This is a genomic window from Streptomyces diastaticus subsp. diastaticus (assembly GCF_011170125.1).
GTDB lineage: Bacteria > Actinomycetota > Actinomycetes > Streptomycetales > Streptomycetaceae > Streptomyces > Streptomyces diastaticus.
On record NZ_BLLN01000003.1, the window covers coordinates 343,468 to 456,748 of the forward strand.

99 protein-coding genes, 1 other RNA gene, 3 pseudogenes and 1 riboswitch (2 of these 104 running past the window's edge) are annotated in these 113,281 nt (G+C 74.3%); of the genes and pseudogenes, 48 read left to right on the forward strand and 55 right to left on the reverse strand.

Features of this window, described 5'->3' with window-relative positions:
* On the forward strand, positions 1–569 hold the 3' portion of the coding sequence (locus tag Sdia_RS09965) for an MDR family MFS transporter (protein ID WP_371874243.1). Its footprint begins 1,597 nt before the window's first position; 569 of the gene's 2,166 nt are visible here — the last part of the coding sequence; the start codon falls outside the window, past its left edge; its stop codon occupies positions 567–569.
* A gap of 5 nt (positions 570–574) precedes the next feature.
* Here Sdia_RS09965 and Sdia_RS09970 read toward each other — a convergent pair whose 3' ends face one another.
* Entirely contained in the window at positions 575–1,102 is a 528-nt protein-coding gene (locus tag Sdia_RS09970; protein WP_115068674.1) for a GNAT family N-acetyltransferase, read from the reverse strand.
* 101 nt (positions 1,103–1,203) lie between these two features.
* A complete protein-coding gene (locus tag Sdia_RS09975; RefSeq protein ID WP_100452896.1) occupies positions 1,204–1,560 on the reverse strand; it encodes an antibiotic biosynthesis monooxygenase family protein in 357 nt (118 codons plus the stop codon).
* A gap of 432 nt (positions 1,561–1,992) precedes the next feature.
* Here Sdia_RS09975 and Sdia_RS09980 point away from each other — a divergent pair, with 432 nt between their 5' ends.
* Both Sdia_RS09980 and Sdia_RS09985 read left to right on the forward strand, forming a co-directional pair.
* Entirely contained in the window at positions 1,993–3,087 is a 1,095-nt protein-coding gene (locus Sdia_RS09980; protein WP_229830526.1) for a serpin family protein, read from the forward strand.
* A 225-nt stretch (positions 3,088–3,312) separates the two neighbouring features.
* Positions 3,313–5,460 carry a bifunctional glycosyltransferase 87/phosphatase PAP2 family protein gene (locus Sdia_RS09985; protein ID WP_189500026.1) on the forward strand — a complete coding sequence of 716 codons (2,148 nt, stop codon included), beginning with the start codon at positions 3,313–3,315 and terminating at the stop codon, positions 5,458–5,460.
* Between the two features lie 215 nt (positions 5,461–5,675).
* Here the strand turns inward: Sdia_RS09985 and Sdia_RS30020 are convergent, their stop codons facing one another.
* From Sdia_RS30020 to Sdia_RS10015, 6 genes are all read right to left on the reverse strand, one after another.
* On the reverse strand, positions 5,676–5,807 hold the full coding sequence (locus tag Sdia_RS30020; protein WP_258057166.1) for a hypothetical protein: 132 nt from the start codon (positions 5,805–5,807) through the stop codon (positions 5,676–5,678).
* Between the two features lie 586 nt (positions 5,808–6,393).
* Entirely contained in the window at positions 6,394–7,392 is a 999-nt protein-coding gene (locus Sdia_RS09995) for an ECF transporter S component (RefSeq protein WP_371874262.1), read from the reverse strand.
* Positions 7,393–7,481: 89 nt separating this feature from the next.
* Positions 7,482–9,677 (reverse strand): ABC transporter ATP-binding protein, encoded by a 2,196-nt coding sequence (locus Sdia_RS10000; RefSeq protein ID WP_371874244.1) that lies wholly within the window; start codon positions 9,675–9,677, stop codon positions 7,482–7,484.
* A 61-nt stretch (positions 9,678–9,738) separates the two neighbouring features.
* The gene (locus tag Sdia_RS10005; RefSeq protein WP_189499941.1) at positions 9,739–10,872 is read right to left on the reverse strand and encodes a CbiQ family ECF transporter T component; all 1,134 of its coding nucleotides are present in this window, start codon (positions 10,870–10,872) and stop codon (positions 9,739–9,741) included.
* A gap of 13 nt (positions 10,873–10,885) precedes the next feature.
* On the reverse strand, positions 10,886–11,596 hold the full coding sequence (locus tag Sdia_RS10010; protein WP_189499942.1) for an SCO2322 family protein: 711 nt from the start codon (positions 11,594–11,596) through the stop codon (positions 10,886–10,888).
* Complete coding sequence (locus Sdia_RS10015; RefSeq protein ID WP_115068671.1) at positions 11,593–12,828, reverse strand: SCO2321 family membrane protein; 1,236 nt, start codon at positions 12,826–12,828, stop codon at positions 11,593–11,595. Before Sdia_RS10015 ends, Sdia_RS10010 begins: the two co-directional genes overlap by 4 nt.
* Positions 12,829–12,936: 108 nt before the next feature.
* Positions 12,937–13,074, reverse strand: a riboswitch (cobalamin riboswitch).
* 233 nt (positions 13,075–13,307) lie between these two features.
* On the opposite strand from Sdia_RS10015, the gene Sdia_RS10020 reads away from it, so the two are divergent.
* Genes Sdia_RS10020 through Sdia_RS10030 form a run of 3 tightly spaced genes read left to right on the forward strand, consistent with a single transcriptional unit; the run spans position 13,308 to position 16,494 of the window.
* Positions 13,308–14,702, forward strand: coding sequence for a glycosyltransferase family 4 protein (locus Sdia_RS10020; protein WP_100452902.1), 1,395 nt, complete (start codon positions 13,308–13,310; stop codon positions 14,700–14,702).
* A complete protein-coding gene (locus tag Sdia_RS10025; protein ID WP_115068670.1) occupies positions 14,696–15,430 on the forward strand; it encodes a class I SAM-dependent methyltransferase in 735 nt (244 codons plus the stop codon). The genes Sdia_RS10020 and Sdia_RS10025 overlap by 7 nt, the downstream gene beginning before the upstream one ends.
* Positions 15,427–16,494 carry a prenyltransferase/squalene oxidase repeat-containing protein gene (locus tag Sdia_RS10030; RefSeq protein ID WP_115068669.1) on the forward strand — a complete coding sequence of 356 codons (1,068 nt, stop codon included), beginning with the start codon at positions 15,427–15,429 and terminating at the stop codon, positions 16,492–16,494. Before Sdia_RS10025 ends, Sdia_RS10030 begins: the two co-directional genes overlap by 4 nt.
* An 83-nt stretch (positions 16,495–16,577) precedes the next feature.
* Here the strand turns inward: Sdia_RS10030 and Sdia_RS10035 are convergent, their stop codons facing one another.
* The 4 genes from Sdia_RS10035 to Sdia_RS10050 form a co-directional block, all read right to left on the reverse strand.
* Positions 16,578–17,432, reverse strand: a complete 855-nt coding sequence (locus tag Sdia_RS10035) for a hypothetical protein (RefSeq protein ID WP_100452905.1) — start codon at positions 17,430–17,432, stop codon at positions 16,578–16,580.
* A 202-nt stretch (positions 17,433–17,634) separates the two neighbouring features.
* Positions 17,635–18,540, reverse strand: a complete 906-nt coding sequence (locus Sdia_RS10040) for an N-acetylmuramoyl-L-alanine amidase (RefSeq protein WP_189399794.1) — start codon at positions 18,538–18,540, stop codon at positions 17,635–17,637.
* A gap of 70 nt (positions 18,541–18,610) precedes the next feature.
* A complete protein-coding gene (locus Sdia_RS10045; RefSeq protein WP_189499943.1) occupies positions 18,611–19,276 on the reverse strand; it encodes a class I SAM-dependent methyltransferase in 666 nt (221 codons plus the stop codon).
* 96 nt (positions 19,277–19,372) lie between these two features.
* Complete coding sequence (locus tag Sdia_RS10050; protein WP_189499944.1) at positions 19,373–21,142, reverse strand: MFS transporter; 1,770 nt, start codon at positions 21,140–21,142, stop codon at positions 19,373–19,375.
* 536 nt (positions 21,143–21,678) lie between these two features.
* Here Sdia_RS10050 and Sdia_RS10055 point away from each other — a divergent pair.
* The 3 genes from Sdia_RS10055 (at position 21,679) to Sdia_RS10065 (ending at position 27,174) form a co-directional block, all read left to right on the forward strand.
* Positions 21,679–22,872 carry an acyl-CoA dehydrogenase family protein gene (locus Sdia_RS10055; RefSeq protein WP_115068667.1) on the forward strand — a complete coding sequence of 398 codons (1,194 nt, stop codon included), beginning with the start codon at positions 21,679–21,681 and terminating at the stop codon, positions 22,870–22,872.
* Positions 22,873–23,041: 169 nt separating this feature from the next.
* Complete coding sequence (locus Sdia_RS10060) at positions 23,042–24,391, forward strand: glycerophosphoryl diester phosphodiesterase membrane domain-containing protein (RefSeq protein WP_189499945.1); 1,350 nt, start codon at positions 23,042–23,044, stop codon at positions 24,389–24,391.
* A gap of 1,190 nt (positions 24,392–25,581) precedes the next feature.
* Positions 25,582–27,174 (forward strand): MFS transporter, encoded by a 1,593-nt coding sequence (locus Sdia_RS10065; RefSeq protein ID WP_115068665.1) that lies wholly within the window; start codon positions 25,582–25,584, stop codon positions 27,172–27,174.
* Between the two features lie 264 nt (positions 27,175–27,438).
* On the opposite strand, the gene Sdia_RS10070 is transcribed toward Sdia_RS10065, so the two are convergent.
* Complete coding sequence (locus Sdia_RS10070; RefSeq protein WP_164494916.1) at positions 27,439–27,603, reverse strand: hypothetical protein; 165 nt, start codon at positions 27,601–27,603, stop codon at positions 27,439–27,441.
* A 46-nt stretch (positions 27,604–27,649) separates the two neighbouring features.
* The gene (locus Sdia_RS10075; RefSeq protein WP_115068738.1) at positions 27,650–28,759 is read right to left on the reverse strand and encodes a hypothetical protein; all 1,110 of its coding nucleotides are present in this window, start codon (positions 28,757–28,759) and stop codon (positions 27,650–27,652) included.
* A 378-nt stretch (positions 28,760–29,137) separates the two neighbouring features.
* Here Sdia_RS10075 and Sdia_RS10080 point away from each other — a divergent pair, with 378 nt between their 5' ends.
* Genes Sdia_RS10080 through Sdia_RS10090 form a run of 3 tightly spaced genes read left to right on the forward strand, consistent with a single transcriptional unit; the run spans position 29,138 to position 31,853 of the window.
* Positions 29,138–30,004, forward strand: coding sequence for a Nif3-like dinuclear metal center hexameric protein (locus Sdia_RS10080; RefSeq protein WP_100452915.1), 867 nt, complete (start codon positions 29,138–29,140; stop codon positions 30,002–30,004).
* On the forward strand, positions 30,001–30,744 hold the full coding sequence (locus tag Sdia_RS10085) for a zinc ribbon domain-containing protein (RefSeq protein WP_181844042.1): 744 nt from the start codon (positions 30,001–30,003) through the stop codon (positions 30,742–30,744). The genes Sdia_RS10080 and Sdia_RS10085 overlap by 4 nt, the downstream gene beginning before the upstream one ends.
* Positions 30,744–31,853, forward strand: coding sequence for a bifunctional RNase H/acid phosphatase (locus tag Sdia_RS10090; RefSeq protein WP_100452916.1), 1,110 nt, complete (start codon positions 30,744–30,746; stop codon positions 31,851–31,853). Before Sdia_RS10085 ends, Sdia_RS10090 begins: the two co-directional genes overlap by 1 nt.
* 75 nt (positions 31,854–31,928) lie before the next feature.
* On the opposite strand, the gene Sdia_RS30025 is transcribed toward Sdia_RS10090, so the two are convergent.
* The 3 genes from Sdia_RS30025 to yaaA form a co-directional block, all read right to left on the reverse strand.
* Positions 31,929–32,057, reverse strand: coding sequence for an LPFR motif small protein (locus Sdia_RS30025; protein WP_258057165.1), 129 nt, complete (start codon positions 32,055–32,057; stop codon positions 31,929–31,931).
* A 97-nt stretch (positions 32,058–32,154) separates the two neighbouring features.
* Positions 32,155–32,805, reverse strand: coding sequence for a bifunctional 4-hydroxy-2-oxoglutarate aldolase/2-dehydro-3-deoxy-phosphogluconate aldolase (gene eda, locus Sdia_RS10095; RefSeq protein ID WP_115068663.1), 651 nt, complete (start codon positions 32,803–32,805; stop codon positions 32,155–32,157).
* A gap of 73 nt (positions 32,806–32,878) precedes the next feature.
* Positions 32,879–33,685 carry a peroxide stress protein YaaA gene (yaaA, locus tag Sdia_RS10100; protein ID WP_161499794.1) on the reverse strand — a complete coding sequence of 269 codons (807 nt, stop codon included), beginning with the start codon at positions 33,683–33,685 and terminating at the stop codon, positions 32,879–32,881.
* 134 nt (positions 33,686–33,819) lie between these two features.
* Here yaaA and rnpB point away from each other — a divergent pair.
* The 6 genes and pseudogenes from rnpB to Sdia_RS10130 all read left to right on the forward strand — a co-directional run bounded on the left by rnpB (position 33,820) and on the right by Sdia_RS10130 (position 40,086).
* Positions 33,820–34,221: RNase P RNA component class A (gene rnpB, locus Sdia_RS10105), an RNA gene on the forward strand.
* Between the two features lie 298 nt (positions 34,222–34,519).
* Entirely contained in the window at positions 34,520–35,344 is an 825-nt protein-coding gene (locus Sdia_RS10110; RefSeq protein WP_100452919.1) for a polyphosphate polymerase domain-containing protein, read from the forward strand.
* The gene (locus tag Sdia_RS10115) at positions 35,341–36,024 is read left to right on the forward strand and encodes a DUF4956 domain-containing protein (protein ID WP_100452920.1); all 684 of its coding nucleotides are present in this window, start codon (positions 35,341–35,343) and stop codon (positions 36,022–36,024) included. Before Sdia_RS10110 ends, Sdia_RS10115 begins: the two co-directional genes overlap by 4 nt.
* Positions 36,024–37,673 (forward strand): CotH kinase family protein, encoded by a 1,650-nt coding sequence (locus Sdia_RS10120; protein WP_189499946.1) that lies wholly within the window; start codon positions 36,024–36,026, stop codon positions 37,671–37,673. The genes Sdia_RS10115 and Sdia_RS10120 overlap by 1 nt, the downstream gene beginning before the upstream one ends.
* A 90-nt stretch (positions 37,674–37,763) precedes the next feature.
* A pseudogene (locus tag Sdia_RS10125) lies at positions 37,764–38,512 on the forward strand (response regulator transcription factor).
* Positions 38,509–40,086 carry a sensor histidine kinase gene (locus tag Sdia_RS10130; RefSeq protein WP_189499947.1) on the forward strand — a complete coding sequence of 526 codons (1,578 nt, stop codon included), beginning with the start codon at positions 38,509–38,511 and terminating at the stop codon, positions 40,084–40,086. The pseudogene Sdia_RS10125 and the gene Sdia_RS10130 overlap by 4 nt, the downstream one beginning before the upstream one ends.
* On the opposite strand, the gene Sdia_RS10135 is transcribed toward Sdia_RS10130, so the two are convergent.
* On the reverse strand, positions 40,029–40,280 hold the full coding sequence (locus Sdia_RS10135) for a hypothetical protein (RefSeq protein ID WP_100452924.1): 252 nt from the start codon (positions 40,278–40,280) through the stop codon (positions 40,029–40,031). The genes Sdia_RS10130 and Sdia_RS10135 overlap by 58 nt on opposite strands.
* Before the next feature lie 117 nt (positions 40,281–40,397).
* On the opposite strand from Sdia_RS10135, the gene Sdia_RS10140 reads away from it, so the two are divergent.
* The 3 genes from Sdia_RS10140 (at position 40,398) to Sdia_RS10150 (ending at position 42,740) form a co-directional block, all read left to right on the forward strand.
* Positions 40,398–41,252: a hypothetical protein gene (locus tag Sdia_RS10140; RefSeq protein ID WP_100452925.1), complete on the forward strand. Its 855-nt coding sequence runs from the start codon at positions 40,398–40,400 to the stop codon at positions 41,250–41,252.
* Positions 41,253–41,393: 141 nt separating this feature from the next.
* Positions 41,394–42,389: an Acg family FMN-binding oxidoreductase gene (locus tag Sdia_RS10145; RefSeq protein WP_370464537.1), complete on the forward strand. Its 996-nt coding sequence runs from the start codon at positions 41,394–41,396 to the stop codon at positions 42,387–42,389.
* 120 nt (positions 42,390–42,509) lie between these two features.
* A complete protein-coding gene (locus tag Sdia_RS10150; RefSeq protein WP_229830530.1) occupies positions 42,510–42,740 on the forward strand; it encodes a hypothetical protein in 231 nt (76 codons plus the stop codon).
* Between the two features lie 16 nt (positions 42,741–42,756).
* On the opposite strand, the gene Sdia_RS10155 is transcribed toward Sdia_RS10150, so the two are convergent.
* The 9 genes from Sdia_RS10155 to Sdia_RS10195 form a co-directional block, all read right to left on the reverse strand.
* Positions 42,757–44,805: a propionyl-CoA synthetase gene (locus Sdia_RS10155; protein ID WP_370464538.1), complete on the reverse strand. Its 2,049-nt coding sequence runs from the start codon at positions 44,803–44,805 to the stop codon at positions 42,757–42,759.
* A 63-nt stretch (positions 44,806–44,868) separates the two neighbouring features.
* Positions 44,869–45,642, reverse strand: a complete 774-nt coding sequence (locus Sdia_RS10160) for a cyclopropane-fatty-acyl-phospholipid synthase family protein (RefSeq protein ID WP_100453357.1) — start codon at positions 45,640–45,642, stop codon at positions 44,869–44,871.
* A gap of 37 nt (positions 45,643–45,679) precedes the next feature.
* Complete coding sequence (locus Sdia_RS10165) at positions 45,680–46,084, reverse strand: MazG-like family protein (protein WP_100452928.1); 405 nt, start codon at positions 46,082–46,084, stop codon at positions 45,680–45,682.
* A gap of 27 nt (positions 46,085–46,111) precedes the next feature.
* The gene (locus Sdia_RS10170; RefSeq protein ID WP_100452929.1) at positions 46,112–47,026 is read right to left on the reverse strand and encodes a PhzF family phenazine biosynthesis protein; all 915 of its coding nucleotides are present in this window, start codon (positions 47,024–47,026) and stop codon (positions 46,112–46,114) included.
* 85 nt (positions 47,027–47,111) lie between these two features.
* On the reverse strand, positions 47,112–47,576 hold the full coding sequence (locus tag Sdia_RS10175; protein WP_100452930.1) for a lamin tail domain-containing protein: 465 nt from the start codon (positions 47,574–47,576) through the stop codon (positions 47,112–47,114).
* A gap of 134 nt (positions 47,577–47,710) precedes the next feature.
* Positions 47,711–48,490: an SDR family oxidoreductase gene (locus Sdia_RS10180; RefSeq protein WP_189499948.1), complete on the reverse strand. Its 780-nt coding sequence runs from the start codon at positions 48,488–48,490 to the stop codon at positions 47,711–47,713.
* Positions 48,487–48,837 (reverse strand): hypothetical protein, encoded by a 351-nt coding sequence (locus Sdia_RS30030; protein WP_229830533.1) that lies wholly within the window; start codon positions 48,835–48,837, stop codon positions 48,487–48,489. The genes Sdia_RS10180 and Sdia_RS30030 overlap by 4 nt, the downstream gene beginning before the upstream one ends.
* A gap of 501 nt (positions 48,838–49,338) precedes the next feature.
* Positions 49,339–50,751, reverse strand: a complete 1,413-nt coding sequence (gad, locus tag Sdia_RS10190) for a glutamate decarboxylase (protein WP_189399707.1) — start codon at positions 50,749–50,751, stop codon at positions 49,339–49,341.
* A 134-nt stretch (positions 50,752–50,885) separates the two neighbouring features.
* The gene (locus Sdia_RS10195; RefSeq protein WP_185392944.1) at positions 50,886–51,896 is read right to left on the reverse strand and encodes a Gfo/Idh/MocA family protein; all 1,011 of its coding nucleotides are present in this window, start codon (positions 51,894–51,896) and stop codon (positions 50,886–50,888) included.
* A 229-nt stretch (positions 51,897–52,125) separates the two neighbouring features.
* Between Sdia_RS10195 and Sdia_RS10200 the strand changes: the two genes are divergently transcribed.
* From Sdia_RS10200 to Sdia_RS10210, 3 genes are all read left to right on the forward strand, one after another.
* Positions 52,126–53,481, forward strand: a complete 1,356-nt coding sequence (locus Sdia_RS10200) for a multidrug effflux MFS transporter (RefSeq protein ID WP_164381951.1) — start codon at positions 52,126–52,128, stop codon at positions 53,479–53,481.
* A 125-nt stretch (positions 53,482–53,606) separates the two neighbouring features.
* Complete coding sequence (locus Sdia_RS10205; RefSeq protein WP_100452933.1) at positions 53,607–54,620, forward strand: serine hydrolase domain-containing protein; 1,014 nt, start codon at positions 53,607–53,609, stop codon at positions 54,618–54,620.
* A 183-nt stretch (positions 54,621–54,803) separates the two neighbouring features.
* Positions 54,804–55,844, forward strand: coding sequence for a small ribosomal subunit Rsm22 family protein (locus Sdia_RS10210; protein WP_100452934.1), 1,041 nt, complete (start codon positions 54,804–54,806; stop codon positions 55,842–55,844).
* 23 nt (positions 55,845–55,867) lie between these two features.
* Here Sdia_RS10210 and ddaH read toward each other — a convergent pair whose 3' ends face one another.
* Complete coding sequence (ddaH, locus tag Sdia_RS10215; protein ID WP_100452935.1) at positions 55,868–56,683, reverse strand: dimethylargininase; 816 nt, start codon at positions 56,681–56,683, stop codon at positions 55,868–55,870.
* 187 nt (positions 56,684–56,870) lie between these two features.
* Between ddaH and Sdia_RS10220 the strand changes: the two genes are divergently transcribed.
* Together Sdia_RS10220 and Sdia_RS10225 are read left to right on the forward strand one after the other, a co-directional pair.
* Positions 56,871–57,503, forward strand: coding sequence for a TetR/AcrR family transcriptional regulator (locus Sdia_RS10220; protein WP_100452936.1), 633 nt, complete (start codon positions 56,871–56,873; stop codon positions 57,501–57,503).
* 197 nt (positions 57,504–57,700) lie between these two features.
* Positions 57,701–58,429, forward strand: coding sequence for a bifunctional DNA primase/polymerase (locus Sdia_RS10225; RefSeq protein ID WP_124287649.1), 729 nt, complete (start codon positions 57,701–57,703; stop codon positions 58,427–58,429).
* A gap of 61 nt (positions 58,430–58,490) precedes the next feature.
* Here Sdia_RS10225 and Sdia_RS10230 read toward each other — a convergent pair whose 3' ends face one another.
* The 4 genes from Sdia_RS10230 to Sdia_RS10245 form a co-directional block, all read right to left on the reverse strand.
* Positions 58,491–59,483 carry an SCO2278 family lipoprotein gene (locus Sdia_RS10230; RefSeq protein ID WP_463314983.1) on the reverse strand — a complete coding sequence of 331 codons (993 nt, stop codon included), beginning with the start codon at positions 59,481–59,483 and terminating at the stop codon, positions 58,491–58,493.
* 125 nt (positions 59,484–59,608) lie between these two features.
* Complete coding sequence (locus Sdia_RS10235; protein ID WP_100452939.1) at positions 59,609–60,454, reverse strand: heme ABC transporter ATP-binding protein; 846 nt, start codon at positions 60,452–60,454, stop codon at positions 59,609–59,611.
* Positions 60,451–61,545, reverse strand: a complete 1,095-nt coding sequence (locus Sdia_RS10240; RefSeq protein WP_229830624.1) for a FecCD family ABC transporter permease — start codon at positions 61,543–61,545, stop codon at positions 60,451–60,453. The genes Sdia_RS10235 and Sdia_RS10240 overlap by 4 nt, the downstream gene beginning before the upstream one ends.
* 56 nt (positions 61,546–61,601) lie before the next feature.
* Positions 61,602–62,639, reverse strand: coding sequence for a heme/hemin ABC transporter substrate-binding protein (locus tag Sdia_RS10245; RefSeq protein ID WP_189499949.1), 1,038 nt, complete (start codon positions 62,637–62,639; stop codon positions 61,602–61,604).
* Positions 62,640–62,747: 108 nt separating this feature from the next.
* On the opposite strand from Sdia_RS10245, the gene Sdia_RS10250 reads away from it, so the two are divergent.
* From Sdia_RS10250 to Sdia_RS10260, 3 genes are all read left to right on the forward strand, one after another.
* Positions 62,748–64,193 carry an HtaA domain-containing protein gene (locus tag Sdia_RS10250; protein WP_189499950.1) on the forward strand — a complete coding sequence of 482 codons (1,446 nt, stop codon included), beginning with the start codon at positions 62,748–62,750 and terminating at the stop codon, positions 64,191–64,193.
* A gap of 124 nt (positions 64,194–64,317) precedes the next feature.
* The gene (locus Sdia_RS10255) at positions 64,318–65,862 is read left to right on the forward strand and encodes an HtaA domain-containing protein (RefSeq protein WP_189499951.1); all 1,545 of its coding nucleotides are present in this window, start codon (positions 64,318–64,320) and stop codon (positions 65,860–65,862) included.
* Positions 65,863–66,055: 193 nt separating this feature from the next.
* Positions 66,056–66,712 (forward strand): PhzF family phenazine biosynthesis protein, encoded by a 657-nt coding sequence (locus tag Sdia_RS10260; RefSeq protein WP_189399714.1) that lies wholly within the window; start codon positions 66,056–66,058, stop codon positions 66,710–66,712.
* Between the two features lie 76 nt (positions 66,713–66,788).
* Here Sdia_RS10260 and Sdia_RS10265 read toward each other — a convergent pair whose 3' ends face one another.
* Together Sdia_RS10265 and map are read right to left on the reverse strand one after the other, a co-directional pair.
* Positions 66,789–67,451, reverse strand: a complete 663-nt coding sequence (locus Sdia_RS10265) for a biliverdin-producing heme oxygenase (protein WP_189399716.1) — start codon at positions 67,449–67,451, stop codon at positions 66,789–66,791.
* Between the two features lie 226 nt (positions 67,452–67,677).
* Positions 67,678–68,535, reverse strand: coding sequence for a type I methionyl aminopeptidase (map, locus tag Sdia_RS10270; protein WP_189499952.1), 858 nt, complete (start codon positions 68,533–68,535; stop codon positions 67,678–67,680).
* Between the two features lie 81 nt (positions 68,536–68,616).
* On the opposite strand from map, the gene Sdia_RS10275 reads away from it, so the two are divergent.
* The 3 genes from Sdia_RS10275 to Sdia_RS10285 all read left to right on the forward strand — a co-directional run bounded on the left by Sdia_RS10275 (position 68,617) and on the right by Sdia_RS10285 (position 69,964).
* A complete protein-coding gene (locus Sdia_RS10275) occupies positions 68,617–68,868 on the forward strand; it encodes a hypothetical protein (RefSeq protein ID WP_100452946.1) in 252 nt (83 codons plus the stop codon).
* A 93-nt stretch (positions 68,869–68,961) separates the two neighbouring features.
* Entirely contained in the window at positions 68,962–69,678 is a 717-nt protein-coding gene (gene npdG / locus Sdia_RS10280) for an NADPH-dependent F420 reductase (protein WP_100452947.1), read from the forward strand.
* Positions 69,679–69,775: 97 nt separating this feature from the next.
* A complete protein-coding gene (locus Sdia_RS10285; protein WP_100452948.1) occupies positions 69,776–69,964 on the forward strand; it encodes a hypothetical protein in 189 nt (62 codons plus the stop codon).
* A 6-nt stretch (positions 69,965–69,970) separates the two neighbouring features.
* On the opposite strand, the gene Sdia_RS10290 is transcribed toward Sdia_RS10285, so the two are convergent.
* Positions 69,971–70,771, reverse strand: a complete 801-nt coding sequence (locus tag Sdia_RS10290; RefSeq protein WP_189499953.1) for a site-2 protease family protein — start codon at positions 70,769–70,771, stop codon at positions 69,971–69,973.
* Positions 70,772–70,995: 224 nt separating this feature from the next.
* The gene (gene panB, locus Sdia_RS10295; RefSeq protein ID WP_100452950.1) at positions 70,996–71,862 is read right to left on the reverse strand and encodes a 3-methyl-2-oxobutanoate hydroxymethyltransferase; all 867 of its coding nucleotides are present in this window, start codon (positions 71,860–71,862) and stop codon (positions 70,996–70,998) included.
* A gap of 337 nt (positions 71,863–72,199) precedes the next feature.
* Between panB and Sdia_RS10300 the strand changes: the two genes are divergently transcribed.
* Complete coding sequence (locus Sdia_RS10300) at positions 72,200–73,222, forward strand: endonuclease/exonuclease/phosphatase family protein (RefSeq protein ID WP_100452951.1); 1,023 nt, start codon at positions 72,200–72,202, stop codon at positions 73,220–73,222.
* A 105-nt stretch (positions 73,223–73,327) separates the two neighbouring features.
* On the opposite strand, the gene Sdia_RS10305 is transcribed toward Sdia_RS10300, so the two are convergent.
* From Sdia_RS10305 to Sdia_RS10325, 5 genes are all read right to left on the reverse strand, one after another.
* The gene (locus Sdia_RS10305) at positions 73,328–75,085 is read right to left on the reverse strand and encodes an NAD+ synthase (protein WP_115068651.1); all 1,758 of its coding nucleotides are present in this window, start codon (positions 75,083–75,085) and stop codon (positions 73,328–73,330) included.
* A gap of 102 nt (positions 75,086–75,187) precedes the next feature.
* Positions 75,188–76,804, reverse strand: coding sequence for a multicopper oxidase family protein (locus tag Sdia_RS10310; RefSeq protein ID WP_100452953.1), 1,617 nt, complete (start codon positions 76,802–76,804; stop codon positions 75,188–75,190).
* Positions 76,805–76,901: 97 nt separating this feature from the next.
* On the reverse strand, positions 76,902–77,360 hold the full coding sequence (locus tag Sdia_RS10315; RefSeq protein ID WP_100452954.1) for a DUF6153 family protein: 459 nt from the start codon (positions 77,358–77,360) through the stop codon (positions 76,902–76,904).
* A gap of 228 nt (positions 77,361–77,588) precedes the next feature.
* Entirely contained in the window at positions 77,589–78,212 is a 624-nt protein-coding gene (locus Sdia_RS10320) for a DUF305 domain-containing protein (RefSeq protein ID WP_124287100.1), read from the reverse strand.
* On the reverse strand, positions 78,209–78,877 hold the full coding sequence (locus Sdia_RS10325; RefSeq protein WP_124287099.1) for a thioredoxin-like domain-containing protein: 669 nt from the start codon (positions 78,875–78,877) through the stop codon (positions 78,209–78,211). The genes Sdia_RS10320 and Sdia_RS10325 overlap by 4 nt, the downstream gene beginning before the upstream one ends.
* A 177-nt stretch (positions 78,878–79,054) precedes the next feature.
* Here Sdia_RS10325 and glnA2 point away from each other — a divergent pair, with 177 nt between their 5' ends.
* A complete protein-coding gene (gene glnA2 / locus Sdia_RS10330) occupies positions 79,055–80,416 on the forward strand; it encodes a gamma-glutamylpolyamine synthetase GlnA2 (RefSeq protein ID WP_003947745.1) in 1,362 nt (453 codons plus the stop codon).
* Between the two features lie 60 nt (positions 80,417–80,476).
* Here the strand turns inward: glnA2 and Sdia_RS10335 are convergent, their stop codons facing one another.
* Positions 80,477–80,812 carry a hypothetical protein gene (locus tag Sdia_RS10335; protein ID WP_100452957.1) on the reverse strand — a complete coding sequence of 112 codons (336 nt, stop codon included), beginning with the start codon at positions 80,810–80,812 and terminating at the stop codon, positions 80,477–80,479.
* Between the two features lie 325 nt (positions 80,813–81,137).
* Between Sdia_RS10335 and Sdia_RS10340 the strand changes: the two genes are divergently transcribed.
* The gene (locus tag Sdia_RS10340) at positions 81,138–82,412 is read left to right on the forward strand and encodes a helix-turn-helix domain-containing protein (RefSeq protein ID WP_487251287.1); all 1,275 of its coding nucleotides are present in this window, start codon (positions 81,138–81,140) and stop codon (positions 82,410–82,412) included.
* 14 nt (positions 82,413–82,426) lie between these two features.
* Positions 82,427–82,798, forward strand: coding sequence for a hypothetical protein (locus tag Sdia_RS10345; RefSeq protein WP_100452959.1), 372 nt, complete (start codon positions 82,427–82,429; stop codon positions 82,796–82,798).
* 135 nt (positions 82,799–82,933) lie between these two features.
* On the opposite strand, the gene Sdia_RS10350 is transcribed toward Sdia_RS10345, so the two are convergent.
* Positions 82,934–83,563, reverse strand: a complete 630-nt coding sequence (locus tag Sdia_RS10350; protein WP_100452960.1) for a TetR/AcrR family transcriptional regulator — start codon at positions 83,561–83,563, stop codon at positions 82,934–82,936.
* Positions 83,564–83,724: 161 nt separating this feature from the next.
* Between Sdia_RS10350 and Sdia_RS10355 the strand changes: the two genes are divergently transcribed.
* Entirely contained in the window at positions 83,725–85,287 is a 1,563-nt protein-coding gene (locus tag Sdia_RS10355; protein ID WP_207206368.1) for an MDR family MFS transporter, read from the forward strand.
* 268 nt (positions 85,288–85,555) lie between these two features.
* On the opposite strand, the pseudogene Sdia_RS30035 reads toward Sdia_RS10355, so the two are convergent.
* Positions 85,556–85,777 (reverse strand): annotated as a pseudogene (locus Sdia_RS30035) (ArsR/SmtB family transcription factor); the annotation flags it as partial.
* Positions 85,778–85,841: 64 nt separating this feature from the next.
* Complete coding sequence (locus tag Sdia_RS10365) at positions 85,842–86,414, reverse strand: pyridoxamine 5'-phosphate oxidase family protein (protein WP_189499954.1); 573 nt, start codon at positions 86,412–86,414, stop codon at positions 85,842–85,844.
* A gap of 281 nt (positions 86,415–86,695) precedes the next feature.
* On the opposite strand from Sdia_RS10365, the gene Sdia_RS10370 reads away from it, so the two are divergent.
* Positions 86,696–89,701 carry a bifunctional [glutamine synthetase] adenylyltransferase/[glutamine synthetase]-adenylyl-L-tyrosine phosphorylase gene (locus tag Sdia_RS10370; protein WP_115068644.1) on the forward strand — a complete coding sequence of 1,002 codons (3,006 nt, stop codon included), beginning with the start codon at positions 86,696–86,698 and terminating at the stop codon, positions 89,699–89,701.
* A 791-nt stretch (positions 89,702–90,492) separates the two neighbouring features.
* Here the strand turns inward: Sdia_RS10370 and Sdia_RS10375 are convergent.
* The 3 genes from Sdia_RS10375 to Sdia_RS10385 all read right to left on the reverse strand — a co-directional run bounded on the left by Sdia_RS10375 (position 90,493) and on the right by Sdia_RS10385 (position 93,168).
* Positions 90,493–90,906, reverse strand: a complete 414-nt coding sequence (locus tag Sdia_RS10375) for a hypothetical protein (RefSeq protein WP_115068643.1) — start codon at positions 90,904–90,906, stop codon at positions 90,493–90,495.
* 112 nt (positions 90,907–91,018) lie between these two features.
* A complete protein-coding gene (locus Sdia_RS10380) occupies positions 91,019–92,038 on the reverse strand; it encodes a phosphatase PAP2 family protein (RefSeq protein ID WP_100452965.1) in 1,020 nt (339 codons plus the stop codon).
* Between the two features lie 68 nt (positions 92,039–92,106).
* Positions 92,107–93,168 carry a LacI family DNA-binding transcriptional regulator gene (locus Sdia_RS10385; protein WP_191835341.1) on the reverse strand — a complete coding sequence of 354 codons (1,062 nt, stop codon included), beginning with the start codon at positions 93,166–93,168 and terminating at the stop codon, positions 92,107–92,109.
* A gap of 329 nt (positions 93,169–93,497) precedes the next feature.
* Between Sdia_RS10385 and Sdia_RS10390 the strand changes: the two genes are divergently transcribed.
* From Sdia_RS10390 to pulA, 7 genes are all read left to right on the forward strand, one after another.
* Complete coding sequence (locus Sdia_RS10390; RefSeq protein ID WP_189499955.1) at positions 93,498–94,781, forward strand: extracellular solute-binding protein; 1,284 nt, start codon at positions 93,498–93,500, stop codon at positions 94,779–94,781.
* Positions 94,782–94,861: 80 nt separating this feature from the next.
* A complete protein-coding gene (locus tag Sdia_RS10395) occupies positions 94,862–95,872 on the forward strand; it encodes a carbohydrate ABC transporter permease (RefSeq protein ID WP_100452968.1) in 1,011 nt (336 codons plus the stop codon).
* A gap of 2 nt (positions 95,873–95,874) precedes the next feature.
* The gene (locus Sdia_RS10400; protein ID WP_008409230.1) at positions 95,875–96,711 is read left to right on the forward strand and encodes a sugar ABC transporter permease; all 837 of its coding nucleotides are present in this window, start codon (positions 95,875–95,877) and stop codon (positions 96,709–96,711) included.
* 226 nt (positions 96,712–96,937) lie between these two features.
* Positions 96,938–98,599 (forward strand): glycoside hydrolase family 13 protein, encoded by a 1,662-nt coding sequence (locus Sdia_RS10405; RefSeq protein ID WP_100452969.1) that lies wholly within the window; start codon positions 96,938–96,940, stop codon positions 98,597–98,599.
* Complete coding sequence (locus Sdia_RS10410; RefSeq protein WP_191835355.1) at positions 98,584–99,678, forward strand: LacI family DNA-binding transcriptional regulator; 1,095 nt, start codon at positions 98,584–98,586, stop codon at positions 99,676–99,678. Before Sdia_RS10405 ends, Sdia_RS10410 begins: the two co-directional genes overlap by 16 nt.
* 245 nt (positions 99,679–99,923) lie before the next feature.
* A complete protein-coding gene (locus tag Sdia_RS10415; RefSeq protein WP_100452970.1) occupies positions 99,924–101,624 on the forward strand; it encodes a carbohydrate-binding module family 20 domain-containing protein in 1,701 nt (566 codons plus the stop codon).
* A 113-nt stretch (positions 101,625–101,737) separates the two neighbouring features.
* Positions 101,738–104,413 carry a pullulanase-type alpha-1,6-glucosidase gene (gene pulA / locus Sdia_RS10420; protein ID WP_189499956.1) on the forward strand — a complete coding sequence of 892 codons (2,676 nt, stop codon included), beginning with the start codon at positions 101,738–101,740 and terminating at the stop codon, positions 104,411–104,413.
* Between the two features lie 150 nt (positions 104,414–104,563).
* On the opposite strand, the gene Sdia_RS10425 is transcribed toward pulA, so the two are convergent.
* The 3 genes from Sdia_RS10425 to Sdia_RS10435 all read right to left on the reverse strand — a co-directional run bounded on the left by Sdia_RS10425 (position 104,564) and on the right by Sdia_RS10435 (position 107,669).
* Positions 104,564–105,313: a TetR/AcrR family transcriptional regulator gene (locus Sdia_RS10425; RefSeq protein ID WP_129812168.1), complete on the reverse strand. Its 750-nt coding sequence runs from the start codon at positions 105,311–105,313 to the stop codon at positions 104,564–104,566.
* Between the two features lie 347 nt (positions 105,314–105,660).
* Positions 105,661–106,743 (reverse strand): PDR/VanB family oxidoreductase, encoded by a 1,083-nt coding sequence (locus tag Sdia_RS10430; protein ID WP_189499957.1) that lies wholly within the window; start codon positions 106,741–106,743, stop codon positions 105,661–105,663.
* On the reverse strand, positions 106,743–107,669 hold the full coding sequence (locus tag Sdia_RS10435) for a metal-dependent hydrolase (RefSeq protein ID WP_100452974.1): 927 nt from the start codon (positions 107,667–107,669) through the stop codon (positions 106,743–106,745). The genes Sdia_RS10430 and Sdia_RS10435 overlap by 1 nt, the downstream gene beginning before the upstream one ends.
* A 121-nt stretch (positions 107,670–107,790) precedes the next feature.
* Here Sdia_RS10435 and Sdia_RS10440 point away from each other — a divergent pair.
* Positions 107,791–108,285 (forward strand): annotated as a pseudogene (locus Sdia_RS10440) (GNAT family N-acetyltransferase); the annotation flags it as partial.
* Here Sdia_RS10440 and Sdia_RS10445 read toward each other — a convergent pair.
* A complete protein-coding gene (locus Sdia_RS10445; RefSeq protein ID WP_229830550.1) occupies positions 108,195–109,295 on the reverse strand; it encodes a reductase in 1,101 nt (366 codons plus the stop codon). The pseudogene Sdia_RS10440 and the gene Sdia_RS10445 sit on opposite strands and share 91 nt — an antisense overlap.
* A gap of 61 nt (positions 109,296–109,356) precedes the next feature.
* On the reverse strand, positions 109,357–109,986 hold the full coding sequence (locus tag Sdia_RS10450) for a winged helix-turn-helix domain-containing protein (RefSeq protein WP_189499958.1): 630 nt from the start codon (positions 109,984–109,986) through the stop codon (positions 109,357–109,359).
* Between the two features lie 672 nt (positions 109,987–110,658).
* On the opposite strand from Sdia_RS10450, the gene Sdia_RS10455 reads away from it, so the two are divergent.
* A complete protein-coding gene (locus Sdia_RS10455) occupies positions 110,659–111,576 on the forward strand; it encodes a Gfo/Idh/MocA family protein (RefSeq protein ID WP_100452976.1) in 918 nt (305 codons plus the stop codon).
* Positions 111,577–111,598: 22 nt separating this feature from the next.
* Here the strand turns inward: Sdia_RS10455 and Sdia_RS10460 are convergent, their stop codons facing one another.
* Positions 111,599–111,973, reverse strand: a complete 375-nt coding sequence (locus Sdia_RS10460; protein WP_100452977.1) for an arsenate reductase family protein — start codon at positions 111,971–111,973, stop codon at positions 111,599–111,601.
* 182 nt (positions 111,974–112,155) lie between these two features.
* On the opposite strand from Sdia_RS10460, the gene Sdia_RS10465 reads away from it, so the two are divergent.
* Positions 112,156–112,455, forward strand: coding sequence for a hypothetical protein (locus Sdia_RS10465; RefSeq protein ID WP_181844023.1), 300 nt, complete (start codon positions 112,156–112,158; stop codon positions 112,453–112,455).
* A gap of 67 nt (positions 112,456–112,522) precedes the next feature.
* On the opposite strand, the gene Sdia_RS10470 is transcribed toward Sdia_RS10465, so the two are convergent.
* Positions 112,523–113,281 carry the 3' portion of an NAD-dependent succinate-semialdehyde dehydrogenase gene (locus tag Sdia_RS10470; protein WP_100452979.1) on the reverse strand. Its footprint extends 618 nt past the window's final position, so the window shows 759 of its 1,377 coding nt (coding positions 619–1,377); its start codon lies beyond the right edge, outside the window — the gene reads right to left on this strand; the stop codon is at positions 112,523–112,525.

Here is a 113,281-nt window from a genome sequence, read left to right on the forward strand (position 1 = left end):
TCTTCCACGAGGACCCGCTGCGGGGCGCGGTCCTCGCCCCCGACCAGTCCGAGACGTACGCGGGCAACCCGGTCGAACGCACCTCCCGCGACGAGGCCGAACGCGCCCTCTCCCTGCTGGGCACCCGGGCGGGCCGCCGCGAGGTCTACCGCGACATCACCGCACGGGCCGGCGAGGACCTGCTGCCCGCGTCGAGCTGGCTGCTGCTGCGCGTCCGGCGGCACGGCTCCGTGGAACCTGCCCGCCTCGCCGAGCGCCACGCGGTGCCGCTCCACCTCGTCGGCGCGGCGGCGCGTGAGCTGGAGGAACGCCGCCTCACGGACCGGCTCGGGCTCGAACTGCGCCTCACCAGGGCGGGGGCGGAGAGTGCGGAGCGCCTCTCCCGGGCCAGGGAGGAGACGCTGGCGGAACTCCTCGGCGACTGGTGGGGGCCCGAACGCCCCACCGACCTGGCCGAGATCGTGCACCGGCTGAGCACCGCGCTCTGCGGCTCCGACGGCGAGCGGCCGCAGCACGGCGCGCGGCGCCCGAAGGAGGGGGGAGCCCCAAGGGCTGACGGAGGGCGGTGACGGGCTCAGCCCTCGCCGGGCGGCAGCCGCTTGGCGTACCAGCGCTCCGCGTACGGGCCCTCGCGGTACGCCTCGGTGCGGGTGAAACCGTGCCGCTCGTACACACGGTGCGACTCCACCAGGTCGTGACGGGTGTCCAGGACCAGCCTGGCCGCGCCCAGAGCCGTCGCGGCCGTGTCGACCGCCGCCATCAAGGCGGAGCCGCCACCCGTGCCCCGGGCGGCCGGGCGGACGAAGACCCGCCGGACCTCCGCGGTCCCGGGCTCCAGCCGCGCCAGCCCCGCCATGCCGGCCGCCTCGCCCGCCAGTCGCGCCACCAGCAGCAGCCCGCGCGGTGGCACCAACTGCTCCGGTCCGTCGTCGGCGGCGATGCCGCGGGCCAGTTCGTCGGGCGGCGTGTCACTCCCGTGGTGGAGCCGGTACCAGCGGTCGCTGACCTCGGTGTAGTACGCGGCCCAGAGCGCCCGGGCCTCCGGCGAGCCGGCCGGTTCGGCAGCGACGGTCCAGCGGGTGAGTGCGGTCATGCGGGGCATTGTGACGCAGCCACAGGCAGCGCCGCCTTGACTTTCCGCGCGGGACCGGACGGGCGCGGAGGGTGGACCGGTGCCGCCGGCCCACCGCTCGCCAGGCGGGGTCAGGACTGCTTCGGGGCCGCCTGCTGGACGACGTCGAAGGACCACAGGGTGGAACCGGAGGCGGCCGGACGGGGCCGCTCGCCCTGCGGAGCCTCACCCGGCGCCGAGTCACCACCGGGGCGGCCCTGCTGGTGGGCGGAGGCCATCGGGCCCTCCATCCACGCCTGGAACGCCGCCTCGTCACGCCAGCGCGTGTACACGAGGTACTGGTCGGTCCCCTCGACCGGACGGAGCAGTTCGAACCACTCGAAGCCGTCGGAGTTCTCCACGGAGCCCGCGCGGGACGCGAAGCGCTTCTCCAGGACCTCGCGCTGCTCGGCGGGGACTTCCAGCACATTGATCTTCACGATGCTCATGGCGCCCATCCTGCCGCACCGCTCCGACATTCCGGGCAGGAGGGTGGCCCGCCGCATCCCCGTGCGTGCGGCCGGAACCCGCGGCGGCCGCTCGCGGCCCGGGGAGCGCCCGCCGGCCGTACCGGCCCGAGCGGGCCGGGCGCGAACGGCCGGCCGACGACGGCCTCCCACGGTGGGAACGCCCGCTTCTCGACGCGACCACGGTGACTGTCGGTGACCGGTCTCATACTGGTCCACAGATCGCGAGGGGCTTCGGCCGGCCGGTGCTCGTGCGACACGCGCGCGGCCAGGCCGGAGTCGCGGGACAGGAAGCGGAGGGGGAGCGGTATGAGGCGGACGGTCAGTGGCACTGGCGGGACCGGTGGGTCGCCCGGGGCGCGGGGGGAGCCTGGGGGCTGCCCCGAGAGTGAGACGGCGGGATGGGTGCGCGGGGTGCGGGAGCTGGCGGAGCGCTGGCTCCCGCTGGCCGGCCGGGGCGACTTTGTCCTCTCCCCGGCCGGCCTGTGGCTGGCTCTGGCCGCACTCTCCGCGGGCGCGCGGGGTGACACGGCCGCGGAACTCCGGCGGCTGCTCGGGGTCGACGCCGCAGAGGCGGCCCGCGCGGTCGCCTGGACCGCCGCCACCCTGGACGCCACCGACGCCCTCCGCCACGCCACCCGGATCTGGAGCCGGGTGCCGCTGGAACAGGCGTACACGGAGGCGCTGCCGGGTGTCGGCAGCGCTCCCATGGACGTGGCGGCCGTCGACGCCTGGGTGCGGGAGGTCACGCACGGCATGGTGGAACGACTGCCCCTGCGCGTCACCGACGAGACCCTCCTCGTGCTGGTCGACGCGCTGGTGCTGACGGCGCGCTGGGCCGAGCCCTTCCCCGGCGCGGCCACCCGGCCACGCGACTTCACCGCGGGCGACGGGACCGTCCGCGCGGTCCCCACCATGCACCGCGGCTTCCCGGCCGGCCAGGCGTGGACCGCCCCCGGTGGCGTGCGCGTCCTCGACCTGCCCTGCGCGCCCGCCGAGCCGGGACGCCCGCCGGCACGGGTCCGCTTCGCCCTCGGTCCGCCCGACGCCCCGCCCGCCGACGTGCTGGCGGCCACCTGGGCGCCGCCCGCCGCGCGCACCCCGATCGAGGCCGACCGTGTCGCTGTCGCCCTGCCGCGCCTCGCGCTGCGGACGACACGCGACGCCACCGACGACGTGGCCTCTCTGGGCGCGCCCACCGTGCTCACCGAAGCGGCGGACCTCGGCGGACTCTCGCCCGTGCCGCTCGCCCTCTCCCAAGCGGTCCAGGAGAGCGTGGTGCGGGTGGCCGAGCAAGGCGTGGAGGCCGCCGCGGTCACCGCGCTCGCCACCCGGTTCGGCGCGCCCCCGCCCCCCGAGCGTGTGGAACCCCTCACCTTCGACCGGCCCTTCGGCTTCACGGTGCTCGACGGTGCGGGCATGCTGCCCCTGTTCACCGCATGGCAGTCAGGTGTGCCCGAGGATCCGGGAGCCTCTCGCGAGGGTGACGAGTCCCGAGGCGCGCCGTGAGGTGCCTGGTCCGACCGGTCCCTGGCCCTTGGACCGGGGCCGGGCGGCGGCGGAGCCCTGCCGCACGGCGGTCCCGGCGTTCCGGGGCGGGCGGGGGAGAGCACAGCACAACCCGGGTGCGGGTTTCACGGTCCTGTTGTGCGGCGCAGGGGGCGCCGGACCCGCCGGGGGCGGACGGGCCGACAGGACAGTGAGCGGCGGGAGAGGCGACGGAGCGTGGCGGACGTGAAGAGAGAGGGCGGCGGCCTCGCGACGGCCGGGGCGGCCCCCGTGGACGGCGGCGGTGGCGCGGGCACCGCCCGGCTGTTGCTCTGGCTGGTCGTGACGGCGCTCGGGGTACGGCAACTGGTGGCGCTCCTGCGCCTGCCACCCGGAGAGCGCTTCCTCGACCTGGAAGCCTGGGCGGCCTTCGGCGGAGTGCCCCGGCCGTCCGGCGAGCTGTACGCGGACGGCGGCTACTCCGGCACGCCCTTCGCCGCGCTGGTGCTCACCCCGCTGAAGCGCGCGGGTGAGCAAGGTCTGGGACTGGGCTGGACGTTCGGCACGCTGCTGCTGGTCGTCGCGGTCGGCGTGGTCGCCGCCCGGGCGCTGCCCCGGCCCGCGCAGGGACGGACGGTGCTGCCGGCGGTGCCGGTCGCGGTGGCGCTGCTCCTGCTCTCCCTGCCGGTCCGCAACACCTTCTTCCTCGGCCAGACCAGCGTCCTGCCCGTCCTGCTGGTGCTCCTCGGCTGCTGCGTGACACGGGACGCCCGTGCCCGAGGCGCGCTGATCGGCGTGGCCGCCGCCTTCCAGCCGGCCCTGCTCCTCTTCGCCGTGTTCCTCTGGTGCACCGGGCACCGCCGCGCCGCGGGATGGACCGCCGGGGTCTTCGGCGCGGCCGCCGCCCTCGCCTGGGCGGTGCTGCCCGAGGACTCCGCGGCCTACTGGCTGCGTCATCCGGCCGGGCTCGGACTGGGCGACCCGGCGGAGGTCGCCAACCAGTCGCTGTACGGGCTCGTCCTTCGGCTCGGGCTGAGCGGCCCCGTCGCGCTGCTGGTCCTGCTCGCCGTGGCCGCCGTCGTCTGCCACGTCGGGCTGCGGCGCGCCGTGCGGTACGCCGAGGACGGGCAGACGCTGCTGGCGGTCGCCCTGACCGGATGCGTGGCGGTGGCGGTCGCCCCGGTCTCCTGGCAGCACCAGCTGCTCTGGGTGCTGCTGACCGTGGCCGGGCGCGCGGGCCGCGGAGCCTCCGACCGCTACGTGTGGCCGGTCGCCGTGGTCCTGGTGATGACCCTGCCCGCCAGGATGCTCCTGCCCAACATGGAGCTGCTCTCCCCGGTACGGGACAACATCCTGCTGCTCACCGCTGTCGCGGCCGCCTGCTGCGTGCCCTTCCTGAGGCGCGCCGAGAGGGAGTTCGCCCGGCCGCGACCGACCGTCCACGCGCCGCCCGGCGCGTCGAGACTGAGGGGAGTGCCGCTGCTGCCCTTCTGGCGGCGGGTCCTGACGCGGCCCAACCTCCTCCTGGAACTGCTGCTGATACGGGTCGGCTACTCCGCCTACTCCCAGGTGCGGATGGCGGCGGCCGGCAGCCGGGCCACCGCGGAGGCGCACGGCGAGCAGATCCACGCCATCGAGCGGTTCCTCCTCCTGGACATCGAGCACCGGGTCAACCACGCCGTGGTCCGCACCGGCTGGCTGGAGGGTTTCCTCAACTTCTACTACACCTCCTTCCACTTCGTGGTCCCGCTGACCGTGCTCGGCGTGCTGTACGTCCGCCGGCCCGACGCCTACCGGTGGGCGCGGACGGCGCTGGGCTTCGCCACCCTGCTGGCCCTCCTCGGCTTCTGGCTCTACCCACTGGCGCCACCCCGGCTCATGCCGGCGCTGGGCTTCATCGACACCGTCCACGGCGTGCAGGACTTCAGCCGCCCGGACTACGGCTCGCTGACGGCCTTCACCAACCAGTACGCGGCGATGCCCTCGCTGCACTTCGGCTGGTCGCTGTGGTGCGGGGTGGTCGTGGTGGCTCTGGCGCCGAAACTCTGGATGAGGCTGCTGGGACTGCTCCATCCCCTCTTCACCGTCTGCGCGATCGTCGGCACCGCCAACCACTGGGTGCTCGACGCCGTCGGCGGGGCGATGGTCGTGGCCGCGGGCTTCGGCCTCGTCCACGTCCTGGCGGGGCCGCGGCCCCGTGTCAGGACCGGCGCGATGCGGGAGCCCGCTCCGCAGCCGGCGCCGGGGGCCGGGCCGGTGCCGGAGGCCGGGTCGGGGCAGGAGACCGGGCCGGTGCCGGAGGCGGTACGTGACGGAGCCACGCGGGCGAAAGGCGCCGGGGGCGGAGAACCGGAAGCCGAGGGAGAGGGGGGACGGGTGCCCAGCCCGGGATGAGGTCGGCCGAGCCGCGCCGGGTGGGCGTCGGGCCGGGTCGTCCGTTCCCGGACAGGCCGCAGGGCGGTTTCTCTCAGTGAGGGACACCGGCCAGGGGCCGGGCGTGGGGGCCCGCCCCGGCGTGCGGACCCGCCGTGGGGACCCGGCCCGGGGGACCGGGGCGTCCACTGGCATGGGCGCCATGCCCGGAGCCGGGCGGTTTGCGGCCCGTCGGCTCAGCAGCAGCCGTGGGCCTGCCGGAACTCCCAGACGGGTGCCGGGCTGCCGTAGCGGTCGTTCAGGTAGTTCACGCACCACTCGCTCCGTATCGCGGGGTTGGACTTCCGGACCGGGCCGGCGGGGGCCATCTTCTTGGCAGGGCAGGGTCGGGTCTGACCAGGCCGTAGGTGCCGGACGACTCGTCGGTGGCGCGCGGGTTCCACCCGCTCTCGCGCCCGACGAGTCGCTGAACGCCTGGTACCGCGCGTGGCCCGTCCACGTTCAGCTGCCGGCGATGGCCTGCGGTGGTCCTTCGGCGGACTGGGCCGGAGCCGGGTGAAGGCGAGGCCGATGGTGGGGGCGGCGCGGGCGGTGCCCACGGCGATCTTCTTCAGGACGGCCAGGCGACGCGTGAGGGCGAAGGGGAGGGGAGAGCCTTCCCACGGGGAGGAGGCCGCCGACCGGGAACGGTCCGCGGAAGCGCGTTCCGGCGGCAGCGTTCGGCGACGTCCCCCAGACGGCCGGGTGGTCGCCCGCCTGGCAACGCACCGCTGCACTACGCGTTGTTCGGGGGAAGGTCCCGTTCCGGAGAGTGGGCGGTTTTGGCAGGCGGGGCGTGCCCGACGGGGCCGGAAGTGAGTGAGCGCGGCTACCAAGGCGCAGAGGGAGGGCCGACGGGTCTGCGGGCGGCTCAGGAGCGTACTCCCCTGGTCTCACCCCGGGGGAGGGCTCCGGCTACCGGGACGCGGGTTCTTCGCCCGGCCCGTCCGGAGGTTCGGCGGACGCCCGGACCACGGACGCATCAGCGTGCTCCCCTCGCGCACGCGCCACGGACGTGCCCTCCCCGGCGCCGGAAGCCCCGGCCCGGCCCGGTCCGGCGTCCGCGAACCGCACCGGAGTGTCGAAGGCGGCCCTGCGGGTGGCCCGGCGCAGAGCCCGCAGGACCGAGGGGCCCAGCGTCAGGGCCAGCACCACGGTGAGGGCGGCGCGGGGCAGGTCCCAGCCCAGGGAAGTGGCGAGGCAGTAGACCAGGAAGCGGCCCAGGTTGTCGGCGACCGGGTCGCCCGGCACGAAGGAGACGCCGGTCGACAGACCCCCCAGATAGGTCCAGCCCTGGAGGTTCATCACGGTGCCGTACAGGACGGAGGAGAGCGCGCCGTAGGCGGCGACCAGCAGCAGTTCGCCGCGTCCCCGCAGGGTGTCGCGGCCCGGCAGCAGGCCCGCGCCCATGCAGACCCAGCCCATGGAGAGCATCTGGAACGGCATCCACGGGCCCACCCCGCCGGTCAGCAGAGCCGAGGCGAACATCGACAGGGCGCCCAGCACGAACCCGAACCCCGGCCCGAGCACCCGCCCCGAGAGCACCATCAGGAAGAACATCGGCTCGATGCCCGCCGTCCCCGCGCCGAGCGGACGCAACGCCGCCCCCGCCGCCGCGAGCACCCCGATCATGGCGATGGCCTTGGAGTCGACCCCGTTGTCCGAGATGGTCGCGACCACCACCCCCAGCAGCAGCGGCAGCAGGGCCGCGAAGAGCCACGGGGCGTCCTGGGCGTGGGCCAGGCCCGACTCCGGGGAGGCCAGCAGCGGCCAGCCGAAGGCCGCCACACCGACAGCGCTGACCAGCCCCAGCGCCAGCGCCGACCGGAGGCCGATGCGCACCGCCCGGGTCTGCCGCTGCACCGCCTCGCCGCCCGGGCCCTGTTCCCCCGGTGCGCTGCCGATCGTCCGCACCCTCCACCGGGATGTGCCCTTCGCGGTGGAGAGGCCGTTCGGCACGGTGCTTTCCTCGGCGGTCCCGTCGGGTGACGCCGTACGCCGGCTCACCGTTCCTCCTCGGCGGCCGGAGCGGCGCCCTCGTCCCCGGTGGACGAGGCGACCACGTCTCCACCGCGGCCGGAGCACGCGCCGTCCGCTTCCTCGGGGGCCGGTGCCCGGCCGTCCTCGTCCGGGCCCGGCCCGGTGCCCGGGCGATCCGGCCGGCAGACCGGTGGTGCGCCGTCCTGCCGTCCGGCTCCCGGGCCGACACCGGCCCGGCCAGGCACCGGACGCGCCCCGGCGGCCCCGGCCGCCGCGGTCTCTTCCCCGGAGGCCCGGTCGGCTCGCTCGGTGTTCCGGGCCGCACCGGCACCTTCGGAGTCCTCGGTCGTGCCCGGGCCCCCCGGGGGCGGATCCCCGCCGTCTCGGCCAAGGGCCCGGCCCGGCTCCGCCCGCTCCGGGTGTCCGCCCGTACCGTCGTCGGACCCGGCTTCCGGCCCGGGCCCGGCGCAGACCGTCGGCTCGTTCAGGGCGGTGCTTACCTGGGAGACGGTGAGCCAGGGCTGGGGGGCAAGGATCTTGGTGACCTGGGGGGCGAACGAGGGGGAGGAACGGACCACGTCGGCCGTGGGCCCGTCCGCCACCGTCTCGCCCTCGGCGAGGATGACGACGCGGTGGGCGAGTTCGGCGGCCAGTTCCACGTCATGGGTGGCGAGGACCACCGCGTGGCCCTCCGCGACCAGGTTCCGCAGCACCTCGACCAGCCGGGCCTTGGCCGCGTAGTCCAGGCCGCGGGTCGGCTCGTCCAGCAGGATCAGCGGCGGGCGGGCGGTGAGGACGATCGACAGGGCGAGGGTGAGCCGCTGGCCCTCCGAGAGGTCGCGCGGATGGGTGGGGTCGTCGATGCCCGGCAGCAGGCGGGCGACGAGGGCCCGGCAGGTGCCCGGCGCGGCCGAGGCGTCGGCGTCGGCGGCGGCGCATTCGGCGGCCACCGTGTCGGCGGACAGCAGGTCCCGGGGGTCCTGCGGGACCAGACCGACGTGGCCGATCAGTTCCTGCGGCCGGGTCCTGTGCGGGGTGAGCCCGCCCACCCGGACGGTGCCGGAGAAGGGGTCGACCAGGCCGACCAGGGAGCCCAGCAGGGTGGACTTGCCCGCGCCGTTGCGGCCCATCAGAGCGACCGTCTCCCCGGCGGCGACCGACAACGACACCTCCCGCAACGCCTCGACCCGGCCTCGCCGCACCGCGAGGCGGGAGACGAGGGCGTACGGCTCACGGGTGCTGGTGCTGGTGCTGGTGTCGGACCCGTGCCGGGGCCTGCGCCCCGGGCCGAGGAGCCCGCGCAGCAGGGCGCGGCGCCCCTCGCGCCGCGGAGCGGGCAGATCACCGGAGAGCTTCGGCGGGGCGGCCGGCAGCGGTACCCCGCCCGGCGGCGGCACCGGCACCCCGGCCAGCCGCTCACGCAGCCCGGCCGCCCGGCGGCGCGCGTCGCGGACGGTCAGCGGCAGCGGGACCCAGCCCGCCAGACCGCCCAGCGCCACCACCGGCGGGCGGACCGGCGAGACGGCCAGGACCTCGGCCGGGGGCCCGGTGACCAGTGCCGCGCCGGGGGCGGCCAGCAGGGCGACCCGGTCGGCGTACTGCACCACGCGCTCCAGCCGGTGCTCGGCCAGCAGGACGGTGGTCCCCAGATCGTGGACGAGGCGCTGGAGCACCGCCAGCACCTCCTCGGCGGCGGCCGGGTCGAGCGCCGAGGTCGGCTCGTCCAGGACGAGGACCGCGGGATGCGGGGTGAGCACCGAACCGATCGCGACGCGCTGCTGCTGGCCGCCGGACAGGGTGGCGAGCGGGCGGTCGCGCAGATCGGCGAGGCCCAGCAGATCGAGGGTCTCCTCGACGCGGCGGCGCATCACGCCGGGGGCGAGACCCAGGGACTCCATGGCGTAGGCGAGTTCGTCCTCGACGGTGTCGGTGACGAAGTGCGCCAGCGGGTCCTGGCCGACCGAGCCGACCACGTCGGCGAGTTCACGCGGTTTGTGAGAGCGGGTGTCGCGGCCCGCGACGGTGACCCGGCCGTGCAGGGTGCCACCGGTGAAGTGCGGCACGAGGCCGTTGACCGCTCCCAGCAGAGTCGACTTGCCGACCCCCGACGGGCCGACGAGCAGCATCAGCTCGCCCTCCTCGACCGTGAGGTCCACCCCGCGCACCGTCGGCCCGGGCGCACCGTCGTACCGCACCGAGACGTCCTCGAACCTGATCACACCGCACCTCCAGGAGAGCCCTGCCACCGCACCACCGCACCGCCGCCGACCACCCCGCCGCTCACGTCCCCTCCGAAGGCCGGGGTGCCACGAACGCCGGGACCAGTCCCAGCAGCACCACCGCCGCAGGCCACAGGGGCAGCTCCGGGGCGGCCAGCGGCACCGTCGGCGGGTCGAGCTGCTCCGGCGCCAGCGAGCCGAGCCGGACGAGGAGCGCGGCGACCGCCACTCCCGAACCGGCGACCACCCAGGCACGCACCCCCCACCGGTCCGGCCGGTACCGGCTGCGCACGCTCCGCCGCCCGCCGAGCCACAGCCCGGCCAGTGCCGCCGCCAGCCCGAGCGCCAGCACCGGGACGCCGAACCCGCCGCCCTGGTCGGCGAGGAGTCCGTACGTGCCGAGGCAGACGCCGATCAGGCCGCCCACGGTCAGTACGGCGGTGGTGCGCCGGACGGCGGACGGGACGGCGGCGGTCCGGCCGTACCCGCGCGCGTCCATCGCGGCGGCCAGCGCGACCGACCGCTCCAGCGCCCCCTCCAGGACGGGCAGCCCGACCTGGAACAGGCCGCGCAGTCCCCGGTCCGGCCGGCCGCGCAGCCGCCGGGCCGCGCGCAGCCGGCGGACGTCGGCGACCAGGTTCGGGGCGAAGGTCATGGCGACCACCACGGCGACGCCCGCCTCGTACAGCGCGCCCGGCAGGGACTTCAGCAACCGCGCCGGGCTGGCCAGCGCGTTGGCCGCACCGACGCAGATGAGCAGGGTCGCCAGCCGCAACGCGTCGTACAGCGCGAACAGCAGCCCCTCGGCGGTCACCCTGCCGCCGAGCCGCACCCCGCGCGCCCACTCCGGCAGCGGTACCTCGGGCAGGGTGAACAGCACGTGGGTGCCCGGCACCGGTGAGCCCAGGACCATGGCGAAGAGCAGCCTGATGGCGATGATCACCAGGCCGAGCTTGACGAAGGCGCCGTAGCTGCGCGCCCACGGCGAGCTGGTGCGGCGCGCCGCGACCACGTACCCGGCGACGCCGATCAGCAGGGCCAGCAGCAGCGGGTTGCGGGTCCGCGAGGCCGCCGCGGCCAGCCCCAGCGCCCACAGCCACCACGCCCCGGCGTGCAGCGCGTTGGAGCGCGTCGCGAGCGGGGCGAGCAGTGCCGGGCGTAGCCGGCGGGCCTGCTGAAGAGGGCCGTGCGCCATCGTGACCAGCCGCTCAGCCGCGCCGGCGGCGGGACTGCCAGAAGGCCGCCACGCCCAGCACGGCCACCGCACCGCCCCCGACGAGGAGCCCGGCCGAAGGACCGCCCCCACCCGGAGCGGAACCGGAGTCCGCCTCCTCGGTTCCGGGGGAGGCGTCGGAGGACGCCTCGGCGGACGGCTTGCCCGCCCCCGGGACCTGCTCGCCGCACCCGGCCGCCGGGTAGCCGTCGATGGCGCAGAGCATCGCCGAGGAGTCGTACCGCAGCGGCGGGGCGACGGCCGCCAGCGCGTCGGCGGTACTGGCGTCCTCCTCCACGCTGGCACAGGCGGTACGGGGCTTCGGCGGGCGCTCGCCCCCGGGGGCGTCGGCAGCGGTGCCGAAGTCGAGGACGAGCGCGATCCGCTTGCGCCCCGCGCGCTCGTCGGTGTCCTCGCAGATCTTGGCGAAGGCCGCCTTCGAGCGGGGCGCGGCGGAGTCGTCCGCCTCCGCGCTCACCGCGAACCGGAACCCTTGCACCGAGCCGTCGTCCGGGCGGAGCTGGGCCGGTCCCTGGGTGGCGTAGCTCCACGTGGAGCCCTCGCGCTCCCAGAACGACCAGTACCGGTACCCGGCGGCCTGCGCGGGTGCCGCCAGGAGCACGGCCGCCAGCAGGCCGAGGAGCAGCGCGAACCCCGCCCGCAGGGTGCGGCGGGCGGGGCGGGACGCGGCGAGGCCGGGGGTCACTTGCGGCCGGACTTGTTGCGCAGGCTGATCATCAGGCCGACGCCCGCGCCGACGAGCAGGCCGACCCCGACGATCCACCAGACGCTGATCTGCGGGCCGTCCTCGTCCGCCGCCTGCTTCGCGGAGTCCTCGGCACTGGGCGTGTCCTCCGCGGACTTCGGCGCGGGGCCGGTGGCGTTCAACCCGGCGACCAGGTCGGTTCCGCCGAAGGAGCGAGGGTCGGTGCCGGTGGCGTGGGCGGTCAGGACGAGCTGGGCCCAGGCGGACGGGCCGGACTGCTTCGCCCAGGCCGGGCCGTTCTTCTCCAGCCAGGCCAGCGGCTTCTTCGCGGCGTCGGTCAGCCCGGCCGCGTGGAGCGCGGTCACCGCGTCGGCGGTGTTGCCGGTGTCGGGCTGGTCCTCGGCGCCCGGCATGGCGGAGGTCAGGTGGCCGTCCTTCTTGAGGACGTCGGCGAGGTGGGCGGCGCCGTTGGCGGCGGCCGCGCGGGCGTCGGCCGGCTTCTCGCAAGCGGTCTGCGCGGCGGACTCGCCCTCCGTGACGACGAGGGAGGAGCCGAGGCCGCCGAGGACTCCGGCGGCGGTGGCGTCCTCGTTGGCGGTGAGGTCGCCGTTCTTCTCCGGCTGGAAGGCGAAGGCCCCGCCGTCGGCGCACTTCAGGCTGAGGCCGAGCAGGGCGTCCTCGGGGGTCTTGTCCTTCTTCGAGGTGACCGTGTCGGCCTTCGTGCCGGTGGCGGCGAGGGCGCCGACCACCAGCGAGGTCGAGTTGGTGTCGGTGTCGCCGCCGGGCACGTACCCCCAGCCGCCGTCGTCGTTCTGCGCCGCCTTCAGCCAGTCGACGGCCTTGCCGACCGCCTCGTCGTGGCCGCCGAGCGCGGCGAGCGCCTGCACGGCGGTGGCCGTCTGGTTGGTGTCGACCTGCGTCTTCGCGTCGCAGTCGGACGACGGGTCGGCGCGGAACGGGGCGAAGGAACCGTCCTCACACTGCTGGCCGGTCAGCCAGTCGACGGCCTTCGCGGCCGGCTCGACCCCGGCGGTGTGCTGCGCGAGCAGCGCGAGGGACTGGCGGTAGACGCCGTCGTAGGCCGGGTCGCTGTCGCCGTACAGGCCCGAGGGCAGCTTCTTGACGGACGGGGCGGGGGAGTCCTCGGCGACGGCGGCCGGAGCGAAGGCGGCCGACGCCGCCGTCAGTGCGGTCAGCGCGGTGAGCGCCAGGGCGCTGCGACGGACGGTCATGGGTGGGAGCCCTCTCCTGAAGGAAGCCGGGCACGGGCGCACGCAAGCGCCGGGCTCCGGCTCCGTATGCCTCGACGGTGCCGGCCGCCGGAGGTCTCCGGCGGCGTGAGCCGGTCATGAGTCCGAGGAGGCATTCCGGCTGTGCCGGCCCGACTGGCGGGCGGCTCACGGCTGCGGGTCAGCGCCGGATTCCCACCGGCTTCCCCTCACACGGTCCTGACGACGACCCGGTCACTGTACCGGTGCGGGCGGACCGTGGGCCGGGGCCGCCGTCCGGGCGGTCGCGGGGGCCGGGAGCCCGTACGGCGCCCCGGTCCCGGCCGTGGTGCGAATCACCTGTTCCGGGGGTCCTGAACGGGCTACCTGCCGGTAGATTCGATGCTTCGTGAACGATCAAGACCGACCGCGCCGAACTTGTTGCGGATCGGAGTCCCGGCGTAACCTCCCGGGACGTCGGGCTGGCAGAAGGGGGCCGGGTAGTGACCGCTGAGGCCATGGAGGCGGACCCCGCGCGACAGGAACCCGCCCCGGAACCGGCCTCGGGCGATCGATCCGCGGACGAGGGCCGGCCCCTGCGCATCGCCCTCCTCACCTACAAGGGCGACCCCTTCTGCGGCGGTCAGGGTGTCTACGTCCGCCACCTCTCCCGCGAACTGGCCCGCCTCGGCCACCACGTCGAGGTCATCGGTGCCCAGCCCTACCCCGTCCTCGACGAGGGTGTCGAGCTGACCGAGCTGGCCAGCCTCGACCTCTACCGCCAGCCCGACCCGTTCCGCACCCCGGGCCGTGGCGAGTACCGCGACTGGGTGGACGCGCTGGAGGTCGCCACCATGTGGACCGGCGGCTTCCCCGAGCCGCTCACCTTCAGCCTGCGCGCCCGCCGTCACCTCGCGGCCCTCGCCGGGCGGTTCGACGTGATCCACGACAACCAGACGCTCGGCTACGGCCTGCTCGGCGGTGCCCGCGCGCTCGGCGCCCCGCTCGTCACCACCGTGCACCACCCCATCACCGTCGACCGGCAGCTGGAGCTGGCCGCCGCCGGCTCCTTCACGCGCCGCCTCTCGGTCCGCCGCTGGTACGGCTTCACGCGGATGCAGAAACGTGTCGCCCGGAAGCTGCCCTCGGTGCTCACCGTCTCCGGTACCTCCCGTCAGGAGATCGTCGGCCATTTCGGCGTCCGCCCCGAGCGGGTCCACGTCGTCCACATCGGTGCCGACACCGACCTCTTCTCGCCCGACCCGTCCGTCGCCGAGGTGCCCGGCAGGATCGTCACCACCTCCAGCGCCGACGTGCCGCTCAAGGGCCTCGTCCACCTGGTGGAGGCGCTCGCCAAACTCCGCACCGAGAACCCCGACGCCCACCTGGTCGTCGTCGGACGCCCCGCCGAGGACGGGCCCGTCGCCCAGGCCATCGAGCGGTTCGGCCTGACCGGCGCCATCGAGTTCGTCAAGGGCATCAGCGACACCGAACTGGTCGACCTGATCCGCTCCGCCGAGATCGCCTGCGTCCCCTCCCTCTACGAGGGGTTCTCGCTGCCCGCCGCCGAGGCCATGGCCACCGGCACCCCGCTGGTCGCCACCACCGGCGGCGCCATCCCCGAGGTCGCCGGGGCCGACGGCGACACCTGCCTCGCCGTGCCGCCCGGCGACGCCGGAGCCCTCGCCACCGCCCTCGGCAGGCTCCTCGCCGACCCCGGGCTGCGCCGCCGCCTCGGCACCGCGGGCCGCGCCCGCGTCCTCGCCAAGTTCACCTGGCGCCAGGCCGCCCTCGGCACGGTCGCCCACTACCGCCAGGCCATCGCCGGGAGCCCGGGCCGCCCCGCCGCCCCGGCCACCACCGCCCGACCCGACCGCGAAAGCAGGTCCACGTGCTGACCGTCGACTTCACCCGCTTCCCGCTCGCCGCAGGCGACCGCGTGCTCGATCTGGGCTGCGGCGCGGGCCGCCACGCCTTCGAGTGCTACCGGCGCGGCGCGCAGGTGGTCGCGCTGGACCAGAACGCCGAGGAGATCCGCGAGGTCGCCACCTGGTTCGCGGCGATGAAGGAGGCCGGTGAGGCCCCCGCCGGAGCCACCGCCACCGCGATGGAGGGCGACGCCCTCAACCTGCCCTTCCCCGACGAGTCCTTCGACGTCGTCATCATCTCCGAGGTGATGGAGCACATCCCCGACGACAAGGGCGTCCTCGCCGAGATGGTCCGCGTGCTCAAGCCCGGCGGCCGCATCGCCGTCACCGTGCCCCGCTACGGACCCGAGAAGATCTGCTGGGCTCTCTCGGACGAGTACCACGAGGTCGAGGGCGGCCACATCCGCATCTACAAGGCCGACGAACTGATCGCCAAGATGCGCGGCGCGGGCCTCAAGCCCTACGGCACCCACCACGCGCACGCCCTGCACAGCCCCTACTGGTGGCTCAAGTGCGCCTTCGGCGTCGACAACGACAAGGCGCTGCCGGTGCGGGCGTACCACAAGCTGCTGGTCTGGGACATCATGAAGAAGCCCGCCCTGACGCGGGTCGCCGAGCAACTGCTCAACCCGGTCGTCGGCAAGAGCTTCGTCGCCTACGCCACCAAGCCGCACACCCCGACGGCGGCCGCCAAGTGACGTCGCCCCGGACGGAGCACCTGGTCCTGCCCGGGGTCCTCACCGAGCAGCAGGCCCGCGCCACCGTCGCCGGCCTGCTCTCCGTGCAGCGCGCCGACGGAGCCATACCGTGGTTCCGCGGGCACCACCTCGACCCGTGGGACCACACCGAGACCGCCATGGCGCTCGACGCCGCCGGCGAGCACGAGGCCGCCGCGCGCGCCTACGACTGGCTGGCCCGCCATCAGCTTCCCGACGGGTCCTGGTACGCCGCGTACGCCGACGGCGTGGCCGAGGAACCCACCGACCGGGGCCGTGAGTCCAACTTCACCGCCTATGTCGCGGTCGGCGTCTGGCACCACTACCTGGCCACCGGCGACGACGCCTTCCTCGACCGGATGTGGCCGGTGGTCGCCGCCGCCGTCGAGCACGTCCTCGCCCTCCAGCAGCCCGGCGGGCAGATCGGCTGGAAGCGCGAGGCCGACGGCACCGCCGTCACCGACGCGCTGCTCACCGGCTCCTCCTCCATCCACCAGGCGCTGCGCTGCGCCCTGGCCATCGCCGAGCAGCGCGAGGAGCCCCGGCCCGACTGGGAACGCGCCACCGGCCTGCTCGCCCACGCGATCCGCCGCCACCCCGAGCGGTTCCTCGACAAGGACCGCTACTCGATGGACTGGTACTACCCCGTCCTCGGCGGCGCCGTCACCGGCGAGGAGGCCAAGGCCCGCATCGACGAGGGCTGGGACCGCTTCGTCGTCCCGAAGCTCGGCGTGCGCTGCGTCGTGCCCAACCCGTGGGTCACCGGCGGCGAGAGCTGCGAACTGGCCCTCACCCTCTGGGTGATCGGCGAGTCCGACCGGGCCCTGGAGATCCTCCAGTCCGTCCAGCACCTGCGCGACGCCGCGAGCGGCCTGTACTGGACCGGGTACGTCTTCGAGGACGACACCGTCTGGCCGCGCGAACTCACCACCTGGACCGCCGGGTCGCTGCTCCTCGCGGTCGCCGCGCTCGGCGGTGACGAGCCGACCTGCGCCGTGTTCTCCGGCGCCCGGCTCCCGGCCGGCCCCGCCCCCGAGTGCTGCTGACCCGCACCGCACCCCCTGCACGCGAAGCGGCCCCGCCCTCCGGATCTCTCCGGAGGGCGGGGCCGCCTCGTGGGGCCGCGCGGTCAGCCGCGCTGGATGCCCGTGGTGTCCTGGAGGACGCCGCGGCGGCCCTCCTGGGTCTGCGCGATCAGCGCCGCACCGCGCTGCTCGACCGCCAGGTACCAGTTGCCCGGGGCCAGTTCGGCGATCGGCGTCGGCGCGCCGTCCTCGCCGTAGAGCGGGCGGGCCACCGGCACCGCGAACCAGAACGGCGCGAACTCCCCGCCCTGCGACGGCGCCTGAGGCTGTGCCTGCTGCTGCGGCTGGGGCGCCTGCTGGCCCTGGGCCTGCTGGGCGTCGAAGGGCTGGCCGCCGTACGACTGGGGCTGGCCGGGCTGGGCGCCGTAGGGCTGCTGCGGGGCGCCCGGGTAGCCGTAACCGCCCTGCGGCTGACCGCCGTACGGCTGCGGGGTCTGCGGCTTGGGAGCGCCGATGAGGGCGCCCTTGAGCGCGGGGACCAGCGGAGTGGCGACGGCGGCGCCCGCCAGGATCAGCGCGGCGATCAGGCCGAGGATGAGACCGGCACCCGCGTCCGGGCCGGCGCTGCCGGTGTCCAGCGAGCCACCCGGGTCGAAGATGGCGCCGAGCGCGCTCCACGCGGCGAAGACGGAGATGACGATGCCGGCCTGGGCGAGGTCGAGGCCGGCGACCTTGAGGGGGTTCGGGAGCATCCGGGCGACCACGATCAGCGCGGCCCCGATGACGCCGGCGAGGTAGACACCCATCACGAGGGCTCCGTTGTCCCACGCCATCGGGAGCTCCACGCCCGCGCAGGCTGAGCCGTCACAGCTCCAGGTGGAGAGGAACGAGGCGACGAACAGCAGCACCGCTGCCACGATCACCACGCCGTCACCTCGTGTGAGAGAGCGGATATTCACTTCAGGTCCTTCGTCAGTCGTCTCGTGGTCAAGTGGGCGTCCGCTGTCGCCCTGGCTCAGGGCCGGTGCGAAGCGTGGGGGGTGACCCCCCATCGTACGGAGGACACTACCGCCCGTCCCCGTGGGGTGTCTGCCGGGAAAGGAGGTCTGTCAAGACCTGCACAGCCTCCCCCCGAGCCGCTCCCCGGGCGCCGGTCGACACCTACCCGCGCAGGTGGAGGGTGATGCCGTCGGCCATCCCGCGGGCCGCCTTCTGACGCCAGTCCTCGTCCTTCAGCAGAGCGGCGTCCTGGGGGTCGCGCATGTTGCCGCACTCCACGAAGACCTTGGGGACCCTGGAGAGGTTGAGTCCGCCGAGGTCGTCGCGGACGTCGAGTCCGGTGCCGCCGCCGATGTAGTTGGAGGGCGCGGAACCGGTGTGCTCCACCAGCTTGCCCGCGATGCGCTCACCGAGGCGCCGGGAGGCGGTGACGATCGGCCGGGTGTCGGCGCCACCACCGTGCACGGCGGCCGGAAGGATCACGTGGAAGCCCCGGTGGCCCGCGGCGGTGGAGCCGTCGGCGTGCACGGAGACGACGGCGTCGGCCTTCGCCTCGTTGCCGATCCGGGCCCGCTCGTCGACGCACGGGCCGAACGGCCGGTCGCCGTCCTGGGTCAACTTGACGGTGGCGCCCCGCTCTTCGAGCACATCGCGCAGCCGGTGCGCCACGTCGAGGGTGAACTCCGCCTCCGCGTACCCGTCGTTGGTGGAGGTCCCGGTGGTGTCGCACTCCTTGCGGTGCGTCCCCACGTCGACCTGCCGGTTGATCTCGGCCGGGTGGTTCCGGTTCCCCGGGTTGTGGCCCGGGTCGACCACCACGGTCCTGCCCGCCAGCGGGCCCGAGGCCGGCTTCCGGGAGGACTCGGTGCCGGAGGAGGGCTTCCCGGACGGTTCCGCCGACGCCTCCTCGTCCGGTTCCGGCGACGGCTCCCCGGAGGGCGAGGCGGGCGCGCTCACCGAGGGCGCGGCCGTGCCCCGCCCGTCCTCACCGTCGTCCCCGCCGGCGCCCAGCGCCTGCCACAGCAGCCAGCCGGCCAGCGCGGCGGGCACCACGGCCGCCGCGGCCACCAGCCCCCACCGGCGGCCCGCCGGGCGGTGCCCCTCGTCTGCTTCCCCGTCGTACGACACGCCCGCGATGCTATCGGCGCCCGGCGTCCGGCGCGGACTTGCGGAGCACTCGCAGCGAACCTGTCACCGAGACCTCCGTGAACAGGCCCGACTCCAGCGCCCGCAGAAAGATCCGGTACGGGGCCTGGCCGCCGTCGGCCGGGTCGGGGAAGACGTCGTGGATCACCAGCAGGCCCCCGTCCGCCACCTTCGGCGCCCAGCCCTCGTAGTCGCCGCTCGCGTGCTCGTCGGTGTGGCCGCCGTCGACGAAGACCAGGCCGAGCGGGCCCTGCCACACCGCCGCCACCTGCGGGGACCGGCCGACCAGCGCCACCACGTGCTCCTCCAGACCCGCCGCGTGCAGCGTCCTGCGGAAGGTCGGCAGGGTGTCCATCCGGCCGACCACCGGGTCGACCACCTTGGGGTCGTGGTACTCCCAGCCGGGCTGCTGCTCCTCGCTGCCCCGGTGGTGGTCGACGGTGAGCGCGAGGACGCCCGCCCGCCGGGCCGCGTCGGCCAGCAGCACCGTGGAACGCCCGCAGTACGTGCCGACCTCCAGCAGCGGAAGCCCCAGCCCGGCCGCCCGTACGGCCGCGTCGTACAGCGCCAGCCCCTCGTCGACGGGCATGAAGCCCTTGGCGTTCTCGAACGCCGCGAGGACCGGGGCGGCGGGGACGGCGGCGGCCTGCTGTTCCATGCGGGAGGCTCCAAGTGCGCGAATGGGGGGGCGACGGCCGACCCATCGTGCCGCACGTCCCCGGTGCGCGGACCGGCGGGGCGGCGGGGCCCGAGGTCAGGGCGCGAGCGCCGCCCCGGCCCTGGTCCGGCCCGTCACCAGTTCCACGGGCTCCGGTGTCCCGGCGCCGTCGGTGTGCACCGTCAGGGCGTGCGGGGCGTGCCCGCTCGCCGAGGCGACCAGGAGGTGGCGGCCGGGCCCCGGCGCGGTCAGCCGGAAGGCGCCCGCCTCGTCGGCGGTGGTCCGGGCGGTCTGCACGCCGCCCGGGGTGAGCAGGGTGACGTTGGCGCGGGCCACGGGCGTCCCGTCGGCATCGCGCACCCTGCCGGTCAGCGCGTAGGGTCCGCCCGGCGTCGCGGCGGCGGGCTCACCGGGGAGCGGGGCGGGCACGTGCTCGGGCCGGCCCGGGGTCCGGGCCGGGAGGAAGAAGGCCACCACCACCCCGACGGCGACCGCCCCCGTGGCGATCAGGAACGCCAGCCGGAACCCGGTCATCGACGGCAGTTCCACCCCGCCGAACGGGACGGCCGTGCGCGCCAGCACCATGCCGATGACGGCGCTGGACAGGGAAGTGCCGACCGACCGCATCAGGGTGTTCAGGCCGTTGGCCGCACCCGTCTCGCGGGGGTCGACGGCACCGATGATCAGTGCGGGCAACGAGGAGTACGCCAGGCCGATCCCCGCGCCGAGGACCGCCGCGATCACCGCGGTCTGCCAGGCCGCGGAGAGCAGAGCCTGCCCGCCGCCGTAGCCGAGCATGATCACCGCCATGCCCAGCAGCAGCGTCGCCCGCGGGCCGTAGCGGGTGGAGAGGCGGGCGTAGAGGGGGGAGACCAGCATCATCGTCAGGCCCAGCGGGGCCATGCACAGGCCCGCCACGACCATCGACTCGCCCAGGCCGTAGCCGGTGGCGGCGGGGAGCTGCACCAGTTGGGGCAGGACCAGCGAGACGGCGTAGAAGGCGACGCCGAGCATCACCGAGGCCAGGTTGGTCAGCAGCACCGTGCGCCGGACGCTGGTGCGCAGGTCGACCAGGGGAGAAGGGGAGCGCAACTGGTGCAGGCCCCAGCCGGCGAGCACCAGCGCGCCCGCGCCGAACAGACCGAGCGTCGACGGGGCCGACCAGCCCCACTCGGCGCCCTTGGTCACCGGGAGCAGCAGGCAGACCAGCCCCACCGCGAGCCCCAGCGCCCCGGGCAGGTCGAAGCGGCCCTCGGCGCGCACCGGGCTCTCCGGGCAGACCCGCCAGGCCAGGAGGAAGGCGGCGGTGCCGAGGACGGCGGCGGCGACGAACAGGGCGTGCCAGTCGGCGTGCTGGGCGATCAGCGCGGCGGCGGGCAGGGCGAGGCCGCCGCCGACGCCTATGGAGGAACTCATCAGCGCCATCGCCGAGGGCAGCCGTTCCGCCGGGAGCACGTCCCGCATGATGCCGATGCCCAGCGGGATGGCGCCCATCGCGAACCCCTGGAGCGCCCGGCCCACGATCATCGGCACCAGGTCGGAGGTGAGCGCGCAGAGCACCGACCCGCCCACCATGACGGCGAGGCAGAGCAGCAGCAGGAGCTTCTTGCCGTACAGGTCACCGAGCCGCCCCATGACCGGCGTGGCCACCGCCCCCGCCAGCAGGGTCGCGGTCATCACCCAGGTCGCGTCGGCGACGCTGGTCCCCAGCAGCACCGGCAGGTCCTTGATGACCGGGACCAGCAGGGTCTGCATCACCGCCACCGTGATCCCGGCGAAGGCGAGGACGGCGACGATCCCCCGGCCGCCGCCGGAAGGGGAGGGCGGGGCCTCAGGGACGGGAGTCCGGTCGGGGACCTGCGGCAAGGGGACCTCCTGGAGAGCGCGGGAAGCGGCAAGGCTGAAGCGGGAAGCGGGAAGCGGGAAGCGGGAAGCGGGAAGCGGGAAGCGGGAGCCGGGCCGGACCGGCACCGTCAACTAGATGTACGGAGAAGCTGGTTGGGTGCTCCACTATTCCCTGCCGTCGCCGGCGCCGGGCGGGCGCCCCGGAGGCACGCGCCCCCGCAACGGACGCGTCAGGGGGCGCACCGGGGGGAGCGTGGCGGGCTCCGGCCGGCCGGCGACGCCGCTTCCGCGACCCGTCCTCACCGCGCGGACCCGCCACCCCGTCATGGACCTGACCCGATCCGCTCGGGCAGAGTGTCCCCGTCGCGCGACCCACCACGGCACCCGCCGCGGCCGGGGCCAGCTCCCCGCCCACCAGGGAGAACCCATGCAGCACCCCGCCCCCGCGCCGGCCGTGCGGCGCCCCGGTGGTGGCCCGGAGCCGTGACAGCCTCGGGCACCGGCCGCCGGGCCGCACCTGCATCCCCGTATCCGCCCCCGACCCTCAGGGAGACCGCATGTCCGCCAGCACCCGCCGTGCTCCGCTCGACCCCGTCGACCCGCTCGGCCTCGAAGCGCTCCTCGGCGAGGAGGACCGGGCCGTCCGTGACACCGTCCGCCAGTACTGCGACGACAGGATCGCCCCGCACATCGGCGACTGGTTCGAGCGCGGCGAGATCCCTGATCTGCCCGGGCTCGCCCGCGACTTCGGGGCGATGGGCCTGCTCGGCATGCACCTCGACGGCTACGGCTGCGCCGGGACCAGCGCGCTGGCCTACGGTGTCGCCTGCCGCGAACTGGAGGCCTGCGACTCGGGCCTGCGCTCCTTCGTCTCCGTGCAGGGTTCCCTCGCCATGTACGCCCTGCACCGCTTCGGCTCCGAGGAGCAGAAGCAGGAGTGGCTGCCGAGGATGGCCGCGGGCGAGGCCATCGGCTGCTTCGGCCTGACCGAGCCCGACCACGGCTCCGACCCGGCCTCGATGCGCACCCGGGCCCGGCGCGACGGCCGCGACTGGGTCCTGGACGGCCGCAAGATGTGGATCACCAACGGCTCGGTGGCGGCCGTCGCCGTCGTCTGGGCCCAGACCGACGACGGCATCCGGGGCTTCGCCGTCCCCACCGACACCCCCGGCTTCTCCACCCCCGTGATCCGGCGGAAGATGTCCCTGCGCGCCAGTGTCACCAGCGAACTCGTCCTGGACGGCGTCCGCCTTCCCGCCGCCGCCGAACTTCCCGGCGCCCGCGGTGTGTCCGCGCCCCTGACCTGTCTCAACGAGGCCCGCTACGGCATCGTCTGGGGGGCGCTGGGCGCCGCCCGCTCCGCCTGGCAGGCCGCCGCCGACTACGCCGGGCAGCGCGAGCAGTTCGGCAAGCCCATCGCCGCTTTCCAGCTCACCCAGCAGAAGCTGGTCGACATGGCCCTCGAACTCCACAAGGGCACCCTCACCGCCCTTCACCTCGCCCGTCTCAAGGACAGCGAGGCCGGGGTGCGCCCCGCCCAGATCAGCTTCGGGAAGCTCAACAACGTCCGCGAGGCCATCGAGATCTGCCGCACCGCCCGCACCGTCCTCGGCGCCAACGGCATCTCCCTGGAGTACCCGGTGATCCGCCACATGAACAACCTGGAGTCCGTCCTCACCTACGAGGGCACCACCGAGATGCACACCCTCTCTCTGGGCCAGGCCCTCACTGGCCACGCCGCTTTCCGCTGACCGCGCCCCCGCATCGGGCTGATAACGGTCCTGGCTCCCCTCTCCCCCCGCCGCTGACCTGCGGATACGTTGTCAGAGCCGGGGGCGGGGGAGTGCGACGCAGGGCGCCCACCGGCCGGACGAGCACGGCGCGGTCAGCGGACGCGCGCCGTCGACAGGGGGGACGCACATGACGCACGAACAGCCGGGACCGGGCGAGGGGAACGGCGGCCAGGAGCCCGGGCGGAGACCGGTCGAGGGGCACGGCGGCCAGGAGCCGGTACAGGGACCGGCCGAGGGGGAGGGTGGCCGGGAGCCGGGGCCGGAGCAGGGGCCGGAGCAGGGACCGGCCGAGGGGCCCGGGACGCAGGGCGGGCCGCCTCCGTGGTGGGGGGCGGGACAGCCAGGTGGCGGTGGCCCCGCCTGGGGTCCGCCGCCCCCGCCGCCGGGCCGGCACGGTCCGCCGCCGTGGGGCTGGGGCTGGGGCTGGCCGCCGCCCGCGCCGAAGCCGGGCGTCATCCCGCTCCGCCCCCTCCAGACCGGTGATCTCTTCGGCGGCGTCTTCGCGACGATACGCCGCCACCCCGGGGCACTGTTCGGGACGATCGCCCTGGTCCACGGCGTCCACCTGGTGCTCGCCGGCGCGGTGCTGTTCGCCGGCTGGCACGTGCAGCGGGGCACTCTCGACCGGCTCTTCGACACCTCGGCCGACGAACTGCCGGCCGTCTCCGACCTCACCTCCGTGATGGCGACCTTCGGCCTGGTCTGGCTGGTCGTCATGGTGCTGGCCCTGGTCGCCAACGCCGCCGTCGCCGTCGCCTGCACCACCGTCACCCGTGAAGCGGTACTCGGCCGGCCCGCGCCGTTCGGCCAGGTTCTGCGGGCGGTGAGGCGTTTCCCGACAGTGCTGGGCATCCAGTTGCTGACCGGCCTGGTGGTGGCGGTCCCGGCGGTGCTCTTCGCCCTCTTCATGGTCCTGACCATGGTCGCCCTGCTGGCCCGGGGCGACGTGGGCCCCTGGCTGGCGTTCCTGCCCTTTTTGTTCCTCGGCGCGGGCGTGCTCGCCGTCTGGTTGTGGATCAGGCTGGCCGTGGCCATCCCCGCGGCCGTCTTCGAGGGCCAGGGCGCCTTCGCCGCGATAGGCCGCTCCGTGCGGCTCGTACGCGGCGACTGGTGGCGTACGTTCGGGCTGCTCCTGCTCGCCGGGGCCATGGCGATGGGACTGAGCCTGGCCGTGCAGCTGATCACCGGCGCGCTCCAGGGAGTCCCCGGCCCGGTCGTCCCCGACCCGGAGACCGGCAGGTACGACAGCGCCGATGTGCGCGCCGTCTTCCTCGACACCCTCGCCGCCTCGGGTGTCGGTGTCCTGGTGAGCTCGGTGGTGCAGGCCGCCGCCATGGCCCTGACCCACCTCACCGGGGCTTTGGTCTACGTCGACCTCCGCATCCGCAAGGAGGGTCTGGCGGACGCGCTGATCGCCGAACTGGGGCAGGACGCCGAAGCCCCGCGGACGCCGCCCGCGTCGGGGCGGAGCGGCTGAGACCGCCAGGTGTCCGCCGCACGGCCGGGCCGCCTCGCCGGTGGCCCGGCCCGCGGTCGGTCCGCCCGAAGCGGCGCCGACGGAAGACGACCCGGAAGCCGCGCCACCCACCGGTGACACGGCGGGCCGCCGCGTCCGCCGTCGGGAACCGCCGGCCGCGGCCGCGACCGGGCGGCCGGGACCCGCGATGGCCAGGACGGCGTCCAGGTCCCCCGGCCGGGGCGCTCCCTCGGAGGCCGTCAAGCCCTCGCTCCGCGCTGTACCGTCGGCCCGGGCCCCGGTACGGATCGGCCCTGGAAGCGCCGTCGTCCTCGGGCGTGCGCGCGGCCAGGAAGTGGACCGGCGGCGCCCCACGCCGAGCCGTACGCCGGTCGACAGGCTGACACGCCACCTCGTCCGCCACCCCGGGCAGGGCGCCCCGCCGGCGCGGCGGTACGGGCCTGGCGCGCCACGACCAGGCGGGCGATGCCCGGTGGTCTCGCGTGCCGTCGTGCGCGCGCGACGTCCCGGCCCCGTCGGCCGGGACGGGGAGGAGCCGGTGCGGCAGTCCGGCGAGAGTGCGTCCGCGAGAGCGAGCACCGCCTTGACGCCGAGCGCCCCGTCGATGACGACCTGGTTGACGACGGTCTGGTGGACGACAGCCCGGTGGTCGGTGCGCGTACGTGCCAAGGCGTCGTGCCGCGCGGCCAGTCCACCGGGGAGGCGACGCCACGTGCGGCCTCCCGACGGCGAAGCCCGCCAGGAGTCGGAACCGATCAGGCGTAACTCCACACACGGTCCCGCACGGCGTCAGCGGCTCCGGGCTCCGGGCAGGACGCATCCTCCGGGCAGGACGCATCCTCCGGGCAGGACGCATCCTCCGGGCAGGACGCATCCTCCGGGCAGGACGCATCCTCCGGGCAGGACGCATCCTCCGGGCAGGATGCATCCTCCGGGTGACGGGTGACGGGTGACGGGTGACGGGTGACGGGTGACGGGTGACGGGTGACGGGTGACGGGTGACGGGTGACGGGTGACGGGTGACGGGTGACGGGTGACGGGTGACGGGTGGGCGGTGACGGGCGGGCGACGGTCCGTGTCCGCCCGTCTCGGCCTCGGGACCTACGTCGCCTGCTCGCGGGATGGTCCCTTGTCCCGGTCTCCCACCGTCTCGGTGTACGGGTCACGCTCGGCCTGCGACCATGACAGGCATGGCCGACCACCCCCTTACCGATCCCGCGCGTACCGCGGGCCGCCGTACCCCTCCGACCTGGGCGGTTCTCCTCGCCGTCTGCGCGGGGCAGTTCCTCGTCGTGCTCGACGTCTCCGTCGTCAACGTCGCACTGCCCTCGATGCGCGAGGACCTGGCGCTGAGCGCCACGGGCCTCCAGTGGGTGGTCAACGCCTACTCCATCGCCTTCGCCGGCTTCATGCTCTTCGGCGGCCGGGCCGGTGACCTCTTCGGCCGCAAGCGGATGTTCCTCGTCGGCCTCGCCGTCTTCACCGCCGCCTCACTGGCCGGGGGAGTGGCCCAGGAGGGGTGGCAACTCCTCGCGGCCCGTGCCGTCCAGGGGCTGGGCGCCGCGGTCCTCTCCCCCTCGACGCTCACCCTCCTCACCTCCGCCGTCCCGGAGGGCCCCGCCCGGGCCCGCGCCATCGGTACCTGGTCGGCGGTGGGCGCGGGCGGCGGCGCGGCCGGCGGCCTGGTCGGTGGCGTACTCACCGACGGTCTGTCCTGGCGCTGGGTGCTCCTCATCAACGTGCCCATCGGCATCGCCGTGCTCGCCGCCGCGGCCCGCTGGCTCACCGAGAGCCGTGCCACCAGCGGCCGCCGGCTCGACCTGCCGGGCGCCGTCCTCGTCACCGCCGGCCTCGCCGTCCTCGCCTACGGCATCGCCGAGACCGAGGCCCGCGGCTGGGACGCCCCCGGCACGCTGGTGGCCCTGGCCGCCGGTGTCCTGCTGATCCTCGGCTTCCTCCTGGTCGAGGCCCGCTCGCGCTTCCCGCTGATGCCGCTGAAGCTCTTCCGGGTCCGCTCGGTCTCCGCCGCCAACGCCGTCATGGTCATCAGCGGCGCCGCGATGATGGGCATGTGGTTCTTCATGACCCTGTACGCGCAGAACGTGCTGGGCTACTCCCCGCTGCTCGCCGGCCTGGCCCTGATACCCAGCTCCCTCTCGGTCGTCTCCGGCGCCAAACTCGCGCCCGTGCTGATGCGCTCCCTGGGGGCCCGCCCGGTGGTCCTGCTCGGTGTCGCCGTGGCCGCCGCCGGGTTCGCCTGGCAGTCGGCGATGCGGGCGGACGGTACCTACTTCGGGGACATCCTGGGGCCCGGCATCGTCATGATGGCCGGCGCGGGCCTCTCCGGGACCCCGCTGGCCTCTCTGGCCGTCTCCGGCGCCGATCCGCGCGACGCCGGGCTGGTCTCCGGGCTCATCAACACCTCCCGCACCATGGGCGGCGCCCTCGGCCTCGCCATCCTCTCGACCGTGGCCGCCTCCGCCACCGCGGGTGCCACAGACCCCGAGGGCCTCACCGACGGCTACGCCCTCGCCTTCCGCACCGCCGCCCTCATGCTCACCGGTGGCTTCCTCCTGGGCCTCTTCTGGCTCCCCCGCGAACGCCGCCGCACTCCCGACGCCGGCCCCACCGCCTCCGGCCCCCGGCCGAACCGGGACGACGCGGACGGCCCGCCCACGCCCTCCGCACCCGACCCCAACTCCACAGGCGCCCGCGGCGACAGCCCCGGAGCGGCCCCGGTCGGCGGGACCCCTGAGGAAGGGCCGGGCCCGCTGACACGCTGACGGGCGGGACGGAGCCCCTGTCCGGAAACTCGCCCCCTCCCGCCCCCGGGGCACACCCGCAGTCGGCGCCCCGCGCGCACAGAAGTGCCCCCGGCCGATGTGGCCGGGGGCACTTCCGCAGGCGTGTCCGCGAAGCTCCGTGCGGGTGTCCGCGGAACCTGGGCGGACGCGACCGGGGGCGGGCGGCGGGAACCCGGTACGCGACCAGGCCCCCGCCAGGTCATCCCCGCCCCGGCCCACGTCACCAGGCCGACGCCGGTCCGCTCAGGCCGCCTCGGCCTCCTGGCTCTCGGACGGCTTGCGGTGGCGGCCCTTCGGGGCCGTCCCCTCGTCGTTCCCGGCGGCCGGGCCCCGGTGCTTCCCGGCGCCCGGTGCGGGCTCACCGACGGGCGGCGGCGTGACCTCGTTCTCCGTACTGGTCCTGGTCATGGACAACTCACCCCGTAACACAGTCGATCTTCACAGCCGGGTGAGTTTAACCAACCACCGCACGCCCCGTCAGCGGAGCTTCTCGCAGCGGTACCGGGCGCGCCGCCGGAGGGGATTCCGCTTCGGGTCCGTCGGCGGCGACATCCTCCACAGGTTCCGAGGCAGAGGCGGGGAACGGCACATCGGCCACTCCACAGGGCACGTTCCGGGTGGCGTACGGAAGTCGTAGTACGCCCGCGCGTGTCCAGCGGCCCGCTCCCGCCAGCCAGCCCTCCGGCGGGGTCAGCCCGACCACGTGCCGGCTGGTCGGGCGCCACAGGCCGATGCCGGTTCCGCCCGGCCCGTCCATCCGGAGCGCCACCGCGCACGCCTCCGGGGTGAGCAACTGCCCCGGCTGGACCGCGAACGGCGTCAGCAGCAGGTCGGGGGCGCGCAGGCAGCGCGGGAAGCGTACCGGCAGCATGCTGCCGAGCACCCCCCAGCCGATCCGGTCCTCGCCTGCCGCGTCGGACCGGACCAGCAGCAGTCCGCTCTCCGGATCGGCCAGCAGCAGACGGTCGTTGCTGTGCTCGGCGATCTGGAGCAGGGGAGTCGTTTCTCCACCCCGCTCCAGGTCCACCACCACGGTCTTCGTCACCCCGTCCCGTTCCTGGTCCAGGGCCAGCAGCCGGCCCGGGGTGTCGAGCCAGGCCCCGCCCGCGCAGAACCCGGGGACCTCCGCCACCTGTTCCGGCCCGAAGCCGCCTCCCGCGACCCGCCACACCGCGGTGGCGGCCCCGCCGGGCGCCAGGGCGTACACCGTCGCGCCGTCCGGCGCCGGGGGGAGCAGCGACAGGGCGTCGCACTCCACCGAGCCGAGCGGGCGTTCGCCGGTCTGCCGCCCGGTCGCGGGGCCGGTCGCCGGCCCCGTCGGGTAGAGCAGGGAGAACGTGTGCAGGCCCGCCGGAGTCCGGTGGATCAGTACCTGGCCGTCGGCCAGCGGCAGCACCTCCGTCCCCGGCTCCTCCGGCTGGTTCCCCGCGAGCGCGACGGCGTACGGCTCCGGTCCCAGCGTCCAGCGTTCCGGGTACCAGGAGGGCCCCTCCCTGGTCAGCCGCGCCGCGTACGAGCCGTCGGCGGCGAACGTGCAACCGGCCGGGACCGTGTCGGCCCCCATCCGTACCGCCATCCCGGCCCCTCCCGGTGAACCGGTGTCACCGGCATCAGGGGGAGCGCTGTCGATGGCACAAACACCCGTAGTCATCGGGCCGTCACCTCCGGCGACGAAGCTAGTGACCCCGTGCGCCCCGACGGCACCGTTTATCCCCCGCATTCACCCCAAAGAGTGGCCACCGCTCACGCGCCCGTCCTGCTGCGAGGGCCGGCCCGCGCGGTCGCCCGGCCGGTGTCCGCGCCCTCGGTGGCCGGCGCGGGCCGTCTCTCGTGGCCGGACCGGACCACCCGGCGCGCGCGGCCGAGGCGGGTCCCGCCGCAGGGGCGGGCGACGACCCCACCGGCACCTGAGGTACCCGGCCCCCCAGGTAGCCTTGCCCCCGTGCCCCGCCTCTCTGACATCATCACCGCCCTGGACGCCCTCTGGCCTCGGTCCCTGGCCGAACAGTGGGACGCGGTCGGCACCGTCTGCGGAGACCCGGATGCCGAGATCGGCCGCGTCCTCTTCGCCGTCGACCCGGTGTGGGAGGTCGCCGACGAGGCGGTCCGCACCGGCGCCGACCTCCTCATCACCCACCACCCCTTGTACCTGCGCGGCACCACCACGGTGGCCGCCGACACCTTCAAGGGCAGGGTCGTCCACACGCTGATCAAGAACGACGTCGCCCTGCACGTCGCCCACACCAACGCCGACCGCGCCGACCCCGGCGTCTCGGACGCCCTCGCGGGCGCGCTCGGCCTGCGCGTGGTCGGTCCTCTGGTCCCCGACCCCACCGACCCGCGAGGCCGCCGCGGCCTCGGCCGGATCTGCGAACTGGACCACCCGACGACCCTGGCCGCCTTCACGGCCCTGGCCGCCGAACGCCTGCCCGCCACCGCGCAGGGGGTCCGCGCCACCGGCGACCCCGAGGCACTCCTCACCCGGATCGCGGTGAGCGGCGGCTCCGGCGACAGCCTCTTCGACGACGTCCGCGCCGCCGGCGTCGACGCCTTCCTCACCGCGGACCTGCGTCACCACCCCGCCTCCGAGGCCGCCCAGCGGCCCGGCGCCCCCGCGCTGATCGACGCGGCACACTGGGCCACCGAACGGCCCTGGTGCGAACTGGCCGCCACCCAGCTCGACGCGGTCTCCGAACGGCACGGCTGGGGGCTGCGGACCTTCGTCTCGTCGACGGTCACCGACCCCTGGACCGCCCACGCGGCGTCCGCCCCCTCTGTTTCCCACGATCCCTCTGGAGCCCCCAACTGAACGCCGCGCCCGCCGACCAGATCCGCCTCCTGGACGTCCAGGAACTCGACACCCGGCTCGCCCAGCTCGCCCACAAGCTCTCCGGCCTGCCCGAGCACGCCGAGATCGAGTCGCTCACCAAGGACCTCGCCCAGCTCCGCGACCTGCTGGTCGCCTCCCAGACCGAGGAGAGCGACTGCGGGCGTGAGCAGACCAAGGCCGAGCAGGACGTCGACCAGGTCCGCCAGCGTGCCGCCCGCAACCAGCAGCGCCTGGACTCCGGGGCCGTCTCCTCCCCGAAGGACCTGGAGAGCCTCCAGAGCGAGATCGCCTCGCTCGCCAAGCGCCAGGGCGACCTGGAGGAGATCGTCCTGGAGATCATGGAGCGCCGCGAGGCCGCCCAGGAGCGCGTCGCCGAACTCACCGAGCGGGCCGCCTCCGTGCAGACCCGCATCGACGAGGCGACCGCCCGCCGTGACGCCGCCGCCGGCCAGCTGGAGGCCGAGGCGGCCACCGCCACCAAGGAGCGGGCCGTCGTCGCCGGGTCCGTCCCGTCCGACCTGCTGGCCCTCTACGACAAGCTCCGCGCCCAGCAGGGCGGCGTCGGCGCCGCCCGTCTCTACCAGCGCCGCTGCGAGGGCTGCCGCCTGGAGCTCAACATCACCGAGGTCAACGAGGTGAAGGCGGCCGCCCCCGACACCGTGCTGCGCTGCGAGAACTGCCGCCGCATCCTCGTCCGTACGGCCGACTCGGGCGTCTGATGCGGCAGTTCGCCGTCGAGGCGGACGGCGGGTCCCGGGGCAACCCGGGGCCCGCGGGGTACGGCGCCGTGGTCGTCGACGCCGCCACCGGCCAGACCCTCACCGAGACCGCCGGTTTCCTCGGCACGGCCACCAACAACACCGCCGAATACCACGGGTTGATCGCCGGACTCCGCGCCGCCCGTGACCTCGACCCCGAGGCCCGGGTCGAGGTCCGGATGGACTCCAAGCTCGTGGTCGAGCAGATGGCGGGCCGCTGGCGGATCAAGCACCCCGGCCTCCAGGAGCTGGCCGCCGAGGCTGCCGAGATCCTCCCGCCCGGGCAGGTCGCCTACGTCTGGATCCCCCGGGCCGAGAACCAGCACGCCGACCGCCTCGCCAACGAGGCGATGGACGCGGGCGCCCGCGGCGAGCGGTGGAGCCCGGCCGGCTCCACGGCCGACCTCCCCGCGGCCACGCCGCCCCCGGCCGCGGCCCCGCCGGACCTCTCCACCCCCACCACCTTCGTGCTGCTGCGCCACGGCGAGACCGCCCTCACCCCCGAGAAGCGGTTCTCCGGCAGCGGCGGCAGCGACCCCGCGCTCTCCGGTACGGGCCGCCGGCAGGCCGCCCGTACCGCCGAGGCGCTCGCCGCGCGCGGCACCGTACAGGCCGTCGTCAGCTCCCCGCTGCGGCGCTGCCGGGAGACCGCCGAGGCCGTCGCCGGCCGGCTCGGGCTCGCCGTCACCGTGGACGAGGGGCTGCGCGAGACCGCGTTCGGCGCCTGGGAGGGGCTGACCTTCGGAGAGGTCCGTGAGCGGTGGCCGGACCAGCTCACCGCCTGGCTCGCCGCACCCGGTGCGGCGCCCCCCGGCGGTGAGTCCTTCGAGGAGGTGGCGGCCCGCGTCGCCGAGGCCCGCGACCGGCTCCGCGCCGCCCACGCGGGACGTACGGTGCTACTGGTCAGCCACGTCACCCCGGTCAAGACGCTGGTGCGGCTGGCGCTGGACGCGCCCTGGCACTCCCTGTTCCGGATGGAACTGGCCGCCGCCTCCCTCTCGTCGGTCGCCTACTACGCCGACGGCAACGCCACGGTCCGCCTGCTCAACGACACCGGCCACCTGCTCTGACCGGCGCGCACGACGCTGCCCCGGGCCCTGTCTGGAGGAGCCCGGGGCAGCGGACGTTCAGTGCGGCCGTGCGGCTCAGTGGTGGCCGTGGGCCGTGCGCGAGGCACCGCCGAAGAGGCGGGCGACCGCGCGGAACGGCAGGGTGACGACGGTGGCGAGCGCACCGCCGATCTGACGGAAGACGTCTCCGACGGCCTTCAGCATGTGTGCTCCTCCGTTCGGTCTCCGACTGGCGGCCGGGGCGCCGGAAAGCGCCGGACCTGGCGCGTACCCGTGGGCCGTGGAGCGAAACGGCCACCGCTCAGCGCAGCCGCGAGGCCTCGCGGGCCAGCCGCTCCACCCGGTCCCAGTCCTTCGCGGCGAGGGCGTCGGCAGGGAGCATCCAGGAACCGCCGACGCAGCCGACGTTGGGCAGCGCCAGGTAGGCCGGGGCATTGGCGGGCGACACCCCGCCGGTCGGGCAGAACCGCGCCTGCGGCAGCGGCCCCGCCAGCGACTTCAGATAGGGCGCCCCGCCGGCCGCCTCGGCCGGGAAGAACTTCATCTCGCGCACCCCCCGCTCCAGCAGCGTCAGCACCTCCGAGGCGGTCGAGACCCCGGGAAGGAACGGCACCCCCGACGCCCTCATCGCAAGCAGCAGCGTCTCGGTGCACGCCGGGCTCACCAGGAAGCGGGCCCCCGCCGCGACCGCCGCGTCCACCGTCCGGGGCGACACCACGGTCCCGGCGCCCACCACCGCCTCCGGAACCTCGGCACCGATGGCCCGGATGGCGTCGAGCGCCCCGGCCGTCCGCAGCGTCACCTCGACCGCCCGCAGGCCGCCCGCCACCAGCGCCCGCGCCAGCGGCACCGCGTCGGCCGGGTCGTCCACGACCACCACGGGCAGGACGGGGGCCAGCTCCAGCACGGAGTCGGTGGCGGGAGCGGGGGAGGGCGGCGGCGTAGGGCTCATGGGGTCATGATGGCGGGCCTCACGCACTGTGCGCAAAGCCCGTTGCGCACAGTGCAATCGGTGCGGGGCGGGCTCAGCGCCCGTGGACGTCGGTCACCACCACGTCCAGCGCCCACGAACTTCCCGCCTTCTCCGGCTCACGTGCCTCCACCACGTACCCCAGCCCGCGCAGCGCCTCCACCAGTTCCGCCGGACCTTCGGGTCCGGCCCCGGCGGACAGCAGGTCGCGGGTCAGACGCCCCTTGGTCGCCTTGTTGAAGTGGCTCACCACCGACCGCTTCTCCACGCCGCCGACCATCCGCGCGTGCAGCACCCGCACCGTCGCCGTACGCTCCGCCACCTCGCCCTTCGGCTTCCACGCGCCCGCGTACGCCGCCGAGCGCAGATCGAGGACCAGCCCCGAGCCGGCCACGGCGGGCAGTACCTCGGCCATCGCCCCGCGCCAGTGAGCCGCCAGCGCCCCGATGCCCGGCAGTTTCACCCCCATCGAGCAGCGGTACGAGGGGATCGCGTCACTCGGCCGTACCGCCCCCCACAGGCCCGAGAAGACCAGCAGCGACCGGTCGGCCCGCCGCGCCGCCGCCTCGTCGAGAGTGGCCAGGCCCAGCGCGTCGTAGAGGACGCCGGTGTAGATCTCCCCGGCCGGGCGGGTGCCCGTGGTGCGCAGCTCCACGTTCTTGCCGATCTCGCCGCGCAGCCCCTCGCTGAGCCCGAGGACGGTGCGCGCCTGTTCCTCGTCGGCGGCGCACAGCTCCACCAGCTCGCCCAGCACGGCTTCCCGGGCCTCGGTGAGACCCGGCAGCGACAGCTCCTCCAGCTTCAGCGGCGAGCCCTGCCCCGAGGCGGCCTTCCCCTCGGACGGCGGCAGCAGCACGAGCACGATGTGACTCCTTCGGCGACGGCAGACCCCACGGGCGACCCGCCAAGGCCGCCCCGGCCAGCGTAATGGGCCGTCCCGCCGGGCGGCGCCGCGCTCATGGTCCCGGCCTGCGGGTACCATGAACGCACGGCAGACGAGCCGGGCGGACGGCCGCGTGGAGATCCCCGGATCTCCCCGAGGAACGTCCGGGCTCCACAGAGCAGGGTGGTGGGTAACGCCCACCCGGGGTGACCCGCGGGACAGTGCCACAGAAAACAGACCGCCGGGGGCCTCGGCCCTCGGTAAGGGTGAAACGGTGGTGTAAGAGACCACCAGCGTCTGAGGTGACTCAGGCGGCTAGGTAAACCCCACCCGGAGCAAGGTCAAGAGGGGCCGCCGGCAGGCGGCCCTGCGCGGACGTTCGAGGGCTGCTCGCCCGAGTCCGCGGGTGGACCGCTCGAGGCCGGCAGCAATGCCGGTCCTAGATGGATGGCCGTCTCCCCGGAGGCCGCGAGGCCCCCGGGCGACAGGACCCGGCGTACAGCCCGACTCGTCTGCCGCCTCACGGCTGAGAAGCGCCCCCGGCCCGCGTCGGGGGCGCTTCTCGGCGTTCCGGGGGCACTTCTCCCCTCCCGGCCATGTCCCGGTCGCTCCTCGCTCTTGTCGAATACTCACGTAGTACACCCGCGTTTCTCAGGCCTTCCTCATCTGCCGTTGGTTGCTTGTCGGTGGCCGGTCGGACCACGACGGCGAACGAGGAGGCGGATGGTGTCCCTGTCGAGAGCGGAAGCGCGAGAAGGCGGTCGGGGCGCGCCCGGGGCCGGTGGGAGCGGAGCGGACGGGGAAGCCACGCAAGTGGCGAGCCGGCTGCACGCGTTCAACCGGTTCGAGCTGAAGTACCTGGTCCCGGTGGAGCGGGCGGCCGGGATCCGGGACGAGCTGGCGGAGCGGATGGACCGCGACGCGCACTGCCCGGCCGGCGGTTACGGGGTGTGGAGCCTCTACTACGACACGCCCCAGTTGCGGTTCTACTGGGAGAAGATCGAGGGGCTGAAGTTCCGGCGCAAGCTGCGTATCCGGCACTACGGCGACCTGGACGGCGTCACCGACGCGTCGCCGGTCTGCGTGGAGATCAAGCAGCGGGTCAACCGCGTCACGCAGAAGCGGCGCATCACCCTTCCCTACGGCGTCGCCAGGCAACTGTGCGACGGCCGGGAGCTGGTGCCGCACTCGACGCGGGAACGTGCCTTCGTCGAGGAGGTGCTGGAGCTGATCGTGCGGCTGAACCTCCGGCCCGCCGCGATCACCGGCTACCAGCGCGAGGCCCTGGTCGGCCGTGACGCGGACACCGGGCTGCGGGTCACCCTCGACCGGCGGGTGCGCGGCCGGGACCGCGACTTCCACTTCGGCACGCGGACCCCGGAGAACCGGTTCACCGTCCCGCCGCACCTGGCGGTGATGGAGATCAAGGTCAACGAGCGCACCCCGTACTGGATCACCGACCTGGCCGCGCGGCGCGACCTCACCCTCGTGCGGGTCTCGAAGTACGTGCAGTCCATCGAGGCGTTCGGGCTCGCGCCGCGCTCGGTCTTCCACATAGACGAGGCGGACTACCCGCCTCCCCCTTCCCACGCACAGCAGCAGGCGCAGGACGCGCCCATGAAAGCAGGAGCACAGTGAATTTCGATCTCGATCTCCAGGAGCTGAGCGGTACGTTCAGCGTCGCGGACGTGGTGGCGGCGATGGTCCTGTCGTTCCTGCTGTCCACGGTCATCGGCTACGTGTACCGCTACACGCACCGCAACGTCTCCTACAGCCAGTCCTACGTGCAGACCCTGGTCATCGTCGGCATGGTGGTCGCGCTCATCATGCTGGTGGTCGGCTCGAACCTGGCGCGGGCCTTCTCCCTGGTCGGGGCCTTGTCGGTGATCCGGTTCCGGAACGCGATCAAGGAGACGAGGGACGTCGGCTTCGTCTTCCTCGCCATGGCGATCGGCATGGCGTGCGGTGCGCGCTTCTACACGCTGGCCGCCGTCGGCGCCGTGGTGATCTGCGCGGTCGTCGTCTTCATGCACAAGTTCGACTGGTTCGCGCTCGACGTCCAGCGCCAGGTGGTGAAGGTCCAGGTCCCGGCCGGTGAGGACCACACCCCGCAGATCCGCGACGTACTGATCAAGTACACCAGCGAGTTCGAGCTGGTCAGCACCGAGACCATCCGGGGCGGCGCGCTGAACGAGGTCTTCTACACGGTCCGGCTCAAGAAGGGCACCGCACCCGGCGAGCTGGTGAGCGCGCTCCAGGCCCGCACCTCGGGGCAGCGGGTGACCGTGCTGACCGGTTACGACAGCACGGACCTCTGATGACCGGCACCTCCACCACGGGCGGGCGGAAGCGGCGTCTGCGGGACCGGCTCCCGGTACGGCTGCGTCACCACTGGAAACCCGTCGCGACGCTGGGCGTCGGCCTCGTCATGATGGTCGCCTTCCTCGGCGACGTACGGATCTCCCCGTACGTGACCTCCACCTCCCGGGTGGAGGCGGACGCCATCACCGACGACGTCACCGGAACGGTCGCCCTGTACGACACCTCGGTCGCGCACACCGTCCAGCTCACCTATGAGCAGACCGACTTCGACAAGATGATGAAGGAGTTCGAGGAGGACGGCACCAAGGACTACATCAAGGCCGACCTCGTCATCGACGGGGTGTACCTCGACGACGTCGGCCTCCGGCTCAAGGGGAACTCCACCCTGATGTCCCTGCGGGGTGACGGGGACTCGCCCGGGGGCCGCGCCCTGCCGGGCGCCCCGCAGGGCGGCGACGGTCAGGCCGCGCAGGACCCCGGGACCGGCGACGCCGGGACGGATGACGCCGGAGGCGGGCGGGGCGGTCGGGGCGGCGGGATGACGCAGTACGACCTCTCGGCGGACAAGCCCGAGGAGCTGCCGTGGCTGGTCAAGATCGACGAGTACGCCGAGGGCCGCGCCTACCAGGGGGAGCGGGAGATCTCGCTCCGGCCGGGCAGCGACGGCCAGGTCCCCCTCAACGAGGCGCTGTCGCTGTCGCTGACCGGGTCCAGCGGCCAGAAGGCCGAGCGGTACGCCTTCACGAGCGTCGAGGTGAACGGGGGCACGGCCGCCACGCGGCTGATGGTCGAGAACCCGGACACCGACTACGCCGAGGAGCTGGGCGACGGCAACGCCGTGCTGTACAAGGCCCGGGCAGGCAGCAGTTTCACCTACCAGGGCGACGACCCGTCGGCGTACGAGAGTTCCTTCAAGCAGCTCAACAAGAAGGGCAGTCAGGACCTCGAGCCGGTCATGAAGCTCATCAAGTGGGTCGAGAACGCCTCCGACGAGGAGTTCGCCCGCGACCTCGACCAGTACGTCGACGTCGAGTCGCTCGCCGCCTACGTGGCGACCCAGAACCTGCTGCTGAACTTCGACGACATGGCCGGGCCGGGCAAGAACTACCTGCTCCGCTACGACCTCGACACCAAGAGATTCTCCGTGCTGGGCTGGGACTACAACCTGACCTTCAGCGGGAACATGGAGGCCGGGCCGGACGACTCGGCCGGAATGGGGGGCGGCGCGGGCGGCGGGGCGCCCGGCGGGCGGCAGGACGAGGACGCCGCCGGCCCGCCCCAGGGGATGCCCGGGGGACGCCCGGAGGGAATGCCGGAAGCTCCGCCCGAAGGGATGCCGCGGGGTGGTCCCGGGGGAGCGGGCGAGCAGGGCCGGGAACGCGGCCCCGGCGCGGCGGAACACCCGCTGAAGACCAGGTTCCTGGAGACGGACGCCTTCGACGAGGTCTACCTGACCGCGTACCAGGAGCTCTACCAACGGTTCTACGCCTCCGGAACGGCCGCGCAGCAGGTCGAGGCCATCGCCGGTCAGGCGCGTGCGGCGGGCGCCGGGTCCGAGGAGCTGGACACGGCCGTCTCCCAGCTCACCAGGACCGTCACCGACCGGGCCGCCGCCCTCGCGGAGGACGAGCAGGTGACCGGCTGAGCGCCCCGGCGCCCCGGCCCCTCCCGCGTGAGGAGGCCGGCGGCGCCGGCCCGCCCAGGTACCGCACCCTTCCCCTCCGGAGCAACCACCGTGCACGTCCAGCAGAGCGCCACCCGGGGGCCCGCGTCCGGGCACACGGTCCTGGTCGTCGAGGACGATCCCAGCATCCGCACCCTGCTCACCTCCGCCCTCGGCGCCGCCGGCTACACCGTGACCGGCGCCGCCACCGGGCAGGAGGCGATGGCCCTGGCCGGCGGCCGCCACCCGGACCTGATCGTCCTGGACGTCGTGCTGCCCGACACCGACGGCTACCGGATCACCCGCGACCTGCGGGCCCGCGGTGTCTACACGTGTCCGTGCTGTTCCTGACCGCCCGCACCGAGGTCGAGGACCGCATCATCGGGCTCAGCTCGGGCGGCGACGACTACGTGACCAAGCCCTTCCACGTCCAGGAGGTGCTGCTGCGCGTCCGCGCCATCCTGCGGCGCACCGGCCTGCCTCCCGCACCCGCCGACGCCCGCCCGGTCCTCGCCTACGCCGATCTCACCCTGGACGAGGACGCCCACGAGGTCCACCGCGCCGGACGCCTCGTGCGGCTCTCCCCGACCGAGTTCCGGCTGCTGGCCTGCCTCATGTCCCACCCCGAGCGGGTGCGCGGGAAGGGCGAGATCCTCCAGGAGGTCTGGCGCTACGGCTTCTCCGGAGACACCCGCATCGTCGACACCTACATCAAGAACCTGCGCCGGAAGGTCGACCGCGACCCGCCCGCGCTCCTGCACACCGTGCGCGGGGTGGGCTACTGCCTGCGCCTGCCGCGCCACGCACCGGGCGCGCGGTGAGGCCGCTCCGCGCGCCGCGGCCCCGCTCGCTGCGCGGCAGGCTCGTGCTCATCGCGGGGCTGCTGGCGACAGCGGCGGTGGCCGTGTGCCAGCTCGCCGGGCTCGCCGTCGTACGGGCCTGGCTCACCGACCAGGTCGACGACCGGCTCGCGCACTTCCGGCCTCCCGAGGGCGTCCACCGTGAGATCGCCGCCGGGAACGCCCCGCCCCCGCCCGGCCCCGGCGACGCCCTCCCCTCCGACTACCGGGTCTACTTCTACGACCGCGGGGGGCACCTGCTCGACACCTCCCTGGGCCAGGACGACGCCCCGGGCCCCCGGCTGCCCGAGACGGTGGGGGAACTGGCGCCCGACGGCGGCCGGGTGGCCACCGTGGCCTCGGCCGGCTCCTCCGGCTCCGACTGGCGGGTCCGCACCCATGACGGTCCCGACGGCATGCGCGCCGTCGTCGCCCTCCCGCTGGACACCGTCGACGGAGCCACCACCAAGCTGCGCTGGGTCGGCCTCACCCTGGGGGCCGCCGTCGCCGTGGGCGTCGTCACCCTCGGCGGCGCCGCCGTCCGGCTCGGGCTGCGGCCCCTGACCAGGGTGGAGCAGACCGCCCAGCAGATCACCGCGGGCGCCCTCCGGCTCAACGTGCCGGTCGACGACCCCGACACCGAGGTCGGCCGCCTTGGCCTCGCCCTCAACACCATGCTCGACCGGCTGCGGACCGCGCTGCACCGCACCGAGGGCTCCGAGCGGCACCTGCGGGTCTTCATGGCGGACGCCGGCCACGAGCTGCGCAACCCGCTCACCGCCATCCAGGGCTTCGCCGAACTCCTCCTGCACGAGCCCGCGATGAGCGCCGACCGGCGCCGCGAGGCGCACGGACTGATCCACCACAACGCCGAGCGGATGAGCCGCCTGGTCGACGACCTCCTCCTGCTGGCCAGGCTCGGCCACGGCCCCCGCCCGCACCGCGAGACCGCCGACCTGCTCTCGCTGTGCGCGGACGCCGTCGCCACCACCGCCGTCCACCACCCCCGGCACAGTTTCACGCTCACCCCGCTGAGCGCCGCCGGACCCGAGCACGACCTCGACATCGTGGAGACCACCGGCGACCCCCACCAGCTCGCCCAGATCCTCGGCAACCTCCTCGCCAACGCCGCCACCCACACCCCCGAGGGCACCCCCGTCCAGGTCAGGGTCGGCACCGCCGAGGCCGGCACCCGGGGCTGGGGCGGCGACCGGCCCGGCCGGGTGGCGACCGGTCCGCCGCCCGCCGGGACGCCCTGGTGCGTGGTGGAGATCGCCGACCGGGGTCCGGGCATCGCGCCGGCCGACGCCGCCCACGTCTTCGAGCGCTTCTACCGCGCCGGGCCCGGCGGCCGGGCGACACCCCCCGGAACCGGCCTCGGCCTCGCGATCGCCGCGGCCATCACCACCGGCCACCAGGGACGCCTGGAGCTGGACACCGCTCCCGGCCAGGGCTGCACCTTCCGCCTCCTGCTGCCGCACCCGGGCGCGGACCCGGCTCAGGGGCCGGTGGCCTCCGGCGTGTCCTCGTCGCCCGCCGCGAAGAGGTCGAGCTGACCGTCCCCGGTCTCCGCCGCGAAGAGCAGCGGCTGCTCCCCGTCGGGCGGGGCCTGGCGGAGGCTGCCGGTGCAGCTGACGAGGAAGCCGGGGGTGCCGTGGTCCGGCGGGTCGTGGCGGGCGAAGCGCCCGCCCGGGGTGGCGACCGAGCGGTGGCAGACGGGGCAGGTCTGGCGCGGATGGCGGTAGGACATGTGCCCAGGATGCCGCCCGCCGCCGACAGCGGGCCGGCTCGCCCCCGGACGACGGGCCCGCTCCGCCCGCGGGTAGGTTGACGCCTCACCACCGCCCCGCCCGCCCCGGGAGTCCCCGTGCCCGTCCCCGCCCGCCCCCGCCTCCTGCTCGTCACCGACCTCAGCTACCCGGCGCGCGGCCGCCGGTACGGCGAGGAGGACACCTGGCTCGCCTCCCGGCTGCGCGAGGAGTTCGACCTCGCCCTCTGCCACCCGCGGGACGCGCGGGCGCTCGCCGGCTCCTTCGACGCGGTCCTGGTCCGCAACAGCGGCCCCGTGCTGCACCACCGGGAGGCGTGGGAGGCCTTTCGCGCCCACGCGCTCGCCACCGGGCTGCGCGTCTACAACCCGCTGACCGGCAAGGGCGACATGGCCGGCAAGGGCTATCTCCTCGACCTGACCGCCGCCGGGTACCCGGTCATCCCCACCGTCGACCGGGCCGGGGACCTGCACCGGCTGCCCGAGGCGGCCTCGTACGCGGTCAAGCCGGTCGCGGGGGCGGACTCCGTCGGGCTGGAGTTCCTGCCACGGGAGGAGGTGGCCGCACGGCTGGACGGCACCGTCCTGGCCCAGCCGCGCGTCGACTTCCGGTACGAGGTGTCCTTCGTGTACGTCGACCGGGGCTTCCGGTACGCGCTGCACGCCCCGGACCCGGAGCGCCGCTGGGAGCTGGTGCCCTACGAGCCCACCGGCACGGACCTGGCCTTCGCCGGCCGGTTCGTCGAGTGGAACGGCCTCGCCCACGGGGTCACCCGGGTCGACGCCTGCCGCACCCGCGAGGGTGAGCTGCTCCTCGTCGAGCTGGAGGACCTCAACCCGTACCTCTCCCTGGACCTGCTGGGCGCCGAGGCGCGGGAGGGGTTCGTGGCGGCGCTCAAGCGGTCGCTGCGGAGGTTCCTCACCGAGGAACCGGACGTGGCCGCGGAGCGGTGAGCCACGGGGCCTCCCTCCTCACACCGGCCGGACGCGGGGCCGGGACCGCCCGCCCTCCGACCCGCCAGCACCCGGCCGGGACCGGGACCTTCGTCAGTGGAAGCCCCGCCGGGCCTGTCCTACGGTGGGAAGCGGGAGGCGATGACGATGACCTCGAGCTCGCAAGCCACCGACGCCGTCACGATCACCGAGGCGCACCTGGAGGACCTGGTGCGGGACGCCTGCGCCGCCCCCTCCATGCACAACGCCCAGCCGTGGGCCTACGTCTACCACCGGCGCTCCGGAGTCCTGGAGCTGCTGGCCGACGCCGCGCGGACGCTCCCCGAGGAGGACCCGCGCCGGCGTGCGCTCCACCTCGGCTGCGGTGCGGCCCTCTTCAACCTCCGGGTCGCGGCCGCCCGCGCGGGGCTGCACGCCTGGGTCTCGCCGCTGCCCCCCGCCACCGGCGGTGACGTGCTCGCCGCCGTACGGCTGCGCCGGGGTGAGGTCGAACGCGAGGCCGCCACCCTGCACCCGGCCGTCTCGGAGCGCCGCACCAACCGGCAGCCCTACGCGGAGACCCGGATCCCGGAGGTGGTACGCGACCAGCTCGACCGCGCCGCCACCGCCGAGCGGGCCCGGCTGGTCTTCCCCCAGGGCTGGCACTACCGGATGGTGCTCGACCTGCTCGCCGACGCCGAGGCCGGGGAGGCGCCGGGCCATCGTGCGGAGGAGCAGGGCTGGCTGCGCTCCGAGGAGGGGGAGACACCCGACGGCATTCCCCGCGGGGCGCTCGGCCCCCGGATGCGGGAGGGCGAGGCCGCGGTGCGGGAGTTCGGCGAGCACCCCGACCGGCCGTGGGCCGACTTCGAGCGGGAGCCGCAGATCGCCCTGCTCCTCACGCTCCGGGACGAGCCGGCCGACTGGCTCGCCGCCGGTCAGGCGCTCCAGCGCGTCCTGCTGACCGCGACCCGCGCCGGACTCAGCGCCGCCCCGGTCACCCGGGCCCTGGAAGAGCCCTCGCTGCGCTGGTTGCTGCGCGACCCCTCCGAGGGGCCCGGGCACGTCCAGATGGTGCTCCGGCTGGGGTACGGGCCGCCCGTTCCCCGGGGTACCGGCCGCCGCACCCCCGCCGAGGTGCTGACGGTCCGCGACTGAGGAGGACCGACCCGCCGCGAGCGGCCGGAGGCTTTCCGAGGGACTGCGGGCCGTTCGCACACCCGTGCGTGCACGATGGAGGGAGGAGCAGACGACCGCCGGGGGGCGACGATGACCGCGATGACCAAGCTGTACTACCGCTTCGTGTACTGGAGACGGCGGCTCGGCCGTTCCGTGCGCCCGGCGGCCGAGCCGCGCCGCCCGGCCCCCGCCCGGCGCCGGCTCGCGGTGAAGCGCGGCGCGTACCGCTTCCGGCCGCTGTACGTGTTCGCGGCGATCGTGGTGATCGTGCTGGCCCTCTCCTGGCTGCTGGCGGCGGGCGGCGCCGGGCGGGGGCCGCTGCCCTGGTAGCCGGGGCCGGCGGCGGTCACTCCCCGCGCAGGACCTCGCGCAGCGCGTCCAGCACGGCCGGGTCCTCGATGGTGGAGGGCACCGGTTCGTCCCGGCCGTCGGCCAGTGCGCGCATCGTCTTGCGGAGGATCTTGCCCGAGCGGGTCTTGGGCAGGGCCGGGACGACGTCCACCCGCCGGAAGGCGGCGACCGGGCCGATCTCCGCCCGCACCCGCGCCACCAGCTCGGCGGCCAGCCGCTCCGGGTCCTCGCCCGCCCCGGCCTTCGCCACCACCAGGCCGCGCGGCAACTGGCCCTTGAGCGGGTCGGCGGCGCCGATCACCGCGCATTCGGCGACCTCCGGGTGACCGGCGAGAACCGCCTCGATGGCGCCGGTCGACAGCCGGTGCCCGGCCACGTTGATCACATCGTCGGTGCGGCCCATGACGAAGAGGTAGCCGTCCTCGTCGAGGTAGCCGCCGTCGCCGGTCAGGTAGTACCCGGGGAAGGCCGAGAGGTACGAGGCCACGTACCGGTCGTCGTCGCCCCAGACGGTGGGCAGTGTCCCCGGGGGCAGCGGGAGCCGGACGGCGATGGCGCCCTCCTCGCCCGCCGCGCACTCCTGGCCGTCGGCCCGCAGCACCCGCACGTCGTACCCGGGGACGGGCACCGTCGGTGAGCCCGGCTTCAGCGGCAGCGGTTCGAGCCCCATCGGGTCGGCCGCGACCGGCCAGCCGGTCTCGGTCTGCCACCAGTGGTCGACCACCGGCACGCCGAGCTTCCCGCCCGCCCAGTGGTAGGTGTCGGGGTCGAGGCGCTCCCCCGCGAGGAAGAGGTGGCGCAGCGAGGAGGTGTCGTACGCGTCGAGCAGGCGGGCCTCCGGGTCGGCCTTGCGGATGGCGCGGAAGGCGGTGGGCGCGGTGAAGAGCGTCGACACCCGGTGGTCGGCGATCACCCGCCAGAAGGCGCCCGCGTCCGGCGTGCCGACCGGCTTGCCCTCGTAGAGGACGGTGGTGGCGCCGAGCAGCAGCGGGCCGTAGACGATGTAGGAGTGGCCGACCACCCAGCCGACGTCGGAGGCGGTCCAGAAGACGTCGCCGGGGGAGGCGTCGTAGATGTTCCGCATCGACCACAGCAGGGCCACCGCGTGGCCGCCGTTGTCCCGGACGATGCCCTTGGGGCGGCCGGTGGTCCCCGAGGTGTACAGCACGTACAGCGGATCGGTGGCGGCGACGGCGACCGGGTCCGCGGGGCGCGCGTGCGCCATCAGCTCCGCCCAGTCCAGGTCGCGCCCCGGCACCAGGCCGGCGGTGAGCTTCTCGCGCTGGAGGACCACACACCGCTCGGGCGCGTGCGCCGCCAGTTCCAGGGCGCGGTCGAGGATCGGATGGTAGGCGACGACCCGGGAGGGCTCGATGCCGCAGGAGGCGGCGACGACCACCTTCGGCCGTACGTCGTCGATCCGCACGGCCAGCTCGGAGGCGGCGAACCCGCCGAACACCACCGAGTGGACGGCGCCGATCCGCGCGCAGGCCAGCATCGCCACCACCGCCTCGGGGACCATCGGCATGTAGATCACCACCCGGTCGCCCTTCTCCACCCCCAGTTCGCGCAGCACCCCGGCGAACCGGGCGGTCTCGTCGAGGAGCCGGCTGTACGTCAGGGTCCGCCGGGAGCCGGTCACCGGCGAGTCGTGGATCAGCGCCGGCTGCTCGCCCCGGCCGAGCGCCACGTGCCGGTCGAGGGCGTTGGCGCAGGTGTTCAGCTCCCCGTCGGGGAACCAGCGGTACAGCGGTGCCGCCGCCGCGTCCAGCACCCGCCGCGGCTCGCGGGTCCAGCTCACCTCCCGGGCGGCCTCCCCCCAGAAGCGCTCGGGGTCGGTCAGGCTCAGTTCGTACGCCTCGCGGTACGTGCTCATCGGGCACCGTGGCCTTTCGGGGAACCCGGTGGCCGGCGGAGGCCGGGCCCGCCGGGCGGGTCGGATGGGGCGTGATGGTAGGGGCCGGGGCCCGTCCGGGGAAGCCCCTGACCGGCCCTGATCTGCGTCGATCCCCCCGTTCGGGGCGCCTTCGGCCCCCTCGGCCATACGCGGTGACCGGCGGTTACCCCGGCAGCGCCCGCGTATGCGGCCCGTCCGGCCGGGCGGCCGTCAGTCCTGCGGCACCAGCGTCAGGTAGGCCATGCCCAGCAGATCGCGGTAGCCGCGCAGCCAGGAGTCGCGCTGCCGGTCGACCCTGGCCCGTGTCTCGGCGGCCAGCGGGTGTTCCGGGTGGCCGGCCAGCCACACCTCGACGTCCTCGCGGTAGCCCGACTCGAACTCCTCCCACTCGGCGGGCGTGGCCGTCTCGATCCGGGCCGGGCGGAATCCGGCGGCGACCACCTCGTCCACCAGCTCCGGCAGCCCGGGATGGTCGCTCGCGGTCGCGTCGGGCCACATCCGGGCCAGCTCGCCGGAGGAGGGCGTCCGCTGCCAGAACCCCTCACCCAGCAGCACCCGCCCACCCGGCCGCACCAGCCGCCGCAGCTCCCGCAGCGCCTCGGGGACCAGGAGGGGCGGCGCCGCGTCGGTCAGGGCCTGCGAGGCACCGAGGCACAGCACCAGTTCGGCCGGGCCGTGCTCCGTCCCCGCCGCCTGTCCGGCGAGGAACTCGACCCGGTCGGCCAGGCCCCGCTCGGCAGCCAGCGCCCGGCCGCGCGCCAGGTCGTCCTCGTCCAGGTCCAGGCCGGTCCCGGTCGCGCCCGGCACCGCCGCGAGCACCCGGAGCATCAACTCGCCCCAGCCGCAACCGATGTCCAGCACCGTGGCCGGCCGGTGCGCGGCGAGCCGGGTGGTCAGATCGGCGGCGCGCGGCTCGCCGAGCGGGCCGTGGAAGGTGAGGGCACGGGGGCGGGGCGGGCCGGAGCGGGCGTCGGTGGAGGTCATGGGCCGCACGCTAGCGGGGGCGGGTGGACGCCGTCGCTCATTTTCCGCCGGGCGGGTCCGCGGCGCCGGGGCCCGGCGGGACGGCCGTCCGGTCGACGGTCCGGGCGAGGTGGTCGGCAAGGACCGTCCGGGCGTCGGGGGAGAGGGTGCGCAGCGCCACCATCGCCGTCACGATCACGTCGCACAACTCGGCCCGGACGTCGTCCCAGTCGTGACTGACGCCCTTGCGCGGGTTCTGCCCGACCGCGCCGATGACGGCCTGCGCCACCTCGCCCGTCTCCTCGGCGAGCTTCAGCATCCGCAGCAGCAGCGCCTCTCCGGGCGGCCGGCGGTTGTGCTCCTCCAGCCAGGCGTACAACGCCTCGACTCGGTCCCATGGTCCGGCCGGAGCGGGGGAGGGGCGGGGGTCCGGGCCGGGGGTGCCCGTGAGGTGTGCGTCCATGGGCGGACCCTGCCACGCCCCGCCGCGTCAGGCGGCCGGTTCCGGCAGCGGGACGCCCGCGCCCGTGACGCGGACGCGCGGATCGCCCGGGACCAGGGTGACGGTCAGGACGCCGGGGCGGCCCATGTCCTCGCCCTGGCGCAGGGTGAGTTCGGCACCGTCGGGGACGAGCCCGGCCTCGCGGGCGTAGGCGCCGAAGGCGAGGGCGGCGGCGCCGGTCGCCGGGTCCTCCACCACGCCGCCGACCGGGAACGGGTCGCGGACGTGGAAGACCAGCGGGTCGGCCGCGTCGCGCCACACCAGGTGGACCGTGGTCAGGCCGGTGCGCTCCATCAGCGCGCGCAGCCGGTCGAAGTCGTAGGCGAGGCGGGCCAGGCGGTCGCGGGTGGCGGCGGCCAGCACCAGGTGGCGGGCGCCGGCGTAGGCGACGCGGGGGGCGAGGGCCGGGTCGAGTTCGGCGCGCTCCCAGCCGAGGGCGGCCAGCGCCTCGGCGAGGTCGGCCTCGGCGAACTCCTCGGTGTGCGGGGCGACGCCGGTGAGGGTGGCCCGCAGCGTGCCGTCCCGCTCGTCGACGGTGACCGGGACCGGGCCCGCCTGGGTGTGGAAGAGGTACTCGCCGGCGCCGTACCGCTCGCCGAGGGCGACGGCGGTGGCCACGGTGGCGTGACCGCAGAAGGGCACCTCGGCGCGCGGGCTGAAGTACCGGGCGCGATAGGCGCGGACGCCCCCGGCGGCCGTGCTGCCGGGGGGCGGCGGGGTGAGGAAGGCCGTCTCGCTGTAGCCGAGGCGGGCGGCGACGGCCAGCATCGTGGCCTCGTCCAGCCCGGCGGCGTCCAGGACGACTCCGGCGGGGTTGCCCCCGGCCGGGTCGCGGGTGAAGGCGGCGTACCGCAGGACCGGGGGCTCGGGGTCGGCTGGGGCCGGGTGGTCGGCGAGGCTCATGGCGGTGCCAACCGGGGCCCCCGGGGAGCTATTCCCGGTCCGGGCGGGGCAGCGCCGGAGCGGCCCCGCCCGGCCGCGCACCGGCTCAGTGGCAGTTCTTGGTGCCCTTGTCCTTCTTCGTCCACGAGCAGGAGTCGAGGAGGGAGCCGGTGGGCTTGATGAGGCGGGCCTTGTCGCCGTCGTTGTTCCACACGTAGCTCTTGCGGTTCCAGTACACGGTGCCCGGGGCGTTCCTGCCGCTGCCGGTGCGGACCTTGACGGTCTTGCCCGCGCCGATCCGGTAGCTGCCGAAGGTGTACGTGTAGCCGGTGTCGTCCTTCAGCTTGTAGCCCTTGAGCTGGATCGGGGAGCGGGTGCTGTTGTGGATGTTGACCCATTCGGCGTTCAGCGAGCTGTTGGACCGGGTGTCCTTGCCCGGGCTGTCGTACTGGATCTTGGCGAGGTGGAGGCCGCCCTGGTGGGCGGCGGCGGCCGGGACCGCCGCGAGGAGGGGCGCGGTGAGGGCGGTCGCGGTGACCAGGGCCCAGGCGGCGGTCGGACGTATGCGCATGGTGTGCTCCGTACGTGAAGTTCTCGTGAAGGAGCCTGAGCATAGAGCCGGTCGAGGCGCGCTTGTCCCTGGCATGACGCATTCCGCTTGTGTGGGCGACCGGGGGCCCGCGCCGTGCCGGGCCCCCGCGCGGATCAGCCCCGCCCGATGTACGGCATCCCGCTCGCCATCACCGTGGCGAACTGCACGTTGGCGTCGAGCGGCAGCTCCGCCATGTGGCGTACGGTCCGTGCGACGTCGGCCACGTCCATCACCGGCTCGGGCCGCACCGCCCCGTCCGCCTGGAGGATTCCGGTCCGCATCCGGTCGGTCATCTCGGTGGCCGCGTTGCCGATGTTGATCTGTCCGCAGGCGATCCGGTACGGACGCCCGTCCAGCGAAAGGGACTTGGTCAGGCCGGTCATCGCGTGCTTGGTGGCGGTGTAGGCGATCGAGTGCGGGCGCGGGGCGTGCGCGGAGACCGAGCCGTTGTTGATGATCCGCCCGCCCTGCGGCCGCTGCTCCTTGAAGTGCCGGAAGGCGGCCTGGGCGCAGAGGAAGGCGCCGTTGAGGTTCACCTCGACCACCTCGCGCCACGTCTCGTACGCCAGCTCCTCCACCGGGACGCCCCCGCCGCCGAAGAGGCCCGCGTTGTTGAAGAGCAGGCCCAGCGCGCCGAACCGCACCGAGGCGGCGGCGAAGAGCGCGTGCACCTCCTCGGGCCGGGTCACGTCGGTCGGCGCCACCAGAGCCCGCCCCGCCGCCTCGCCGGCCAGCCGTGCGGTCTCCTCCAGCCGTGCCCGGTGGCGCCCCGCCAGCACCACCGACCAGCCCTGGGAGAGGAGTTCCAGGGCGACGGCCCGGCCGATGCCGGAGCCGCCGCCCGTCACCACGGCGGTCCGGCGCGGCTCTGCGTTCTGCTGTGCGTCAGTCATGGGCCGCAGCGTAGAGCGGTACGGCCCGGGGCCGCCCGGCACCCGGCGGCCCGTTCGGCCAGTGCGTCGGTCCTGGCCAGCCGCTCCAGCAGCATCTCCTCCACCGCCTCGTCCCGGGCCCTCTCGTAGGCCACCGCGCCGCCCGCCGGGACCGCCGGCAGCACCAGGCCGAGCCCCGGCGCCAGCGCCGGGCGGGGCCATCCGGGCAGCGGCCGGCGCAGCGCGCGGCGCGCCGCGTCGGCGGTGGCCAGCACCGGGACCGCCGCCCACGCCGCGACCAGCGCGCCCGGCACTCCCTCGGGACCGGGCGGCAGGGCGGTGAAAGCCAGCCCCGCCGTCGCCGCCACACAGACGGCGGCCAGCGGCCACTGACGCAGCGCCAGGTGCCCCAGGCCCAGCCCGCTGAGGTTCAGGACCCCCGCGCCGACCGCACGCAGGACGTCCGGCGGCCCCGGCGGCGGGCCGGGCGGAGGCGGCGGAACGGGGCCCGGCGGGGGCCAGGCCGTGCCCGGGGGCCACGCCCCGGCGGGCGGCGGCGGTGCGGCCGGGGGCGGGGGAGGGGAGACAGGCCGGGGCGGGGCGGGGGAGCAGGCCGGGGCGGCGGGGGCGGCGCCCCGTGAAGCACCGAGCGCGGGTCCGGGGGGCCGTCGGCCCGCCGGGCCGGCCGTGCCGCTCGTTCCGCGGCGTCCCGCGGCTCGGAGCCGTCGTCGCCGTGCTGGTTCACCGGTGTCACGTGATCCCCCCGTTCCGTCCGGCGCGGGAGAGCGCGCCGGTCACCGAAACCTTCGGGGCCCGCGCGCACCGTGTCGACGAGACCGCGGGAGGGGCCCGGGCCCGCCGCCGTCGGCTCAGTGGTGGAAGCCCGGCTGCTGCGACGCGCGCCGGTCGCCGCCGCTCAGGCGGTGGACCGCGTCCCGCAGGTCGTCGGCGAGCAGCATGATCTTGTCGTAGCCGATCCCGTGCCGGATCAGGACCCGCTGCACCACGGTCTCCTGACGGTCGGCGGGCAGCGGATAGGCGGGCACCTGCCACCCGCGCAGCCGCAGCAGCTCGGTCAGGTCGTACAGGGTGAACCCGGCACCCTCGGGGTCGGTCAGCGTCCAGGAGACGGCGGGCAGCGCGCCCTGGCCGTCGTACAGCAGGGTGAACGGCCCCAGCGCCGCCACCTTCTCGGCGAGGGCGCGGGCGGTGCGGCCGCAGGAGTCGAGGACGGCCCGGTACCCCTCGCGGCCCAGCCGGAGCAGGTTGTAGTACTGGGCGACGACCTCGCCGCCGGGCCGGGAGAAGTTCAGCGCGAAGGTCGGCATCCTCCCGCCGAGGTAGTCCACGTCGAAGACCAGTTCCTCGGGGAGCAGGTCGCGGTGGCGCCACACCACCCAGCCCACGCCGAGCGGCGCCATGCCGTACTTGTGGCCGGAGGCGTTGATCGAGGCGACCCGCTCCAGCCGGAAGTCCCACACCACGTCCGGGTGGACGAACGGCGCGACGAACCCCCCGCTCGCGGCGTCCACGTGCAGCGGCACGTCGAGACCCGTGTCACGCTGCACCGCGTCGAGTTCGGCGGCCAGCTCCGCCACCGGCTCGTAGTCGCAGGTGTAGGTGACGCCGAGGATCGCCACCACGCCGATGGTGTTCTCGTCCACGTGGGCCCGCAGCTGATGCGGGCGCAGCCCCGTCGCCCCCTCCTCCAGCGGGACCTGGCGCAGTTCCACGTCGAAGTAGCGGGCGAACTTCTCCCAGCAGACCTGGACCGGGCCGCAGACCAGGTTGGGCCGGTCCGCGGGCCTGCCCGCCGCCTCACGCGCCTTGCGCCACCGCCACTTGAGCGCCAGCCCGCCGAGCATCGCCGCCTCGCTCGACCCGGTGGTGGAGCAGCCCATGGCCGCCCCGCCGGACGGGCTGTGCCACAGGTCGGCCAGCATCCGCACGCACCGCTCCTCGATGGCGGCGGTCTGCGGGTACTCGTCCTTGTCGATCATGTTCTTGTCCAGGCACGCGTCCATCAGCGCGTGGACCTCCGGCTCCGCCCAGGTGGTGCAGAACGTCGCCAGGTTCTGCGAGGAGTTGCCGTCCATCGCCAGCTCGTCGCGGATCAGCGCCAGCACCGCCACCGGGTCGGCCTCCCGCTCCGGGACGCGTCGCTTCGGCAGCGCCCGCCGGCTCAGCCTCGTGGCGTACACGTCCTCGACGGAGGTGTCGGGGGCGCCCTGCGGGGCCGGCTCTCCCCCGGGGGCCGGCCGGCCCACCTGATGCAGTGCCACGGTGCTCCTCCTGCGGGCAGGGGGCGGCCGGACGCGCGCCCCACGCGGCCCGACGGTAGGCCGCGCGCCGCCCCCGCGCATCAGCAGCGGGCAACCGGGGGACGGCCGACCGGCCGCGGGGAACGACGGCGGGCCTACTCGCCCGGGTAGCGCACCCCGGCCTCCGCCCGGGCCGCGTCCACCGTCCGCAGCACCCCGAGCGTCGCCTCCAGCGGCACCAGCGGCGACTCGCGCTCACCGGCCCGCAGGCAGCGCATCACCTCGGCCGCCTGCGGGGCCCAGGTGTCGTCCGTGCCGCCCGCGCTGCGGAACACCTCCGGTTCGCGGCCCGGGCGGTGCAGCACGAAGCGGTCCGGGCGGAAGAAGCTGCCCGGCACCTCGATCCAGCCGCCCGTCCCCGCCACCGAGGCGGCCCTCGGCGTGTCCGCCGTCACCGAGCAGTGCAGCAGCCCGTGCGCGCCGCCGCCCCACTCCAGCAGCATCGACGTGTGGGTGTCGACGCCCTCGGCGGAGAGCGTGGCGCGCGCCGCGACCCGCTCCGGTTCGCCCAGCAGCAACTGGGCGAACGCCACCGGGTAGACGCCGAGGTCCAGCAGGGCGCCGCCGCCGCGCGCCGGGTCGAGGAGGCGGTGGCCGGGCGGGAACGGGCCGGGCAGCCCGAAGTCCGCGGTGACCGTCCGCACCTCGCCGACCGCGCCGTCGGCGACCAGCGCCGCCAGCCGCCGGACCAGCGGGTTGCACCACATCCACATGCCCTCCATCAGGAAGACGTCCCCCTGCCGGGCGAGCGCCACCAGCTCCCCGGCCTGCCGGGCGCTGAGCGCCAGCGGCTTCTCGCACAGCACCGCCCGGCCCGCCTCCAGGCACAGCCCGGCCGCCCGCCGGTGCTCGCTGTGCGGCGTGGCCACGTAGACCACGTCCACCCCGGCGTCGGCGGCGAACTCCGCCCAGCTCCCGTGCGCCCGGGGTATCCCGAAGCGGTCCGCGAACCTCCGGGCCGACGCGGGCGAGCGCGAGGCGACCGCGACCACCTCGGCGTCCGGCAGCCGCCGCAGGTCCTCGGTGAACGCCGCCGCCATCGCCCCGGTCGACAGCACCCCCCACCGCACCGGCGCCGAGCCCTCCACCACCGTCGTCCTCGCCATGCCCACCCCTCGCGTCAGGCGCCCGCCACGGCGCCGCCCAGTCGCCCTGCGGCGGACGGTTCCGGACAACGCCGCCCGGTGCCGTACCGCCTCCGGCCAGGCCCGGCCGAAAAGGTCTCGACCATCCTCGCCGAGCTGAGAGCATAAGGAGCCCGAACGACCGAACGAGCGGACGACCGCGACCGCCTGGCACAGGCCCGGTCCGCGGAACCAGCACAGGAGAGGCAGCATGCCGGACGGCGGCCCGACCACCCACGGGGAACAGCGCCCCCCGACCGCCCCCACGCCGACGCCCACCGGGGCCGTCCCGCCGCCGCGCGGACCGGCCACCGCCCCGCCCGGGCCCACGCCCGCCCTGCGCCGCACCGGCCTCCTGGTGACCCTGGTCCTCGGCGGGCTCACCGCCGTACCGCCGCTCTCCATGGACATGTACCTCCCGGCGCTGCCCGCGGTCACCACCAGCTACGGTGCCTCCGCCGCCACCGTCCAGCTCACCCTCACCGCCTGCCTCGCCGGGATGGCGCTCGGCCAGCTCGTGGTCGGCCCGATGAGCGACAAGTGGGGCCGCCGCCGCCCGCTCCTGGCCGGCCTCGTCCTCTACGTCCTCGCCACCGCCCTGTGCGTCGTCGCCCCGAACGCCGCGCTGCTGGTCGTCTTCCGGCTGGTCCAGGGACTGGCCGGGGCGGCCGGCATCGTCATCGCCCGCGCCGTCGTCCGCGACCTCTACGACGGCCTCGCCATGGCCCGCTTCTTCTCCACCCTCATGCTGATCTCCGGCGCCGCCCCCATCGTCGCCCCGCTCATCGGCGGCCAGCTCCTGCGGGTCACCGACTGGCGCGGTGTCTTCGGCGTGCTCACCGTGATCGGCCTCGGCCTGCTCCTCCTCGTCCACCGGGTGCTGCCGGAGACCCTCGCCCCCGAGGACCGGCACTCCGGCGGTTTCCGCGCCACCCTCACCACCATGCGCGGCCTGCTCGCCGACCGCCCCTTCACCGGCTACCTGCTCGCCGCCGGCTTCGCCTCGGCCGCCCTCTTCGCTTACATCTCGGCCTCCCCCTTCGTGGTGCAGGAGATCTACGGTGCCTCCCCGCAGACCTTCAGCCTGCTCTTCGGCCTCAACTCGGTCGGCCTGGTGGGCGCCGGGCAGCTCAACGGCAAGGTCCTCGTCGGCCGCGTCAGCCTCGACAAGGTCCTCGCCCTCGGCCTCACCCTGATGACCACCGCCGCCCTCGCCCTCCTCCTGATGACCCTCGGCGTCTTCGGGGAGGTCGGGCTCGTCCCGGTGGCCGCCGGACTCTTCGTCCTGGTCTCCGCGCTCGGCCTGGTCACCCCCAACACCACCACCCTCGCCCTGATGCGCACCCGCAACGCGGCCGGCTCCGCCTCCGCCCTCCTCGGCACCTCCTCGTTCCTGGTCGGGGCCGTCGCCTCCCCGCTGGTCGGCGTCGCGGGCGAGCACACCGCCGTCCCCATGGCCGTCCTCCAGCTGAGCTGCGCCCTGCTCGCCGCCGCCTGCTGGGCCCTTCTCGCCCGGCCCCGCCGCATCCCGGCCGGTGCGCCGCACACGGGAGGAGCGGACAGCTGAGCGCCCCCCGCCTGCGCCCCGGCACCCCTGAGAGAGCCGGGCTCGACGCCCGCGAGCTGCGCACCCTGGTCCGGGGCGTCCGCCGCCTGCCGAAAGGCCGCCGCCCCTGGTGCGCCGGGGCCGTCGTGGTCGCGGGCCGTGGCCCGTACCTCGCCGTCGAGGAGGCCGTCGGCTGGGCCGTACGGTACGAGGGGTGGGACACCGAGGCCGACGCGCCCCGCGAACTGCCCGAGGAGCAGCGGGTCGCCGCCACCCCCGACACCCCCTTCGACCTCGCCTCCCTCACCAAACTCTTCACCACCGTCGCCGCCGTCCAGCAGATGGAACGCGGCACCCTCGGCGTCGACGCCCGCGTCGCCGCGTACGTCCCCGAGCTGACCGCCGCCGCCGACGCCGGGCTCACCGTGCGCCACCTGCTCACCCACACCTCGGGCCTCCGCCCCGAACTGCCGCTCCACGCACTGCCGGACCGTGCCGCGCGGCTCGACGCGCTCCGCCACGAGAAGCCGCTCGTGGCGCCCGGCGGCCCGCCGCGCTACTCCGACCTCAACCTCCTCCTCGTCCAGCTCGTCCTGGAACGCCTCACCGGTCGCGGTCTGGACCGGCTCATCCACGACGGCATCACCCGCCCGCTCGGTATGACCGCCACCTCCTTCGGTCCGCGCCCCGAGGCCGCCGCCACCGAGGACCAGCGGCTGCCCTGGGCCAAGGCCGACCGGGGCATGGTGCGCGGCACCGTCCACGACGAGAACGCCTGGGCGCTCGGCGGCGTCGCCGGCCACGCCGGGCTCTTCGCCACCGCCGGCGACCTCGCGGTCTTCGCCCGCACCCTCCTCGCGGGCGGCGCCCACGGGCAGGCCCGCATCCTCGGCCCCGACTACGTCGACCTGATGCTCCGCCTCGGCCTCGGCTTCGGCATCGACCAGCCCTGGTTCATGGGCGGCCTCGCCGGGCGCGGCGCCGCCGGGCACACCGGTTTCACCGGCACCTCCCTGGTCATCGACCGGGCCACCGACACCTTCCTCGTCCTTCTCGCCAACACCGTCCACCCCCGCCGCCGCCCCGCCGACTCGGCCCCCCGGGCCGCCGCCGCGACCCTGCTCGCCCGCGCCGCCCGCACCCCGGGGCCGGGCGCCTGAACAGCCGGCCCGGAGCCCTCGCCTCGCGGTCCGGGCCCCGCCTCAGCGGCCGGGCCCGGCGGAGGGGGCGCCCGGGCCGCGCGTCGGGACGGTCTCCGAGGGCTCCCCCGGGGGCCGCCCGTCCGCGAGGCCCGGGCAGCGGGGGATGCCCGGTGCGCCCGGCCCGCCTCGTAGACTTCCCCGGTGCACGCCCCACTCTCCCCCCAGGCCCCCGCCGAGGCGCTCCGCGCCGGTCTCGCCGAACTCGTCGACGGGCTCCCGCCCCGGCAGGCCGCCCGGGCCACCGCGCGGCTCATCGCCAACTACCGGGGCGACACCCCCACCGACGCCCCCGTCCTGCGCGACCGCTCCGACGTGGTCGCCTACGCCGCGTACCGGATGCCCGCCACCTTCGAGGCCGACCGGCACGCCCTCGGCGCCCTCGCCGACGCCGTGCCCGACTGGACGCCCACCAGCCACACCGACATCGGCGGCGGCACCGGCGCCGCCGTCTGGGCCGCCGCGGACATCTGGCCCGACGCGGCGGACGCCCCGGACGGCGCCGCCCTCCGCCCCGTCACCGTGCTCGACTGGGCCGAACCCGCCCTCGTCCTCGGCCGTGAACTGGCCGCCCGCGCCCCCTCCGCCGCGCTGCGCGCCGCCCGGTGGCGCCGGGCGCGCATCGACGCCGCCCTCGACGTCCCGCCGTCCGGCCTGGTCACCGTCTCCTACGTACTCGGCGAGCTGGCCCCGGCCGACCGCACCGCCGTGGTGGACGCCGCCGCGGGCGCCGCCGAGGCGGTCACCGTGGTCGAGCCCGGCACCCCGGACGGCTACCGCCGGATCATCGACGCCCGGGACCGCCTGATCGCCGCCGGGTTCCACGTCGCCGCGCCCTGCCCGCACAGCGCCGCCTGCCCCATCGAGGAGGGCACCGACTGGTGCCACTTCGCCGCCCGGGTCAGCCGCTCCTCCCTGCACCGCCAGGTCAAGGGCGCCTCCCTGGCCTGGGAGGACGAGAAGTTCAGCTACGTCGCCGCCACCCGCCCGCGGCCCGCCCCGGCCGCCGCCCGGGTCGTCCGCAGGCCGCAGACCCGCAAGGGGCAGGTCCTCCTCGACCTGTGCCGCGACGCCGGCGAGCTGCGCCGGGAGAACGTCACCAAGCGGCAGGGCCCGCTCTACCGGGCCGCCCGCGACACGGCGTGGGGCGACCCGTGGCCGCCCCGGGAGGACCCCGCCCCCTGACGGGGGCGGGGCCCCGCGCCCGGTCAGCCCCGCAGCTCCTGCGTGCAGCACTTCACGCTGCCGCCGCCCTTGAGCAGCTCGCCCAGGTCCACGCCGACCGGCTCGAACCCGCGCTCCCGCAACGGCCCGAACAGGCCCTGCGCCGCCTGCGGCAGGAAGACCCGCGCCCCGTCGGAGACGGCGTTGAGCCCGAGGACGGCCGCGTCCTGCTCCCCGGCGATCAGCGCGTCGGGGAACAGCCGCCGCAGCACCGCCCGGCTGCCCGGCGAGAAGGCGTCCGGGTAGTACATGATCTCGTCGCTCCGGTCGTCCAGGACGGCCAGCGCGGTGTCGAGGTGGTAGTAGCGCGGGTCGACGAGGTCCAGCCCGATCACCGGCCGCCCCAGTACCTCCTGCGCCTGGGCGTGCGCGAGCGGACTGGTGCGGAAGCCTCGCCCGGCCAGCAGCCAGTTGCGGGTGACGGCGAAGTCGCCCTCGCCCTCGTTGACGTGGAGCGGTTCCACCGGCTCCCCGAAGCCGTGGGCGCGGAACCAGGCGGCGTGCGCCGCCGCCTCGGCCTGCCGCTCCGGATGGGCGAAGCGGGCGCCGAGCACCCGGCCGTCCACCACGGTCGCGCCGTTGGCGGCGAAGACCATGTCGGGCAGGGACGGGTGCGGGTCCAGCTCCTCCACGGTGTGGCCGAAGGCGCGGTAGCGGTCGCGCAGCACCTCCCACTGGGCCACGGCCAGCGGGACGTCGACCGGCTTGGCCGGATTCATCCAGGGGTTGATCGCGTAGGCGACGGTGAAGAACTGAGGCCGGCACATCAGGTAACGGCGGGCCGCGGCATGACGAGGCAAGGGGACTCCTCTCCTCAGACGAAGGGCCCGCCCGGTCGGCGGCCCCTGACGCTCATGCTGCGCCCGGAAGGTCCCCTTCGGTACCCAACGCGCCGGAACCACCCCCTCGCCCTCCCGGGCCCGCCCGACCGGAAGGGCGATACGAGACGGTACGTTGCGGTTCGTGCCCGCTGCTACATTGGCGGGTATGTCTGAGAAGGCCGCCCCCACCACGACCCCCGACGCCAGCCGCCGCAGCGACCGCTCCCGCCGCGCGATCTACGAGTCGGCCCTCGCCCTCGTCTCCGAGACCGGGTACGCCAAGCTCACCATCGAGGCCATCGCCGCCCGGGCCGGTGTCGGCAAGCAGACCATCTACCGGTGGTGGCCCTCCAAGGGCGACGTCGTCCTCGAAGCCTTCCTCGACCTGGTCCAGCGCTCCGCCGTTCCCCCCGAGGCCGGCCAGGGCGCCTCCGCCCTCCCCGACACCGGCGACCTCGCCGCGGACCTGAAGCTGGTCCTGCGGGCCACCGTGGACGAACTGAACGAGCCCTCGTACGCCGACCCCGCCCGCGCGCTCGCCGCCGAGGGCATCCTCAACCCGCAGCTCGGTGCCCGCTTCCTGGAGCAGGCCCTCGCTCCCGGGCTGAGGCTCTACGCGACCCGGCTGGCCACCGCCCGGGAGAACGGGGAGATCCGCGCGGAGACCGATGTGGCGATCGCCACCGACCTGCTGGTCGCCCCGCTCACCTACCGCTGGCTGTTGGGGACGGGCCCCCTCGACCACACCTACGCCGACGCCCTCGTCGACCAGGTCCTCGGCGGTCTGCGGAAGGGCTGAGGAGGGGCCGGCCCGCTCCGTCCGGCGCCCCCGCGTGCGCGCCGGAGGTGCGCTGCCCGCGCGCCTCCCCGAGCCAGACCTGCGCCGTCGTGCGCCCCCTACGCCTCCGTGCCCGGTACCCCCGGGGCGTCCCACCGGCCTTGCTTCCCCCGGGGAAGTGGCACCATGGAGCGCACGATGTCGAGGTGAGGGGATTGATGGGCGCGGAGTTCGGCCGCCGCACCGGCGGGCAGAGCAGGATTTCCCAGTGGCTGCACCGCCGGCCGAAACAGGACCCGGGCGACCAGGCCGTCCGGCGCGAGGAGCTGCTGCTCGCCGCCGCCGGGGCCGGGCTGCCCCTGGCGCCCGCGGCCCACCCGGAGGGATATCTCTGCTCGTGCGCGCGCGTGGGCTGTCCGACGCCCGCCCGCCACCCGGTCTCCTTCGCCTGGCAGACCCAGTCGACCACCGACCGGGGTCAGGTCGAGCGCTGGGCCCGGCACCAGCCCGAGGCCAACTTCATCACCGCCACCGGCATGGTCCACGACGTGCTGGACGTCCCCCTCCAGGCGGGTCGCGAAGCCCTGGAGGCGCTCCTCGTCGCCGGCGTCGAGGTCGGCCCGGTCGCCGAGACGGGCGACGGCCGGATGCTCTTCTTCACCATGACCAGGGGCACGCCCGAGGACGAGGACGAGTGGTGGCCCTGTGAGCTGGACGCCCACCCCGACACCGACGACGACTCGCCCGGCCTGCGCTGGCACTGCCGGGGCAGCTACGTCCTGATCCCTCCGGCGCGCCTCCCGGGCGAGGGCCCCGGCGTCACCTGGCTACGCGGCCCCGAGCACCCGCTGCCCGATCCTCTCACCCTCCTCGAACGCCTCACCGACGCCAGCGCCCGCCACACCCACGCCCACGACCCCACCACCGCCTGGCCCACGCGCCGCTGACCCCGCCCGGCCGCGGAACGGGGCCGGCTCCCGCCGGGGCCTCCCAGGTCCGCCGCGTGCGCTACTGCCCGGCCGCCCCGGTCAGCCCCTCGATCCGGTTGAGGAAGGCCACTCGCCTCTCGGAGTCCCGCTGATCCCGCGCCGGCACGGTGACGACCTGGTTGGAGACCCGCTCCAGGGTCACCGACCGCTTGATCTCGCCCTTCAGCAGCGCCCGCACCTCGGGGCGCACCGTCAGCGGCACACCCCGCGCGGCCGTCTGCTTCTCGAAGTGGCGGGTGGTGAAGAGGACCATGGCGCCGCCGTCCTCGGTCCGCAGCGCCAGCGGCGCGAAGTCCCCCTTGTCCAGCGGCTGGTCGACCCACTGGGTGGTGCGCCCGGGCCGGTCGGCGTTGGTCTCGCGCTGCGCCCGCCAGTCCGAGGTGTGCTGGCCGTCGGCGAACGACTCCCCGCCCCGGCCGAGGAAGTCGGCGTACTCCTCGCTGAGCCGTGCCGGGGCGACGGCGAGGTCGTCGGCGTCGGCCTCCACCGGCTTCGCGTGTCCCTCCGCGTCCTCGGCGAACTCGGGTATCTCGTCCGGGGTGAGGATGGAGAGGTAGGCCGCCTCCCACCGGGCGTCGGGTCCGCTCTTGACGAAGGCGACGAACCAGCGGGTGTCCTGTTCGGGGTCGTCGTCCACGTCCCGGTTGCTGTCGGTGTCCGCCACGAACCACCGCGGCCACCCGGCCTTGGCGGGGATCAGGAAGCGGGCGTCGTCCAGTTCCAGCGGGTTGTGGCGAGGGTTGCCGCCCGGTGTCGTCTTCCCCTTGGCCCGCAGACTGGCCTGGTTGATCTCGCCGAGCGCCCCGGTCACGTGATCCGCGCTCAGCTCGGGGTCGTACGCCTTGTCGGCGGCGTTGTACGCGTCGGTGAACTCCGCCAGAACCCGGGCCGCCTCGCTCTTCGTGGTGGCCGGTACGACCTCCCGCTCGCCGTGGACGGTGACGCACCCGCTGGCCGCCAGCGCCAGTGCCGAAACCGCCACCGACAGCGCCAACCCCCGCCGCCTGCTCATCCCTTGCGACCGCCTTCCCTGCTCCACGTCCGGGCCCGAACCCTATCGGCCCGGTGACCGCCCGGCGCACACAGGCCGGGCGCGCCCCTCGGTGGGAGAGCGCGCCCGGAATCCCGGTGCCAGGGTCAGCGTCGGCGCACCGGGACGACCAGCGGGGTGCCGCCCGCCGGGTGCGGGAGGACCTCGACGGGCTGACGGTAGACCTCGCCGATCAGCTCCGCGGTGAAGACCTCGCCGGGCGGCCCCTCGGCCGCGATCCGGCCGCCGTGCAGCACGGCCGCCCGGTCCGCGTAGGCGGCGGCGAGCTGGAGGTCGTGCAGGACGACCACGACGGCGTCGCCGGCCGCCGCCCGCTCCCGGCAGATCCGCAGCACCAGCTCCTGGTGGCGCAGGTCGAGGGCGGCCGTGGGCTCGTCGAGCAGCAGCAGCGGGGCACGCTGGGCGAGGACCCGGGCGAGGGCGACGCGGGCGCGTTCGCCGCCGGAGAGTGCCGAGAACGGGCGCCCGGCGAACCCGGCCACCTCCGTGGCGGCCATCGCGGCCCGTACCGCCTCCTCGTCCTCGTCCTCCCGTGCGGTCCCGGCCCAGGGGGCGCGCCCCATCCGGACCACGTCCTCGACGGGGAACGGGAAGGAGAGCGTGGCCGCCTGCGGCAGCACCGCCCGGCGCAGGGCCAGTTCGGCCGCGCTCCACTCACCGGCCGGGCGGCCCGCGACGCGTACGGTGCCCTCGGCGGCCGGGGTGTCGGCGGCGAGGGCGGCCAGCAGGGTGGACTTGCCCGCGCCGTTCGGGCCGACCAGGGCGAGGACCTGCCCGGCGCGGACGGTCAGGTCGGCGCCGTCGAGGACCGTGCGTTCCCCGAGGCGGACGCGCAGGCGGTCGGCGTGGGCGAGGACGGTGCCGGGTGCGGGCGGGGCGGGCAGTTCGCGGACGGTGCGCGCGGTGCCGAGGACTCTGCTGACCAGGCTCATGCCCAGCCTCCCTGCTTGCGCCGGGTGCGGCGCAGGAGCCAGAAGAAGAAGGGGCTGCCGAACAGGGCGGTCAGGACGCCCAGCGGGAGTTCGGCGGGGGCGGCCACGGTGCGGGCGGCGAGGTCGGCGGCGACCAGGACGAGGGCGCCGCCGAGCGCGCTGCCCGGTACCAGGAAGCGGTGCCCGGGACCGGCCGCCATCCGCAGCAGGTGCGGGACGAGCAGCCCGACGAAGGTGATGATCCCGGCGACCGCCACGGCGGCGGCGGTGAGCAGCGCGACGACCAGGACGAGCACGATCCGCAGCCGTTCCACGTCGACCCCCAGGTGGCGGGCCGGCCGCTCGCCGAGAGCGAGCAGGTCCAGCCGGCGGGCGTGGACCGGGGCGACGGCCAGTCCGGCGAGCGCGCAGGGCAGGACGGCGAGCACCTTGGGCCAGGTGGCCTGGGCCAGCGAGCCGAGCTGCCAGAAGGTGATCTGGCTGACCTGGGCGTTGTCGGCGAAGAAGACGAAGAGGCCGATGAGGGCTCCGGCGAAGGCGTTGACCGCGATGCCGGTGAGGATCAGGGTGACCACCTCGGTCCGCCCGCCGGAACGCGACATGAGGTAGACGAGGAGCACGGTGGCGAGTCCGGCGAGGAAGGCGAAGACCGTCACCGTCCAGTTGCCGAAGAAGGTCAGTCCGAGGGCGATGGAGGCGACGGCGCCGACGGCGGCGCCCGAGGAGATGCCGATGACGCCCGGTTCGGCCAGCGGGTTGCCGAAGACGCCCTGCATGAGGGCGCCCGCGCAGCCCAGCGAGGCGCCGACCAGCAGGGCCAGGACGACCCGGGGGAGCCGGATGTTCCACAGCACGCTCTCGCCGACCCGGTCCAGTGCCGACCCGCCGAGGCCGGCGCGGTGCTGGAGGGAGCCGAGGACGTCGCCGACCGGGATGCGGTAGGCGCCGGTGCCGGCGGAGAGCAGGCAGAGCAGCACCAGGACGACGACCAGACCGAGGGTGAGGCCGGCGGTGAGCGAGAGGCGGCGGGCGCGGCCGGCGGGACCGGTGTCCTTGACGGGGCCGGCGCCGGCCGGGACGTCCCCGGTCAGGCCGGCGGGCGGCCTGCCGCCTGCCGGGGAGGAGCCGGACGGGTGCGCGGTGGTGGTCACTTGGCGCCGTCCTGTCCCGCGTAGAGCTGGTCGACCAGGTCGGCGAGGACCTCGTCGGTGCGCGGGCCGTAGTTGAGCAGGACGCCGTCGTCGATGGAGACGACGCGGCGGTCCATCCCGGCGGGCGTCTCGGCGACGCCGGGGATCCTGACCAGGCCGTCGACGCCGTCGACCGACTTCAGGCCCTTGGACATGACGAGGATCGCGTCGGGGGCGGCCTTGGCGAAGGCCTCACTGGTGATGGCGGTGAAGTCCTTGCGCAGCCCGGACTCCTTGCCCGCGTCCAGTGCTCCGGCCGCCTCCAGCAGCGAACCCGCGCCGGAGTCGCGGCCGCCGAGGAGGTAGACGGAGGCCGAACCACGCAGGTACAGGAAGGCGACCCGGGGCCGGTCGGCGGCGGGCAGGCCGGGCACGTCGGAGCGGACCTTCTCGATGCGCTGCCCGGTGCGCTCCACCAGGGCCTCGCCCGCCTCGGTCACGCCGAGCGCCCGGGCCACGGCCTCGATCCGGGGGCCGATGTCGTCCAGGTCCTTCGGCGGGTCGAGGACGACGAGCGGGACGCCGGCGTCGCGGATCTGGCCGATGGCCTCGGCGGGCCCGGTGGTGGTGTCGGCGAGGACGACGGTGGGCTTCAGGGAGAGGACGCTCTCGGCGGAGACGTCGTGCGCCCGCGTCACCACCGGGAGCCCGGCGGCCTGTTCGAAGGTGGCGGTGACGTCGCGGGCGACGACCTGCTCGCCGAGGCCGAGGGTGAAGACGATCTCGTTGAGGCTGCCGGTGAGCGGCACGACGCGGCTGGTGTCCTCGACCGTGACGGTGTGTCCGTCGGCCGAGAGGACCTCCGCGGGGAGCTTCGGCTCGGGGGCGGGCCCGGCGAGGGGTTCGATCCGGTCGGTCCGCTTCTCGGCGGCCGGGGCGGCGTCCGCCTTCCGTCCGGGGCCGCCGCCTTCGGCCGGGCCCGTGCATGACGTGAGGGCGAGCGCGAGTCCCGCCGCCAGTGCACCGGTCCGAACTGGGATACGCACCGAGTCCACCGTCCTGTCGTGCTGTTGGGGTTCCGGCTCCCGAGGGTTCCGGAGAGACGGGAGGTAGCTTAGGTTAGCCTTACCTAAAATCGCCAGCCTGCCCGAAAGGGAAGTCTCATGCTGTCTGCCAGAGGTACGGCCCGAGCGGGTACCGTCACCGTTCTCGCGGCACTCCTGGGGGCCCTGCTTCCCGCGGCCACGGCCCAGGCGGCCGACCGCACCGTGCAGGGCGGCCGCCTGGACTGGGGAGTGAAGTCCTCGTTCCAGTCGTACGTCACCGGCCCCGTCGCCCAGGGCGGTTACACCCTCCAGGGCGGCGCGGCCACGGTCGGGGCCGACCAGTTCCGCTTCCACTCCGCGGCGGGCTCGTACAACCCGGACACGGGCGCCTTCTCGGCCGCCTTCTCCGGCGGCGTCCGCTTCCTCGGCCACCCGAAGAACGGCGGCCACGAACTCGACCTCACCATCGCCCGCCCCACCGTCCGCGTCTCCGGCGGCAGCGGCACCCTCTACGCCGACATGACCAGCAAGGCCAAGGGCACCGGCCAGGTCACCACCTCCGCCCAGGTCCCGCTGGCCACGCTCGACGTCTCCGGCATCGAGATGCGCGGCGGCGGCGGGCCGATCGGCCTCAGCAACCTCCCCGCCACCCTCACCGCGCAGGGCGCCCGCGCCTTCGCCGGGTACTACACCGCGGGCACCGCGCTCGACCCTGTCAGCCTCTCCGCGGACCTCTTGGCCGCCGCCCGGAAGCCCTCCAAGCCCCCCGCGGACGAGGGGAAGGAGGGCGACGGCGAGCAGGAGAAGAAGGCGGGGAAGGAGAAGGGGAAGGCCCGCATCGAGGACGCCGCCCTCGACTGGGGCGTACGCCGCACCTTCCGCGAGTACGTCACCGGTTCCCTCGCCCAGGGCGAGTGGCAGCTCGCCGACGGCGCCGAGGACGGCGGCGCCCTGTTCCGCTTCACCTCCGGCGAGGGCACCTTCGACAAGAAGGGGCGGCGGCTCGACGCCTCCTTCGACGGCAGTGTCCGCTTCACCGGCGCACACGGCCTGGACCTGAGACTCAGTGAGGTCACCGTCCGCGTCGAGGACGGTGAGGGCACCCTGCGCGCCGACGTCCGCGACGCGGGCGAGGCGGCGGAGAACGTGCCGCTCGTCACCTTCGCCGCGAAGGAACTCAAGGCGGAGGACGGCCTGATCACCCTCACGGAGGCCCCCGCGAAGCTCACCGCGAAGGGCGCCGAGGCCTTCGGCTCGCTCTACAGGAAGGGCACCGCGATGGACCCCGTCTCCCTCGCCGTCGCCCTCGACGAGAAGGCCGTGCTTCCGGCCCTGCCCGACCTCGGCTCCGCCGACACCCCGGCCGCCTCGCCCGAGCCGGAGGAGGCGGCCGCCAAGGAGGCCGCGGAACCGGCCGCCGCCGGGAGTTCCTCCCCGGCGCCGCCGCTGGCCGTCGGCGCCGGAGTCGTCGCGCTGGCCGCGGCGGGCGGCGGGCTGGTGATCGCCCGCAAGCGCCGTCCGGCCTCCGGCGCCGCAGACCAACCCTCCCCGCAGGACGGCTGATCCCCGACGGATCCCGTCCCGCGCCCCCACGCAGTACCTCAACCTCCCCCCGCACGGCTCCCCTTCCTCTCTCCGGGGGCGCACGACCAGCGCTCCCGGCCCTCACCTCAGGAGACCTCCCGTCATGATCGCCAACCGCCGCCCCATCGCCCTGGCCGCCGCCGTCGCGACCGCGCTGGGCCTGGGCGCGACCGCCCTGACGCTGCCCGCCGTGGCCGCCGGCTCCCCGCGTGCCGGTGCCCCGGTGATGGACCTCACCGACGGCACCCTGGACTGGGGCCTGAAGGAGTCCTTCCGCCGGTACGTCGACGCCGGCGGCACCATCACCACCTCCGGCGGCGCCACGCGGGCCGAGGGCGACGGCGCGTTCACCTTCGCGGGCGGCACCGGCACGTACAACGAGGCCGGCGACCACGGGGTGAACACCGCCTTCGACGGCGCGGTCACGTTCGCCTACCCGACGCACGGATTCACCATCACCGTCGCCGACCTGAAGATCGTCACCTCCGGCAACACCGGTGTCATCAAGGCCGACGTGACCCTCAACGACGACACCCAGGACGACATCGACCTCGCCACCGTCGACCTCGCGGGCGCCACCAAGGGCGACAGCCGCACGGAGATCGTCTACAAGGACATCCCCACCACGCTGACCGCCGACGGAGCCAAGGCGTTCAACGGCATGTACAAGGAGGGCGACGCCCTCGACCCGGCCTCCCTCTCCGTCACGGCGGTCCCCCCGACCGCCCCGCCGACCGGGGAACCCACGGACGAGCCGACCGAGGAGCCCACGGACGACCCCACGGAGAAGCCCACCGAGGAGCCGACCGGGGAGCCGACGGGCGGGCCGACCGGGGAGCCCACCGGCGGGCCCACCGCCGAGCCCACCGGGAAGCCCTCCCCGGACGGCGGCCAGGAGCCCGGCCGGGTGGCGAAGGGCACCCTCGCCTGGGGCGTCAAGGAGTCCTTCCGCCGCTACGTGGCCACCGGCGGCTCCGCCGACGCCGCGGGCGGTGCCAAGGACAACGGCGACGGCTACGACTTCCCGTACGCCAAGGCCGACCTGGACAGCGACGCGCGCAAGCTCTCCGCCTCCTTCGACGGCAGCGTCCGCTTCACCTACCCCTCGCACGGGATCGACATGAAGTTCAGCGACGTCAAGGTCGAGGCCGACGGGGACAGGGGCACCCTCTCCGTCGACGTCACCACGCCGCAGGGCACCGAGGACGACGTCGAGTTCGCCACCCTCGACCTCTCCGGCGTCTCCTACGAGGCCGAGGCCGACGTGGTCCGCCTGGAGAAGATCCCGGCCGCCTTCACCGCCGACGGTGCCGCGGTCTTCGCCAACGACACCACCGGCTCCATGTACAAGGAGGGCGAGGCCATCGACCCGGTGTCCATCGCCCTCGGCCTCACCGACGACGCCGAGCTGCCCGGCGGCAACGGCGGCAACGGCGGTTCCGGCACCGGCGGAACGGGCACGGGCGGCACCGGCTCACTCGGCTCCGGAACCGTGGGCGGGACCGGCGGGACCGGAGCCCTCGCCGCCACCGGCGCCGGGATGCCCACGGGCGCCCTCGCCGGCGCGGCCGCCCTCGTGGTGGCCGCCGGAGCGGGCGTGGTCGTCGCGGCCCGCCGCCGCAACGCCGCCGGCGACGCCGCGAGCTGACCGCACGCCGGCCGGGCGGCGCGGCCCGGCCGGCCCGGGGCGCGCGGTGGACCCGAACGGGCCACCGCGCGCCCCCTCGGCCGGGTACGGCGCGCCGCGTACCCCCAAAGTGGGCCGCGACGGGTGGGGCGGCCCTCCGTGCGCCCCCGGGGCGCGACGCCGGCGGGGGAACGGGCGGTGTTTCAATCTCCGGGTGACGCACATCGACGTACTGAGGGTCTTCTGCGGGCCCGACGGCCGGCACGGCAACCGGCTGGGCGTGGTCCGCGACGGCTCCAGGTTCCCCGGGGACGAGGCCCGGCGGGCGCTGGCGGCCCGGCTCGGCTACAGCGAGACCGTCTTCGTCGACGACCCCGAGCGCGGCCTCGTCGACATCTGGACCCCGAGCCTGCGCCTGCCCTTCGCCGGCCACCCCTGCGTGGGCGCCGCCTGGCTGCTCGACGTGCCCGAACTCGTCACCGCCGCCGGCGTGGTGGCGGCCCGCCAGGACGGCGAGTTCACCTGGATCGAGGCGCGCCCCGAGTGGGCCCCGCCGCGCACCCTGCGGGAGTTCCAGGACCCGGACGAGGTCGACAGGCTCCCGCTCCCGCCACCGGGGGAGTGGGTCTACGCCTGGGCGTGGAGCGAGGAGGCGGCGGGCCGCGTCCGGGCCCGCGCCTTCCCCGGCCGGGGTGACGGCGTGGAGGAGGACGAGGCCACCGGCGCCGCCGCGCTGCTGCTCACCGCCAGGCTCGGCCGGGCCCTCAACATCAGCCAGGGGCGCGGCTCGCAGCTCCTGACGGCCCCCCAGCGCGACGGCACGGTGGAGGTCGGCGGGCGGGTCGAGCCGGCCGGGACGGTGCGACCCTGAGCCTGCGTGGGTGTGCCCGCGGGCCCGCTCGCCCGTGAGAGGCGGAGCGGGCCCGCGAGTGGCCGGGTGGTGCCGGTCAGGCGGCGCTGAGCGGGAACTCCTGGCCCAGCTCGCGGAAGAGGGACGTGTTGAGCGCGAAGGCGCGCTTGCACTCGTCGACCACGCGGTGCTTCTCCAGCTCGTCGACGGGCAGGGCGTCGAGCAGCTCGCGGTAGCCGCGCTTGAACGCGGCCGGGTTGCCTATCCCCTCGAAGACGTAGAACCGCACGCCGTCGCCCTTGCGGGCGAAGCCCCAGGTCTTCTCGGCGGTGCCGCGGATGATCTGGCCGCCGGAGAGGTCACCGAGGTAGCGCGTGTAGTGGTGGGCGACGAAGCCGCCGGGCCAGGTCCGCACGCACTCCCTCACCCGTCCGGCGTAGACCTCGGTGGCGGGCAGGGCGGTGGCCCGCTCCTGCCAGCCCTCGCCGCGCAGGTGGGCCAGGTCACGCTCCAGCTCGGCGGTGCGCTCCAGCTCCGGCTGGAGGAAGGGCCCCGCCACCGGGTCGTCCGCCAGGGCCGCGGTGCCCTCCTCCAGGGCGCGGTACACGAACCAGAGCTGCTCGGTGTAGCGGGCGTAGGCCTCCACGCCGAGCCTGCCGCCGAGCATGTCACTCATGAACGTGCTGGTCTCCGCCTCGGTGTGCTGTTCGTGCGAGGCGGTGCGGATGAGCGTCGAGAAGGGGACGGGCGGCGTGTCCACAACGGACCTCCGGGGCGTGAAGTGAGGGGGGGGAGCTGCGCCCATCATTTAACTTAGGCTTGCCTAAGTCAACAGCTTGCCGACTGTTCGTCGGTAAAGTTCCCGACATCGGGTCGATAAAACCGTCCGGGCCGGATTCCGGGTCGCGTGGCCGGCCGTACGCACGCCGGAGGGGCGGCCCCGGCCTCGCCGGAACCGCCCCTCACCGCACTGTCCGCGCCGCCCCTCAGGGCAGCGTCAGGATCTCCGCCCCGGCGTCCGTGACCACCAGGGTGTGCTCGAACTGGGCCGTGCGCCGGCGGTCCTTGGTCACCACGGTCCAGCCGTCGTCCCACATGTCGTAGGTGTGCGTGCCCAGGGTGAGCATCGGCTCGATGGTGAAGGTCATCCCCGGCTCGATCACGGTGGTCGCGCCGGGGGAGTCGTAGTGCGGGATGATCAGGCCGGAATGGAACGCGGTGTTGATGCCGTGACCGGTGAAGTCGCGCACCACCCCGTAGCCGAACCGCTTGGCGTACGACTCGATGACACGGCCGATGACGTTGATCTGGCGGCCCGGGCGGACCGCCTTGATGGCGCGGTTCAGCGATTCCCGGGTCCGCTCCACCAGCAGGCGCGACTCCTCGTCCACCTCCCCGACCAGGTAGGTCGCGTTGGTGTCACCGTGCACCCCGCCGATGTACGCGGTCACGTCCAGGTTGATGATGTCGCCGTCGCGCAGCGCCGTGGAGTCGGGGATGCCGTGGCAGATCACCTCGTTGACCGAGGTGCACAGCGACTTGGGGAAGCCCCGGTAGCCCAGCGTCGACGGGTAGGCGCCGTGGTCGACCATGTAGGCGTGGGCGATCCGGTCCAGTTCGTCGGTGGTCACCCCCGGCGCGATCGCCTCGGCGGCGGCCGCCATGGCGCGTGCGGCGATCCGGCCCGCCGTCCGCATCGCCTCGATCGTCTCGGGGCTCTGCCGTTCGGGACCCGTGTACGGGGTGGGCGCGGGCCTGCCCACGTACTCGGGGCGCCGGATGTTCCCGGGCACGGTGCGGGTGGGAGAGAGCTCCCCTGGTACGAGCGTCGACTGGCCAGACATGCCGACGAGTGTAGCCAGCCCGACTCGGGCAACATGGCCCTCACGGAGGCCGCAGCGGCGGCGGAAGCGAGGGGAGCCCCCATGGCACTGTTCAGGAAGCGCGCGGCAGGCAGGCCCGGCGAGTGGTACTACTGCCTGGAACACGGCACGGTCGAGGAGGGCCCGCAGTGCCCGGCGAAGAACCGCCTCGGCCCCTACCCCAGCCGGCAGGAGGCGGAGAACGCCATGAACACCGCCGCCCGGCGCAACCAGAGCTGGGAGAACGACCCCCGCTGGCACGACAAGGGGGACGACGACGGGGACGACGGCGGAAAGGGCCCGTCGGCCGCCTGACGGCCGACGGCCGGCGCACGCCCCACGGCGGCCCCGGACGCGAGATCCGGGGCGTCCCGCCGGCCCCTTCTACCAGCAAGTAGGGTCCCTTCCATGACAACTCACGACTCCGCGGGCGACGCCCCCAAGAAGGCCCCCGCCAAGGACCCCTGGGACCTCCCCGACGTCTCCTCGCTCGTCGTCGGCGTGCTCGGCGGCACCGGCGACCAGGGCCGCGGCCTCGCCTACCGCCTCGCCCGGGCCGGCCAGCGCGTGATCATCGGCTCCCGCGCCGCCGAGCGCGCCCAGGCCGCCGCCACCGGACTCGGCAACGGCGTCGAAGGCGCCGACAACGCCGAGTGCGCCCGCCGCAGCGACATCGTCATCGTCGCCGTGCCCTGGGACGGCCACGCCAAGACGCTGGAAGGGCTCCGCGAGGAACTGGCGGGCAAGCTCGTCGTCGACTGCGTCAACCCGCTCGGCTTCGACAAGAAGGGCGCCTACGCCCTGACCCCCGAGGAGGGCAGCGCCGCCGAGCAGGCGGCCGCGCTGCTCCCCGGGTCCCGGGTGACCGCCGCCTTCCACCACCTCTCGGCCGTCCTCCTCCAGGACCCCGCCGTCACCTCCATCGACACCGACGTGATGGTCCTCGGCGAATCGCGCGCCGACACCGACCTCGTCCAGGCCCTCGCCGGGCGCATCCCCGGGATGCGCGGCGTCTTCGCCGGCCGCCTGCGCAACGCCCACCAGGTCGAGTCGCTGGTCGCCAACCTCATCTCGGTCAACCGCCGCTACAAGGCGCACGCCGGGGTCCGCGTCACCGACATCTGAGGGGCGCGCCCCGGTCGGCGGGTCCGGCGAACGGGGCACAGGGGGCATGGGGGACACTGGACGGCGCCCGGACACCGCCGAAACAGGAGCCACCCCCATGCCCCGCCTCGCTCTGTACGCCCTCGCCGTCTGCGTCCTCACCGTGGTGGCCGCCGTCGTCTCCTTCGCCCAGGGCCACTGGATCGGCATCGTCTGGGTGCTGATGGCGGGACTCTCCTCCAACATGGCGTGGTTCTACCTGCGCCGCGCCAAGGTCCAGCGGCAGCGGCGGACCGCGGGCGTCTGACGCCGCTCAGCCGCCCGGCACCTCGTCCGTGCCCAGCCAGAACTGGTAGAGCCGCCGCCCCCAGTACGTGTCCCACCCGCTCACCCCGAGCCCGCCGAGGACCGTGTCCACCAGCCCGAAGAAGGCCCGGTTGACCTCCGGGACCCACAGCAGCGCGAAGACGGCGAGCAGCCCGTACGGCGCGAACGGCTCGACCCGGCGGCGCACCCGCGGGGACAGCCAGGGCTCCAGCACGCCGTACCCGTCCAGGCCCGGCACCGGCAGGAAGTTCAGGATCGCCGCCGTCACCTGGAGCAGCGCCAGGAAACCGAGGGCGTACCGGAAGTACGGCGGCACCCCGTCCAGCGCGCCCAGCCAGAACGGCGCCGCGCAGACCACCGCGAAGACCACGCTGGTCATCGGCCCCGCCGCCGAGATCAGCGAGTGCCGACGGCGGCCCCGGACGCGGCTCCGCTCGATGAAGACGGCCCCGCCGGGCAGCCCGATGCCGCCGAGGATCACGAAGAGCACCGGCAGCACGATGCTGAGCAGGGCGTGCGTGTACTTCAGCGGGTTCAGCGTGAGGTAGCCCTTGGCGCCGACCGTGACGTCCCCGCTGTGCAGCGCCGTACGGGCGTGCGCGTACTCGTGGAGGCAGAGCGAGACCACCCAGGCGCCGGTCACGAAGAGGAAGACGGCGAGCCCCGCCGCCGGGACACCCGCCCACACGCCCCACCCGGCGACGGCCGTCACGGCCGTGATCGCGAGGAAGACCGGGCTGACGCGCCGGTCGGCGGAGCGGACGGGGGCGGGGGAGGACGTCGGCACGCGGCACTCCTTCTCGGCGGCCCGGCAGCGGAAGCCTCCGGTCGCCCCACCGTACGGGCCGCCTCCCGCCGCGGGGAACGACGCCGGCCCGACACCGGGGGAGGAGTCGGGCCGGCGCGGGGCCGCGCGGCCGGGCGGGCGCGTGGGCGGGGCCCGCCGGCGGCGGCACCGGAACCGCCCGGTACCGGTGGGGGGGACACCGGCGCCGGGCGGAGGCACCCGGGTCAGTGGAAGGTGTGCTCCTCCGCCGGGAAGGCGCCGCCCACGACCTCGTCGGCGAACTCCTTGGTGGCCGCCGTCATGATCGCGCGCAGATCCGTGTACTTCTTGCTGAACCGCGGCGCCTTGCCGGGGGTGAGCCCGAAGGCGTCGGTCCACACCAGCACCTGCGCGTCGGTCCCGGCGCCCGCGCCGATGCCTACCGTCGGGATCTGGAGCATGCCGGTCACCTCCGCGGCCAGCTCGGCCGGTACCGCCTCCAGCACGACCGCGAAGGCGCCCGCGTCCTGCACCGCCTTGGCGTCCCGCAGCAGCTGCTGCGCGGCCTCCTCGCCGCGCCCCTGCACCCGGTAGCCCATGGCGTTGACGGACTGCGGGGTGAGGCCGATGTGGGCCATCACGGGGATGCCGGCCTCCACCAGCACCCGGATCTGCTCGTGCGAGCGCTCGCCGCCCTCCAGCTTGACCGCGCCGACGCCGGCCTCCTTGACCAGCCGGGTCGCGGAGCGCAGGGCCTGTACGGGCCCCTCCTGGTAGGAGCCGAAGGTCAGATCGGCGACGATCATGGCACGGCTGGTACCGCGCACCACGGCGGCGGAGAGGAAGGCCATCTCGTCGAGGGTGACCGGCACCGTGGTGTCGTACCCGAGGTGGCAGTTGCCCATCGAGTCACCGACGAGCAGGACGGGGACGCCCGCCCCGTCGAAGACCGACGCGGTCATCGCGTCGTAGGCGGTGAGCATGGGCCACTTCTCGCCGCGCTCCTTCGCGCGGGCGATGTCGTGGACGGTGACCCGGCGGGTGGAGGTCCCGCCGTAGAGCGCCTTGGGGTCGGCGGTGGACTGCGCGGGGGCAGCCGGAAGCTGCGTCATCGCAACGGCTCCTTCTGTCATCTCGAGGCGCCCTGACGGCGTCCCCGGACTCCCCTCCATGGTGGCACTTGAGCAGGGCGGACGGGAAGACGTGCGGTCCGCGCGGGGGACGTGACGTGACAGACAGTCCGCGGCACGGAGGAGAAGGGGGCTACCGGCGGTAACTGTGCCCGTTCTGTCACAGCGGCTCCCGGGCGGCGGGCGGCAGGAACTGGGTGGGTGGCGCCGTCCGTCGTCCGGAGAGGAAACCGCCGTCGTGGACGGCGCGGAAGAGCGCCCCTCATCCCCTAGGGTCAGGGGCGAGACGGCGTGGATCAGGCAGCGAGGCGACGACGGTATGGCGCAGGCGTACAGGACGGAACCGGACAGCGACGACAGGGAGCAGGGACGCCCCGAACCCCGCCTCCGCTCCCTCGCCGGCCGTCTGCGGAACCCGGGGCCGTGGCGGCGCGGCCTCATCCTCGCCGTCCTCGCGATCCTCCTCGCGCTGGTCATGATCGGCCACGCGCGCATCCCCAACTCGGTCGGCAGCCTGGGCAGCCTCGGCGAGACCTTCCTGCCCTGGCTCGGCCTCGCCCTGCCGGTGCTGCTGGTCGCCGGGCTGGTGCGCCGCTCGGCGACCGCGCTGATCGTGCTGCTGCTCCCCTCGGTGGTCTGGCTCAACCTCTTCGGCGGCCTGGTCACCGACAAGTCGGCCACCGGTGGCGACCTCACCGTCGCCACGCACAACGTCAACGCCGACAACCCGGACCCCGCCGCCACCGCCCGCGACGTCGCCGCCTCCGGCGCCGAGGTGGTCGCCCTGGAGGAACTGAGCCCCGACGCCGTCGCCGCCTACCGCGAGGCGCTCGCGGCCACCTACCCGCACCACGCGGTCGAGGGCACCGTCGGCCTGTGGAGCAAGTACCCGCTGAGCGACACCGAGCCGGTCGACATCAAGCTCGGCTGGACCCGCGCGCTGCGCTCCACCGTCGACACCCCCTCGGGCCCCCTCGCCGTCTACGTCGCCCACCTGCCCTCGGTACGGGTCAAGCTGGACGCCGGGTTCACCGCGGGCCAGCGTGACAACAGCGCCGAGGCGCTGGGCCTGGCCATCCGCGGGGAGAAGCTGGACCGGGTGGTCCTCCTCGGCGACCTCAACGGCACCATGAACGACCGCGCGCTCTCCCCGGTGACCTCCCAGATGCGCTCCACCCAGGGCGCGGCCGGCGACGGCTTCGGCTTCAGCTGGCCGGCCTCCTTCCCGATGGCGCGCATCGACCAGATCATGGTCCAGGGCGTCGAGCCCGTCTCCTCCTGGACCCTGCCGCGCACCGGCAGCGACCACCTGCCGATAGCGGCCCGGATCAGCTTCGGCTAGGGGCCGCGCCCAAGACCCCGCACGACGGCCGAGGGGCTGCCGGGAGAGACGGTCTCCCGGCAGCCCCTCGGCCGTCGTGCGGGGCGCCCGCGGGCGGGCCCGGCCTCAGCCCGACTCGCGCCAGCGGCTGGTGACGGGCAGGCGGCGGTCCTTGCCGAAGCCCTTCGCCGAGATCTTGGTCCCCGGCGGGTACTGGCGTCGCTTGTACTCGGCGTTGTCCACCAGCTTCAGCACCCGCGTGACGGTCTCCGCGTCGAAGCCCGCCGCCAGGATCTCGTCGAGGCCCTGGTCCTGGTCGACGTAGCGGGCGAGGACCGCGTCGAGCACGTCGTAGTCGGGCAGCGAGTCGGTGTCGACCTGGCCCGGACGCAGCTCGGCGCTGGGCGGCTTGGTGACGGAGTTCTCCGGGATCGGCGGGGTCTCGCCGCGCTCGGCCGCCACCTTGTTGCGCCAGCGGGCCAGCCGGAAGACGGCCGACTTGTAGACGTCCTTGATCGGGCCGTAGGCGCCCACCGAGTCGCCGTACAGGGTGGAGTAGCCGACCGCCAGCTCCGACTTGTTGCCCGGGGCCAGCACGATCTGGCCCTCCTGGTTGGAGAGGGCCATGAGCGTGGTGCCGCGCAGCCGCGACTGCAGGTTCTCCTCGGCGAGGCCGGTCAGCGACAGCTCACCCATGTAGGCGTCGAACATCGGCGCGATGGAGACGGTCCGGTAGTGCAGCCCGGTGCGCCGGGCCAGCTCGGCGGCGTCGTCCCTGGAGTGCTCCGAGGAGTACTTCGAGGGCATCGAGACGCCGTACACGTGCTCGGCGCCGAGCGCGTCCACGGCGAGGGCGGCGGTGAGCGCCGAGTCGATGCCGCCGGAGAGCCCGATCAGCACGGAGCGGAAACCGTTCTTGCGGACGTAGGCACGCAGGCCGGTGACGAGGGCGCGGTAGAGCTCCTCGTCGTCGTCGAGCGGCGGGGCGGTCGTCCCCGGGTACTCCGCCGGGCCAGGATTGGCCACCGGTTCCTCGGAGAGGACCACCCGGTCGACGCGCAGCCCGTCGCCGGCCGTCCCGGCCGGTGCGCCGGCCACCGCGGCGGGGAGGTCCAGGTCGAGCAGGAGCTGGGTCTCCTCGAACTGCGGGGCACGGGCCAGCACCTCGCCTTGGGCGTCCACCACGATGGTGTCGCCGTCGAAGACCAGCTCGTCCTGGCCACCGGTCATCGCCACGTACGCGGTGGTGCAGCCTGCCTCCTGGGCGCGCCGGCGCACCAGCTCCAGGCGGGTGTCGTCCTTCTCCCGCTCGTAGGGCGAGGCGTTGACGGAGAGTAGCAGTCCGGCACCGGCCGCGCGGGCCGCCGGGACCCGGCCGCCCTCCTGCCACAGGTCCTCGCAGATGGCGAGCGCGACGTCGACGCCGCGCACCCGGATCACCGGCATGGTGTCGCCGGGCACGAAATAGCGGTACTCGTCGAAGACACCGTAGTTCGGCAGGTGGTGCTTGGCGAAGGAGAGGGCCACCTCACCGCCGTGCAGCACCGCCGCCGCGTTCTGCGGGGCACCGGCGGGCTGCCCGTAGCGCGGCTGGGCGGTGCTGGAGCGGTCGAGGTAGCCCACGACCACGGGCAGGTCGCCGAGGCCCTCGTCGGCGAGGCGCGCGGCGAGCGCGACCAGCGCCGACCGGGAGGCTTCGACGAACGACGAGCGCAGCGCGAGGTCCTCGACCGGATAACCGGTGAGCACCATCTCGGGGAAGGCCACGAGGTGCGCGCCCCGCTCGGCCGCCTCGCGGGTCCGGTGGACGACGGCGTCGGCGTTGCCGTGGAGGTCGCCGACGGTGGCGTCGATCTGGTTCAGGGCGAGTCGTAGTCGATGCACGCCCGCCAGTGTAATCGTCACAACGACGCGATGTCGCGAGCGGCGGCGGCTCCCCGCGCGCGGCGGGCACGGGGAGCCGCCCGGAGACGGGATCGTGGCAGGTCAGCGGCGGTAGCCGAGGACCGTCATCATCCCGGCCTCCGCGTGGTAGACGTTGTGGCAGTGCAGCATCCACAGCCCCGGATTGTCCGCGTCGAAGTCGGCGGTCAGGGTCCGGTGCGGCAGGATCACCGCGGTGTCCTTGCGCGGTGCGCCCTCGGCCGAGGAGAGCGCGAAGGTGTGGCCGTGCAGGTGGAGCGGGTGCCACATGTCGGTCGCGTTGGCGAAGACCAGCCGCACCCGCTCCCCGGCCCGCACCGGGTACCGCTCGGACGCCTTGTACGGCCGCCCGTTGAACGCCCAGTCGTACCTGGCCATTCCGCCGGTCAGCTGGAACCGCACCGTCCGGTCCGGTGTGCGGGCGGGCAGCGCCGCCGACTCGTCGGCCACCAGCCGGTCGGCGGTCAGCACCTTCCCGTCCAGCTCCTCGGGCCGCGCCCCGGCCTTCGGCGCCGCCCCGCCGCCGGTGCGCAGCAGGGCCCGGGCGGTGGCGTCCTTCCCCTCGGCCAGCGCGGTCAGCGGGAAGACCCCGTCGCCCGCCGTCACCAGCACGTCGTACCGCTCGCCCATCCCGAGCAGCAGCGCGTCCGTCCCGGCGTGCTCCACCGGGAACCCGTCGGTGTGCGTCACCGTCATCCGGTGCCCGCCGAGCGCCACGCGGTACGCGGTGTCCCCGCCGGCGTTGACCAGCCGTACCCTGATCCGGTCGCCCGGCTTCGCCCGGAACACCTCGGGGTCCTCCGCCGTCCGCCCGTTGACCAGGTGGTACGGGTACTTCACGTCCCCGGCGTCCCCGCCGAGCAGGTCGCTGCGGGCGCCCATCATCATCCGCGAGGGCCCGGCGGGATCCTCCGTCCGCGCCCCCTGCGCCGACATGCCGTGCCCGGTGTGACCGCCGCCCTCGTCGTCCCCGTCCCCGGAGCCGTGGTCCATCCCGGGCGCCATGCCCCGGCTCAGCTCCGCGAGCACGCCGTCCGGGGTGGACCCCTCCACCCCGTCGACCCAGTCGTCCACGACCACGACCCACTCGTGGTCGTAGGCGAGCGGCTCCTTCGGGTCCTCCACGATCAGCGGGGCGTACAGCCCCCGGTCCTGCTGCGTCCCGCTGTGAGGGTGGAACCAGTACGTCCCCGGGTGCGGCACCGTGAACCGGTAGGTGAAGTCGGCGCCGGGGCGCACGTCCTTCTGGGTCAGGCCCGGGACGCCGTCCATGTCGTTGCGCAGGGCGAGGCCGTGCCAGTGGAGCGAGGTCGGCTCGGGCAGGTGGTTGGCGAGGGTGAGCGCCAGGGTGTCCCCGGCGGTGACCCGTACCTCGCGGCCGGGCAGCCGGTCGCCGTAGGCCCAGGTCGGGACGGTGAGGGGACCGAGGTCGAGCCGGGTCTCGGTGGCGGTCAGCCGGACCTGGCGGACCCGGTCGCCGCCCGCCCGCGCCTTCTCGGCGTCCGCGACCTCGCGGCCCGCCGGGTCGATCCAGTCACCGGCACCGGTCGTCGCCCCGGAGCCGGAGCCGGAGCCGTGGTCGGAGCTGGTGCCCCCGGAGGAGGAACAGGCGGCCAGCAGGCCGGTCCCGGCCAGGCCGAGTCCGGCGCCGAGGAGGGAGCGGCGCGTGGGAGTGCGCATGGGAAAGTCACCCTTGTCGTCAGTGGAGTGCGGTGGGGCAAGGCACGCGGAGGCGCGCCTGCCGCGCGAGGGGCGCGGAGGCGGCGGTTCCGGCGGCCTAGATCCGCAGGACCGACAGACGGGCGAGAGCGAGCCGGGTCGGCGGCGCTATCGGCCACTGGGCGCCCCGGCGGCCGGTGAGGAGCACGCGCGCGGCGGAACCCGGGGCGGTGCCCCGCCACAGCAGGCCGCCCGCGCGCAGCAGGAGGCCGAGGGTGAGCGCGGCGAGGACGGCCAGGCAGACCGACAGGGGGTCCGTGCCGGGCAGGGGGTCGGAGGAGTCGGTCGTACCGGTGGCGGCTTCGGCGGCGGGGGAGTGGTGCTCCCCCGCGCCGGACCCCGCCGGGGCAGCGGGGGCCGCCGCGACCGTTCCCGGCTCGTGGGCGGCGCCGTGCGCACTGCCGTGGTCCCCGGCCGGGTGGCCCAGGGTGTGCATGGTGAGGACGCCGAGGAGCAGGGCGGCGAGCAGCAGCAGGCGCCCCGCCCGCCCGGCCACCGCGCCCGCCCTCGTCCTCATGGGCGGCAGCCTACCCCTCCCGGGTATGCGCCCGGACGGCGGGCCGGTGTCCGGGCGGACGGCCTACGGCCTGTCCGGCGGATCTTCGTGGGCCCGCGACGCCTGGCACGCACTCTCGCCGCACGCCCGCATCACCCGGGTACGTGCGGTACGAGGGAGATCCGGGCGCACGCCGGGAGCACGCACCAGACGCCGCAGGCCGTGCCGCGAGGTTCCGCCGGACAGGCCCTAGTCGTGGACGCCCCGCTTGCGCAGCAGCTCCGCCATCAGGTCGATCTCCGACCGCTGGGCGTCCACCATCCCCTGGGCCAGCCGCTGCTCGACCTCGACCTCGCAGGCGCTGACGCACCCCTCGGCCATGTGGACGCCGCCCTTGTGGTGGGCGGTCATCAGCCGCAGGTAGAGGATCTCGGCGGCCTCGCCCTCGGTCTTCCGCAGCCGTTCCAGCTCGGCCTTGGTCGCCATCCCCGGCATCAGCGCGCCGTCCTTCCCCGGCTTGTGCCGCATCCCCATCCAGGCCATCGGCGCCTCCTCGGACACCTTCGGCAGCCCCCACAGGTCGAGCCAGCCCAGCATCATGCCGCGCTGGTTGGCCTGGGTGTTGGCGATGTCGTAGGCGAGCGTGCGGATCTCCTCGTCGCCCGTGCTGTCCCGGACGAGGAACGACATCTCCACCGCCTGCTGGTGGTGGACGGCCATGTCCCGCGCGAACCCGGCGTCGGCCGAGTCGGCGGCGGGCACGGCCGGCGCGGGCGCGGCCTCCTCGCCTCCGGCGGCGGCCACCGCGACCACCGACCCGAGCGCGACCGCCACCGCCGCCGCGCCCGCCGCGAGCGCCGTACGGATCCTCACGACGCGAGGCCCCCGGTGCAGGCGGCACCCGGCTCGGGCGTCTGCGGACCCTGCACGTACTTGGTGAAGAACTGCGCCACGCGCGGGTCGTCCGCGCCGTCCACGGTCACCTGCTTGCCCCAGGCGCTGAGCATCAGCGCGCCCTCCTGCTTCTCCACCGGGCTCATCAACGAGTACGGGGTGGACTTGACGCGCTCGGCCAGCTTGCCGACCTCGGCGGGGTCGGCGTCGCCGTTGTGGGTCACCCAGACGGCGCCGTGCTCCAGCGAGTGGACGGCGTTGACCTCCGGTATCGCCTTCTCGTAGACGTCGCCGTCGCAGTTCATCCAGACCTGGTTGTGGTCACCGCCCACCGGCGGGGTCATCGGGTAGGAGACCGGCGTCGAGACGTGGTCGCGGCCCAGCTCCTCGGCCTTCCAGGTCTTCTCGCCCTCGACGGGCCTCTCGGCCTGTTCCCGCTCCACCGCCTCGGTCTTCTCCTTCTCGTCCGACTTCTGGAGGTAGAGGTACCCGCCGCCGCCTATCAGCCCGGCCACGACGAGCGTGCCGACACCTGTGAGGAGCACGCGGTTACGGCGCTCGCGCGCCTGCTCGCTCGCGCGCATGCGCTGGATACGGGCACGGCGGTCCTCCGCGGACCCGGGGGTGTTCCTGGTCGAACCCATGGTGTGTCCTTCGCGCGGTCTTGGGGGCGGGCGGGCCCGCTGATCGTAATGGGGAGCGGGGTGTCCAGGGCCATACCGCTGCCCGTAATCTGGCCGAAACCCCTGGCCGTGATACTGGTGGGGCACCCACACGCTGGGCGGTGGCGCGCAGACCGTCTGAACTGCAAGGATGTAGCTATGGACAAGCAGCAGGAGTTCGTGCTTCGTACGCTGGAGGAGCGCGACATCCGGTTCGTGCGCCTGTGGTTCACCGACGTCCTCGGCTTCCTCAAATCGGTCGCCGTCGCCCCGGCCGAGCTGGAGCAGGCGTTCGACGAGGGCATCGGCTTCGACGGCTCCGCCATCGAGGGCTTCGCCCGCGTCTACGAGTCCGACATGATCGCCAAGCCCGACCCCGCCACCTTCCAGGTCCTGCCGTGGCGCGCGGAGGCCCCCGGCACCGCCCGCATGTTCTGCGACATCCTGATGCCCGACGGCTCCCCGTCCTTCGCCGACCCGCGCTACGTCCTCAAGCGCGCCCTGGCCAAGACCTCCGACCTGGGCTTCACCTTCTACACCCACCCGGAGATCGAGTTCTTCCTGCTGAAGAACAAGCCGGTGGACGGCTCCCGCCCGGTCCCCGCCGACAGCTCCGGCTACTTCGACCACACCCCGCAGAACGTCGGCATGGACTTCCGCCGCCAGGCGATCACCATGCTCGAATCGATGGGCATCTCCGTCGAGTTCAGCCACCACGAGGGAGCCCCCGGCCAGCAGGAGATCGACCTCCGCTACGCCGACGCCCTCTCCACCGCCGACAACATCATGACCTTCCGCCTCGTCATGAAGCAGGTCGCGCTGGAACAGGGTGTTCAGGCGTCCTTCATGCCCAAGCCCTTCTCGGAATACCCGGGTTCGGGCATGCACACCCACCTCTCCCTCTTCGAGGGCGACCGCAACGCCTTCTACGAGTCCGGTGCCGAGTACCAGCTCTCCAAGGTCGGCCGCTCCTTCATCGCCGGCCTGCTCCGCCACGCCGCCGAGATCTCCGCCGTCACCAACCAGTGGGTCAACAGCTACAAGCGCATCTGGGGCGGCTCGGCCCGCTCCGCCGGCGCCGGCGGCGAGGCCCCCTCGTACATCTGCTGGGGCCACAACAACCGCTCGGCCCTGATCCGCGTCCCGATGTACAAGCCCGGCAAGACCGGCTCGGCCCGCGTCGAGGTCCGCTCCCTGGACTCCGGCGCCAACCCGTACCTCTCCTACGCCGTCCTCCTCGCCGCCGGCCTCAAGGGCATCGAAGAGGGCTACGAACTCCCCCCGGGCGCCGACGACGACGTCTGGGCCCTCTCCGACGCCGAACGCCGCGCCATGGGCATCGAGCCCCTCCCCCAGAACCTCGGCGAAGCCATCTCCCTCATGGAACGCAGCGAACTCGTCGCCGAAACCCTGGGCGAGCACGTGTACGACTTCTTCCTCCGCAACAAGAAGCAGGAGTGGGAGGAGTACCGCAGCGAGGTCACCGCTTTCGAGCTGAAGAACCTGCTGCCGGTTCTGTAGGGGCGCACCAGTTCCGTTACCGGACGCCGCTGAGGCGCCCGTGCTCGCCGAGCGCGGGCCTCAGTGATGCGCGGGCGGCTCGGCCGGATGGCCGTCCTCCCAGGTGTGGGGGCCGGGGTGGCCTGCGAACAGGCAGCAGGCGTCTCCGTGGGGGAGCGGACCGGTGCCGGGGCAGTCGGTGCGGGTGGCCAAGGAGACCTGGTCGGCTCCGCTCCAGCGCAGCCGGAGGGCGGTACCGCGATCCGTCTCGTCCAGGAAGCCGTAGTGCTCACTGCCCGCGTGCGAAGCGGCGAGCTGGCACTGTACGGCCGCATCGACGCATCCTGATGCGGTCCTCGCCCGGGCCTCGTCAGCCAAGCCGGGCGGCACGCGGCGCCAGTGCGGACACCTGGTCATGATGCCGAGCCTTGGAAACGGCCCGTGTCCGCCGCCGTCCGCCCGGTGCACCTGCTGCACGTGCAGGGCGGGAACCTGCCGATGGCCGTCGGGGGAGGCGCGTCCGCTTCGACTTGCACCGCCGTCACCGGTCCCCATGTACGGCCGGAGTCCCGGGAGACTTTGAGTGTCATAGCCGTCCGCTTTCCTGTGGTCAAGGCGAGTCCTTTCGCTTCCCTGGGCCTTTCCTGGCCTGGGATCAGGAAATAGCGCGGAGTGCCGGACGGCCACGGCACTCCTGCGGCACTCTTGACGCAGATCGGTGCATGCCGCCCGAGAGAGACGAATATGGGGGAAGGGTGGCCGCATGGGACTGGCGAATCGACGTAGGACCATGGGTTACAGCCAGGAGAAGCTGGCCCATCTGCTGGGCGTGGACCGTACGACGGTGGGGCGTTGGGAGTGCGGCAAGGTGTTGCCGCAACCTCAGCAGCGGAAGGGTCTCGCGAGCGCGCTCGGACTCAGCCCTGACGAGTTGGACTGCCTCTTGGCGGCACCTGCCGTTAGGGTCCAGGAGAACGCTCGGTGCCAGACCGAGGAATCCCCGACCCCGGGAGACTCCGACGAGATGATCCGTCGCGCTTTTCTTCGCGTGCTGAGCGTCAGTGGTGCGCTGGCGGTGCTGCCCGTGGATGAGGCCGAGGCCCTCCAGGAAGGGGCCGGCCTGGGTGCTTCAGCCGACTTCGACCGGATGAACGGCCATCTCTGGCAGGTCTACCAACTGGCCCGTTCCAAGAGAGCCATGCACCCTGTCATTCGTGACCAGCTGACGACGCTGAACGAAGCCCTGGCGAGAGGGCGGGGACCCACCCGCCCTCTGCTGGGCGCAGCTGCCGACCTTTTCCAGTTGGCCGGTGAGATCGCCTTCGACGGTAATCGCTACTCCGAGGCAGCTTCCTCGTACGCCCTCGCGGCCTCAGTGGGAAGAGATGCCGACGCCTACGACCTGTGGGCCTGCGCCCTGGTACGTCATGCCTACGTGGAGATGTCGGAAGGGCGCCACCGCCATGCGGTGCAATTGCTCGGGGCGGCGGCGCGGCTGGCCCGCCGGGGCGACAGTGCTCTGTCGACCCGGCAGTGGGTCGCGTCCGTGCAGGCGGAGGCGTACGCGGGGCTCGGCGATCTGACGGCCTGCGAACGGGCGATGGACCAGGCTGAGACCGTGTGTGAGCTGGGCGGGGGCAGCACCAACGGTGGGTGGCTGCGGTTCGACGGGACGCGGCTCTCGGAGGAGCGGGGAGCGCGGTACGTACAGCTCGGGCGGTTCGACCTGGCGGAGGAGACGCTGACGTGCGCGTTGAAGCAGACAGAGCTGGCGGCGGGGCATTCGTACCGGAGGCGGGGTGCGGTCCTCACCGATCTCGCGGTGATCGGCGTGCGGCGGGGTGACGCCGAGCAGGTGGTGGCGTACGGGGGTGAGGCTGTGGGCCTGGCTCGGGTGACGGGGTCGGGGTATGTCGTTCGTAGACTCGGTGCTCTGCGTGGTGAGTTGCGCTCCCTGGGTGAGGATCGGCGGGTGGCCGGACTGGCTGCGGAGATTGCCGTGCTGGGCATGTCGTGACGAGAGGGGTAGGTATGTCGGAGGTTGAAGGGGCGCGGTTGTTCCGGGAGAGCTGGATTGCCGGTGTGCGGCGGCATTTTCCTGGGGAGCCGAAGGCGGGGTATGTCACGCCGTGGGAGGGGACTCCGGAGTGGGAGCGGGAGGCTGCCGGGGCCGTGTGTGCGCAGGTGAGGCAGTTCGTGGAGGTGAGTGCGGGTAAGGCGGGGCGGCTTTCGCGGGAGCAGAAGGGGCGGTTCGTCGCTACGTGCTGGACGGCTCAGATGTACAAGCATTTCGAGGAGCCGAAGCCCGGATATGTGGCCGACTGGTCTGAGCTTCCGGAATGGCAGCGGGAGACCGACGCGGATATTTTCGAGGCGATCGAGAGGGATTTCCCGCTGAGTTGAGCGAAGCTTCGGCGGAAGGCCCGAAGCCCGAAGGCCCGAAGGCCCGAAGGCCGGAAGGCCGGAAGGCCGGAAGTGCAGAGCTGGCAGGGGTGTGGGGCGCTTTGAGTGGGCGCCCCACGCCCCTTTCGGCTGTGGTCAGGTGAACCGCTCGCCCATTTCGTCCATGGTGCGCAGCATCAGTTCCATCGGGTCCTCGGCCTGTTCGTCCTCCTCGATCCAGAGTTGCATGGCGAGGCGGAGGGCGACGAGGAAGACGGCGGCCATGACGCGGGCGCGTACCGGGTCGGTGGTGGCGGGGTGCCGGGCGGTGAGGGTGGCGGCGAGGTCGCGTTCGAGGGTGGCGAGGGTGCTGAGCTGGCGGCCGAGCAGTGAGGGGTGGCTCATCGCGAGGCGGGTCTGCTGGGCCCATTCGCGCCGCGGGGGGTCGAGGCGGGCATCGCGCAGGACCAGGGCGGCGGCGCGCAGGGCCTGCCAGTTGGTCTCCTCGGCGGGGCGGTCGCGTACCGAGTCGAGGAGGTGCTGGAGGTGCTGCTCCCGGCCGTAGAGGACGGCGTCCTCCTTGCCGGCGAAGTAGTTGGAGAAGGTACGCCGGGAGATGCCGGCGGCGTCGGCGATGGCCTCCACCGTCACGTGGTCCAGGCCGTGCTCGCGGGTGAGCCGCATCGCGGCCTCGTGGACGGCCTGGCGGGTGGCGGCCTTTTTGCGTTCGCGCAGGCCAAGTGGTGCGTCGGGGGTGGCCGCCGGGGTCTCCTCGGTGCTGTCCATGGGGCAGATATTACTCACTCATTACCCAGTGGGCATTATTGCAGGGTGAGCAAACTTGCTCAGTGTGCATGTATGGTGAATCAGTCACATCATCTGCTCATCACCTCCGGAGGTTGCGCGTGAGCGCACACTCGGCCGCTCCACAGCAGGCCGCCGCCCCGATGGACCAGCGGCACATCATGCGTGCCTTCAGTGGTCTGCTGGTCGTCCTGTTCGTGGCGATGATCAGCAGCACCGTGGTCTCCGTCGCCCTGCCGCAGATCATCGGCTCGCTCAACGGAACCCAGTCGCAGTACACCTGGGTCGTCACCGCGACGCTGCTGGCCTCCACGGCGTCGACGCCCATCTGGGGCAAGCTCGCCGACCTGTTCAGCAAGAAACTGCTGCTTCAGATCGCCATCGGGCTGTTCGTCGTCGCCTCGCTGGCCTGCGGCTTCGCCCAGAACACCGGCCAGCTCATCGGTTTCCGCGTCATCCAGGGCCTCGGCATGGGTGCCCTCCAGGTCCTGGTGCAGGTGATCATCGCCGCGATGATCAGCCCCAAGGAGCGCGGCCGGTACAACGGCTACCTGGGCGGCGTCATGGCCGTCGCCACCGTCGGCGGCCCGCTGCTCGGCGGCTTCATCACCGACACCTCCTGGCTCGGCTGGCGCTGGTGCTTCTTCATCGCGGTGCCCTTCACCCTGATCGCCCTGGTGATGCTGGCCCGCACCCTGCACCTGGACGAGATCAAGCGCCCCGACACCAAGGTCGACTACCTCGGCGCCTCGCTGATCGCCGCCGGCGTCTCGCTGCTGCTGCTCTGGGTCACCTTCGTCGGCAACAACTTCGACTGGGTCTCCTGGCAGACCCTCGCCATGGTCGCGGGCAGCGTCCTGCTGCTGGGTGCCGCCGTCGCGGTCGAGTCCAAGGTCCCCGAGCCGATCGTGCCGCTGCACGTGGTGCGTCGCCGCGACCCCGCTCTCGCCATCGTCGCCTCCCTCGCGGTCGGCATGGCGATGTTCGGCGGGGCCGTCTTCCTCGGCCAGTACTTCCAGATCGGGCGCGGCTACTCGCCGACCGAGGCGGGGCTGCTCACCATCCCGATGATGGCGGGCGTGCTCGTCTCGTCCACCGTCGCCGGGCGGCTGGTCTCCAAGACCGGCAAGGTCAAGCCGTACATCATCGCCGGTGTGGTGCTGCTGACCGTCGGGTTCCTCGGGCTCTCGCTGATCGACCACAAGACCTCGCTGATCGGGGTCTCGCTCGGGATGCTCGCCGTCGGCGCCGGTGTCGGTATGTCGATGCAGAACCTGGTGCTGGTCCTCCAGAACACCGTGTCGCTCTCCGAGCTGGGCGCGGCCAGCGGTTCCATCACCTTCTTCCGGTCGCTCGGGGGGACCGTCGGGGTCTCCGTGCTCGGGGCGGTTCTCGCCAACCAGGTGTCGGCGAAGATCACCGACGGGCTGGCCAGGCTCGGGGTCGACCCGGCGGCCGGGGACTCCGGGAGCGGGACGCTCAACATCGCGGCGATGCCGCCGCAGATCCAGGAGGTCGTGCGGGCCGCCTACGGGGAGGCGACCGGGCACATCTTCCTGATCTCCGCGGGGATCGCGCTCGTCGGCGTGGTGGCCACCCTGTTCCTCACGCCTACCCGGCTGCGGGACAGTGTGGACCTTGCCGCCGAAGGCGGCGCCGGGGACGCCGGGGACGCCGGGGAGCGCGTTCCCGCTGCTGCGGGGTGAGCCTTCCGGGGCGCTGACGTCGGGCCTTGCCGCCCCTGCTGGGTTCGCCTGGTGGGGGCGGTGGTGTTTGCCGGGCCGGGCTGGGGTGGCCTCAAGCGCCGGCCGGGCTTGATGGGGCCTCAAGCGCCGGCCGGGCTGGTGTTGGCCGCGCCCGGCCGGGTCTTGAGTGGAGGCGGTGTTGTCCGGGGTCGTCAGGTGTGGCGGGTGCAGTGAGGGGGTTCGGGGTGGGGGTCGGGGGTGGTGTCGGGCTTGTCCGTCCTGGGGGACGGCGTTTGCGGCTTCCGTCCGGGGCGGCGGTGACCAGGCCGCAGTCGCGCAGGCAGGCCAGGTGGTTCGACAGCCGGGTCCGCGAGACGCCGAGCGCGTCGGCGAGGTCGGCCGGGCAGGCGGGGGCGTCCCGCGGAGAGGGCAGGATGCGGCAGCGGATCGGGTCGGCGGGCGCGCGGCCGAACCGGGCCAGTACCTCGATGTCGGAAGCGGTGGTCAGCACGGCCAGGGGGCGATACACGTCATCCTGAACGCAGGGGCGCGTGAACTGCCGGAGAAGGGTCGCCTCAGGTGAAGTCCCAGCGGGTCTGGCTGAACGGGTTGCCCTTGGTGAAGCCGAAGGCTCGGTGTGGGCGGACGGCGAAGACGAGGGCGCCGGCGCCGTCGGAGTGCTGGAAGGTGCCGTCGGCCACCTCGAAGGTCCAGTCGGGGCCGTACTTGGTGGACCAGGCGGTGGCCAGCGAGGTCAGGCGGTCGGAGTCGCCGACCAGGGAGACCTCCCCCTCCAGGACCAGGTCGAGGCCGTCCGACAGGGTGTTGCTGCCGGTGGTCAGGATGACCTGCTGGTTCTGGGCGAGGTTGCGCGCCTTGCGTTCCTCGGCGCCGGTGGCGAAGTGCAGGGCGTCGTACTGCCAGACCGCCAGGAGCGGGGTGACGTGCGGGCGGCCGTCCGGGCGCACCGTCGACAGCCAGAAGACCTCCGACCGGTGCAGCAGGTCCTCGGCGGCGGACCACGGGACGGCTTCGGCGCCGGGGGTGCTGTAGCGCGGGTCGAGTGTCGTCGACACCGGGCCGCCGTGACCGGTGGGTGCGGCCGCCGTGCTGTTCGTGTCCGCGTCAGTGTCCGGGTGCGTGCCCATCGGTCCCACTCTCCTTGATCCCCCGCTGTCCGGAACGGCCCCGTTCCGCCGCCCGGCCCGGGCGAACCGGGCGGCGGAGCGGGAGCCGCCACCCTTACGACCGCGCGGCGTCGCGGAACTCATCGGTGCCCGCCGGCCTTCTTTCCGATCCGCCTGGCCCGGTAGCCCCCGGCCGCACGCGGGCAAGGCGCTAGGCTCGGGTCCTGCCGGGCGCGTCCGACCCCGAGGACCCGCCCCGACCAGCACATTTCCGGCACGCGGGCAGGCAGGGAGACGGGCGCATGACCATCCCGCAGGGACGACGGAGCAGTACCTTCACCCGGCTGCTGCGGCACGGTTTCACCGACCCCTCCAGCGCCGAGCGGCTGCTCGGCTCCGAGGTGCTCGCCCCGGTCGCCGAGGACACCGTCCTGCTCGACGCGCTCGCCGCCACCGCCGATCCCGACCTCGCCCTGCTCGGCCTGGTCCGTCTCGCCGAGGCCGAGCCGGAGGAGGAGCGGCAGCGGCTCCTCTCCACCCTGGTCACCGCCAAGCCGCTGCGCGACCGGCTGCTCGGAGTGCTCGGTGCCTCCGAGGCGCTCGGCGACCACCTCGCCCGTCATCCGCGGGACTGGCGCGCCCTCGCCGTCTACGAGTCGGCCGACCTCCACCCGGGCGTCGAGGAGTTCACCCGCGGCCTCGCCGACGCCACCGACCCGGACTCGCTGCGCGTCGCCTACCGCCGCTGCCTGCTCTCCATCGCCGCCCGCGACGTCTGCGGCACCATCGACGTCGCCGAGACCGCCGCCGAACTGGCCGACCTCGCCACCGCCACCCTCCGCGCCGCCCTGCGCGTCGCCGAGGCGGCCGCGCCCGAGGACGCCGCCCGCTGCCGGCTCGCCGTCATCGCCATGGGCAAGTGCGGCGGCCACGAGCTGAACTACGTCTCCGACGTCGACGTCATCTTCGTCGCCGAACCGGCCGACCCGGCCGAGGACGACGAGGCCCCCGCCCTCCAGGCCGCCAACCGCCTCGCCGCCCATCTGATGCGGATCTGCTCCGAGACCACCGTCGAGGGCACCATCTGGCCGGTCGACGCCAACCTCCGCCCCGAGGGCCGCAACGGCCCGCTGGTCCGCACCCTCTCCAGCCACCTCGCGTACTACCAGCGGTGGGCCAAGACCTGGGAGTTCCAGGCGCTGCTGAAGGCCCGCCCGGTCGCCGGGGACGCCGCGCTGGGCACCGCCTACATCGAGACCATCGCGCCGCTGGTCTGGCAGGCCTCCGAGCGGGACAACTTCGTACCGGACGTGCAGAAGATGCGCCGCCGCGTCGTCGACAACATCCCGGCCCACGAGATCGACCGGGAGCTGAAGCTCGGCCCCGGCGGGCTGCGCGACGTGGAGTTCGCCGTGCAGCTCCTCCAGCTCGTGCACGGCCGCAGCGACCCCTCGCTGCGCTCCGGCACCACCCTGGACGCGCTCGCCGCGCTGGCCGCCGGCGGCTATGTCGGCCGCACCGACGCCGCCCAGCTCGACGAGGCGTACCGCTTCCTGCGCTCCATGGAGCACCGCATCCAGCTCTACCGGCTGCGCCGCACCCATCTCGTCCCCGAGGCCGAGGTGGACCAGCGGCGGCTGGGCCGTTCGCTGGGGCTGCGCACCGAACCGGTGGTCGCCCTCAACCGGGCCTGGCGTCGCCACGCCGGGGTCGTCCGCCGGCTGCACGAGAAGCTCTTCTACCGGCCCCTGCTGGACGCGGTCGCCCAACTCGGCCCCGGAGAGGCGCGGTTGTCCACCGAGGCGGCCCGCGAACGCCTCGTCGCCCTCGGCTACGACGACCCCACCGGCGCCCTGCGCCACCTGGAGGCCCTCGCCTCCGGTGTCAGCCGCAAGGCCGCCATCCAGCGCACCCTGCTGCCGGTGCTGCTCGGCTGGTTCGCCGACTCCGCCGACCCCGACGCGGGGCTGCTCAACTTCCGCAAGGTCTCCGACGCCCTCGGCCAGACCCCCTGGTACCTGCGGCTGCTGCGCGACGAGGGAGCCGCCGCCGAGAACCTGGCCCGCGTCCTGTCCGCCGGGCGGCTCGCCCCGGACCTGCTGATGCGCGCCCCCGAGGCGGTCGCCCTGCTCGGCGACGTCCGCGGCCTGGAACCACGCGGCCGGGCCCAGCTGGAGCAGGAGGTGCTGGCCGCGGTCCGCCGCTCCGACAACGCCGAGAACGCCGTGGCCGTCGCCCGCGGTGTACGCCGCCGGGAACTCTTCCGCACCGCCGCGGGCGACCTCATCGGCTCGTACGGCACCGAGGAGAGCCCCGCCGAGGCCGACCCCGGCGCCCTGGTCGACCGGGTCGGCTCCGCCCTCTCCGACCTCAACGCCGCCACCCTCGCCGGGACCCTGCGCGCCGTGGTCCGCGACGGCTGGGGCGACACCCTGCCGACCCGCTTCACCGTCATCGGCATGGGCCGCTTCGGCGGCCACGAGCAGGGGTACGGCTCCGACGCCGACGTGCTCTTCGTCCACGAGCCGCGCGAAGGCGTCGACGAGCAGGAGGCCGCCAAGGCCGCCAGCCGGGTCGTCACCGAACTCCGCCGCCTGCTGGAGATCCCCAGCGCCGACCCGCCGCTGCTCATCGACCCCGACCTGCGGCCCGAGGGCAAGACCGGTCCGCTGGTCCGTTCGCTCGCCTCCTACGCCGCGTACTACCGGCGCTGGTCCCAGGTGTGGGAGGCGCAGGCCCTGCTGCGGGCCGAGCCGGTCGCGGGCGACGCCGAACTCGGCGCCCGCTTCGTGGAACTGGTCGACCCGCTGCGCTACCCGGCCGAAGGGCTCGGCGAGGACGGGGCCCGCGAGATCCGCCGTCTCAAGGCCCGCATGGAGTCCGAGCGGCTCCCGCGCGGCGCCGACCCCACCCTCCACACCAAGCTGGGCCGGGGCGGCCTCTCCGACGTCGAATGGACCGTGCAGCTTCTCCAGATGCGGCACGGCTGGGCCGAGCCGGGACTGCGTACCACCAGCACCCGGCCCGCCCTGGCCGCCGCCGTCGCCGCCGGGCTGCTCCCCGGTGAGGAGGCCGCCATGCTGGACGAGGCGTGGGTCCTCGCCACCCGGGTCCGCAACGCCGTCATGCTGGTCCGGGGCCGCCCCGGCGACACCTTTCCCTCCGACGGCCGCGAACTGGCCGCCGTCGCCCGCTACCTGGGGTACGAGCCGGGCCACGTCGGCGACATGCTGGAGGACTACCGGCGTACCACCCGGCGGGCCCGAGCCGTGGTGGACGAGGTGTTCTACGCGGCCACCACCCATTGAGGCGCCGCTGAACTGCGGCGGAGGGGTGTGAGCGTGAGCGTTCCGTCAGGGGAACGGCGCCGTCCGCCGCTCCCGGCCGGCGCCGGCCGGGCGTGGAGGGGGAGCGACCGCTCGCCCTGACCGCACCTGACCTCCCTTTTACCCGCGCGGTGAGCCCGCAAGAGGGAGTGCCGTGCCGTCCGAACGCGCGAGGGACAGGCAGTGGCCCGGTGCCCTGGAGCCGTCCGCCCCGCTGAGTCCGGCGCCGGGCCTCGACTCCGTTCCGGCCCGGTCCGACTCCGAGCCGCAACGGCTCGCGACCGGAACGGAACCCGCGTCCGGCCCCGAGCCCGGCCGGTGCGGGAGCCCCGGCCCGCCCCCGCCGCGGCTCCCGGCCGCCCTCGCGTCCCGCCACCGCCACCCCCGGCCGGAGGACACGGGCCACCCCCTCTCCTCGCAGCCTCCGAGGCGCGCACCCCCCCCGGGGCCCCCGGGCGCCCGCCCGCCGGAGCCGTGCCACGGCCGGGAGCACCGCGTCGCACCTGCGGGACGGCGAGGACCGGCTTCCGCCGGAACAACCGCCCCCGGGCCGGGCCGCCATTCCGACGGCGCCCAACGCGGCCACGTCCGCGGCCCCGGCGGAGCCGCACCGCGCTGGGTGCTCACCGCGCGGCGGTGGACGCGGGGTGCGGCGTACGGGGCCGGCTGGTCCTCCTCGCCGTCCCGGTGCGGGAGCTGGTCGCGGGCGGCGGAGGCGGGGGCCTGCGGGCCCGCCCCGGGACCGGCACCAGCCTCGGGGGACGCCCCCGTGCTCAGGACCGCCGTCGCCGCTTGAGTTCTGCCTCGTGGAGGTGGCGGCGGCCCTGCGCGAGCCGGTCGGTCAGTTCGGTCTCCACAGCGGTGAAGGGGCGGTAGTAGGTGTCCTCGTACTCCTCGACGAGCTGGAAGGTCCAGTGGCCCGGGGTGACGTCACGGGCCACCAGTTCGGCGCGGACGCGCTCGGCCTCCTCGGGGTGGCCTGCCTCGTGGAGCAGGCGGACCGCCTCGTCGAGCTGGAAGTCGGCGGTGCCGGTCAGCTGGTGGAAGGAGTACAGGTGGCCCCGGGCCCGTTCGGTGGTCTCCAGCGCCTTGGAGAGTGCCCCCAGCGCCTCGACCGTCCTCTCGCTCATGCCCTCGGGGCGCCGGTGCGCGGGGTCCGGCAGCCCGTCGTCGTGGTCCTTGGTCATGTCTGCCGTGTGCCCGCCGCGGACGGCTGTGTACCGCCCGGGCCGCGTGCGTCGGGCTAGCCTCGCCCGACTGGCCCGGCGTCCGGGTGGCGGGACCGGTACGGGGCGGGTGTCAGGGCTCTGGGGCGGGGGCCGGTTCCGGGGAGGCGCGGGTCAGCGCGGTGGCGCCTTGGGGGGCGGGGCCCGTGGGGGAGGGGCGACGGCCCTCCGGCGGGAGGGCCCGTTCGGCGGTCGGCGCCGGTTCGCGGGCCGGTGGCGCGGCGGGTGCCGGTGGCGGCGCGGCCTCGCCCTCGCGTACGGCGTCCACCTGACGGGGCAGGCGGTGCGGGTACGTGCCGTAGCAGAGGCGGGCGACCAGGTAGCCGAAGAGGAGGCAGACGAGGCCGCCGACCGCGTCGAGCCAGAAGTGGTTGGCGGTGGCCACGATGACGACCAGGGTGAGTGCCGGGTAGAGCAGGCCGAGGATCTTGGCCCAGGGGGCCGAGGCGAGGGCGAAGATCGTCAGGCCGCACCAGAGCGACCAGCCGATGTGCATGGAGGGCATCGCCGCGTACTGGTTCGACATGTGCTTCAGGTCGCCGGAGGCCATCGAGCCCCAGGTCTGGTGGACCAGGACCGTGTCGATGAAGTGCTGCCCGTCCATCAGACGGGGTGGCGCCAGCGGATACAGGTAGTAGCCGACCAGGGCGACGGCGGTGGTGGCGAACAGCACCGTGCGCGTGGCCGCGTAGCGCCCGGGGTGGCGGCGGTAGAGCCAGACCAGCACACCGAGGGTGACGACGAAGTGCAGCGTCGCGTAGTAGTAGTTCATCCCCACGATCAGCCAGGTCACCGAGTTGACCGCGTGGTTGACGCCGTGCTCCACGGCGATGCCGAGCCGCTGCTCGGCCTCCCAGATCCAGTCGGCGTTGGCCATCGCCTGGGCCTTCTGCTCCGGGACCGCGTTGCGGATGAGGGAGTAGACCCAGTAGCTGATCGCGATGAGCAGCACCTCGAACCAGATCCGGGGCCGCCGCGGGGTGCGCAGGCGGCGCAGGGGACCCGTGGGCGGCGTGCGCCCTGCCGGGCCCGTGGGCGAGGGGGCGGGGGCCGGTCCGCGGCCGTCAGAAGTCGTCACAGTGGTCTCACCCATAGGGAGGGATTCTGTCAGAATCGCGCCTACCGACCGATCATCCCCCGGACGGGTCAGGTCCGCATTCTCTACGCCTTGCGGACGATCTCCCCCTGAGGGACCTCCCCCAGGCCGGCGGGCGCCGACGCCGTCGAACCGCGCACCACCAGCTCCGGCATGAAGACGAACTCGCTGGGCGGTGCGGGAGTCCCGCCGATCTCCTCCAGCAGGGCGCGGACCGCCGCCTGCCCCATCGCCGTGACCGGCTTGCGGACGGTGGTGAGCGGCGGGTCGGTGAAGGCGATCAGCGGGGAGTCGTCGAAGCCGACGACGGAGACGTCCGCGGGCACGTCCAGGCCGCGGCGGCGCACCGCGCGGATCGCGCCGAGAGCCATCATGTCGCTGGCGCACACCACCGCCGTGCACCCGCCGTCCAGCAGGGAGTCGGCGGCGGCCTGGCCGCCCTCCAGCGTGTACAGGGAGTGCCGGACGAACTCCCGCTCGGCCTCCTCGGCGGTCGTCCCGAAGGTGTCCCGCAGCGCCCGGGTGAACCCCTCCGTCTTGCGGACCACCGGGACGAACCGCTTGGGGCCCAGTGCCAGACCGATCCGGGTGTGGCCGAGCGAGGCGAGGCGGGTGACGGCCAGCCGCATCGCCGCCCGGTCGTCGGGGGAGATGAACGGCGCCCGCACCTGGTCGGTGAAGCCGTCGATGAGGACGAACGGCACGCCCTGGCCGCGCAGCCGGTCGTAGCGGGTCATGTCGGCGGTGGTGTCGGCGTGCAGCCCGGAGACGAAGATGATGCCGGAGACGCCCCGGTCGACCAGCATCTCGGTCAGCTCGTCCTCGGTGGAGCCGCCTGGGGTCTGGGTGGCCAGCACCGGCGTGTACCCCTGCCGGGTCAGGGCCTGCCCGATGACCTGCGCCAGCGCCGGGAAGATCGGGTTCTCCAGCTCCGGGGTGATCAGGCCGACCAGTCCGGCGCTGCGGCGGCGCAGCCGCACCGGGCGTTCGTAGCCGAGGACGTCGAGGGCGGCGAGGACGGATTCGCGGGTGGCCGCGGCGACGCCCTGCTTGCCGTTGAGGACCCGGCTCACGGTCGCTTCGCTGACCCCCGCCTGGGCTGCGATGTCAGCGAGTCGCGCGGTCATGACACGGGACTGTACCGGCCGGGTCCGCGCTTGCCCATCGGCCCGGGGAGGCGGGCCGGTTTCCGGAGATGTCAGGAGCCGGCGACCGGCCGTCACGGCAACGGCTTGCAAGACCTTTCAACCACGAAGATCACCGTCCCGGTCGGGATCGGTGCACCGGATGGACACGTGGAGGTAACAATCGGCTCGTCTTGCAGAAATTTCTCGCAAGCTCTTTCGGACAGTTTTCAGGACTGTTACGTTCCTGCCGACCCGAAGGCCGCGAAGGAGCGGCAGGCACGGCTGCCCTCAGCCCTCGCCGGATCGGGACCGTGCTTGAAGGAGTACACATGCGACGTGGCATAGCGGCTACCGCGCTCGTGGCGAGCCTGGCGCTCGCGGCGACGGCCTGCGGCGGGGACACCACCGACGAGAGCGGCGCCAAGGCCGGCAAGGGCGGCGGGGAACTGTCCGGCACGGTCACCTGGTGGGACACCTCGACCGTCGGCAGTGAGGACAAGGTCTTCAAGGCGCTGGCCGAGGGCTTCGAGAAGGAGCACCCGAAGGTCGAGGTCAAGTACGTCAACGTGCCCTTCGCGGACGCCCAGAACAAGTTCAAGAACGCCGCCTCCTCCGGCTCCGGCGCCCCCGACGTGATCCGCTCCGAGGTCGCCTGGACCCCGGACTTCGCCTCGCTCGGCTACCTCGCCCCGCTCGACGGCACCACGGCCCTCGACAAGGAGGACGACTACCTCAAGCAGGCCGCCGCCTCCACCAAGTACGACGGAAAGACCTTCGGCGTCCCGCAGGTCATCGACTCCGTCGGCATCTTCTACAACAAGAAGCTGCTGAAGGAGGCCGGTGTCGAGGTGCCGACCAGCGTCGAGGAGCTGACCGAGGCCGCCAAGGCGATCAAGTCGAAGACCGGCAAGACCGCCCTGTACCTGCGTGGCGACGACGCCTACTGGTTCCTGTCGTTCCTCTACGGCGAGGGCGGCGACATGATCAACACCAAGGACAAGTCGGTCACCATCGACGACAAGCCCGCCGTCGAGGCGTTCAAGACCGTCAAGGAGCTGGTCGACTCCAAGGTGGCCGTCACCGACGCCACCAACGGCTGGGACAACATGCAGAAGGCCATCAAGGACGGCGAGGTCGCCATGGCGATCAACGGCCCCTGGGCCGTGACCGACACCCTCGCCGGTGACGCCTTCAAGGACAAGGCCAACTTCGGCGTCGCCCCGGTCCCGGCCGGCTCCAGGACCGCCGGCTCCCCGCAGGGCGGCCACAACTACGCCGTCTACGCCGGGTCGGAGAACCTCGACGCCTCCTACGAGTTCGTCAAGTACATGAGCTCCGCCAAGGTCCAGGCCGAGGTCACCGAGAAGCTCAGCCTGCTGCCGACCCGCGCCTCCGTCTACGGCGACCCCAAGGTCGCGGACAACGAGATCGTGCAGTTCTTCAAGCCGGTCGTCGAGACCGCCGTCGAGCGCCCCTGGGTCCCCGAGGGCGGCAGCCTCTTCGCGCCGCTCCAGACCCAGTACACCAAGGTCCTCACCGGCCAGGCCACGCCCGAGCAGGCCGCCAAGTCCACCGGTGACTCCTACCGCAAGCTCCTGAAGGACTACAAGTAACCGACCCGGCCGCGTGCCGCCGCGCCCCGCGCGCGGCGGCACGCCCCACCCGTACGGAGAAGAAGGAGGCCGGCCGACCGATGGCTGTGCACACGGGCCCGTCGGTGGCCAAGGCGTCGGGGAAGGCAACCGTCCCCGGGCCGCGCCGCCCGGCAGGAACACAGGAGAGCGGCCTGCGCCGCGCCCTTTCACGGCACTGGTACGCCTGGACGATGGTGGCCCCCGTCGTCATCGTCCTCGCGATCATCGTCGGCTACCCACTGGGCCGGGGCATCTGGCTCTCGCTCACCGACGCCACCGAGGCCAACGTCGAGCGGACCATCGGCGTCAACCACATCCCGGCCACCTACGAGTTCACCGGGCTCCAGAACTACGTCGACGCCTTCGGTGACCCGGTCTTCCTCCAGCGCCTGGTGTGGACCGTGGTGTGGACCGTCGCCTGCGTCTCCATCACCTACAGCCTGGGCCTCGCGCTCGCCACCCTGCTCAACCGGCAGGTCGCCGGGCGCGGCTTCTACCGGATGGCGCTCGTCGTGCCGTGGGCCATCCCCGGCTTCGTCTCCGTCTTCTCCTGGAACTTCCTCTACAACGAGAAGCACGGTCTGCTCAACAAGATCCTGGTGGGCGGCGGCATCGACGCCGTGCCGTGGCTCAACGACCCGGTGATCGCCAAGCTCTCGGTGATCGCCGTCAACGTCTGGCTCGGCGTCCCCTTCATGATGGTGGCCCTGCTCGGCGGCCTCCAGTCCATCCCCGGCGACCTCTACGAGGCGGCCGAGATGGACGGCGCCGGCGCCTGGCAGCGCTTCCGGCACATCACCCTGCCCGGACTGCGGCCCGTCTCCACCACGGTGATCCTGCTCTCCACCATCTGGACCTTCAACATGTTCCCGGTGATCTTCCTGCTCACCCGGGGCGGGCCCGGCGACGCCACCGAGATCCTGGTCACCCAGGCCTTCCGGATGACCTTCGTCGACAGCCCGCGCAACTTCTCCACCTCGGCGACCTGGGGCGTCATCATCCTGCTCCTGCTGCTGGTGTTCGCCTTCTTCTACCGCCGCGTCCTCAAGAAGCAGGGAGAGGTGTGGTGACCATGCCCAACACCCGCCGCAGTCGCAGCCCGCTCGCCTCGATCGGCCTGCACGGCACACTGCTCATCGCCACCGTCGTCGCCGTCTTCCCCGCCCTGTGGGTGCTGCTGACCTCGCTCAAGCCGGCGAAGTTCGCCACCACCACCGACTTCTTCCACGACACCACCCTCGCCAACTACACCCACCTGCTGGGGGACACCAAGTTCCTCACCTGGTTCGGCAACTCGGTGATCGTCGCCGCCACCACCACCGTGATCGGCGTCTTCCTCGCCGCCACCACCGGCTACGCGGTCAGCCGCTTCCGCTTCCCCGGGATGCGGCCGCTGATGTGGGTGCTGCTCATCACCCAGATGTTCCCGATGGCCATCCTCATCGTGCCGCTGTACAACCTCTTCTCCTCGATGGGGCTGCTCAACCAGCCGGTCGGCCTGGTCATCACCTACCTGACCATCGCCGTGCCGTTCTGCGCCTGGATGATGAAGGGCTTCTTCGACGCGATACCCGTCGAGATCGACGAGTCCGGGCGCGTCGACGGCCTCAACCCCTTCGGCACCTTCTGGCGGCTCATCCTCCCGCTGGCCCGCCCGGGCCTGGCCGTCACCGGCTTCTACTCCTTCATCACCGCCTGGGGTGAGGTCGCCTACGCCTCCGCCTTCATGGTCGGGGAGGACAACATGACGCTCGCCGGCGGACTCCAGACCTTCGTCAACCAGTACACCGCCCAGTGGGGACCGATGACCGCCGCCTCCGTGCTGATCGCCGTCCCGGCCGTCATCGTCTTCGTCCTCGTCCAGCGCCATCTGGTCACCGGCATGACGGCCGGCGCCACCAAGGGCTGAACGGCCCCCATTCCGGGCGGTCTTCGCCGCCGGGGTGCCGCAGTCGGTGTCGAGCCACCCGACGCGCTCGTCCGCTGCGCTCCCTGCGCGCGACGGGTGGCTCGACACCGACGCGCCCCTATGGCTCAGACCGCGGGTCTGCCGGGGGCGGCGTCGGCCGAAAGGTCACCCGCCCCGAGGCCGGGCCCCATGACTCCAGGCCACCCCTCATGACTCCAGGGAAGACATGACCCAGCACCTCACTGCCCCCGCCCCCACCGCCCCGGCCGCCGACACCGCTCCCGGCTGGTGGCGCGACGCGGTGATCTACCAGGTCTACCCCCGCAGCTTCGCCGACGCCGACGGCGACGGCATGGGTGACCTGCCCGGCATCCGCAGGCGCCTGCCCTACCTCAAGGAACTGGGCGTCGACGCCGTCTGGCTCAGCCCCTTCTACGCCTCCCCGCAGGCCGACGCCGGATACGACGTCGCCGACTACCGCGCCATCGACCCCATGTTCGGCACCCTCGCCGACGCCGAGGCGCTCATCGCCGACGCCCGGGCGCTGGGCCTGCGCACCATCGTCGACCTCGTCCCCAACCACTCCTCCGACCAGCACGCCTGGTTCCGCCAGGCGCTCGCCGAGGGCCCCGGCTCGCCGCTGCGGGAGCGCTACCACTTCCGCCCCGGCAAGGGCACCGACGGCGAACTCCCGCCCAACGACTGGGAGTCCATCTTCGGCGGGCCGGCCTGGACCCGTACCGCCGACGGCGAGTGGTACCTGCACCTGTTCGCGCCCGAGCAGCCGGACTTCAACTGGGAGCACCCGGCCGTCCGCGACGAGTTCCGCTCCATCCTGCGGTTCTGGCTGGACATCGGGGTCGACGGCTTCCGCGTCGACGTGGCGCACGGCCTCATCAAGGCCGAGGGGCTGCCCGACATCGGCGCCGGCGAGCAGGTCAAGCTGCTCGGCAACGGCGTCATGCCCTTCTTCGACCAGGACGGTGTCCACGAGGTCTACCGCGACTGGCGCACCCTGCTCGCCGAATACGGCGACGAGCGCGTCCTGGTCGCCGAGGCGTGGACCCCGACCGTCGAGCGGACCGCTCACTACGTCCGCCCCGACGAGATGCACCAGGCGTTCAACTTCCAGTACCTGAGCACCTACTGGGACGCCGAGGCGCTGCGCGAGGTCATCGACGCCTCGCTCGCCGCGATGCGCCCGGTCGGCGCCCCCACCACCTGGGTCCTCTCCAACCACGACGTCACCCGGCACGCCACCCGCTTCGCCAACCCGCCCGGCGGCACCCAGCTGCGCACCCCCGGCGACCGGGCCCTCGGACTGCGCCGCGCCCGCGCCGCCACCCTGCTGATGCTCGCCCTGCCCGGCTCCGCCTACGTCTACCAGGGCGAGGAGCTGGGCCTGCCCGACGTCACCGACCTGCCGGACGAAGTCCGCCAGGACCCCTCCTACTTCCGGGCCGCCGGGCAGGACGGCTTCCGCGACGGCTGCCGGGTGCCGATCCCGTGGACCGTCGAGGGCCCCTCCGCCGGGTTCGGCCCCGGGGGGAGCTGGCTGCCGCAGCCCGAGGGGTGGGGCGAGCTGAGCGTCGAGGCGCAGACCGGTGACCCCGGCTCCACCCTGGAGCTGTACCGGGCAGCGCTCGCCGTCCGTCGCGAGCACCCGGGGCTGGGCGCCGGTGAGACCGTCACCTGGCTGGAGGCGCCCGAGGGCGTCCTCGCCTTCAGCCGCCCGCGGTTCACCTGCACCGCCAACACCACCGGCGCCCCCGTCCGGCTCACCGCCCCCGGCACCGCGCTGCTCGCCTCCCAGGGCGCCGCGCCGGCCGTCGCCGAGGACGGGACCTTCGAGCTGCCCGCCGACACCACGGTCTGGTGGACGGTGTGACCCTGCCCGCCCCGCGGGACGGCTCCCCGGCCGTCCCGCGGCTCGCGGACATCGCCGCACAGGCCGAGGTCAGCGAGGCCACCGCCAGCCGCGTCCTCAACGGCTGCCCCGGCGTCGCGCAACCCACCCGGCAGCGCGTCCTCGCCGCCCTCGACCTGCTCGGCTACGAGCGTCCGACCCGGCTGCGCCGCCGCAGCGCCGGGCTCATCGGGCTGATCACGCCCGAGCTGACCAACCCGATCTTCCCGGCCTTCGCCCAGGTCGTCGAACAGGCACTGGCCGGATACGGCTACACCCCGGTGCTCTGCACCCAGATGCCCGGCGGCGCCACGGAGGACGAACTGGTCGAGCAACTGGAGGAGCGCGGCGTGAACGGCATCGTCTTCCTCTCCGGGCTGCACGCCGACACCACCGCCGACCCGCGCCGCTACGCCCGCCTCACCGAGCGCGGCGTGCCGTTCGTCCTCATCAACGGCTACAACGAGCGCGTCCGGGCCCCGTTCGTCTCCCCGGACGACCGTTCGGCGGTCCGGATGGCGGTGCGCCACCTCGCCGACCTCGGCCACCGCCGGATCGGCCTCGCCATAGGGCCCGACCGCTACGTCCCCTCGCGTCGCAAGGCCGAAGGGTTCACCGACGCCCTCGCCGAGATCCTCGGCACCCCCCGGGACGAGGCCGAACAGCACGTCCGCCGCACCTTGTTCAGCGTCGAGGGCGGCCACGCGGCGGCCGGGTCGCTGCTGGCGCAGGGGTGCACGGGGCTGGTGTGCGGCAGCGACCTGATGGCGCTCGGTGCCGTCCGCGCCGCTCGCGAGCGGGGCCTCGAGGTGCCCGAGGACCTCTCGGTGGTCGGCTTCGACGACTCGCAGCTCGTGGCCTTCACCGACCCGCCGCTGACCACGGTCCGCCAGCCGGTCCACGCGATGGCCACCGCCGCCGTCGGCGCCCTGCTGGAGGAGATCGCCCACCAGGCCGTGCAGCGCACCGAGTTCGTCTTCCAGCCGGAGCTGGTGGTCCGCGGCTCCACCGCCCAGTGGACGCCGGGTGTCGCCCGGGACGTACGGGACGCTTCGGACTGAGCCGGCAGCAATCTCTTGCAGCGGCTTTCGGTGTGCGGTCGCCAGGCTCAACCCCCGGTATGTCGCTGGCGTTTCCGGTTCGTGTCCAAAGGGTTGACCGGGGGTACCGGTCGCTCTACGGTCTGCTTCGCGATGCTCCTTGCAGTTTTGCAGCAAGAGAATTCAGCGCCCCGGTCGGGCGCGCGGCAGGGAGCCCCCGCGATCAGCCCGTCTGCCCTCCGCCCCCCCCGATCAGGAGGCACCACATGGCCCGCAGAATCGCCACCGCGTCCCTCGCCGTGCTGGCGGCGGCCGCCACCGCCGTCACCGCCCCCACACCCGCAGCGGCGGCGCCGCCCGGCGAGAAGGACGTCACCGCCGTCCTCTTCGAGTGGAAGTTCGACTCGGTCGCCCGCGCCTGCACCGACAGCCTCGGCCCCGCCGGGTACGGCTACGTCCAGGTCTCCCCGCCCCAGGAACACATCCAGGGCAGCCAGTGGTGGACCTCCTACCAGCCCGTCAGCTACAAGATCGCCGGCCGGCTCGGCGACCGCGCCGCCTTCAAGTCGATGGTCGACACCTGCCACGCGGCGGGCGTCAAGGTCGTCGCCGACTCGGTCATCAACCACATGGCCGCCGGCTCCGGCACCGGCACCGGCGGCAGCGCGTACCAGAAGTACGACTACCCGGGCATCTGGTCCGGCGCCGACATGGACGACTGCCGCAGCGAGATCAACGACTACGGCAACCGCGCCAACGTCCAGAACTGCGAACTGGTCGGTCTCGCCGACCTCGACACCGGCGAGCCCTACGTCCGCGAGCGCATCGCCGCATACCTGAACGACCTCCTCTCCCTCGGTGTCGACGGCTTCCGCATCGACGCCGCCAAGCACATGCCCGCCGCCGACCTCACCGCCATCAAGGCCAAGGTCGGCGACGGCGGCACGTACTGGAAGCAGGAGGCCATCCACGGCGCGGGCGAAGCCGTCCAGCCCAGCGAGTACCTCGGCACCGGCGACGTCCAGGAGTTCCGCTACGCCCGCGACCTCAAGCGGGTCTTCCAGAACGAGAACCTCGCCCACCTGAAGAACTTCGGCGAGGACTGGGGCCACATGCAGAGCGGCAGGTCCGCCGTCTTCGTCGACAACCACGACACCGAGCGCGGCGGCGACACCCTCAACTACAAGAACGGCTCCGCCTACACCCTCGCCGGCGTCTTCATGCTGGCCTGGCCCTACGGCTCCCCGGACGTCCACTCCGGCTACGAGTTCACCGACCACGACGCCGGACCGCCCAACGGCGGCACGGTGAACGCCTGCTACAGCGACGGCTGGAAGTGCCAGCACGCCTGGCCCGAGATCTCCTCCATGGTCGGCCTGCGCAACACCGCCCGCGGCCAGGCCGTCACCAACTGGTGGGACAACGGCGGCGACCAGATCGCCTTCGGACGCGGGAACAAGGCGTACGTCGCCATCAACCACGAGGGCTCCGCGCTGAACCGCACCTTCCAGAGCGGCCTGCCCGGCGGCGACTACTGCGACATCCAGAGCGGCGACACCGTCACGGTCGGCGCCGACGGCGCCTTCACCGCCACCGTCGCCCCCGGCACCGCGCTCGCCCTGCACACCGGCGCCCGCACCTGCTCCGGCGGGGGCACCGGCCCCGGCACCGGGCAGACCTCCGCCTCCTTCCACGTCGACGCCACCACCGCCTGGGGCGAGAACATCTACGTCACCGGTGACCAGGCCGCCCTCGGCGACTGGGCGCCGGCCCGCGCCCTCAAGCTCGACCCGGCCGCGTACCCGGTGTGGAAGCTCGACGTGCCGCTGCCCGCCGGAACCACCTTCCAGTACAAGTACCTGCGCAAGGACGCCGCCGGGAACGCCGTCTGGGAGTCCGGCGGCAACCGCACGGCGACCGTCGGTACCACCGGCGCCCTCACCCTCGACGACACCTGGCGCGGCTGACCCGCCGACCCCTCCGGCCCGGCGCCCGCCTCCCCGCGGACGCCGGGCCGCTGCCGCACCCGCCCCGCGAAACCCGCCCGGCGGCCCCCGCCCCTCGAAGGAGACCCGTCCCCGTGCGACGGACCATCACCCTCGCGGTGAGTCTCGGCCTGTGCGCCGCCCTCACCGCCGCCCTGCCGGCCACGGCCGACACCCCTGACGCCCCGTCCGCGCGGGCCACCGCCGCCGAGGAGACCGCCGAGGCCGTCTGGCTCGACGCCCGTACCGTCGCCTGGCCCCGCGCCGAGGGAACGGCGAGCGCCCGTCTCCTCGCCCCGGCCCAGGGCGCGGAGAAGCGGGCGGCCGAGCAGATACGTCCGGGCCCCGGCACCCGACAGCTCCGGCTCACCGCCGGGAAGCTCACCGCCGCCCAGGCCAAGAGGTTCCCGCACCTCGCGGCGTACGACGCGTGGCGGGTCGATGCCCGTGACCGGCACCTCGCCGCCGACGCGCTGCGCGGCCGCCTCGTCGCCCAGCAGCGCGCCGCCGACGGCACCGTCACCGCCGCCACCGCCGTGCAGACCGCGGGCGTCCTCGACGACCTGTACGCCGGCGCCGCCCAGCGCCGCGCGCTCGGCGTCACCTTCGACCGCGCCGGGCGCCCCACCCTCTCCGTCTGGGCGCCCACCGCCCGCCGCGTCGCCCTCGACCTCGACGGCCGTACCGTCCCGATGCGCCGCGACGCCGCCTCCGGCGTCTGGTCGGTCGAGGGCGAACGCGGCTGGAAGGACCGGGAGTACGCCTACGACGTCACCGTCTGGGCGCCGGAGGCCGGCCGCACCGTCACCAACACCGTGACCGACCCCTACTCCGTCGCGCTCACCACCGACTCCCGCCGCAGCCTCGTCACCGACCTGGACGACCCCAAGCTCGCCCCGCCCGGCTGGAAGAACCTCCGCAAGCCGACGGCCGTGCCGTTGCGCGACGCCCAGATCCAGGAACTCCACGTCCGGGACTTCTCCGCCTCCGACCCCACCAACGCCCACCCCGGCACCTACCGCGCCTTCACCGACCGCGACAGCGACGGCGCCCGCCACCTGCGCCGCCTCGCCGACGCCGGCACCACCCACGTCCACCTGCTCCCCGTCTTCGACATCGCCACCATCCCGGAGAAGGACGCCAAGAGCCCCGACTGCGACCTGCCCGCCCTCCCCGCAGACTCCGAGCGCCAGCAGGAGTGCGTCACCGCGAGCGCCGCCGAGGACGCCTACAACTGGGGCTACGACCCGCTGCACTACACCGTGCCCGAGGGCTCCTACGCCACCGACCCCGAAGGGGCGGGCCGCACCCGGGAGTTCCGCGAGATGGTCGGCGCCCTCAACCGCGACGGGCTCGGCGTCGTCATGGACGTCGTCTACAACCACACCGCCGCCTCCGGACAGGCCGACACCTCGGTCCTCGACCGGATCGTCCCCGGCTACTACCAGCGCCTGCTGGCCGACGGCTCCGTCGCCGACTCCACCTGCTGTGCGGGCACCGCGCCCGAGAACGCCATGATGGGCCGCCTCGTCGTCGACTCCGTCGTCACCTGGGCCAAGCAGTACAAGGTCGACGGCTTCCGCTTCGACCTCATGGGCCACCACCCCAAGGCCAACATGGTCGCCGTCCGCAAGGCCCTCGACGCGCTCACCCCGGCCCGCGACGGGGTCGACGGCAAGCGGATCATCCTCTACGGCGAGGGATGGACCTTCGGCGAGGTCGCCGACGACGCCCGTTTCGTCCAGGCCAGCCAGGCCAACATGGCCGGCACCGGCATCGCCACCTTCTCCGACCGGGCCCGCGACGCGGTCCGCGGCGGCGGCCCCTTCGACGAGGACCCCGGCGTCCAGGGCTTCGCCTCCGGCCTCTACACCGACCCCAACGACTCGCCGGCCAACGGCACCCGCGCCGAACAGCGCGCCCGGCTCCTGCACTACCAGGACCTGATCAAGGTCGGCCTCACCGGCAACCTCGCCGGCTACCGCTTCACCGACTCCACCGGCCGCCGCACCACCGGTGCCGGGGTCGACTACAACGGCGCCCCCGCCGGCTACGCCGAACGCCCCGGCGACGCCCTCGCCTACGCCGACGCCCACGACAACGAGACCCTCTTCGACGCCCTCGCCTTCAAACTGCCCGCCGGCACCCGGGCCGCCGACCGGGCCCGGATGCAGATCCTCGCGATGGCCACCGCCACCCTCTCCCAGGGCCCCGCCCTCTCCCAGGCCGGCACCGACCGGCTCCGCTCCAAGTCCCTGGACCGCAACTCCTACGACAGCGGCGACTGGTTCAACGCCCTGCACTGGGACTGCCGCCAGGGCAACGGCTTCGGACGGGGCCTGCCGCCCGCCGCCGACAACCAGGACAAGTGGGAGTACGCCGGGCCGCTGCTCACCACCGTCTCCGTCGGCTGCGCCGAGATCGAGGCGAGCGCCGCCGCCCACCGCGACCTGCTCACCCTGCGCGCCACCGAACCCGCCTTCTCCCTGCGCAGCACCGCCGAGGTCCAGCGCGCCCTGAGCTTCCCGCTCTCCGGCCCCGACGAGACCCCCGGCGTCCTCACCATGCGCCTCGGCGACCTGGTCGTCGTCCTCAACGCCACCCCCGACACCCAGGACCAGCGCCTGACCTCGGCCACCGGCACCCGCTACGCCCTCCACCCCGTCCAGGCCCGGGGCGCGGATCCGGTCGTCAAGGACTCCGCCCACGACCGCCGCACCGGCACCTTCACCGTCCCGCCCCGCACCGTCGCGGTCTTCCGCGCGGGCTGAGCCCGGCCACCAGGGGGCGCCCGCGAGATCCCACGCGGGCGCTCCCGCCTGTCGGCCGGACGCACGTCCCCGCCTACGCGCGGCGGGGCTTCGCCCACTCCCCGCGCCTGCTCCAGGTGGACCTTCGGAAAGACCGCGCGAGGTGACCCCTCACTCCACCGGCGCCGCCTGCGCCGGTACCTCGGCCTCGGCCGGGAGGAGGGCGAGCAGGCGTACCGCGAGGTCGGTGAACGGGCCGTCCGGCGGTTCCTGGGCGAGGATGCGGCGGACCACCCCGGCGATCTCCTCGTCGTAGGCGCCGGCCACCGCCACCAGGGCGCCGAAGTCGTGCACCAGCTGGAGTTCCAGCGCGGCCCGTTCGGTCCTGCGGCCGTCGAGCCAGAGCAGCGCCGTCGACTCCGCCAGCGAGACCCAGGACCGCACCACCAGCTCCAGCCGGGGCGGCACCGCGACCAGGTCCAGGTGGGAGACGATCTGCTCGTACGCCGCCTGCCGCACGGAGTCGATCAGCGCCGTCGCCGCCGAGGACGAGCCGGGGTCGCCGCTGACCGACTGGGCGGGGCCGCCGCGCATCAACGCCGAGAAACCGGGACCGTGTTCGTCCACGAAGTCGAAGAACCGGCCCATCACACGCTGAAGCCGTGCCCCCAGCGGACCCTCGCGCGGCTCGTCGAAGCGCTGGGCCAGATCCTCGGCGGCCCGGCGCAGCGCCGCCTCGTACAGGCTCGTCTTGCCCGGGAAGTAGTGGTAGACGAGGGGGCGCGAGATGCCGGCGGCCGCGGCTATCTCGTCGATGGACACCTCGTCGGGGGAGCGGTTGCTGAACAGCTCCAGCGCAACACCGATGAGCTGCTGCCGCCGCTCCTCGACACCCATTCTGCGGCGCGTCCCGGTCGTCATACCGAACAGACTACCGACCTGCGGGAGTCGGGAGCCCCCCGGCAGGGGAAGACCGCCGGAGGGCCGGCCCCGCCGTGGACCCGGCCGTCATCGCCGAGCCGCTCCCGGGCGGCGGGCGGGGCCGGGGCCCGGGAGCGGCTCACCGAACGGGAGTACGCCGTGCCTCCCCTGAGGGCGGAGAGGCTGTCCAGCCAGGCCGTCGACGGCCCTCTCTCCCTGAGCGAGAGCGCCGCCGGCAAGGACACCACCACCGTGTTCGGCAGGCCGGGCAGCACCGACGACGCCGGCACCGGCCGCCGCGTCCGCGCCGTCTCAGCCACCTGGACCAGGGGTGAGTACGGGCCGGTTCAGATGTCCAGGACGATGCGGCCGCCCCGCGAGCGGGAGACGCAGAGCAGCATCGCCCCGTCCCGTTCGCCGTCGGTCAGCAGCTCGTCGCGGTGGTCGACCTCACCCGAGACCACCCGCTGCCGGCAGGTCCCGCAGAACCCCTGCGCGCAGGAGTACGGGGCGTCCGGCAGCTCCTCGCGTACCGCCTCCAGTGCCGTCCGGTCGGCAGGGACGGACACCGTCCGTCCGCTGCGCCGCAGTTCGATCTCGAAGGGCAGGTCGCCACGGGCCGCCGAAGGCCGTCCGGCCGGGCCGCCGGCGAAGCGCTCGGTGCGCAGGACGCACCCCTCGGGCAGGGCCGCCTCGACCGCCGCCATCAGCCCCTCGGGGCCGCAGCAGTGGACGGCGGTGCCCTCGGGCGCGCCGCTCAGCGCCGCCGCCAGGTCGGGCCGGCCGCTCTCGTCCTCGGCGGCCAGGGTCACCCGCTCGGGACCGCCCAGCTTCTCCAGCTCGTCGGCGAAGGGCATCGAGGCCCGGGTACGGCCGCCGTAGAGCAGCTTCCAGTCGGCACCCGCCGCGTGGGCGGCCCGCACCATCGGCAGCAGCGGGGTGATGCCGATGCCGCCCGCGACGAAGACGTGGGCGGGGGCGGGGGCGAGGGGGAAGCGGTTGCGCGGACCGCGTACCACCACCTCGGTGCCCTCCAGCAGTTCGCGGTGGACCTCCAGCGAGCCGCCCCGGCCTCCGTCGGCCGCGCCGATGAGCCGGGTCGCCACGGTGTACGCGGAGCGGTCGGCCGGGTCGCCGCAGAGCGAGTACTGCCGGACCGTGCCCGAGGGGAGCACCAGGTCGAGGTGGGCGCCCGGTTCCCAGGCCGGCAGCTCGCCCGCTCCCTCCAGCCGGAGCCGCACCACCCCCTCGGCCGGGGTGTCGCGCCGGGCGACGCGCAGGGTCATCGCCCGGCTGCGCGGGCGGCCCGAGACCGGCTCCTCCAGGGCGGGCAGCGGCCACAGCGGCGAGCGGCGGATACGGGTCCGCAGCGCGCGCCGTACGAGGACGGCGGTGCCGGCCGCGAGGACGGCGGTACGCAGGCGGGCCATCAGCGGCCGTCCTTCGCCGGGTCTGCGGCGGTGGCCCGCTCGGCGGCCAGCGCGGCCGGGGAGGAGGCCAGGTAGGCGACGGCCTGTGCCGTGCTGCCCTCCTGCGAGGGGTGGTAGTCACGGCGCAGGTAGGTGGGTACGGACTTGAGGATCGCCGGGGTGCTCGGCAGCATCCCGGCCCGGCCCTTGCGGTAGAACTCCGTGAAGCTGCCCTTGCCCTCCAGCAGCGTCGGGTCGTTCTCCATGAAGAACCGTACTCCGCGCTGCCAGAGGAAGAGCAGGGCTGCGAAGGCGGTGGCCCAGGTGCGGGCCCGGCGCCGGTAGCCGCCGTCGACGTGCTGGAAGAGGTCGAAGGCGACCGACCGGTGCTCGACCTCCTCGGCGCCGTGCCAGCGCAGCAGGTCCAGCATGACCGGGTCGGCCTGGGCCGCGTCGAGCCGGTCGGCGTTGAGCACCCAGTCGCCGAGGAAGGCGGTGTAGTGCTCGATGGCGGCGATCAGCGCCACCCGCTCCATCAGCCACCACCGCCGGGGCCGCCCGGGCGGCAGCGTCCGGTCACCGAGCATCTTCTCGAACATCCAGTCCACCTGCGCGGTGTACGGCGTCGGGTCGAGCCCCTGCTCCCGCAGGTGCGGCAGTACCTCGTCGTGGGCCTGCGCGTGCATCGCCTCCTGGCCGATGAAACCGATGACGTCCTCGCGCAGCCTCTCGTCCCGGATGTACGGCAGGACCTGCTGGTAGACGTGGACGAACCAGCGCTCACCGGCGGGCAGCAGCATGTGCAGCACGTTGATGGTGTGCGTGGTGAACGGATCGCCGGGCACCCAGTGCAGCGGCGTCTCCTCCCAGGCGAAGGAGACCTTGCGCGCCTTCAGCGGGATGCGCTCGGAGACGACCGGCCCCGCGCCCTTCGTCGTATTAGGCATGGCGTCAATGTACGTTCGGGCAAGTCCGCTGCCCAGCCCCCTGCACCGCCTTTCTGTCCCGGTCAACTCCCCGCCCGCGTACGCCTGCCAGGGGAAAAGGGGCTGCGTCCGCCCATCCCCTGTGCGACAGTCCTCCGCCGTGGGCACCGACACCCCCGACGCCCGTACCGGCGGACCGGCCGTACTCCTGCGCCGTGCCCTGCCCGCCGACGCCCCCGCCCTCGCCGAGGTCTGGCTGCGCTCCTTCGCCGCCGCCCTGCCGACGGTCCGCCGGGCCCACGGGGACGAGGCGGTACGCGGCTGGTTCGCCCACTTCGTCACCGGGTGCGAGACCTGGGGCGCCTTCGACGGGGAGCACGCCGTCGGCCTCCTGGTGCTCGACGGCGACGAGCTGGAGCAGCTCTACCTCGCCCCCGACCGGCGCGGCCAGGGCCTCGGCGACCGCCTCGTCTCCCTCGCCAAGGAACGCCGCCCCGGCGGCCTCGCCCTGTGGACCTTCCAGGTCAACGCCCCCGCCCGCCGCTTCTACGAACGCCACGGCTTCACCGGGACCGAGCGCACCGACGGCACCCGCAACGAGGAACGCGAGCCGGACGTGCGGTACGTCTGGACCCCCTCGCCCCGCCCCAGCAGTGCCGCCTCCTTCTGCTCGGGCAGTCCCACCACCGGCCGGTCGGGGCGCTGCGGTGCCGCCCGGCCGGGCAGGGTGGCGAGCCACGCCCAGGTGTCCCGTACCGTCTCGGTCACCGGGCGGCACCGCAACCCGGCCGCCAGGGCCTTCGACACGTCGCTGCCGTGCAGGGCCGCGTGGTCCGGAGTGCCCGGCGGAATCCACACCGGCAGCTCCCGCCACGGTTCGGCGCCCGCCGCCAGCACCGCCTCCGGGGTGAGCCAGCGCAGTTCGGCGGTGGAGCCGGTCACCGTCACGCAGGTGTCGAGGAGTTCGCCCATGGTGGTGAAGCCGGCCGGGCTCACCAGGTCGTACGCCCCGTGGAGGCCGGACCGCCCGGCCGCGAGCAGCCAGGCGGCGAGGTCGCGGGCGTCGATGTACTGGAGGGGCAGGTCGCGGGGGCCCGGCGCCGGTACCTCGCCGCCTCTGGCGATGCGGGTGAGCCACCACGGCAGGCGGCCGATGTTCTCCCACGGGCCGAGGATCAGCCCGGCCCGCGCCCACAGCGTGCGCTCCTCGCCGGAGGCGCGGGCCGCCGCCAGTTCGCCGCCCCGCTTGTCCTCGACGTAGCTTTGCGCCGCCGCGTCCGGGTCGCCCGCGACGACCGGCGCGCTCTCGTCGGAGCCGGGTGCCACCGGCGGCCCGTACACCGAGCGACTGGAGATGTACGCGTACCGCCCGGCGTACGGGGCGAGCAGGCCGGCGCTGTCCCGGACCACGGAGGGCGCCCCCGACCAGGTGTCCACCACCAGGTCCCAGCCGGGCCCCTCGGCGGCGGCCCGGGCCAGGGCGTCGAGCCCGCCCGGCGCCGTCCGGTCCCCGAGCAGGGCCCGGGCCCCCTCGGGCGCCGGATGGCGGCCCCGGTGGAGCAGGGTCACCTCCCAGCCCCCGGCCTGCGCCGTCTCGACGACCGCGCGCCCCACGAACTCCGTACCGCCCAGCACCAGAAGTCTCATGGGGCCACTCTGCGCCACCGGGGCCCTGGGGCGGGCCGGGTTCTGCTACGGGAAGAGCCGGTCAGCCGCGGGCGGCGGAGGGGGTGTACTTGTAGCCGACCCGGCGCACCGTCTGGATGGAGCGGCGGTACTCGGCGCCCAGCTTGCGGCGCAGCCGGGCGACGTGCACGTCCACGGTCCGCCCGTCGCCGACGTGGCCGTACCCCCAGACGGTGGTGACGAGCTGGTCGCGGGTGTGCACCCGGTGCGGGTGGCGCACCAGGTGCGCCAGCAGTTCGAACTCCAGGTAGGTCAGCTCCAGCGGGCGGCCGTCCACGAAGGCGGTGCGCCGCTGGGGGTCGACCCGCACCGGGTGTCCCCCGCCGTCCGGGGCCGTCTCCTCGACGGGTGCGGCCGGAGCGGGCCGGGGGGCCGGCTGCGCGGCGGGCGGCGCATCGCCGGCCGGGACCAGCACCAGGTAGCCGATCATCGGCGGACGGCCCGGCAGCGAGGGCAGGGTGTGCGGGGGAGCGGGCAGCCAGGTGGCGCCGGGCGGCAGCAGCGCGGCGACCTCGGCCGGGGGCGCGGTCTCGTCGCGGTCGACGGCGCGCAGGCGGTGGCGCGTCAGCGGCGGGCGGCCCTCGCCGCGACCGCCGGGAGCGGGGGTGGGAGTGGGTGCGGTGGACGCGGTGAACGTACGGGTGTTCGCCATGGTGGGGTCAGCTCTTTCGCGCGGAGGGGAGATCGGGACCGTCGCGGCGGGAGCCGTCCGGGAGGACGGGCCGGGGCCTGACGGGACGTCCGTGCGCGGGCCGAAGACCGGGGTGAGCGGTGTTCAGAGGGCCTGCGCGGTCACGCGCGGCAACACACCCGGTCGAAGTCGTGGTGCTGACGGGACGGCCAGAACGGTTCGAGGTCGCATCGCCCCGTGGTGGTGTACTGGTAGCCGGCCATGGAGCCATTGAAGCACGGGCCCGCCGAGCGCGGCAGCCTTCCCGGACACCTTGTCCACTCCTTGGTACGCCGCCTGTCCACGGACCCGTGACGCGGTCCGGAGCGCGGCCCTCGGCCTGGTCGGCGCTGGACCCGTCGAAGCCCCGGACGCCCGGCTCGGCGCCGCCGGCGAGGATCTTCGTCGTGGTCCGCGGCTCGGCGGGCGGCGCGGTGCCGTCGCTCCGGAGGTACTCAGCCCGGTAGCTCGCCAAGGCCGTCCTTCGCGGGTGCCGCGGGACACGGCGGACAGCCCGCGGACGGCCGATGTCCCCTCCGTGGCCCGAGTGTGAAGCCCCCGTCACCCACGCGGCCCGCCGTGCGACACGAGAACCGCCTCACCCCGGGCCCGGCGGAAGAGGGACAGGACCGCCCCGCCGGGCAGACTGGGTCCATGAGCGCTGACAACAGCCCCACGCCCCCCGCCCGGACCAGGATCGCCCTGCTCGGCACCGGCCCCTGGGCGCGGTCCACGCACGCCCCCGCGATCGCCGCCCACCCCGGCACCGGTCTCGCCGGCGTCTGGGGCCGCCGGACCGAGGCGGCGGCCGAGCTGGCGGGGGCGTACGACGCGCCCGCGTACACCGGGGAGGAAGGGCTCGCGGAACTCCTCGCCGGGGCCGACGCGGTGGCGATCGCGCTGCCGCCGGACGTGCAGGCGCCCCTCGCGGTCCGGGCCGCCGAGGCCGGGTGCCATTTGCTCCTGGACAAGCCGGTGGCCACCACGCCCACGGTGGCCCGGGAGGTGGCGGCGGCCGTCGAGGCCGCGCGGGTCGCCTCCGTGGTCTTCTGCACGCTGCGGTTCGCCCCGGCCACCGCCGCGTGGATCGCCGAACAGGCTGAGCGCGGCGGCTGGTTCACGGCCCGCGCCCAGTGGCTCGCGCCCCTCTTCGCGCCGGGTTCCACGCACGCGTACGCCTCGCCGTGGCGCAAGGAGAAGGGCGCCCTGTGGGACGTGGGCCCGCACGCCCTCTCCGTGCTGATCCCGGTTCTCGGCGACGTGACCGCCGTGACCGCCGCCCCGGGCCCGAACGGCACCGCGCACCTCGTGCTGCGCCACACCTCGGGCGCCTCCGCCACCGCCACCCTCGGTCTCGGCGCGCCGCCCGCCGCCGGAGGCGTCGAGATCGCCCTGTACGGCGAGCACGGCACCGCCGAACCGCCGCGCTGGGGCGAGTCGGCCGTCGCCTACGGCGCCGCGCTCGACGCTCTGCTGGAGGCGGCCCGCACCGGCCGGCCGCACCCCTGCGACGCCCGGTTCGGCGCCCGCCTCACCGAGATCCTCAGCGAGGCCGAGGCCCAGCTCGCCTGACCGGGCGGCCGGACGGGGCGCCTCACGCCCCGTCCTTCCCCCGCTCCAGCGCCTCGCGCACCGCCTCCTCGCTGCGGCCCACCACGGCCGAGCCGTCGTCGGCGGTGATCAGGGGGCGCTGGATCAGGCGGGGGTGGGTCGCGAGCGCGGCGACCCAGCGGTCCCGGGCGGCCTCCTCACGCGGCCAGGAGGCCAGCCCCAGCTCCTTCGCCGCCGGCTCACCGGTCCGCGTGATGTCCCAGGGCTCCAGGCCGAGCCGCTCCAGCACCGCCCGGATCTCCTCCTCGGTGGGCACGTCCTCCAGATACCTGCGCACGGTGTACGAGGCGCCCTCGGCGTCGAGCAGGGACAGCGCGCTGCGGCACTTCGAACAGGCCGGGTTGATCCAGATCTCCATGAGGCCCACGGTAGCCCCGCCGCCTTTCGCCAAACCTCCCGCACCCCCCGTCTGTTCGAATCCGGCCAACCTCTTCCGGACCTCGCGGAACCCTGTCTGGCCAGGGCTGACTGTCGGTCCCCCGCAGTAGAATTGACCCAGTGTTCGAGGGAAGCCGGGGGGTTTCCCGAACCGACAGGAGGATGCCCGTGGCCGCGCTCCACGCAACCGAACCCCTGCCGACCGACCCGTCCGCCCAGCAGCCGTACGCCCCGCTCACCAAGCGCCGCCTGCCGGCCGGGCGGCCCCGCGAGTGGTACGTCCGGCACAACCGCCGCCTCAAGGCCATGCGCCTGGCCATCGCCCTGCTCGACGCGGGCGCCCACGGCCCCGGGTACGTACACGACCGCACCATCCGGGCCGCCGCCGTGCGCCTGGGCATCCACCCGCCGTCCACCACCACCTGCCGGATGGTCCGCCGGCTCATGCACTACCCGCGCTGACACGGACACGGCGGGGCCCGGCGCGGGAGACTCCCCGCGCCGGGCCCCGCCGTACGCCCGCCCGCCGTCAGCGGCGCTTGACGCGCACCAGCTTCTTGTTGACGAACTCCTCCATGCCGTACTTGCCCAGCTCCCGGCCGATGCCGGAGCGCTTCACCCCGCCGAAGGGCAGCTCGGCCGCGCTCCCCTCGGCTTGGTTGATGTAGACCATGCCGGTGTCCAGCCGGTCGGCGATCTCCAGGGCCCGGTCCTCGTCGGCGCACTGGACGGCCGCGCCCAGCCCGTACGGCGTGTTGTTGGCCAGCTCCACCGCCTCGTCCTCCGAGGAGACCCGGTAGATGACCGCGGCCGGGCCGAACAGCTCCTCCTCGAAGGCGCGCATCCCCGGCTCGACCCCGGTCAGCACGGTCGGCTCGTACCAGGCGCCCTCCCGGTCGATGCGGCGGCCACCGGCCAGCACCGTGGCGCCCTTGGCGACCGCGTCCTCGATCTGCGCGGCGAGCGTCTCGACGGCGCCCGCCGAGGAGAGCGGGCCCATGAACGTCGACGGGTCCGAGGGGTCACCCGGCACCACCGTGCCGACCGCCGCGGTGAACTTGTCGACGAAGGCGTCGTAGTGCTCGTCCAGCACGATGATGCGCTTGGCCGCGTTGCACGCCTGCCCGGCGTTGCCGAACCGGCCCGTGACCGCGTACTTCACCGTCCTGTCCAGGTCCTCGGGCTGGAGCACCAGGAACGGGTCCGAGCCGCCCAGCTCCAGCACCACCTTCTTCAGGTGCCGCCCCGCCTGCTCCGCCACGGCCGACCCGGCCCGCTCCGAGCCGGT

Excerpts from the sequence above, each read along its gene's own strand:
- Sdia_RS09970 (WP_115068674.1), bottom strand. The coding sequence starts at position 1,102 with ATGCCCCGCATGACCGCACTCACCCGCTGGACCGTCGCTGCCGAACCG.
- Sdia_RS09975 (WP_100452896.1), bottom strand. The coding sequence starts at position 1,560 with ATGAGCATCGTGAAGATCAATGTGCTGGAAGTCCCCGCCGAGCAGCGC.
- Sdia_RS30020 (WP_258057166.1), bottom strand. The coding sequence starts at position 5,807 with ATGGCCCCCGCCGGCCCGGTCCGGAAGTCCAACCCCGCGATACGGAGC.
- Sdia_RS10005 (WP_189499941.1), bottom strand. The coding sequence starts at position 10,872 with ATGGCGCACGGCCCTCTTCAGCAGGCCCGCCGGCTACGCCCGGCACTG.
- Sdia_RS10015 (WP_115068671.1), bottom strand. The coding sequence starts at position 12,828 with ATGACCGTCCGTCGCAGCGCCCTGGCGCTCACCGCGCTGACCGCACTG.
- Sdia_RS10045 (WP_189499943.1), bottom strand. The coding sequence starts at position 19,276 with ATGGAACAGCAGGCCGCCGCCGTCCCCGCCGCCCCGGTCCTCGCGGCG.
- Sdia_RS10055 (WP_115068667.1), top strand. The coding sequence starts at position 21,679 with ATGTCCGCCAGCACCCGCCGTGCTCCGCTCGACCCCGTCGACCCGCTC.
- Sdia_RS10060 (WP_189499945.1), top strand. The coding sequence starts at position 23,042 with ATGACGCACGAACAGCCGGGACCGGGCGAGGGGAACGGCGGCCAGGAG.
- Sdia_RS10065 (WP_115068665.1), top strand. The coding sequence starts at position 25,582 with ATGGCCGACCACCCCCTTACCGATCCCGCGCGTACCGCGGGCCGCCGT.
- Sdia_RS10070 (WP_164494916.1), bottom strand. The coding sequence starts at position 27,603 with ATGACCAGGACCAGTACGGAGAACGAGGTCACGCCGCCGCCCGTCGGT.
- Sdia_RS10075 (WP_115068738.1), bottom strand. The coding sequence starts at position 28,759 with ATGGGGGCCGACACGGTCCCGGCCGGTTGCACGTTCGCCGCCGACGGC.
- Sdia_RS10090 (WP_100452916.1), top strand. The coding sequence starts at position 30,744 with ATGCGGCAGTTCGCCGTCGAGGCGGACGGCGGGTCCCGGGGCAACCCG.
- Sdia_RS30025 (WP_258057165.1), bottom strand. The coding sequence starts at position 32,057 with ATGCTGAAGGCCGTCGGAGACGTCTTCCGTCAGATCGGCGGTGCGCTC.
- eda (WP_115068663.1), bottom strand. The coding sequence starts at position 32,805 with ATGAGCCCTACGCCGCCGCCCTCCCCCGCTCCCGCCACCGACTCCGTG.
- Sdia_RS10120 (WP_189499946.1), top strand. The coding sequence starts at position 36,024 with ATGACCGGCACCTCCACCACGGGCGGGCGGAAGCGGCGTCTGCGGGAC.
- Sdia_RS10135 (WP_100452924.1), bottom strand. The coding sequence starts at position 40,280 with ATGTCCTACCGCCATCCGCGCCAGACCTGCCCCGTCTGCCACCGCTCG.
- Sdia_RS10145 (WP_370464537.1), top strand. The coding sequence starts at position 41,394 with ATGACGATGACCTCGAGCTCGCAAGCCACCGACGCCGTCACGATCACC.
- Sdia_RS10150 (WP_229830530.1), top strand. The coding sequence starts at position 42,510 with ATGACCAAGCTGTACTACCGCTTCGTGTACTGGAGACGGCGGCTCGGC.
- Sdia_RS10155 (WP_370464538.1), bottom strand. The coding sequence starts at position 44,805 with ATGGCCGAGGGGGCCGAAGGCGCCCCGAACGGGGGGATCGACGCAGAT.
- Sdia_RS10160 (WP_100453357.1), bottom strand. The coding sequence starts at position 45,642 with ATGACCTCCACCGACGCCCGCTCCGGCCCGCCCCGCCCCCGTGCCCTC.
- Sdia_RS10165 (WP_100452928.1), bottom strand. The coding sequence starts at position 46,084 with ATGGACGCACACCTCACGGGCACCCCCGGCCCGGACCCCCGCCCCTCC.
- Sdia_RS10170 (WP_100452929.1), bottom strand. The coding sequence starts at position 47,026 with ATGAGCCTCGCCGACCACCCGGCCCCAGCCGACCCCGAGCCCCCGGTC.
- Sdia_RS10175 (WP_100452930.1), bottom strand. The coding sequence starts at position 47,576 with ATGCGCATACGTCCGACCGCCGCCTGGGCCCTGGTCACCGCGACCGCC.
- Sdia_RS10180 (WP_189499948.1), bottom strand. The coding sequence starts at position 48,490 with ATGACTGACGCACAGCAGAACGCAGAGCCGCGCCGGACCGCCGTGGTG.
- Sdia_RS10195 (WP_185392944.1), bottom strand. The coding sequence starts at position 51,896 with ATGGCGAGGACGACGGTGGTGGAGGGCTCGGCGCCGGTGCGGTGGGGG.
- Sdia_RS10200 (WP_164381951.1), top strand. The coding sequence starts at position 52,126 with ATGCCGGACGGCGGCCCGACCACCCACGGGGAACAGCGCCCCCCGACC.
- Sdia_RS10220 (WP_100452936.1), top strand. The coding sequence starts at position 56,871 with ATGTCTGAGAAGGCCGCCCCCACCACGACCCCCGACGCCAGCCGCCGC.
- Sdia_RS10225 (WP_124287649.1), top strand. The coding sequence starts at position 57,701 with ATGGGCGCGGAGTTCGGCCGCCGCACCGGCGGGCAGAGCAGGATTTCC.
- Sdia_RS10230 (WP_463314983.1), bottom strand. The coding sequence starts at position 59,483 with ATGAGCAGGCGGCGGGGGTTGGCGCTGTCGGTGGCGGTTTCGGCACTG.
- Sdia_RS10235 (WP_100452939.1), bottom strand. The coding sequence starts at position 60,454 with ATGAGCCTGGTCAGCAGAGTCCTCGGCACCGCGCGCACCGTCCGCGAA.
- Sdia_RS10250 (WP_189499950.1), top strand. The coding sequence starts at position 62,748 with ATGCTGTCTGCCAGAGGTACGGCCCGAGCGGGTACCGTCACCGTTCTC.
- Sdia_RS10255 (WP_189499951.1), top strand. The coding sequence starts at position 64,318 with ATGATCGCCAACCGCCGCCCCATCGCCCTGGCCGCCGCCGTCGCGACC.
- map (WP_189499952.1), bottom strand. The coding sequence starts at position 68,535 with ATGTCTGGCCAGTCGACGCTCGTACCAGGGGAGCTCTCTCCCACCCGC.
- Sdia_RS10275 (WP_100452946.1), top strand. The coding sequence starts at position 68,617 with ATGGCACTGTTCAGGAAGCGCGCGGCAGGCAGGCCCGGCGAGTGGTAC.
- npdG (WP_100452947.1), top strand. The coding sequence starts at position 68,962 with ATGACAACTCACGACTCCGCGGGCGACGCCCCCAAGAAGGCCCCCGCC.
- Sdia_RS10285 (WP_100452948.1), top strand. The coding sequence starts at position 69,776 with ATGCCCCGCCTCGCTCTGTACGCCCTCGCCGTCTGCGTCCTCACCGTG.
- panB (WP_100452950.1), bottom strand. The coding sequence starts at position 71,862 with ATGACGCAGCTTCCGGCTGCCCCCGCGCAGTCCACCGCCGACCCCAAG.
- Sdia_RS10300 (WP_100452951.1), top strand. The coding sequence starts at position 72,200 with ATGGCGCAGGCGTACAGGACGGAACCGGACAGCGACGACAGGGAGCAG.
- Sdia_RS10310 (WP_100452953.1), bottom strand. The coding sequence starts at position 76,804 with ATGCGCACTCCCACGCGCCGCTCCCTCCTCGGCGCCGGACTCGGCCTG.
- Sdia_RS10315 (WP_100452954.1), bottom strand. The coding sequence starts at position 77,360 with ATGAGGACGAGGGCGGGCGCGGTGGCCGGGCGGGCGGGGCGCCTGCTG.
- Sdia_RS10325 (WP_124287099.1), bottom strand. The coding sequence starts at position 78,877 with ATGGGTTCGACCAGGAACACCCCCGGGTCCGCGGAGGACCGCCGTGCC.
- glnA2 (WP_003947745.1), top strand. The coding sequence starts at position 79,055 with ATGGACAAGCAGCAGGAGTTCGTGCTTCGTACGCTGGAGGAGCGCGAC.
- Sdia_RS10335 (WP_100452957.1), bottom strand. The coding sequence starts at position 80,812 with ATGACCAGGTGTCCGCACTGGCGCCGCGTGCCGCCCGGCTTGGCTGAC.
- Sdia_RS10345 (WP_100452959.1), top strand. The coding sequence starts at position 82,427 with ATGTCGGAGGTTGAAGGGGCGCGGTTGTTCCGGGAGAGCTGGATTGCC.
- Sdia_RS10350 (WP_100452960.1), bottom strand. The coding sequence starts at position 83,563 with ATGGACAGCACCGAGGAGACCCCGGCGGCCACCCCCGACGCACCACTT.
- Sdia_RS10355 (WP_207206368.1), top strand. The coding sequence starts at position 83,725 with ATGGACCAGCGGCACATCATGCGTGCCTTCAGTGGTCTGCTGGTCGTC.
- Sdia_RS10365 (WP_189499954.1), bottom strand. The coding sequence starts at position 86,414 with ATGGGCACGCACCCGGACACTGACGCGGACACGAACAGCACGGCGGCC.
- Sdia_RS10370 (WP_115068644.1), top strand. The coding sequence starts at position 86,696 with ATGACCATCCCGCAGGGACGACGGAGCAGTACCTTCACCCGGCTGCTG.
- Sdia_RS10375 (WP_115068643.1), bottom strand. The coding sequence starts at position 90,906 with ATGACCAAGGACCACGACGACGGGCTGCCGGACCCCGCGCACCGGCGC.
- Sdia_RS10380 (WP_100452965.1), bottom strand. The coding sequence starts at position 92,038 with ATGGGTGAGACCACTGTGACGACTTCTGACGGCCGCGGACCGGCCCCC.
- Sdia_RS10385 (WP_191835341.1), bottom strand. The coding sequence starts at position 93,168 with ATGACCGCGCGACTCGCTGACATCGCAGCCCAGGCGGGGGTCAGCGAA.
- Sdia_RS10390 (WP_189499955.1), top strand. The coding sequence starts at position 93,498 with ATGCGACGTGGCATAGCGGCTACCGCGCTCGTGGCGAGCCTGGCGCTC.
- Sdia_RS10395 (WP_100452968.1), top strand. The coding sequence starts at position 94,862 with ATGGCTGTGCACACGGGCCCGTCGGTGGCCAAGGCGTCGGGGAAGGCA.
- Sdia_RS10400 (WP_008409230.1), top strand. The coding sequence starts at position 95,875 with ATGCCCAACACCCGCCGCAGTCGCAGCCCGCTCGCCTCGATCGGCCTG.
- Sdia_RS10405 (WP_100452969.1), top strand. The coding sequence starts at position 96,938 with ATGACCCAGCACCTCACTGCCCCCGCCCCCACCGCCCCGGCCGCCGAC.
- Sdia_RS10415 (WP_100452970.1), top strand. The coding sequence starts at position 99,924 with ATGGCCCGCAGAATCGCCACCGCGTCCCTCGCCGTGCTGGCGGCGGCC.
- Sdia_RS10425 (WP_129812168.1), bottom strand. The coding sequence starts at position 105,313 with ATGACGACCGGGACGCGCCGCAGAATGGGTGTCGAGGAGCGGCGGCAG.
- Sdia_RS10430 (WP_189499957.1), bottom strand. The coding sequence starts at position 106,743 with ATGGCCCGCCTGCGTACCGCCGTCCTCGCGGCCGGCACCGCCGTCCTC.
- Sdia_RS10435 (WP_100452974.1), bottom strand. The coding sequence starts at position 107,669 with ATGCCTAATACGACGAAGGGCGCGGGGCCGGTCGTCTCCGAGCGCATC.
- Sdia_RS10445 (WP_229830550.1), bottom strand. The coding sequence starts at position 109,295 with ATGAGACTTCTGGTGCTGGGCGGTACGGAGTTCGTGGGGCGCGCGGTC.
- Sdia_RS10450 (WP_189499958.1), bottom strand. The coding sequence starts at position 109,986 with ATGGCGAACACCCGTACGTTCACCGCGTCCACCGCACCCACTCCCACC.
- Sdia_RS10455 (WP_100452976.1), top strand. The coding sequence starts at position 110,659 with ATGAGCGCTGACAACAGCCCCACGCCCCCCGCCCGGACCAGGATCGCC.
- Sdia_RS10460 (WP_100452977.1), bottom strand. The coding sequence starts at position 111,973 with ATGGAGATCTGGATCAACCCGGCCTGTTCGAAGTGCCGCAGCGCGCTG.
- Sdia_RS10465 (WP_181844023.1), top strand. The coding sequence starts at position 112,156 with ATGCCCGTGGCCGCGCTCCACGCAACCGAACCCCTGCCGACCGACCCG.